Annotated in this window: 98 protein-coding genes, 6 tRNA genes and 10 pseudogenes (1 of these 114 cut by a window edge); 51 read left to right on the top strand and 63 right to left on the bottom strand. The window is 41.2% G+C overall.

Features of this window, described 5'->3' with window-relative positions; genetic code table 11:
- Nucleotides 1-132 precede the first annotated feature (132 nt).
- A complete protein-coding gene (locus tag FTU92_RS02205; protein WP_154320192.1) occupies nt 133-690 on the top strand; it encodes a hypothetical protein in 558 nt (185 codons plus the stop codon).
- 65 nt (nt 691-755) lie between these two features.
- Here FTU92_RS02205 and FTU92_RS02200 read toward each other — a convergent pair whose 3' ends face one another.
- From FTU92_RS02200 to FTU92_RS02180, 5 genes and pseudogenes are all read right to left on the bottom strand, one after another.
- Entirely contained in the window at nt 756-2,015 is a 1,260-nt protein-coding gene (locus FTU92_RS02200) for a type II toxin-antitoxin system HipA family toxin (RefSeq protein WP_131261189.1), read from the bottom strand.
- A 4-nt stretch (nt 2,016-2,019) separates the two neighbouring features.
- The gene (locus tag FTU92_RS02195) at nt 2,020-2,322 is read right to left on the bottom strand and encodes a helix-turn-helix transcriptional regulator (protein ID WP_070153706.1); all 303 of its coding nucleotides are present in this window, start codon (nt 2,320-2,322) and stop codon (nt 2,020-2,022) included.
- A 688-nt stretch (nt 2,323-3,010) separates the two neighbouring features.
- Nucleotides 3,011-3,247: a VF530 family DNA-binding protein gene (locus FTU92_RS02190; protein ID WP_035268632.1), complete on the bottom strand. Its 237-nt coding sequence runs from the start codon at nt 3,245-3,247 to the stop codon at nt 3,011-3,013.
- A gap of 115 nt (nt 3,248-3,362) precedes the next feature.
- A pseudogene (locus tag FTU92_RS02185) lies at nt 3,363-3,554 on the bottom strand (type II toxin-antitoxin system HipA family toxin); the annotation flags it as partial.
- A 61-nt stretch (nt 3,555-3,615) separates the two neighbouring features.
- Nucleotides 3,616-3,918 carry a helix-turn-helix transcriptional regulator gene (locus FTU92_RS02180; RefSeq protein ID WP_104489548.1) on the bottom strand — a complete coding sequence of 101 codons (303 nt, stop codon included), beginning with the start codon at nt 3,916-3,918 and terminating at the stop codon, nt 3,616-3,618.
- Nucleotides 3,919-4,091: 173 nt separating this feature from the next.
- Here FTU92_RS02180 and FTU92_RS14230 point away from each other — a divergent pair.
- Nucleotides 4,092-4,187, top strand: a pseudogene (locus tag FTU92_RS14230) (hypothetical protein); the annotation flags it as partial.
- A 34-nt stretch (nt 4,188-4,221) separates the two neighbouring features.
- Here the strand turns inward: FTU92_RS14230 and FTU92_RS02175 are convergent.
- From FTU92_RS02175 to FTU92_RS14040, 5 genes are all read right to left on the bottom strand, one after another.
- Complete coding sequence (locus tag FTU92_RS02175; protein ID WP_180060858.1) at nt 4,222-4,482, bottom strand: helix-turn-helix domain-containing protein; 261 nt, start codon at nt 4,480-4,482, stop codon at nt 4,222-4,224.
- A gap of 282 nt (nt 4,483-4,764) precedes the next feature.
- Nucleotides 4,765-5,133: an MbcA/ParS/Xre antitoxin family protein gene (locus FTU92_RS02170; RefSeq protein ID WP_104488357.1), complete on the bottom strand. Its 369-nt coding sequence runs from the start codon at nt 5,131-5,133 to the stop codon at nt 4,765-4,767.
- Nucleotides 5,134-5,375: 242 nt separating this feature from the next.
- Nucleotides 5,376-5,534, bottom strand: a complete 159-nt coding sequence (locus tag FTU92_RS14050; protein ID WP_228152979.1) for an IS3 family transposase — start codon at nt 5,532-5,534, stop codon at nt 5,376-5,378.
- 11 nt (nt 5,535-5,545) lie between these two features.
- Nucleotides 5,546-6,352 carry an IS3 family transposase gene (locus tag FTU92_RS14045; protein ID WP_373685398.1) on the bottom strand — a complete coding sequence of 269 codons (807 nt, stop codon included), beginning with the start codon at nt 6,350-6,352 and terminating at the stop codon, nt 5,546-5,548.
- Complete coding sequence (locus FTU92_RS14040) at nt 6,259-6,537, bottom strand: IS3 family transposase (protein ID WP_034675292.1); 279 nt, start codon at nt 6,535-6,537, stop codon at nt 6,259-6,261. Before FTU92_RS14040 ends, FTU92_RS14045 begins: the two co-directional genes overlap by 94 nt.
- A gap of 96 nt (nt 6,538-6,633) precedes the next feature.
- Between FTU92_RS14040 and FTU92_RS02160 the strand changes: the two are divergent.
- Nucleotides 6,634-7,564: pseudogene (locus tag FTU92_RS02160) on the top strand (IS5 family transposase).
- A gap of 191 nt (nt 7,565-7,755) precedes the next feature.
- Here FTU92_RS02160 and FTU92_RS02155 read toward each other — a convergent pair.
- The 5 genes from FTU92_RS02155 to FTU92_RS02135 all read right to left on the bottom strand — a co-directional run bounded on the left by FTU92_RS02155 (nt 7,756) and on the right by FTU92_RS02135 (nt 13,643).
- Nucleotides 7,756-9,468, bottom strand: a complete 1,713-nt coding sequence (locus tag FTU92_RS02155) for an electron transfer flavoprotein-ubiquinone oxidoreductase (RefSeq protein WP_180060857.1) — start codon at nt 9,466-9,468, stop codon at nt 7,756-7,758.
- 95 nt (nt 9,469-9,563) lie between these two features.
- A complete protein-coding gene (locus tag FTU92_RS02150) occupies nt 9,564-10,754 on the bottom strand; it encodes a CaiB/BaiF CoA-transferase family protein (protein WP_180060856.1) in 1,191 nt (396 codons plus the stop codon).
- A 1-nt stretch (nt 10,755) separates the two neighbouring features.
- On the bottom strand, nt 10,756-11,610 hold the full coding sequence (locus tag FTU92_RS02145; RefSeq protein WP_180060855.1) for a hypothetical protein: 855 nt from the start codon (nt 11,608-11,610) through the stop codon (nt 10,756-10,758).
- Between the two features lie 34 nt (nt 11,611-11,644).
- The gene (locus FTU92_RS02140; protein WP_180060854.1) at nt 11,645-12,466 is read right to left on the bottom strand and encodes a CoA ester lyase; all 822 of its coding nucleotides are present in this window, start codon (nt 12,464-12,466) and stop codon (nt 11,645-11,647) included.
- Nucleotides 12,467-12,482: 16 nt separating this feature from the next.
- Nucleotides 12,483-13,643 (bottom strand): acyl-CoA dehydrogenase family protein, encoded by a 1,161-nt coding sequence (locus FTU92_RS02135; RefSeq protein ID WP_180060853.1) that lies wholly within the window; start codon nt 13,641-13,643, stop codon nt 12,483-12,485.
- Between the two features lie 110 nt (nt 13,644-13,753).
- Between FTU92_RS02135 and FTU92_RS02130 the strand changes: the two genes are divergently transcribed.
- Nucleotides 13,754-14,692 carry a LysR family transcriptional regulator gene (locus FTU92_RS02130; RefSeq protein ID WP_180060852.1) on the top strand — a complete coding sequence of 313 codons (939 nt, stop codon included), beginning with the start codon at nt 13,754-13,756 and terminating at the stop codon, nt 14,690-14,692.
- A 71-nt stretch (nt 14,693-14,763) separates the two neighbouring features.
- Here the strand turns inward: FTU92_RS02130 and FTU92_RS02125 are convergent, their stop codons facing one another.
- The 4 genes from FTU92_RS02125 to FTU92_RS02110 form a co-directional block, all read right to left on the bottom strand.
- Entirely contained in the window at nt 14,764-16,080 is a 1,317-nt protein-coding gene (locus tag FTU92_RS02125) for an MFS transporter (protein ID WP_180060851.1), read from the bottom strand.
- Between the two features lie 426 nt (nt 16,081-16,506).
- Nucleotides 16,507-17,700 carry an acetyl-CoA C-acetyltransferase gene (locus tag FTU92_RS02120; RefSeq protein WP_180060850.1) on the bottom strand — a complete coding sequence of 398 codons (1,194 nt, stop codon included), beginning with the start codon at nt 17,698-17,700 and terminating at the stop codon, nt 16,507-16,509.
- 12 nt (nt 17,701-17,712) lie between these two features.
- Nucleotides 17,713-18,960 (bottom strand): acetyl-CoA hydrolase/transferase family protein, encoded by a 1,248-nt coding sequence (locus FTU92_RS14225; protein ID WP_180060849.1) that lies wholly within the window; start codon nt 18,958-18,960, stop codon nt 17,713-17,715.
- A gap of 69 nt (nt 18,961-19,029) precedes the next feature.
- Nucleotides 19,030-20,184 carry an acyl-CoA dehydrogenase family protein gene (locus FTU92_RS02110; protein WP_180060848.1) on the bottom strand — a complete coding sequence of 385 codons (1,155 nt, stop codon included), beginning with the start codon at nt 20,182-20,184 and terminating at the stop codon, nt 19,030-19,032.
- 258 nt (nt 20,185-20,442) lie between these two features.
- On the opposite strand from FTU92_RS02110, the gene FTU92_RS02105 reads away from it, so the two are divergent.
- From FTU92_RS02105 to FTU92_RS02090, 4 genes are all read left to right on the top strand, one after another.
- Nucleotides 20,443-21,210, top strand: coding sequence for an enoyl-CoA hydratase-related protein (locus FTU92_RS02105; protein ID WP_180060847.1), 768 nt, complete (start codon nt 20,443-20,445; stop codon nt 21,208-21,210).
- Between the two features lie 3 nt (nt 21,211-21,213).
- Nucleotides 21,214-22,740, top strand: coding sequence for a 3-hydroxyacyl-CoA dehydrogenase (locus FTU92_RS02100; RefSeq protein WP_180060846.1), 1,527 nt, complete (start codon nt 21,214-21,216; stop codon nt 22,738-22,740).
- A 78-nt stretch (nt 22,741-22,818) separates the two neighbouring features.
- Nucleotides 22,819-24,018, top strand: coding sequence for a CaiB/BaiF CoA-transferase family protein (locus tag FTU92_RS02095; protein WP_180060845.1), 1,200 nt, complete (start codon nt 22,819-22,821; stop codon nt 24,016-24,018).
- Between the two features lie 205 nt (nt 24,019-24,223).
- Entirely contained in the window at nt 24,224-25,474 is a 1,251-nt protein-coding gene (locus tag FTU92_RS02090; RefSeq protein WP_180060844.1) for a DcaP family trimeric outer membrane transporter, read from the top strand.
- Between the two features lie 87 nt (nt 25,475-25,561).
- Here FTU92_RS02090 and FTU92_RS02085 read toward each other — a convergent pair whose 3' ends face one another.
- Nucleotides 25,562-25,996: a PaaI family thioesterase gene (locus tag FTU92_RS02085; protein ID WP_180060843.1), complete on the bottom strand. Its 435-nt coding sequence runs from the start codon at nt 25,994-25,996 to the stop codon at nt 25,562-25,564.
- A gap of 415 nt (nt 25,997-26,411) precedes the next feature.
- Between FTU92_RS02085 and FTU92_RS02080 the strand changes: the two genes are divergently transcribed.
- A complete protein-coding gene (locus FTU92_RS02080) occupies nt 26,412-29,849 on the top strand; it encodes a pyruvate carboxylase (protein ID WP_180060842.1) in 3,438 nt (1,145 codons plus the stop codon).
- Nucleotides 29,850-30,031: 182 nt separating this feature from the next.
- Here FTU92_RS02080 and FTU92_RS02075 read toward each other — a convergent pair whose 3' ends face one another.
- Genes FTU92_RS02075 through FTU92_RS02065 form a run of 3 tightly spaced genes read right to left on the bottom strand, consistent with a single transcriptional unit; the run spans nt 30,032 to nt 35,669 of the window.
- Nucleotides 30,032-32,998 carry a site-specific integrase gene (locus FTU92_RS02075; RefSeq protein WP_180095462.1) on the bottom strand — a complete coding sequence of 989 codons (2,967 nt, stop codon included), beginning with the start codon at nt 32,996-32,998 and terminating at the stop codon, nt 30,032-30,034.
- Nucleotides 32,995-35,175 carry a hypothetical protein gene (locus tag FTU92_RS02070; RefSeq protein ID WP_180095458.1) on the bottom strand — a complete coding sequence of 727 codons (2,181 nt, stop codon included), beginning with the start codon at nt 35,173-35,175 and terminating at the stop codon, nt 32,995-32,997. The genes FTU92_RS02075 and FTU92_RS02070 overlap by 4 nt, the downstream gene beginning before the upstream one ends.
- Nucleotides 35,175-35,669: a hypothetical protein gene (locus FTU92_RS02065; RefSeq protein ID WP_168396133.1), complete on the bottom strand. Its 495-nt coding sequence runs from the start codon at nt 35,667-35,669 to the stop codon at nt 35,175-35,177. Before FTU92_RS02065 ends, FTU92_RS02070 begins: the two co-directional genes overlap by 1 nt.
- Nucleotides 35,670-35,978: 309 nt before the next feature.
- On the opposite strand from FTU92_RS02065, the gene FTU92_RS02060 reads away from it, so the two are divergent.
- Complete coding sequence (locus FTU92_RS02060) at nt 35,979-36,242, top strand: hypothetical protein (protein WP_180060840.1); 264 nt, start codon at nt 35,979-35,981, stop codon at nt 36,240-36,242.
- Between the two features lie 70 nt (nt 36,243-36,312).
- On the opposite strand, the gene FTU92_RS02055 is transcribed toward FTU92_RS02060, so the two are convergent.
- Together FTU92_RS02055 and FTU92_RS02050 are read right to left on the bottom strand one after the other, a co-directional pair.
- Entirely contained in the window at nt 36,313-36,627 is a 315-nt protein-coding gene (locus FTU92_RS02055; RefSeq protein WP_180060839.1) for a hypothetical protein, read from the bottom strand.
- Nucleotides 36,628-36,727: 100 nt separating this feature from the next.
- The gene (locus tag FTU92_RS02050) at nt 36,728-37,057 is read right to left on the bottom strand and encodes a DUF4236 domain-containing protein (RefSeq protein WP_180060838.1); all 330 of its coding nucleotides are present in this window, start codon (nt 37,055-37,057) and stop codon (nt 36,728-36,730) included.
- Between the two features lie 151 nt (nt 37,058-37,208).
- Here FTU92_RS02050 and FTU92_RS02045 point away from each other — a divergent pair, with 151 nt between their 5' ends.
- The 7 genes and pseudogenes from FTU92_RS02045 (at nt 37,209) to FTU92_RS02020 (ending at nt 45,642) form a co-directional block, all read left to right on the top strand.
- The gene (locus tag FTU92_RS02045) at nt 37,209-37,799 is read left to right on the top strand and encodes a bifunctional 2-polyprenyl-6-hydroxyphenol methylase/3-demethylubiquinol 3-O-methyltransferase UbiG (RefSeq protein WP_016658949.1); all 591 of its coding nucleotides are present in this window, start codon (nt 37,209-37,211) and stop codon (nt 37,797-37,799) included.
- A gap of 2 nt (nt 37,800-37,801) precedes the next feature.
- On the top strand, nt 37,802-38,845 hold the full coding sequence (locus tag FTU92_RS02040) for an HNH endonuclease (RefSeq protein WP_180060836.1): 1,044 nt from the start codon (nt 37,802-37,804) through the stop codon (nt 38,843-38,845).
- A gap of 225 nt (nt 38,846-39,070) precedes the next feature.
- Complete coding sequence (locus FTU92_RS02035) at nt 39,071-40,639, top strand: type I restriction-modification system subunit M (RefSeq protein ID WP_180060835.1); 1,569 nt, start codon at nt 39,071-39,073, stop codon at nt 40,637-40,639.
- Nucleotides 40,639-41,067: pseudogene (locus FTU92_RS14220) on the top strand (restriction endonuclease subunit S); the annotation flags it as partial. The gene FTU92_RS02035 and the pseudogene FTU92_RS14220, both read left to right, overlap by 1 nt.
- Nucleotides 41,053-41,757, top strand: a pseudogene (locus FTU92_RS14215) (restriction endonuclease subunit S); the annotation flags it as partial. The pseudogenes FTU92_RS14220 and FTU92_RS14215, both read left to right, overlap by 15 nt.
- Nucleotides 41,758-41,834: 77 nt before the next feature.
- Entirely contained in the window at nt 41,835-42,650 is an 816-nt protein-coding gene (locus tag FTU92_RS02025) for a DUF6694 family lipoprotein (protein WP_143218049.1), read from the top strand.
- 115 nt (nt 42,651-42,765) lie between these two features.
- A complete protein-coding gene (locus FTU92_RS02020) occupies nt 42,766-45,642 on the top strand; it encodes a type I restriction endonuclease subunit R (RefSeq protein WP_180095452.1) in 2,877 nt (958 codons plus the stop codon).
- 41 nt (nt 45,643-45,683) lie between these two features.
- Here FTU92_RS02020 and FTU92_RS02015 read toward each other — a convergent pair.
- The 6 genes and pseudogenes from FTU92_RS02015 to FTU92_RS01990 form a co-directional block, all read right to left on the bottom strand.
- A pseudogene (locus FTU92_RS02015) lies at nt 45,684-45,800 on the bottom strand (IS5/IS1182 family transposase); the annotation flags it as partial.
- A 119-nt stretch (nt 45,801-45,919) separates the two neighbouring features.
- Nucleotides 45,920-46,663: an ATP-binding protein gene (locus FTU92_RS02010; protein ID WP_180060832.1), complete on the bottom strand. Its 744-nt coding sequence runs from the start codon at nt 46,661-46,663 to the stop codon at nt 45,920-45,922.
- Between the two features lie 10 nt (nt 46,664-46,673).
- Nucleotides 46,674-47,264: a DUF1376 domain-containing protein gene (locus FTU92_RS02005; RefSeq protein ID WP_180095449.1), complete on the bottom strand. Its 591-nt coding sequence runs from the start codon at nt 47,262-47,264 to the stop codon at nt 46,674-46,676.
- Nucleotides 47,265-47,329: 65 nt separating this feature from the next.
- Nucleotides 47,330-47,581: a hypothetical protein gene (locus FTU92_RS02000; RefSeq protein WP_151203593.1), complete on the bottom strand. Its 252-nt coding sequence runs from the start codon at nt 47,579-47,581 to the stop codon at nt 47,330-47,332.
- Entirely contained in the window at nt 47,571-48,755 is a 1,185-nt protein-coding gene (locus tag FTU92_RS01995; RefSeq protein WP_180060830.1) for a site-specific integrase, read from the bottom strand. The genes FTU92_RS02000 and FTU92_RS01995 overlap by 11 nt, the downstream gene beginning before the upstream one ends.
- A gap of 19 nt (nt 48,756-48,774) precedes the next feature.
- The gene (locus tag FTU92_RS01990; protein WP_000122748.1) at nt 48,775-48,984 is read right to left on the bottom strand and encodes a hypothetical protein; all 210 of its coding nucleotides are present in this window, start codon (nt 48,982-48,984) and stop codon (nt 48,775-48,777) included.
- 113 nt (nt 48,985-49,097) lie between these two features.
- Here FTU92_RS01990 and FTU92_RS01985 point away from each other — a divergent pair, with 113 nt between their 5' ends.
- Nucleotides 49,098-49,325: a helix-turn-helix transcriptional regulator gene (locus FTU92_RS01985; protein ID WP_070153643.1), complete on the top strand. Its 228-nt coding sequence runs from the start codon at nt 49,098-49,100 to the stop codon at nt 49,323-49,325.
- Nucleotides 49,326-49,651: 326 nt separating this feature from the next.
- Here the strand turns inward: FTU92_RS01985 and FTU92_RS01980 are convergent.
- From FTU92_RS01980 to FTU92_RS01940, 9 genes and pseudogenes are all read right to left on the bottom strand, one after another.
- Nucleotides 49,652-49,727: transfer RNA gene (locus tag FTU92_RS01980), tRNA-Gly, on the bottom strand.
- 312 nt (nt 49,728-50,039) lie between these two features.
- Nucleotides 50,040-51,881: a glutamine--fructose-6-phosphate transaminase (isomerizing) gene (glmS, locus tag FTU92_RS01975; RefSeq protein ID WP_179989014.1), complete on the bottom strand. Its 1,842-nt coding sequence runs from the start codon at nt 51,879-51,881 to the stop codon at nt 50,040-50,042.
- Between the two features lie 12 nt (nt 51,882-51,893).
- Nucleotides 51,894-53,258 carry a bifunctional UDP-N-acetylglucosamine diphosphorylase/glucosamine-1-phosphate N-acetyltransferase GlmU gene (glmU, locus tag FTU92_RS01970; RefSeq protein ID WP_180095446.1) on the bottom strand — a complete coding sequence of 455 codons (1,365 nt, stop codon included), beginning with the start codon at nt 53,256-53,258 and terminating at the stop codon, nt 51,894-51,896.
- An 18-nt stretch (nt 53,259-53,276) separates the two neighbouring features.
- Nucleotides 53,277-53,798, bottom strand: a complete 522-nt coding sequence (locus tag FTU92_RS01965) for a phosphatidylglycerophosphatase A (RefSeq protein WP_131260658.1) — start codon at nt 53,796-53,798, stop codon at nt 53,277-53,279.
- Entirely contained in the window at nt 53,764-54,693 is a 930-nt protein-coding gene (thiL, locus tag FTU92_RS01960; RefSeq protein WP_004974348.1) for a thiamine-phosphate kinase, read from the bottom strand. The genes FTU92_RS01965 and thiL overlap by 35 nt, the downstream gene beginning before the upstream one ends.
- Nucleotides 54,694-54,718: 25 nt before the next feature.
- Entirely contained in the window at nt 54,719-55,168 is a 450-nt protein-coding gene (nusB, locus tag FTU92_RS01955) for a transcription antitermination factor NusB (protein ID WP_004974349.1), read from the bottom strand.
- Between the two features lie 4 nt (nt 55,169-55,172).
- Nucleotides 55,173-55,643 (bottom strand): 6,7-dimethyl-8-ribityllumazine synthase, encoded by a 471-nt coding sequence (ribE, locus tag FTU92_RS01950; RefSeq protein ID WP_004974350.1) that lies wholly within the window; start codon nt 55,641-55,643, stop codon nt 55,173-55,175.
- Nucleotides 55,644-55,654: 11 nt separating this feature from the next.
- Complete coding sequence (gene ribBA / locus FTU92_RS01945; RefSeq protein WP_096902634.1) at nt 55,655-56,776, bottom strand: bifunctional 3,4-dihydroxy-2-butanone-4-phosphate synthase/GTP cyclohydrolase II; 1,122 nt, start codon at nt 56,774-56,776, stop codon at nt 55,655-55,657.
- A 346-nt stretch (nt 56,777-57,122) separates the two neighbouring features.
- Nucleotides 57,123-57,292 (bottom strand): annotated as a pseudogene (locus FTU92_RS01940) (secretion protein HlyD); the annotation flags it as partial.
- Nucleotides 57,293-57,535: 243 nt separating this feature from the next.
- Here FTU92_RS01940 and FTU92_RS01935 point away from each other — a divergent pair.
- Nucleotides 57,536-58,186 carry a response regulator transcription factor gene (locus FTU92_RS01935; RefSeq protein ID WP_004974358.1) on the top strand — a complete coding sequence of 217 codons (651 nt, stop codon included), beginning with the start codon at nt 57,536-57,538 and terminating at the stop codon, nt 58,184-58,186.
- 859 nt (nt 58,187-59,045) lie between these two features.
- Here FTU92_RS01935 and FTU92_RS01930 read toward each other — a convergent pair.
- Nucleotides 59,046-59,136, bottom strand: a tRNA-Ser gene (locus FTU92_RS01930).
- 119 nt (nt 59,137-59,255) lie between these two features.
- On the opposite strand from FTU92_RS01930, the gene FTU92_RS01925 reads away from it, so the two are divergent.
- On the top strand, nt 59,256-61,136 hold the full coding sequence (locus FTU92_RS01925; protein WP_004974367.1) for a potassium transporter Kup: 1,881 nt from the start codon (nt 59,256-59,258) through the stop codon (nt 61,134-61,136).
- A gap of 83 nt (nt 61,137-61,219) precedes the next feature.
- On the opposite strand, the gene FTU92_RS01920 is transcribed toward FTU92_RS01925, so the two are convergent.
- Nucleotides 61,220-61,825, bottom strand: coding sequence for a hypothetical protein (locus tag FTU92_RS01920; RefSeq protein ID WP_004974369.1), 606 nt, complete (start codon nt 61,823-61,825; stop codon nt 61,220-61,222).
- Between the two features lie 344 nt (nt 61,826-62,169).
- Here FTU92_RS01920 and FTU92_RS01915 point away from each other — a divergent pair, with 344 nt between their 5' ends.
- A complete protein-coding gene (locus FTU92_RS01915; protein WP_004974371.1) occupies nt 62,170-63,246 on the top strand; it encodes a DNA/RNA non-specific endonuclease in 1,077 nt (358 codons plus the stop codon).
- 49 nt (nt 63,247-63,295) lie between these two features.
- A complete protein-coding gene (locus FTU92_RS01910) occupies nt 63,296-63,541 on the top strand; it encodes a hypothetical protein (protein WP_004974374.1) in 246 nt (81 codons plus the stop codon).
- Between the two features lie 152 nt (nt 63,542-63,693).
- On the opposite strand, the gene aqpZ is transcribed toward FTU92_RS01910, so the two are convergent.
- Nucleotides 63,694-64,302, bottom strand: a complete 609-nt coding sequence (gene aqpZ, locus FTU92_RS01905; RefSeq protein WP_373686052.1) for an aquaporin Z — start codon at nt 64,300-64,302, stop codon at nt 63,694-63,696.
- 54 nt (nt 64,303-64,356) lie between these two features.
- Between aqpZ and FTU92_RS01900 the strand changes: the two are divergent.
- The 4 genes and pseudogenes from FTU92_RS01900 to FTU92_RS01885 form a co-directional block, all read left to right on the top strand.
- Nucleotides 64,357-64,706, top strand: a pseudogene (locus FTU92_RS01900) (transposase); the annotation flags it as partial.
- A 1-nt stretch (nt 64,707) separates the two neighbouring features.
- Nucleotides 64,708-64,936 (top strand): annotated as a pseudogene (locus FTU92_RS01895) (IS5/IS1182 family transposase); the annotation flags it as partial.
- Nucleotides 64,937-65,170: 234 nt separating this feature from the next.
- Nucleotides 65,171-66,874: a carboxypeptidase regulatory-like domain-containing protein gene (locus FTU92_RS01890; protein WP_131260656.1), complete on the top strand. Its 1,704-nt coding sequence runs from the start codon at nt 65,171-65,173 to the stop codon at nt 66,872-66,874.
- 411 nt (nt 66,875-67,285) lie between these two features.
- Nucleotides 67,286-67,636 (top strand): annotated as a pseudogene (locus FTU92_RS01885) (transposase); the annotation flags it as partial.
- Nucleotides 67,637-67,981: 345 nt separating this feature from the next.
- Here the strand turns inward: FTU92_RS01885 and hisF are convergent.
- The gene (gene hisF / locus FTU92_RS01880) at nt 67,982-68,740 is read right to left on the bottom strand and encodes an imidazole glycerol phosphate synthase subunit HisF (protein ID WP_004974384.1); all 759 of its coding nucleotides are present in this window, start codon (nt 68,738-68,740) and stop codon (nt 67,982-67,984) included.
- A 113-nt stretch (nt 68,741-68,853) separates the two neighbouring features.
- Here hisF and FTU92_RS01875 point away from each other — a divergent pair, with 113 nt between their 5' ends.
- From FTU92_RS01875 to FTU92_RS01865, 3 genes are read left to right on the top strand one after another with little or no spacing between them, the layout of a single operon-like run.
- Nucleotides 68,854-69,804: a homoserine kinase gene (locus tag FTU92_RS01875; RefSeq protein ID WP_131260655.1), complete on the top strand. Its 951-nt coding sequence runs from the start codon at nt 68,854-68,856 to the stop codon at nt 69,802-69,804.
- A 12-nt stretch (nt 69,805-69,816) separates the two neighbouring features.
- On the top strand, nt 69,817-70,446 hold the full coding sequence (locus tag FTU92_RS01870) for a DUF1294 domain-containing protein (protein WP_131260654.1): 630 nt from the start codon (nt 69,817-69,819) through the stop codon (nt 70,444-70,446).
- A gap of 40 nt (nt 70,447-70,486) precedes the next feature.
- Complete coding sequence (locus tag FTU92_RS01865; RefSeq protein WP_004974391.1) at nt 70,487-70,891, top strand: hypothetical protein; 405 nt, start codon at nt 70,487-70,489, stop codon at nt 70,889-70,891.
- Nucleotides 70,892-70,946: 55 nt separating this feature from the next.
- On the opposite strand, the gene FTU92_RS01860 is transcribed toward FTU92_RS01865, so the two are convergent.
- The 6 genes from FTU92_RS01860 to hisB all read right to left on the bottom strand — a co-directional run bounded on the left by FTU92_RS01860 (nt 70,947) and on the right by hisB (nt 75,525).
- Nucleotides 70,947-71,855: a DMT family transporter gene (locus FTU92_RS01860; protein WP_180095443.1), complete on the bottom strand. Its 909-nt coding sequence runs from the start codon at nt 71,853-71,855 to the stop codon at nt 70,947-70,949.
- A 94-nt stretch (nt 71,856-71,949) separates the two neighbouring features.
- Nucleotides 71,950-72,681, bottom strand: a complete 732-nt coding sequence (hisA, locus tag FTU92_RS01855) for a 1-(5-phosphoribosyl)-5-[(5-phosphoribosylamino)methylideneamino]imidazole-4-carboxamide isomerase (RefSeq protein ID WP_180095440.1) — start codon at nt 72,679-72,681, stop codon at nt 71,950-71,952.
- Between the two features lie 67 nt (nt 72,682-72,748).
- Entirely contained in the window at nt 72,749-73,426 is a 678-nt protein-coding gene (locus FTU92_RS01850; RefSeq protein WP_180095437.1) for a 3'-5' exonuclease domain-containing protein 2, read from the bottom strand.
- A gap of 169 nt (nt 73,427-73,595) precedes the next feature.
- On the bottom strand, nt 73,596-74,066 hold the full coding sequence (locus FTU92_RS01845) for a DUF805 domain-containing protein (RefSeq protein ID WP_004974398.1): 471 nt from the start codon (nt 74,064-74,066) through the stop codon (nt 73,596-73,598).
- 248 nt (nt 74,067-74,314) lie between these two features.
- Complete coding sequence (gene hisH / locus FTU92_RS01840) at nt 74,315-74,932, bottom strand: imidazole glycerol phosphate synthase subunit HisH (RefSeq protein WP_180095434.1); 618 nt, start codon at nt 74,930-74,932, stop codon at nt 74,315-74,317.
- Entirely contained in the window at nt 74,932-75,525 is a 594-nt protein-coding gene (gene hisB, locus FTU92_RS01835) for an imidazoleglycerol-phosphate dehydratase HisB (RefSeq protein WP_096902642.1), read from the bottom strand. The genes hisH and hisB overlap by 1 nt, the downstream gene beginning before the upstream one ends.
- 96 nt (nt 75,526-75,621) lie before the next feature.
- On the opposite strand from hisB, the gene FTU92_RS01830 reads away from it, so the two are divergent.
- The 5 genes from FTU92_RS01830 to FTU92_RS01810 all read left to right on the top strand — a co-directional run bounded on the left by FTU92_RS01830 (nt 75,622) and on the right by FTU92_RS01810 (nt 78,204).
- On the top strand, nt 75,622-75,999 hold the full coding sequence (locus FTU92_RS01830; RefSeq protein WP_096902643.1) for a GNAT family N-acetyltransferase: 378 nt from the start codon (nt 75,622-75,624) through the stop codon (nt 75,997-75,999).
- Between the two features lie 525 nt (nt 76,000-76,524).
- A tRNA-Phe gene (locus FTU92_RS01825) sits at nt 76,525-76,600 on the top strand.
- Nucleotides 76,601-76,733: 133 nt separating this feature from the next.
- A tRNA-Phe gene (locus tag FTU92_RS01820) sits at nt 76,734-76,809 on the top strand.
- Nucleotides 76,810-76,975: 166 nt separating this feature from the next.
- Entirely contained in the window at nt 76,976-77,710 is a 735-nt protein-coding gene (locus FTU92_RS01815; RefSeq protein WP_180095431.1) for a class I SAM-dependent methyltransferase, read from the top strand.
- Between the two features lie 98 nt (nt 77,711-77,808).
- Nucleotides 77,809-78,204, top strand: a complete 396-nt coding sequence (locus FTU92_RS01810) for a hypothetical protein (RefSeq protein ID WP_004974410.1) — start codon at nt 77,809-77,811, stop codon at nt 78,202-78,204.
- A 105-nt stretch (nt 78,205-78,309) separates the two neighbouring features.
- On the opposite strand, the gene FTU92_RS01805 is transcribed toward FTU92_RS01810, so the two are convergent.
- From FTU92_RS01805 to ompR, 3 genes are all read right to left on the bottom strand, one after another.
- Entirely contained in the window at nt 78,310-79,833 is a 1,524-nt protein-coding gene (locus tag FTU92_RS01805; protein ID WP_004974412.1) for an acetyl-CoA hydrolase/transferase family protein, read from the bottom strand.
- Nucleotides 79,834-80,141: 308 nt separating this feature from the next.
- Complete coding sequence (locus FTU92_RS01800) at nt 80,142-81,602, bottom strand: ATP-binding protein (RefSeq protein WP_004974413.1); 1,461 nt, start codon at nt 81,600-81,602, stop codon at nt 80,142-80,144.
- Between the two features lie 168 nt (nt 81,603-81,770).
- On the bottom strand, nt 81,771-82,535 hold the full coding sequence (gene ompR / locus FTU92_RS01795) for a two-component system response regulator OmpR (RefSeq protein WP_004974415.1): 765 nt from the start codon (nt 82,533-82,535) through the stop codon (nt 81,771-81,773).
- A gap of 347 nt (nt 82,536-82,882) precedes the next feature.
- Between ompR and FTU92_RS01790 the strand changes: the two genes are divergently transcribed.
- The gene (locus tag FTU92_RS01790) at nt 82,883-85,234 is read left to right on the top strand and encodes a Tex family protein (protein WP_180095428.1); all 2,352 of its coding nucleotides are present in this window, start codon (nt 82,883-82,885) and stop codon (nt 85,232-85,234) included.
- An 89-nt stretch (nt 85,235-85,323) separates the two neighbouring features.
- Here the strand turns inward: FTU92_RS01790 and FTU92_RS01785 are convergent, their stop codons facing one another.
- The 4 genes from FTU92_RS01785 to FTU92_RS01770 all read right to left on the bottom strand — a co-directional run bounded on the left by FTU92_RS01785 (nt 85,324) and on the right by FTU92_RS01770 (nt 88,703).
- The gene (locus FTU92_RS01785; protein ID WP_004974419.1) at nt 85,324-85,635 is read right to left on the bottom strand and encodes a hypothetical protein; all 312 of its coding nucleotides are present in this window, start codon (nt 85,633-85,635) and stop codon (nt 85,324-85,326) included.
- Between the two features lie 99 nt (nt 85,636-85,734).
- On the bottom strand, nt 85,735-86,031 hold the full coding sequence (locus FTU92_RS01780) for a hypothetical protein (RefSeq protein ID WP_004974421.1): 297 nt from the start codon (nt 86,029-86,031) through the stop codon (nt 85,735-85,737).
- A 199-nt stretch (nt 86,032-86,230) separates the two neighbouring features.
- Nucleotides 86,231-87,118 (bottom strand): SDR family NAD(P)-dependent oxidoreductase, encoded by an 888-nt coding sequence (locus FTU92_RS01775; protein ID WP_004974423.1) that lies wholly within the window; start codon nt 87,116-87,118, stop codon nt 86,231-86,233.
- Nucleotides 87,119-87,425: 307 nt separating this feature from the next.
- Entirely contained in the window at nt 87,426-88,703 is a 1,278-nt protein-coding gene (locus FTU92_RS01770) for an O-acetylhomoserine aminocarboxypropyltransferase/cysteine synthase family protein (protein ID WP_004974425.1), read from the bottom strand.
- A gap of 281 nt (nt 88,704-88,984) precedes the next feature.
- On the opposite strand from FTU92_RS01770, the gene ettA reads away from it, so the two are divergent.
- Nucleotides 88,985-90,646 carry an energy-dependent translational throttle protein EttA gene (ettA, locus tag FTU92_RS01765; RefSeq protein ID WP_004974427.1) on the top strand — a complete coding sequence of 554 codons (1,662 nt, stop codon included), beginning with the start codon at nt 88,985-88,987 and terminating at the stop codon, nt 90,644-90,646.
- Nucleotides 90,647-90,774: 128 nt separating this feature from the next.
- Here ettA and FTU92_RS01760 read toward each other — a convergent pair whose 3' ends face one another.
- The 5 genes from FTU92_RS01760 to FTU92_RS01740 form a co-directional block, all read right to left on the bottom strand.
- A complete protein-coding gene (locus FTU92_RS01760) occupies nt 90,775-91,116 on the bottom strand; it encodes a hypothetical protein (protein WP_004974430.1) in 342 nt (113 codons plus the stop codon).
- A gap of 154 nt (nt 91,117-91,270) precedes the next feature.
- Nucleotides 91,271-91,346 (bottom strand) — tRNA-Glu (locus tag FTU92_RS01755).
- Between the two features lie 36 nt (nt 91,347-91,382).
- Nucleotides 91,383-91,458 (bottom strand) — tRNA-Ala (locus FTU92_RS01750).
- A 57-nt stretch (nt 91,459-91,515) separates the two neighbouring features.
- On the bottom strand, nt 91,516-93,024 hold the full coding sequence (gltX, locus tag FTU92_RS01745; protein WP_179989021.1) for a glutamate--tRNA ligase: 1,509 nt from the start codon (nt 93,022-93,024) through the stop codon (nt 91,516-91,518).
- Between the two features lie 141 nt (nt 93,025-93,165).
- Nucleotides 93,166-93,453 carry a hypothetical protein gene (locus FTU92_RS01740; RefSeq protein ID WP_004974433.1) on the bottom strand — a complete coding sequence of 96 codons (288 nt, stop codon included), beginning with the start codon at nt 93,451-93,453 and terminating at the stop codon, nt 93,166-93,168.
- Between the two features lie 504 nt (nt 93,454-93,957).
- On the opposite strand from FTU92_RS01740, the gene FTU92_RS01735 reads away from it, so the two are divergent.
- From FTU92_RS01735 to FTU92_RS01700, 8 genes are all read left to right on the top strand, one after another.
- The gene (locus FTU92_RS01735) at nt 93,958-94,971 is read left to right on the top strand and encodes a sulfate ABC transporter substrate-binding protein (protein WP_096901291.1); all 1,014 of its coding nucleotides are present in this window, start codon (nt 93,958-93,960) and stop codon (nt 94,969-94,971) included.
- A gap of 198 nt (nt 94,972-95,169) precedes the next feature.
- A complete protein-coding gene (gene rsmH, locus FTU92_RS01730; protein WP_004974437.1) occupies nt 95,170-96,081 on the top strand; it encodes a 16S rRNA (cytosine(1402)-N(4))-methyltransferase RsmH in 912 nt (303 codons plus the stop codon).
- An 11-nt stretch (nt 96,082-96,092) separates the two neighbouring features.
- On the top strand, nt 96,093-96,422 hold the full coding sequence (gene ftsL, locus FTU92_RS01725) for a cell division protein FtsL (RefSeq protein WP_104852659.1): 330 nt from the start codon (nt 96,093-96,095) through the stop codon (nt 96,420-96,422).
- 12 nt (nt 96,423-96,434) lie between these two features.
- Entirely contained in the window at nt 96,435-98,258 is a 1,824-nt protein-coding gene (ftsI, locus tag FTU92_RS01720; protein WP_131260649.1) for a penicillin-binding protein PBP3, read from the top strand.
- 10 nt (nt 98,259-98,268) lie between these two features.
- Nucleotides 98,269-99,762, top strand: a complete 1,494-nt coding sequence (locus FTU92_RS01715; RefSeq protein WP_180095425.1) for a UDP-N-acetylmuramoyl-L-alanyl-D-glutamate--2,6-diaminopimelate ligase — start codon at nt 98,269-98,271, stop codon at nt 99,760-99,762.
- A 9-nt stretch (nt 99,763-99,771) separates the two neighbouring features.
- Nucleotides 99,772-101,181, top strand: coding sequence for a UDP-N-acetylmuramoyl-tripeptide--D-alanyl-D-alanine ligase (gene murF / locus FTU92_RS01710; RefSeq protein WP_180095422.1), 1,410 nt, complete (start codon nt 99,772-99,774; stop codon nt 101,179-101,181).
- Nucleotides 101,182-102,300 carry a phospho-N-acetylmuramoyl-pentapeptide-transferase gene (gene mraY / locus FTU92_RS01705; protein WP_019836136.1) on the top strand — a complete coding sequence of 373 codons (1,119 nt, stop codon included), beginning with the start codon at nt 101,182-101,184 and terminating at the stop codon, nt 102,298-102,300.
- Between the two features lie 71 nt (nt 102,301-102,371).
- Complete coding sequence (locus FTU92_RS01700) at nt 102,372-103,175, top strand: putative RNA methyltransferase (protein ID WP_131260646.1); 804 nt, start codon at nt 102,372-102,374, stop codon at nt 103,173-103,175.
- Nucleotides 103,176-103,244: 69 nt separating this feature from the next.
- On the opposite strand, the gene ponA is transcribed toward FTU92_RS01700, so the two are convergent.
- A complete protein-coding gene (gene ponA, locus FTU92_RS01695) occupies nt 103,245-105,797 on the bottom strand; it encodes a penicillin-binding protein PBP1a (protein ID WP_180095419.1) in 2,553 nt (850 codons plus the stop codon).
- A 169-nt stretch (nt 105,798-105,966) separates the two neighbouring features.
- Between ponA and FTU92_RS01690 the strand changes: the two genes are divergently transcribed.
- The 7 genes in view from FTU92_RS01690 to aroB are tightly spaced (at most 60 nt apart) and all read left to right on the top strand, a layout consistent with a single transcriptional unit that may run on beyond the window.
- On the top strand, nt 105,967-107,025 hold the full coding sequence (locus tag FTU92_RS01690) for a pilus assembly protein PilM (RefSeq protein WP_004974460.1): 1,059 nt from the start codon (nt 105,967-105,969) through the stop codon (nt 107,023-107,025).
- Complete coding sequence (locus FTU92_RS01685) at nt 107,025-107,660, top strand: PilN domain-containing protein (protein ID WP_004974461.1); 636 nt, start codon at nt 107,025-107,027, stop codon at nt 107,658-107,660. The genes FTU92_RS01690 and FTU92_RS01685 overlap by 1 nt, the downstream gene beginning before the upstream one ends.
- Nucleotides 107,657-108,364, top strand: coding sequence for a type 4a pilus biogenesis protein PilO (locus FTU92_RS01680; RefSeq protein WP_004974463.1), 708 nt, complete (start codon nt 107,657-107,659; stop codon nt 108,362-108,364). The genes FTU92_RS01685 and FTU92_RS01680 overlap by 4 nt, the downstream gene beginning before the upstream one ends.
- Nucleotides 108,364-108,888: a pilus assembly protein PilP gene (locus FTU92_RS01675; RefSeq protein WP_179997195.1), complete on the top strand. Its 525-nt coding sequence runs from the start codon at nt 108,364-108,366 to the stop codon at nt 108,886-108,888. Before FTU92_RS01680 ends, FTU92_RS01675 begins: the two co-directional genes overlap by 1 nt.
- Before the next feature lie 60 nt (nt 108,889-108,948).
- A complete protein-coding gene (locus tag FTU92_RS01670; RefSeq protein ID WP_180095472.1) occupies nt 108,949-111,090 on the top strand; it encodes a type IV pilus secretin PilQ in 2,142 nt (713 codons plus the stop codon).
- A gap of 37 nt (nt 111,091-111,127) precedes the next feature.
- Nucleotides 111,128-111,658 carry a shikimate kinase AroK gene (aroK, locus tag FTU92_RS01665; protein ID WP_104852648.1) on the top strand — a complete coding sequence of 177 codons (531 nt, stop codon included), beginning with the start codon at nt 111,128-111,130 and terminating at the stop codon, nt 111,656-111,658.
- Nucleotides 111,659-111,688: 30 nt separating this feature from the next.
- A protein-coding gene (gene aroB, locus FTU92_RS01660; RefSeq protein WP_180095416.1) for a 3-dehydroquinate synthase crosses the window boundary here: on the top strand, nt 111,689-111,890 show its 5' portion. 878 nt of this gene lie beyond the right edge of the window; only the first 202 of its 1,080 coding nucleotides appear in the window; its start codon is at nt 111,689-111,691; its stop codon lies beyond the right edge, outside the window.

The following is a 111,890-nucleotide window of genomic DNA, read 5'->3' as shown; positions in this document are numbered from 1 at the left end:
GGATAATCTTTTTCGGATTCAATCAATAATTGAACCGCTCTATCTCTGATTTCAGGGGTGTATTTTACTTTTTTCATCGGGACATTCTCTCAAGAAAAGTGGTCTCCGACAAACCCGGTACGGTTCAGTTATGTGGACACCAAAAAACAATATAAATCGCAAGATTTATCGCAACTTTTGCCTTGGTCTAATAATGAACTGGTGGTTGATGCCAGACTTAGATTCAATGCCAATACCTGCGACTTTACAAAATATGATGATGAACAAATTCAAAAGTTTAATCAGGACTTTTTTGCTTCAGAAGGTGAACAACTCTTTTCTAATATTCAGGTGAATGCAGCTTTGCTAACGGAACAGTTATATAAAGATACATGTCTAAGAGATATGCAAAATCAGGAAGTATATAGCTTTGATGTTGAGGATGATGAATTATCTATTTATCAGCATTTTCCAGATTCCGTAGAACTGAATATTCAGACTGGAAAATATGAGCAAGCTGTTAAAAGTGTCACTTTTAATATTGAACCAGCTCCTGATAATGCTTGGTTGAGTTTATCACCTGCGCAACTCAAGGAGCTAACATTAGAGTATGGGCTTGCAGTGCAAGAGGGATGTAAGTTGTCTTTGTCTGTTTATAATGACCAAAGCCCGCAGTGGATATACCATCTTGGGTTCGGGGTTTATCACTGATCTGTTATTGATTAAATTTTATATGTATTTCCAGATTGCTTTTGATTAAATCGGATGGTTTATATTCAATTCAATAAATGAATATTATGCTCAATCCTATTTTGGATCATTTGGAGAGTTTCAGATCTAATTTGTTCAGGTAATAGATCATGAGCAATCTTCGTAAATCGGCTGGCAACTTCGCAAATTGAGTTAATCATTTCATCAACCTCTTGAATAGAAAGCTCTGCTTCCTGAATGCCCAGTTTGACAATGGCAGACCGAGTAATATCCAGTGCTTCACCCATAATATCCATTTGATGATATCCACCTGGGCCTTCACAGAAAGTAACGTCGTAGGCTGGGGCGAGTTTCCATTGTCCATTTTGAGACATTAAAAACGAAAAGTTTTTGCAATGATCATCTCGATTATTGAACACCACATTGAAAACAGCGCGCTTGAATGCAATCGCTTTTTCGCGAATATCATTGGTACAAAAGTGTGTAGCACGAAGAAAGTTGCTGTAGTCTAAACTCCCAGGTGATTTAAAATCAGCCCCTGTAAAGGCAGCTAAACTTTGCATAGGGATGCGCATGCCATCGCAGCGGTCAAATCTTTTTGAGGCAAATGCAGTTAGGCCATTCGGAAGAGTGAAGTATTGGGTGTCTGGGGTGTCAATATGACAATGACGCAAACATTCTGCATAAACAGTTTCAATTGCACAAACTTCAGGATGCTCTTGCTGAGCGGGAAATTTGATCAGCCAAGCTTCATGTTGATGTGAGTGAACTGTTGAGAATTCATTAGTGACAGGATCACGATAAACAAGTGCTTTTGGCCTTGCACCTTGTGGAGACCCGCCCATAATTAATAAATGCTGTAAAAATTCGGCACCTTCTCCTTTGAGAACTTCCTGAACTTCTTGAGCGAGTCTTAGCAATGGAATATTTTCAGCTAATGTTAACTCGGATGCTGAAGGTTCAAAGGATAATGCCCCCATTGCATGTGTACTAATATACGTGAGGCGTTCTAAAGGCCCAACTCGTGCTGGATTAAGTCCATTTTTTTTAAATAAGCGATCCATCAGGAGCATGCCCCAGCCATCGGGTAAGGCATCGTATATAGGGCCTGGTAATCCCATTTGATGTGCAGGAAAGTTCTTTCTTAATGGGTCACCTTTTAGCGGAAGTAGGTAAGATGAAAGCTCTAAACCTTTACTAATTGCTTCTGCGCTGTATTCAAAAGCAATCAATGGTCGACCTGTGATTGCAGTTGAGGAAACTAGTGTGCCCCAAAGCCAATATTCGCCCCATCCATTGTAGTAAACATCAAGTTTTTTGAGCATGGATTCATTTCCTTTTGATACGTTGGCGAGCCGTATTACTCTCATAGCGGAGCATGTCATCTACACTATTTAAATGTGGTTTGAAAAGTTCCTCTAATTCTTTTAATCGGCCGAGCACCATGGCAACACGTACTAAATTTTCAAATGAAACATTTCGACCAGCTTCTAGATTAGATACAGTATTCACACCAATACCCGCACGCGCAGCAACATCTGCCTGAGTCATTTCCAGATAAAGACGTTCTTTACGAAGCCTCTCACATAATAAAGCAACAACTTCTTCAGGTTTTTTGAATATTAAATCCATAATATTGTGTTTTACATTGTGATATCACCATTAAAACACAAAAAAATGGATTTATGAAATTATGCCAGTTGGTCGATAATGAGATGCTTGATTGGCTGATGAGATTCTATTGGATTAAAGAAATCTAATGATTTTAATGCATTTATTTTTTGCAACTACCTACGAATATGTCGTATTTGGGGCCCGAAACTGTGAAATAAAAGATAATAAAGAAAGTATGATTGGGGATAACATAATATAAAATCAATAAAAAAGCCTCAATCTTTCGATTGAGGCTTTTTGAATTTGGAGCGGGAAACGAGACTCGAACTCGCGACCCCAACCTTGGCAAGGTCACCGATATTTATTCTATTAAATTACATTAATTATAAGTATATGATTTAATTGGTGGTATGTGGTTTGTGGTAGGGTGAATTTTTGATGAATTTAGATCATTTAATGTTATTTTGGTCACTTTATTTTAGACGTTTTAGTTTATAAAAGTCACCTATGTTTTGATCCTGATTTTTCATATTAACAATAACATTATATTGTTTAATATAATGATTATTAATAATTTATAAATCGACTACAACATGTAGTAGCGAAGATGCTCAAAATGCACTTACTACGTAACATCAGTTAAATAAAAGTCTCCCACAAACCCGGTACGGTTCAAATTTTATGATGAGAGGGGTGTTGCCTGGGGCTACAGTTTCTGTTTTGCCTTTTGGCGTAAGACGTACAAATATAAGCTTTCTACTTTTTCACGTGCCCATGGTGTGGTACGCAAGAATCGCAATGATGATTTAACACTTGGGTCTATGCAAAAACATCTAATTTCAATTTTACGACTTAAACCTTCAAAGCCACCGTAGTAATCCAATAATTCATCCAAAATGTCAGCAAGTTTTTTGCCGTGTAAAGGGTCATTGGAGGTGTTCATAATAGATAAATCGTATTTTGGGTGGTCATTATTATAACCTGGGCTAGTTGGAAAACTAGAGAGTTGGAATGTAGGTAATGATGGACTGAATAACCACCAAAATTCTGGAGCACACCCAACCATAGGGTGATGCATCATATATATGACTTGGTAATCCCATTTGCTGTGTAGGAAAGTTTTTTCTTAATGGGTCACCTTTTAACGGAAGTAGGTAAGAGGAAAGCTCTAAACCTTTACGGATCGCTTCAGCACTGTATTCAAAGGCAATTAATGGTTGACCTGTGATTGCTGTTGAGGAGACCAGTATACCCTAAAGCCAATATTCACCCCATCCATTGTAGTAAACATTAAATTTTTCGAGCATGGATTTATTTCCTTTTGATACGTTGGCGAGCCGTATTACTCTCATAGCGAAGAATATCATCTACACTGTTTAAATGAGGTTTGAAGAGTTCCTCTAATTCTTGTAATCGGCCCAGGACCATGGCAACGCGTACTAAATTTTCAAATGAAACATTTCGACCTGCTTCTAGATTGGATACTGTATTCACACCAATACCAGCACGTGCAGCAACATCTGCCTGAGTCATTTCCAGATAAAGTCGTTCTTTACGAAGCCTCTCATATAATAATCCAACAACTTCTTCAGGTTTTCTGAATCTTAAATCCATAATATTGGGTCTTATGTTTGGATATGGCTATTAAGCCACAAAATAATGGAGTTATAAAATGTGTCGGTTGATCGGTGAAAAGGTGCTTTATTGGGTGATTAGATCCTATTAGATTAAAGAAGTCTAATTAGACATTTACAATCTAATAGCGTCTAACAACTTGCTTTAAGCTCAATCAGTTTCACGTGGTGTCGCGAGGAACTGGGATTTGCTATCAGGTCAATTTGGAATATCTGGCACAAGTGGTCTGGAGAAACGAGGTTGATGGGTAGGGCTTTGCCTTATTCGGTACCGATTCACAATTTATTCATCATATTCTGAAAATATTTCTTCAATTTCATCCCACTGCGGCAATTTATGATTTTTTTTATTCACTTCGAATTGTAAACCAACACCATCAAGCACACGTTCAAATATGTCAAATGAACCTGTAAAATGGCCATTTTCCATCTCTGAAATTGTTGTTTTATTGACTTGAATTTTTTCTGCAAGGCTTTTCTGTGTATAGCCTAACCCTTTTCTTGCCAAACGTATTTCTTTACCTATTTCACCTCGTGTAGCCATTTTTTCTCCCGAAATTTGTTAGCTATATAGCAAACTTTTAACTAATTATGGTTAATGTTCGCTATATAGCAAACTTTTATAATGATTCTTGAATAGCTAAATTGAACTTATAAGATTCAATTTAGCCTCGAATTAGGTTAATAGAATCCATATATGTATGACAGTTCTCAATAATGAGGCAGTTGTATACCTCTTGAGAAGAGGAACTTCTTATACCTTGAATTTGAATTATTAGACAAAATTATGACTTTTAATTTTCTGTGTAATGAAGCTTTGTATTTCTTAATATTTACCCTGAAGCCGAAGTCCTTCAACTACGTTTAATACAGTAGCTAATCCCTGAGTAGTCTGAATCTGTTTTATCGGAATGCCTTTGGTTAGCTTATTTGGTGACTTCATAAAATGCTGCATCCATTTAGCCTCTCCACCTGTTAGAGCATCTAGTGATATCGCAATACGAATTAAAATAATTGCGAGTTCTCCCTGACTTGAATCGGGATCTAACTCAAGCGAATTTAAAGTTTCCACTGAATCTAAATTGAGAACGATAGCAAGCTGGCTCTGTGTCAAACCAAGTTGATTCGCAGATGATAAAACAGCTTTAGCTAATACCTTTTTTTGTTTTGCAATTTTTTCTGGTGTTTTATGCATGACTGATCTCTGTTTCAGACGTTGCTGATATCTAGAGTTTATACTATTTGATTATCGTTTCTCAGAGTTAAAATTTTTATTACAAACAGCTTAAGGATGAGAAACTATCATGAGATACATCAGTAACTTGAATACTCCAAGTGCTTTTGCATCTTTACTTTTGAAGCAGAACTTAATTCGCCTTTCATTTCCGTTCAGGCTGAAGTTTTTTGAACCTAATGGGCTGAATAGCCACCAAAATTCTAGACACACATAATCATCTTTTGATGGGCCTTTTCATAATCTAATGGAGAACGCTGACCATTGGAACCATGTCTGCGTTTTGAATTGTAGAACATCTCAATATATTCAAAGATATCCGACCTTGCTTCAGTCCTGGTCGCATAGATTTTCTTTTTAATTCGTTCCCGCTTTAATAGCTGGAAGAAGCTTTCTGCAACAGCATTGTCATGGCATGAGCAGTGTACTGCGCAAGTCGACGACTCATACTACTTTCAAGATTATGATGCTTGAGAAATGTCTGCCATTCATGACTGGTGTATTGGCTGCCTTGGTCAGAATGGATTAGGACTTTGTTCTTTGGGTTTCTTCGCCACAAAGCCATCAATAACGCATCTAAAACCAGATCTGCCGTGATTCTGGATTTCATAGACCAGCCAACAACAAGACGTGAAAACAGGTCAATCACAACTGCGAGATATAGCCACCCTTCATGAGTGCGGATATAAGTGATGTCAGTCACCCACAGCTGGTTGGGCTGAGTTGGATTAAATTGTCGGTCTAAAGTGTTTGCGGCAACGACAGCCGGAACACCAGCATGAGCTCTAGGTTTACGATAACCACGCTGCGATTTAAGACCATTCGCCTTCATGAGCCGATGTACTCGATTAATCCCGCAACTTTCACCAATATCTTTCAAATCACAGTGAATCTTGCGATAGCCGTAGACTCCACCAGATTCCAGCCAGAACTGTTTAATCAGTCCTGAAAGCTGTTGCCGTTTCCTCGCAGTTTTACTGGTGGGTTGCTTTAACCAGGCGTAATAACCACTGTGATGCACATCTAAAGTTGAACATAAACGACGAACAGGCCATATGTGCTGATTGTCCTGAATAAAGGCGTACCTCATTTGGACTGGCTTGCGAAGTACACCGCGGCCTTTTTTAGAATATCTCTTTCTTCTGTAACTCGTTGCAGCTCTTTTTTTAACTTTGCTAATTCTGCACTTGGATCATTAGATTCTGTTATCTTGGGTTGCTGTGGATCATAACGTTTGATCCAGGCATACAGACTATGGGTGGTGGTTCCTAAACGTGCAGCAACTTCGGCCACACTATGACCTTTCTCAGTAACTTGCTTTACTGCTTCAATTTTAAATTCTTCAGGGTATCGTTTACTGCTCATAAGCACCTCGTTAATTAGCCATTTTATCTAACTAAAAGGTGTCTACAAAATCGGTGGCTATTCAGGCAGTCCATTCTTCAGCAATATAATTTCCAAATGAATAAACCTGCACCTGAAATTTATTGGACAACAAATTAGTCCTCTTATAACAGAGCATTAATAAACCGAGGAAACATCTCATTTGGTTTGACTCTCAGACTCAATGGTATACTCAGCCACAAGCGCAGCATGGAAGAAATCATATCTATTCTAATACAGCAATTTAGTGCTGTTTGAGGATCAAAGCTCTGTTTCGTCTTTCTTTACGTATGGTCACAGGCTTTGTTTAAAGTCTGATCAAACTGGATGGATTAGATTGGGCAGCACCAGATTATTCAATCCTCTGCCGTAGACAAAAACAGATTGATATTGCGATCAATTATCAAAAAAGTAGTGATAGACTGCATCTACTGGTCGATTCAACTGGTCTTAAGTTTTTAGGTGAAGGTAAATGTAAATGAAAGAAACATCAGCCTGAATACCTTCGACTATGACGTAAATGCATATTGGTATAGATGCGAAGACCTTACAAATACGGGCTATATAGCTCACAACAAATAATGTCAGTGATTCACAAGTCTTGGGTGATTTGCTGAATCAAATCCCATCTGATGAACGCATTAATTCTGTCTATACCGATGGAGCATATGACACAAAACAATGCCGTCAGGTCATTGTAGATCGGCAAGCGCATGCGGTGATTCCTCCAAGAAAAAATGCACAGCCTTGGAAAGATAACAAAGTTCAATCGCGAGAGCGAAATGAATTACTTCGAACAGTTAAACGTTTCGGCAGGACATTATGGAAAAAATGGTCAGGCTATCATCGCCGAAGTTTGGTCGAAACTAAGATGCATTGCATCAAATTATTAGGGGATAAACTCAGTGCTAAGAACTTTCAAAGCCAAGTCAATGAAGTACATGCCCGTATAGCCATTTTAAATAAATTTACTGAATTAGGTCGACCACATACCCAAGTTGTCACTTAAATTTGGGCGACTTAGGAAAGCTCTATCTACAAAATATTTATGCAACAAAGCCGTATTGAATTGAAAATATTTTAATCCCAGCTCCCGAAGGAACTGGGATTACCTACAAAATTAAAGTGAAGAGTTATTCATAACGTCTTCAGGATTGGGTAAATGAGCCAGAAGCTTCGTTCTGACTCAGCGGAATTACCTTACATATTCGGGTAATTCGGACCACCACCACCTTCCGGTGTTACCCAGGTGATGTTCTGTGATGGATCTTTAATGTCACAGGTCTTGCAGTGTACGCAGTTGGCTGCGTTAATCTGGAAGCGCTTGGAACCATCATCATTGTCCATAATTTCATACACACCCGCAGGGCAGTAACGCTGTGCCGGCTCATCCCATTTAGGCAAGTTCACATCGACCGGAATTGAGGCATTGGTTAGTTTCAGGTGCGCTGGCTGGTTTTCTTCGTGTACGGTATTGGATACAAACACCGAAGACAAACGGTCAAAGGTCAGCTTGCCATCCGGTTTTGGATAGTTCGGCTTAAAGCTTACCGCATCTACGGTTTTCAGTGCGCTGAAGTCAGGCACTAAATCATGCAGAGTAAATGGTACTTTAAAGATGTTCTGGTCGATGAAGTTAAACGCACCACCAAACCATTGACCAAACTTATGCATTGCCGGGCCAAAGTTACGCGCGTTGTAAAGCTCTTCTTTCAGCCAACTGTTGTTGAACTTCTCGGTATAAGAGGTTAATTCTTTTGCAAAGAAATCTTCACCCTCAGTCACACGGGCAACAGCAAGGTCACCACCTTTTTCGACACCAGCAGCAATCGCTTCAAAGACTGCTTCACCACACAGCATGCCGGATTTCATTGCGGTATGAGAACCTTTGATTTTGGCAAAGTTCAGGAAGCCGGCATCATCACCAATTAACGAACCACCCGGGAAGGTAAACTTCGGCAGCGAGTTAAAGCCACCTTTGGTTACGGCTCGCGCACCATAAGAAATACGCTTACCACCTTCCAGATACTGTTTGATGAGTGGATGAGTCTTCCAGCGCTGCATTTCCATAAATGGATACATGTGCGGGTTTTCATAAGACAGATCGACGATCATCCCCAGCGTGACCTGGTTGTTTTCCGCGTGGTAGAGCCACCAGCCGCCTGAAGAACCGGTTTCAGACAATGGCCAGCCGGCACCGTGCATCACCAGACCTGGCTTATGTTTGGCCGGATCAATTTCCCACAGCTCTTTAATGCCGATACCGTAGTGTTGTGGATCGGCATCTTTGTCCAGATTGAATTTCTGAATCAGACGTTTGCCTAAGTGACCACGACAGCCTTCAGCAAACAGGGTGTATTTGGCATGCAGTTCATAACCTGGGGCAAAGTTATGGGTCGGTTCACCATCTTTACCAATGCCCATGTCACCGGTTTGAATGCCTTTTACTGTGCCATCTTCATGGTACAGAATTTCAGATGCCGCAAAGCCCGGGAAAATCGACACTTCCAGTTCTTCGGCTTTCTGGCCTAACCAGCGCACCACGTTGCCGAGTGAAATGACATAGTTGCCATTGTTGTGCATAGTTTTTGGTACCATCCAGTGTGGCGCTTCTTTCGAAGTGGTTTCAGACAGCAGGAAGAACGTTTTATCTTCTGTCACCGGTACATTTAAAGGTGCACCTTCTTCTTTCCAGTTCGGGAACAGCTCATTGATGGCACGTGGTTCCAGCACCGCACCTGACAAGATGTGCGCACCGACTTCGGAGCCTTTTTCTACGACACAAACGGACAGATCATTCAGGTTATTTTCAATTGCAAGTTGACGGATTTTAATCGCCGCAGACAGACCCGCAGGGCCAGCACCTACGATAACTACGTCAAACTCCATTGACTCTCGAACAATATCTTCCATGTTATATAGCTCTTTAACTATTGTTTAAATTTTAGATTTTTAGGTGAAATTTCTTTGTCATGAAAATATTTATATATTCATGATTTAATAAATAATTAAATAATTCCTTTCTTTAACAATGCTTGTATAGCATCAACCTCATAACCCAATTCAGTTAATATTTTTTCAGAATGCTGGCCTAAATCAGGAATTGGATTCATGACAAAATCCTCTTCTTGAGTAAGACCTACAGGCTTAAGTGCTGGGATAGTTCCAATTGGAGATTCAACTTCAGCCCAACGTTGACGCGCTTGAAGTTGAGGATGTTGCCAAACTTCTTGAATTTCATTGACACTTGCATTCGCAATTTTGGCATTGTCCAAACGAGATAAAATTTCAGTTTGATCCCATTGAGAAAAGGTTTGCTCAATGATTTGTCTTAATTGCTGACGATTTCTGGAACGTAAGGCATTATTCTGAAATAATGGATCTTCAGCGAGTTGTGGTATGCATAAAACAATTGCACAAAATGCTTGCCATTCTCGTTCATTTTGTACCCCTAAAACAACTTGTTTCTGGTCACCTGTCTGAAAGGGACCATAAGGATAAATTGTGGCATGGGTTGAACCAGTTCGTGGAGGAGCTGAATGACCAGTTAAGGTGTAATACAATGGATGTCCCATCCATTCAGTCATACATTCCAGCATGGACACATCAATGCGTTTGCCTTTACCTGTTTTTCCACGTTCTATCAGGGCTGCCAAAATATTGCTATAGGCATACATACCAGCTGAAATGTCTACAATTGAGCAGCCAGCTTTTACAGTATCTTGCTCAGTTCCTGTTACAGAAAGAAAACCAGCTTCACTTTGGATCAGTAAATCGTAAGCTTTTTTGTCACGATAGGGACCGGGATATATTTGATCATCACCATATCCTGAAATATCGCAAACAATAATTTTAGGATTGATTTTTAGCAAATCTTCGTAGGAATAACCTAAACGCGATGCTGCACCTGGAGCCAAATTTTGTACCAAAACATCTGCATTCAACAGAAGTTTTTTTAAGATATCCTGTCCTTCTGGCGTCTTTAAATCTAGGCTTAAACTTTCTTTTGAACGATTGGTCCAGACAAAATGAGAGGACATGCCATGAACACGATTATCATAATTTCTGGCAAAGTCCCCAACTTGGGGACGTTCAACTTTAATGACTCTTGCACCAAGATCAGCCAGTTGACGTGTACAGAATGGAGCCGCAATTGCATGCTCCAATGAAATGACGGTAATACCATCCAAAGCTGGCATATTAATCCTCAGTAAAAGTCACTTTTGCTTTCATTGCAATTTGGTTATTTTCTTTTTCAATCCAGAGTTCAGCAGTTTGATCCTGAACATCGCCACAAATTGAAAACTCATTAAAATCGAATACTGGATTGATGGCACGGAAGTCAAAACTTTGAATCGTTTTGGTTGGATATTCTTGTTTAAAGAAATGTATTAATAAAGTGGCTAGGAATGGTCCATGAACGACTAAACCAGGGTAGCCTTCTTCTTGCATGGCATATGGGCGATCATAGTGAATTTTATGACTATTAAAGGTTAAAGCTGAGTAACGGAATAAGCTGGTTGTATTAATTGGAAATTGTTTTTTATAGCTAAATGGCTTTGCTTCTATAGTAGCAGGTGCAGTGGTCGCAGGACGAGACTGCACTTGATTACTTGCATCACGGTAAACAATATCTTGTTCTTCGACAATTGCCAGTTGATCATCAGCAAAAATAGAGTGCTTTACCGTGACAAAATACATATCACCACTTTTACCTTGCTTAAATTCAATTTTTACAATTTCTGATTCACGCTTAATTTCTTGATTGACTGAAATGTTTTTAAGAAACTGTAAACGGCTACCTGCCCACATACGTTTAGGGAACGGAATAGGAGGGAGGAATCCACCTTTCTGTGGGTGTCCATCTTCTGCAAGTTGTTCATTATTAACGATGGGTACAAAATATAGCCAATGATATAAATGTGGTAGTTCAGCTAAGTTTTTATTGTCCTGATTCAGCAATGCCTGCATCATCGCCAATGGGCGTTGATTAAGATAATCTACTTGAATTTCTTTCTTGCCTATCCATGTATCAAAAGTATTAAACTTTTCCATTTTATATCCTTTATCTCTTGTAATAGGCTTAGCCTTAATTCACCAGTTCAGCAGGTTCTAAGATTTTTTTAGCTTTTAAAATGACAGGTAAATCGATCATTTTTCCATTTAAGCTGACAGCTTGTCCTTGAGATTGATCTACGATTTCAAGGACTTGCTTTGCCCATTCAATTTCTTCTTCAGTTGGGCTAAAGACTTTATTCACAATAGCGACTTGGGCAGGATGAATACACAGTTTCCCTGAAAATCCTAAGTTTTTGGCCTGTTGGGTTTCTAGGCAAATCAGCGCTTGGTCTTTAAAGTCAACAGTAACACCATCAACGGGTGCACCAATTCCTGCAAGTTTAGAGGCGAGAACCAGTTCATTTCTAAAGGAAAGCAGTTCGAGATAACCGCCTTGCATGTTCATTTCTAGCTGGAAATCAATAGAGCCAAACATAAGACTACAGACTTGAGGCGCTAGGGCAATTTCACGTACTTTACTAAAACCAAGAGGTGTTTCAATCAATGGAAATATATCAATATTGCGAATATCTAAAATGACTTTGATATCTTCTACTGATTCTGCTTTAGGTAGAACAATCGCACTCACATTTGGATATTGGACTAATTGAATATCTTGGGTAAACCATTCAGTTTGACTCGAGTTAACTCGTACCATCACCTTTTGTTCAGGATGTTCTAATAACCATTGACTGAGTACTTGACGTGCTGAATTCTTCTGTTCTACAGGGACCGCATCTTCTAAATCAATGATCACAGCATCCGCTTGAGTGCTGAGCGCTTTTTCATAGCGCTCAGTACGGTTTGCTGGAACAAAGAGATAAGAACGAGGTGACTTATTCACTTTATTCATAAAGATTATCCTAGACTTAGAAAGAACGCGGCAAACCTAATAAGTGTTCAGCCACAAAGCTGTAAATTAAGTTGGTTGAGATCGGGGCAACTTGGTATAAGCGTGTTTCACGGAATTTACGTTCGATGTCATATTCGTTAGCAAAACCAAAACCGCCATGGAACTGTAGACAGTTGTTTGCTGCTTCCCAGCTTGATTTTGCTGCTAAGTACTTCGCCATATTGGCTTCAGCACCACATTTTTCACCACGGTCGAACATTTCACATGCACGGAAACGCATCAAATTTGCAGCTTCAATTTCAATGAAATTTTCTGCTAATGGGAACTGTACACCTTGGTTTTGACCAATTGGACGACCAAAAACCACACGGTCTTTTACATATTGTGTCGCACGATCCATAAACCAGTAACCATCACCAATACATTCAGCAGCGATTAAAGTACGTTCAGCATTTAAGCCATCGAGGATATATTTAAAGCCTTTACCTTCTTCACCAATCAGGTTTTCTTCTGGAATTTCGAGATTGTCAAAGAAAATTTCATTGGTTTCATGATTCACCATATTGGGAATAGGGCGCACAACCATGCCATTTTTTTCAGCTTCACGTAGATCAACCATAAAGATCGACATACCTTCAGATTTTTTAGTGACTTCGGCAAGCGGCGTGGTACGGGCTAATAAAATCATCCAGTCACTGTGCTGAACACGAGAAATAAAGACTTTTTGACCATTAATCACATAACGGTCGCCTTTTTTAACAGCTGTTGTTTTAATTTTTGTGGTATCTGTTCCAGTCGTTGGCTCAGTTACACCCATTGTCTGTAAACGCCATTCGCCTGTAGCAATTTTAGGTAAATATAATTCTTTTTGCGCTTTAGAACCGTGACGAAGCAAAGTGCCCATATTGTACATTTGTCCATGGCAAGAGCCGGCATTACCACCACTACGGTTAACTTCTTCCATGATAATCGATGCTTCTGTCAGACCAAGACCTGAACCACCGTACTCTTCCGGAATCATTGCAGCCATCCAGCCAGCTTTAGTTAAGGCATCTACGAACTCTTCAGGATAAGCACGTTCCTCATCAATCTTGCGATGATATTCAGCTGGGAATTCTGCGCAAAGTGCACGAACTGCTTCACGAATTTCTTGATAATTATTGATTGTGCTTTTCATAAAAAAGATTTCCTTATCACGTATTGTCTTAATGATTTCGATCATATATTGTTATTTAATGGTTAATAAAATAGAATTATTTGATAGGTTGGATACCAAAAGAATATCGAATGGACATTAAGCAGCTACGATCGTTTATCACGATTTCTGAAACAAAAAATATTACGAAAGCAGCAACTTTACTGAATATTGTTCAGCCTGCAGTCTCCAGACAAATTCATCTTTTAGAAGATGAACTTGGGGTCGAATTATTTGAGCGTAGCCGGCATGGTATGCATTTAACCCATGAAGGAAAAATTCTAGAGGTGTATGCTAGACGTGCCTTGAAAGAAATTGAGACTGCAAAAATTGAGCTGACTTCATCAGATGGTGCTTTAGAAGGGACAGTCAATATCGGTATCTTAGCTAGCCTTAGTGAATTACTGTCAGTTTCTTTAATGCATGTCATAAGAAAGAAATATCCTAAAGTGAATATCAAAATTACTGTAGGTTATTCAGGGCATTTAAAGGACTGGTTGGAGAATGGTGAAATTGATCTAGCTTTAATTTATGGATCAGTTTCCTCAAAGTTCCTGGATTTGCAACCTCTGGTTCGTGAGCAATTATGGCTTATTGGAGCATATAGCTCAGATCTGTCTGAACAGACTCCTATAGAGCTCAAGGATATGGCTGCATATGATCTAATTTTGCCTTATGCACCGCACCGTTTACGTACTTTGATTGAGCAGGGTTTTCATAAAGCTAAATATGATTTAAAGATTAGTGCTGAAGTGAATGACCTGAATGTGCAGAAGCAACTGGTCAAGGAAGGATTCGGATCTACAATCTTGCCATTGGTTTCGATTAAAAATGAACTGAAACAGAATCTGTTTAAAGCGGCGCCTATTAATCATCCTGATTTTATTCGTGAAATTGGTTTAGCTTTACCAAATACCCGTCATATTTCTAAATTAGTTCATACCATTGCTCAAGAGGTGGTACAGTCTTCAAAAGAGGCTATCATTAAGCAAGATTGGCTAGGATGTGAATGGATTGGCAAAGAAAACTAAAAGCTTGGTGAACAGATATAAAAAATGCTCCTTAAGGAGCATTTTTTATGACATCTTTTGTCTATCTGTTTTTAAACTACTTTATTGCTTGCGAGGCTACCTTTTGTTTTTACTGAAGCTGTTTCATCATCAGTCGAAGCAACATTAGCTTGAGGATCATACATTTTCTCTTTAATAAACAAAGTAGGAAGGGCGCAGATTAGATAGGCAACACCCATCACCATAAAGCCAAGCCCAATTGAACCTTCGGTTGCAATAAAGCCAATTGTTGCAGGTGCAATAGTTGAACCAATACGACCCACATTATGGGCAGTACCCATCGCAGTACCACGAACATTGGTTGGAAAACTTTCAGACATGTAGGTTGTATATACACCTAGTGGCATGCCATATAAGAAACCAAAAATAACTAAAAGATAAAGAATGTTCGATGCATTATGGAACATAACAATAATAATTAGGAAGATTGCTGTTGTAATAGCACCGAACATAAATGTGAATTTACGACCTAACTTATCACCCATATAGCCTGCTAGAATCTTACCACCGATCATCGCTGTATAACTACCAATTAAATAGTTAGTCATCGATTTAAAATTCATGCCCAATTCTTGTTCTAGGTATAATGGCATCCAGTTATTTACGCCATAATAACCAAACTGCATAAAGCCTGCGACCACCATCCAAAAGATGAGGGTACGGAAAATGAGTTTATCTTGTACAATGGCTTTAAATACAGAACGGTCACCCTTAACCATTTTGACTTCACTTTGAGTACGATTTAATCGTGCTTTTTTCCATGCTTCAGATTCTTTTACAAAAACAGGCATTAAAATACCAATAATTGCGGCTGAACCACTTACAATAAATAGCATACGCCAGCCATATTCTGGAATAATCGCACCGGCAAGTAAAGACGCTACAATATAGCCAAATGTCCATCCTGTAAAAATTGTTGCAATAACAGTTGTGCGATATTTAGTAGGGACTAGTTCAGACATTAAGCCTGCACATACCATATAAACTGCACCTAGCCCGAGAGCAGAAAGGAAACGGACAATCGCAAATTCATACACATTAGACACAAAACCAAGTAGTGCTGTTAATAGTGAAAACTTGATGATACTTAAAGAAATAATGCGAACGCGACCAAATTTGTCACTTGCCCATCCGCCAAAAATACCGCCGACTGCCATACCTGCAAGCGTTACGCTGCCGAGCATACCCGCTTGGAATGAGGAAAGTCCAAATTCTATTTTAAGACTTGAAAGACTATATGAGAGAAGGAGCATGTCGGCTCCATCTACTAAAAGTACTAAAAAGCAAAATATAAAGGCAGCAATCCATTTCTGCTTGGGTGCTGAATTTACTGTATTTCCAACTTGCATATAATTCATCCTTTAAATGCTTATTGTTTTAAATAACCTATCGTTTCAAGGTAAATTAATATCTATATTATTAAGTCCTAATATAAATATTAATATTGTCCGGGTATGTCTATTAATATCCTTAATTTTCATCAATAAGTACTAAGGATAATTTTCTGATTGACTTTATCTATATTTAATTTTTTAAATATAATCTTCTAAATCATAAATTAACTGAAGATAAAATTTGAAAATAAATACAGATATAAACTAGTCAAAAAACTGTTCAACCATTATTTAATATAATTAGAGTTTTCACTCAATGAAAGGGATTTTCTGATGTTAAATTTTGATCAGTTGAATGCTAAAAATTGATAAGCATATATACAAATAATAAAAAAAATAAAAAACCATCATATTTCATGATGGTTTTTTAAAATCATCAATTTAAACTTTCTCAAATAGTGCTGCCAGACCTTGACCACCACCAATACACATAGTCTCTAAACCATAACGTGCATCACGACGTTGCATCTCATGCACTAGACTGGTCATGATACGCATACCTGTTGCGCCAATCGGATGGCCTAAAGAGATACCTGATCCGTTAACGTTGACATTAGAAAAGTCCTGCACATTGAGGCCTTTCAATACTGCAAGAGCCTGAGCTGCAAAGGCTTCATTGATCTCAATCAAATCTACATCGCTTAGTTTTAGGTCAAGTTTATGCAATAGTTTTTCTACTGCTGGTACTGGACCAATACCCATCCGGCTTGGATCGCAACCAACTGCACTCCAGCCCACAATTTTCGCTAAAGGCGTTAAACCATGTTTTTCTGCATATTCAGCTGATACCACTAAACATCCAGAAGCTGCATCATTTTGCTGACTAGAGTTTCCTGCTGTAGATACACCACCTTCACGGATCGTACGAAGTTTTGCTAAACTTTCGAGCGTTGTATCTGCACGAATTCCTTCATCACGAGTCACCAGGGTGGTGGTTTTCTTGGTTTTGACTTCTACAGGAACAACTTCAGCATCGAAATAGCCTTGGTTCCAGGCATTTTCTGCATTTTGATGGCTTGCTAGGGCAAAAGCATCACATTCTTCACGCGTAATATTATAGTCATTTGCCAAATTATCTGCTGTTTCAGGCATACCTGAAATATAGCCAAAGCGTTCTACAGGTTGTGAACGTTCACGACCACGGTCCAGGCGGTCATAGAAAGTTACATTGCCAGCACGACTACCCCAGCGCATATTGGTTGAGTAATATTCAATATTACTCATACTCTCTACGCCAATGACCATTACTGCTTCCGCCTGGCCAGTCTGTACATTCATGGCAGCATTAACCAATGCCTGTAAACCTGAGCCACAACGACGGTCTAGAGTATAACCGGGAACTTCTATTGGTAAACCTGCAGCAAGAGCAGCGTAACGGCCTAGACATGGTGCTTCACTGGATGAATAAGACTGCGAAGCAATGACTTCATCTAGTGTGCTTGGATCAATTTTGGTCTTTTCTAAAATACTTTGAATAATTTTAACCGACAAGTCCACTGCCGTAAGTGAAGCTAGAGAGCCGCCAAATTTTCCAATTGGCGTACGTAATGGACTAACTATATAAGCTTCTTTCATTTTTAACTCCATTTAAATCAGTGAAAGTTGTTGTGCTTCAGTGGTAAGATTCGCCCTGAAATCCGGATGGGCAATCTCAATCATCTTTTCTACACGTTGAGATAGGCTTAAGCCACGTAAATCGGCAATACCGTATTCGGTCACAAAGATACCTGCATCACTACGTGGGGTTGAAACAGGGCCGTTAAGTTTTGACACGATACGGCTAAAGTTTTTACCTGCTGATGGTAAGGCGATGATAGAACAGCCTTTGGCAGAGTTATTTGCAGCACGGATAAAATCTATAGCACCACCGACAGCACCGACATAGGTATCATTCGCGACTTCAGCATTAATTTGTCCGGTCAGATCCACTTCAATCGCTGAGTTTACAGCTACCAAGTTGTCGATCTGAGCCAATACTGCTGGATTGTGGGTATAAGAAGTTGGACGCAGCTGTACATTCGCATTGTGATGAATAAATTGATGAAGTGCATTACTACCATTGATTAAGCCAGTAATAGTGATTCCAGTATCAATTTTTTTCTGGCTATTATTAATTACACCCTGTTGCATCAGTTTTGCGATGCCATCACTGATAATACCACTATGTACGCCTAGATTTTGGTGCTGCTTGAGTGCATTGAGCACAGCTTCAGGAAGGGTGCCGATACCAATTTGTAGCGTTGATCCATCAGGAATGAGCTGAGCCACTTTAGTGGCAATATTAGTATTGATATCGTTATGTATCTGTTTTGCTTCATCACCGCAGTTACGATCTGTTTCTACAATTACATCAAAATCGTCTGCTGTTAAATAAGTAGCAGAATGTGTCCAAGGTAATTGTTGATTTACTTCGGCAATGACTACACGTGCTGAAGGGATGAGATCGGCAATATAATCCTGACCTAAGCCAAAGCTGTATTGTCCTGATTCATTTGGTTTTGAGACCTGAACCAGCACAATATCCGGACGTAATTTATGGGCAAAAGTAGAATAATGGCTTGGGATAATATCAAGGCATTTGGCTTTGGCAAGCAAACGGTTAGAACCTGCGCCACAATAACTACTGAAATGGATTTGATCTGTGTGTTCGACTTGGCAGGTGCCGTAATTGCTAATACCTAAAAATACATTAAAGGGTTTAAGTTGATGGCGTTGCTGCATTAAATGCTGAGTGAGTGTTAATGGTTCAGCCTGTGCTTGACCCCAAACAACCAAATCATCTCTCTGTATGTAATTTGACCAATTTAATCGGGAAAGATCATGGATTCTTAGCATAAGAATATACCGATGCAAATATAAAAAATGCTGAAAGTGCATAGTGCAGTTTCAGCATATTGGACTTGATTATTGTGTTGCTTCTCGGATCATATTGCGGGCAATAATGACTTGTTGAATTTGTGTTGTGCCTTCATATAAGCGGAATAAACGTACGTCACGGTAGAAGCGTTCCAGTGGATATTCACTGATATAACCTGAACCACCTAGAATTTGTACACCACGATCTGCAACTCGGCCACACATTTCAGTTGCAAACATTTTCGCGCAAGAAGATTCGGTATTCACGTTTTGACCTGCATCACGTTTTTTTGCTGCATCTAAAACCATACATTTTGCAGCATAAATTTCTGCTTTAGAATCAGCAAGCATTGCCTGAATCAGCTGGAAATTAGCAATCGGCTGGCCGAACTGCTTACGTTCCAATGCATACCGTAGAGCATCATCCAGGATACGGGTAGCGGCGCCAACGCTTAGTGCTGCAATATGTAGACGACCTTTATCCAGTACTTTCATAGCAGTTTTAAAACCTACACCTTCCACACCGCCAATTAAGCTTGAAGCTGGAATACGGCAGTTTTCAAAAATGACGTCACAGGTATGCGCACCTTTTTGCCCCATTTTCTTGTCGCGTTTACCCAATGAAATACCAGGTAATTTGCTATCAATGATGAATGCAGAAATACCACCTGCACCTTTGATTTCAGGATTGGTACGTGCCATTACCGTAAATACTCCAGCATGTGGTGCATTGGTAATAAAGCGTTTGGTACCGTTCAAGATATATTCATCACCATCTTTGACGGCTGTGGTTTTAAGTGAGGCAGCATCTGAACCTGAATCTGGTTCAGTCAGACAGAAAGAGCCAATAATTTCACCTGAAGCAAATTTTGGAAGAAATTTTTGTTTTTGTTCTTCAGTCCCATCAATAATTAAGCCCGCTGCACCGATCCCGTTATTGGTTCCGATATACGAGCGAAAAGCAGGGGAAGTGCGGCCTAATTCAAAAGCCACATTGACTTCCTCTTCCATGGTCAGGCCTAGGCCATCATATTGTTCAGGAATAGTCAAACCAAATAGACCAAGCTCTTTCATTTGTTGAACAACATGAGCTGGTATTTCGTCAGTTTCTGCCATTAATTCTTCATTCGGGATAAGCACACCATCCACAAATTGGCGAAGCATATCGAGTAGCTGGTTCAGTGTTTCCTGGTCTCTGATCATCTTTTAACTCCATTTTGACCTTATCCATTCATTGGATAAATTAATTCATTGTCCTTCTGATTACTTGATTTATATCTTAGTAATTCTGATTTACGATCAATATAATGTATCGTAAACTTTAAGTGTTATGCTTTTTTTTGATAATAATAATCAAAATTTAATATCTGCTTTTAATCCATAGAAGGATTTCTTTTTTTGAATTTCAAATGTATGTTCTAAACCTAGAATAAGGTTGTTCGAGATAAGAAAGGGTCAGATATGGATATATTGAAGCTTAGGGTTACTGATGAAGGTGTTGCGATTTTACAATTGAATCGCCCAGAAGCGAAAAATGCATTGAATCTCGCCTTGCGCCAAGAATTAGCAAAAAAATTTGATGAACTTTCAAGTAATAAAACAGTAAAAGTGATTGTAGTTACTGGAGGAGAGAAAATTTTTGCTGCAGGTGCAGATGTGAAAGATTTCTTAACAGCTTCAACTAGCGAAGTATATTTACGCCACACTGAATTCTATTGGCAAAGTATCAGCGATTGTAGAAAACCGATCATTGCAGCCGTAAATGGATATGCACTTGGTGGAGGTTGTGAGCTAGCCATGCATGCTGACATCATTATCGCGAGTGAAGACGCAAAATTTGGTCAACCAGAAGTTCGATTAGGATTAATGCCAGGAGCAGGCGGAACTCAGCGATTACTTCGTGCTGTAGGCAAATATAAGGCTATGTTTCTCGTATTAACTGGGAAAATATTTAGTGCAAAAGAAGCTGAGGAAATGGGATTGGTATCAGACCTCGTCAAAGGAGATGCAACGAGCCATGCGATTGAGGTAGCCAATACTATAGCTAGCTATTCTTCAATTCCTGTTGAACAAATTAAAGAAGTTATTTCATTAGGCCAAGATATGCCTCTAAATGCAGCTCTGGCTCTTGAGCGGAAAGCTATGCAGATATTATGTGATACCAAGGATCAAAAAGAAGGTGTACAAGCCTTCTTGGAAAAACGTACACCAAACTATCAGGGAGAGTAATTCATGACTATTGAAAAAATGGCGTTAGTCGGCACGGGTGTAATGGGTATGGGTATCGCCCAAATTGCTGCACAAGCGGGTTTGGAAGTCCGATTGTTTGATGTTCAGCAAGGTGCGGCTCAAGCCGGTCTGGATAAGCTCAAAAAGACCTTAGAAAAATTGGTCGTTAAAGGTAAAATTACTCAAACAGATTTTGATAATACGATTGCTCGTTTTGTTGTACTTGACAATATTGATCAGATTGCAGGTGTTGATCTAGTCGTTGAGGCTATTATCGAGAATTTGGAAATCAAGCAAAAGCTATTTAAGCAACTTGAACAGATTGTATCAGAACAAACCATTCTGGTATCTAACACCTCATCGCTTGTTGTAACTGAAATTGCTGCTAGTTGTCAGCATAAATCACGTATTGCAGGCTTCCATTTCTTTAACCCAGTGCCACTAATGAAGATCGTTGAAGTGGTGAAAGGTTTATTTACGTCTGATGAGGTCGTGGATGAATTATTGAAGTTGGCAGAACGCATGGGGCATTTTGGTGTTAAAACTAAAGACACGCCAGGATTCCTAGTTAACCATGCAGGTCGTGCCTTCGGTACAGAATCATTAAAGATTTTAGGTGAAGGTGTTGCAACTGTCAGCGAGATGGATCGTATTTTACGTGAAGCTGCTGGCTTTAAAATGGGGCCATTTGAACTCTACGATTTAACTGGTCTAGATGTTTCCCACCGTGTGATGGAATCGATTTTTAATCAGTACTATCAGGAAGATCGTTACCGTCCAAATACTTTAACCCGTCTCATGCTATCTGCGAACACCGTGGGTAAAAAGGTGGGTGAAGGCTTCTATAAGTACGACCAAGATACACGTTTAAATCAAGAACCACCACAACTCGTACCACAGATTTCGGAATTTAAGCCTGTATGGATTTCAGCTGATTATGAAAGTGATGCGGAGATCTTAAAACAGTATGTGCTTTCACAAGGGGTAGTGCTGGATGATGCAGAAACGCCAGCAGCAGATAGTCTGATTATTCTTGCGACATATGGTGAAGATACCACCACTGCCAGCCAGCGTTTAAATGTAGATGCGAAACGTGCAGTCAACATTGATATGCTGACTGACTTTAATAAACGTCGTGTATTAATGCCCTCTATTATTACTGAACAGGTTTATGTGGATCAGGCACATGCATTATTTGCGGCGAATGATCATGGCGTTAGTGTTATTGAAGAAAGTGTCGGTTTTGTATGCCAACGCGTCATCCCTATGATTATTAATCTGGCATGTGATATTGCACAGCAGGGGATCGCGACGGCTTCTGATATTGACAAAGCAGTTCGTTTGGGACTCGGCTATCCATATGGTCCAATTTCTTGGGGCAATATCTTAGGACCAGACAGAATTCTACTGATTCTTGACCGTATTTATGCGATTACTGGAGATCAGCGTTATCGTCCAAGTCCATGGTTACAACGTCGTGCCAAGTTGCAAGTAGACCTGCTTCATTCCGTAAATAGAACGCCAGTTTAAAAACAGAAAACTGAAATATTTTAAAGATCACAATGCCTGGCTGGGAAGACTTGGGCAATAGAGATAAAGGAAAGAAATATGGGTGCATTAGAAGGTATTCGTGTCCTCGATTTGAGTCGTATTTTAGCAGGACCATGGTGTGGTCAAATTTTAGCGGATCTTGGTGCTGAAGTAATTAAAGTAGAACGCCCAAAAGTGGGTGATGATACCCGCATGTGGGGACCACCTTGGATGAAGAATGACCTAGGGGAAGAAACCTCGGAAGGTGCATATTTCCAAGCTGCAAACCGGAATAAATACTCAATTACCATTGATATCTCAACGCCTGAAGGTCAAAAAATCGTTCGTAATTTAGTGAAAGACAGTGATGTTGTAATTGAAAATTATAAGGCCGGTTCACTCAAGTATTATGGTCTGGATTATGACTCTCTAAAAGAAATAAACCCGGGATTGATCTATTGTTCAATTACTGGTTTCGGTCAAGATGGTCCACGTGCTGCTGAACCAGGCTATGACTACATCATTCAGGGCATTGGCGGTTTAATGTCGGTCACTGGTGACAAAGAGCCAATGAAAACCAGTGTAGCATTTGCTGATCTGAATACCGGTCTGTATTCTGCGATTGCCATTCAGGGCGCACTCATCAATCGCTTTAGGACTGGTCAGGGCCAACATATTGATATGGCCTTACTAGACGTCCAAGTTGCTTGTTTAGCTAATATCGGTATGAACTACATTACCTCGGGTGAAATTCCTAAACGTTATGGTAATGCGCATGCAAATGTTGTTCCGTATCAGGTGTTTAAAGCAAATGATCAGGACTTTATTGTCGCTTGTGGTAATGACAAACAGTTTGTTGCGCTGTGTAAAGCGATTGGTTTGCCAACACTTTCTCAAGATGCACGTTTTACCACCAATGCATTACGCCTAAAAAATCGTGATGACATTGTGGAAATTTTATCGCAGCACTTCTTGACCAATACGGCTCAACATTGGGTAGAATTGATTCAGGCGGTGAAAGTTCCTGTCGGCGTAATCAATAACCTTCAGCAAACGTTTGAAGAGCCACAAGTGAAGCATCGTAAAATGCTTGTTGAGCTTGAACATCCGTTGAAAAAGAACCTTAAGGTCATTGCATCACCAATCAAATATTCACGTACTCCAGTTGAATATCGTAAAGCCCCCCCGATGTTGGGCGAAGATACCGATGCAATTTTATCGCGCTATATGGCTGATGATGAAATTGAAAAGTTACGTGCCAATGGCATTGTAGGGTAGGCCTACCTATGGCTAAGGTGATGATTACTATCCCTTAGCCTCTTATTAATTCCCATTAAAACATGAACTAATCAAATCTTATTCAGAGATTTGAGAGGGATGTCTTGTCTTAATTTCAATGAATATCTTTGTTGTTGAATTGAGAATATTAAAAAAGATTCATGCAGATGTCATGAATAATCATAAGTAAAATCGGAGATCGTAAATGGATTTAATACGTCATAAGCTTGCTGTAGCATTATTGGGAGCAATGTGCAGCTCTGCAATATATGCTGCTGACTCAACTGAGCAACAGCAAATTCAGGAACTGCGTCAAGAACTCGATGCTTTAAAAGCATGGGTAGCACAACAAAAAGTAGCAACCGAACATCAGGCACAAGCCAAGCCAGCCGTGACCCTTGTTCCTGCAGCAGTCCCTCAAGTTGAACAATCAAATCCTGCAACGCTAAAAAGTAAGGCAGGTGCGGAGGTGAATCTGTATGGTTTTATCCGTGCAGATGCAGCCTACCAATTTGAAGGTGGTACAGGAATCTTTAACCGAATTAATAATATTGCATTAGATGATGATCCGAATAAGCGTAAAACTGAAAAGCGCTTTGATTCAACAGCAACTGCTACACGTATTGGTTTAGATTTTAAAGCGCCTGTTCCGGATCATGACGTTAACGGTAAGATTGAGATCGACTTTAGGGGCGGAGCAAGTAATGATACAGTCCGTATCCGTCATGCTTATGTGAGCGTTGATAACTGGTTGTTAGGCCAAACCACCTCAACCTTCCTTTCTACCGAAACCTTGCCGGAACTTTTGGATTTTAATGGTGTACTTGGTGGAGGAGTTTTCCGTACCCAAATGGTCCGTTATAGCGATAGCTTGAATGCCAACACTCAGTATATGCTAGGTCTGGAAAAATCAAGTTCGGATAATCAATACCCGACTTTAGCAGCTAAACTAACCCATAAATTTGAAGATGGGAAGGGATTTGTCAATGTACGCGGTATGGCGCAGGAAGTGCGTGCCCGTACGGATGAAAAAGACTATACAGATTTTGGCTGGGGAGTGGGCGTTGGTTTAAAGTATAAGCCAATTGCAAAACTTAATCTGACCGCTAATTATGCCCATGCTGTAGGGGATGACAAATATTTCCTATATAACAGTAGCAACTCTATTCCTAAAGCGAATGATATTGATCTGGTAGAATTTGATGCTGTAAATGCTGGGGCAACTTATCAATTCACACCAAAAATTAGAAGTACGCTTGGTTACGGTGCCTTATTCTATGATGAGAATGTTGTAAATGGTAATGATAACTTACAGCAGGGTTGGTTAAACGTAATGTATAACCCATTTAAACCAGTGACTTTCGGTGTTGAATATATTTATGGTGAGCGTAAAACACTTGACAATAAATCAGGTACTGATAGTCGTTTAGAATTTATGGCTAAATATGATTTTTAAAAGCATTAAATCATATTTCAGTTGATTAAATAAAATAGCCTATCTGATTTTAGATAGGCTATTTAAAATATACAAATAATAAAAATATTATTTTCGAATAATCATAAGCGTTGCTGTACCATGAGCAAATACTTTATCATTTTCATCTACGATTCGACCTTCAGTCATAACTAAGGTACGACCCGCATTAATAATTGTACCAATACCACGATAGGTTTTATTAACCTGCATTGGACGAATCATCTTTATATTTAAATCTGTAGTTGCGAAGGGTATACCTTTTTCCATAATAGTATGGGCAGCCGCACCTGTAACACTATCTAAAACCGTTGCACAGAAACCACCATGCACACCACCTTGAAGGTTTACATGTTGTTGATTTGGTGTAACTTCATAAATAATATAACCCGTTTTTACCTCAACGAGTTTCATGGGAATGGTATTGGCCATTGGAGCATGAGGTAAAGTGCCATCTTTTACTGCAGTTAAAAATTCTAAGCCAGTATATTGATCCATAGACATTTAAATTTCCTTTAGGGCTTTGAATAGTACTCAATCTTGGTTTATTTATAACATAAAAATAGAATCCTAAAATCATTAGCATAGATTTTTTTAGTATCCATTGGTATGTATAGTGAAAATCTATGGAGTCATTCATTAAATTATATTGTATCTATTTTTAAAATAAATGTAGATTTGAAATATAGATGGTTAGGCTCTAAATTAATTGTATCTATGAAAGATGTAATTTATAGATTGTTGATTGCATTTAAATATTTTTAGTAATTGGTAATTATTGTTAATTACTATTTTAATAAATTTGATTCCTTGCTATCTGAAAAATTATGCATTGTGATCTATATCCAATGTTTATCTTCTCATCTTCTTAATTTCTAGCTGATCCTAGAAATAAGAAATTTTATATCTAAAGAATACTATGCGCCAAATACAGAAAATTTTAGTTGCGAACCGTGGTGAAATTGCCATTCGCGTTATGCGTGCTGCATCTGAAATGGGAATTCGTACTGTTGCAATTTATGCGGAAGAAGATAAATTCGCAATGCATCGTTTTAAATCAGATGAAGCTTATCAAGTCGGAGCAGGCAAAAAGCCAATTGCGGCCTATCTGGATATTGATGACATTATTCGTATTGCCAAAGCAAATCAGGTCGATGCAATTCATCCAGGTTATGGATTTCTTTCAGAAAATCCTGAGTTCGCTGAAGCCTGTAAGGCAGCAGGAATCTTGTTTATTGGCCCTTGTGCAGATGTCATGCGCCAACTTGGTAACAAAGTTATGGCGCGGAATGTCGCCATTATTGCAGGTGTACCGGTCATTCCTGCAACGAATGCTTTGCCTGAGTCAATTGAAGAATGCCGTAAGATCGCTGCAGAAATTGGTTATCCATTCATGCTTAAAGCCAGTTGGGGCGGTGGCGGACGTGGCATGCGTGTGATTGAAGATGAAAGCGAACTTGCGAGTGCGATTCAAATTGCACGTCGTGAAGCTAAATCAGCTTTTGGTAACGATGAAATTTATTTAGAAAAACTGATCCGACAGGCACGTCATGTAGAGGTTCAGATTTTAGGTGATACTCATGGCAATATTGTTCACCTGTTTGAACGTGATTGTACGGTTCAGCGCCGTAATCAGAAAGTGGTAGAACGCGCCCCTGCACCTTATTTAAATGAAGAGCAGCGTAAAAAACTCTGTGCAGCAGCTTTAAGATTGGCAAGTGCGGTGGACTATACCCATGCAGGTACTGTTGAGTTCCTGATGGATGCGGAAACCAATGAATTTTATTTTATTGAAGTGAATCCACGTATTCAGGTTGAGCATACAGTCACTGAAGAAATTACAGGTATTGATATTGTCAAAGCTCAAATCCGTATTACCGAAGGGGCTAAAATTGGTGATGGCGACAGCTATGTACCTGAACAAGAGAAAATTCAATTACTTGGTCATGCAGTTCAATGTCGTTTAACTACAGAAGATCCTAAAAATGGCTTTATGCCAGATTATGGCAAGCTTACAGCTTATCGCGCAGGAACTGGTTTTGGTGTACGTGTAGATAGTGGAACAGCTTATACAGGTGCTGTCATTAACCCATATTATGATTCACTTTTGGCGAAAGTCACTGTACGTGGCTCATCTTTGTATGAAGCAAATGCCAGAATGCTCAGAACTTTACAAGAGTTCAGGATTCGTGGTATTGCCAACAACTTGGCATTTCTCGAAAATGTCATCACTCATCCATTATTTAGTTCCGGTCAATGCACGACTAAGTTCATCGATACTACTCCAGAGCTTCTCAACTTCCCATTGAAGCAAGATCGGGCAACTAAAATCCTAGAGTTCTTGGGAGATATTACAGTTAATGGACAGCCAGAGTTGAAAGACCGTCCATTACCTCAGACACCAGTTACTTTAGCCCAATTACCATCTGTTAAATCTGTAGATCCACTGCCAAGCGGTACACGTGACCAGTTTAAATTATTGGGTGCAGAGGGTTTTAGTCAATGGATGCTAGACCAGAAACGTGTCCTGATTACAGATACGACGATGCGTGATGCCCACCAGTCTCTATTTGCGACCCGTATGCGTAGTGCTGATATGTTGGCAATTGCGCCTTATTATGCACAGATGGCAAATCAGCTATTTTCATTAGAATGCTGGGGAGGAGCAACCTTTGATGTTTCAATGCGTTTCTTAAAAGAAGATCCTTGGGAACGTCTGGAAAAATTACGCGAAGCTGTGCCAAATATTTTATTTCAAATGTTATTACGATCTTCTAATGCGGTTGGATATACCAATTATCCAGATAATGTTGTGCGTTATTTTATTCAGCAAGCTGCGCAGTCTGGAATTGACTTATTCCGCGTATTTGATTCACTCAATGCTGTAGATAATATGCGTGTCGCCATTGATGCAGTTCGAGAGTCAGGTATGTTGTGTGAAACGGCCATTTGCTATAGTGGTGACCTGTTTGATAGTAGCCGGCGCTATAACCTGAAATATTATGTTGATATGGCGAAGCAGTTAGAAAAAGCGGGTGCCAATATCTTGGCAATTAAAGATATGGCAGGAATCTGTAAGCCTCAAGCAGCGTATGAATTGATTAAGACTTTAAAAGAAGAAACGGGTTTACCAATTCATTTCCATACACATGATACCAGCGGTATCGCAGCGGCAAGTATCTTGTCAGCAATAGAAGCGGGTGTAGATGCAGTAGATACAGCAATGGATGCAATGAGCGGTCTGACTTCGCAACCAAGCATGGGATCTATAGTTTCAGCTTTACAGTATACAGAGCGTGATACAGGGCTTGATCAGAAAAACTTGCAAGAGCTATCGAGCTACTGGGAGGGGGTACGCCGTATTTATGCACCATTTGAAGCAGACATGCGTGCAGGTACAGCTGATGTGTATCATCATGAAATGCCAGGTGGACAATATACCAATCTACGTGAACAGGCTCGATCATTAGGACTTGAGGAGCGTTGGTCTGAAATTTCAGATGCCTATGCACAAGTAAATCTTTTGTTTGGAGATATTGTCAAAGTTACTCCTACATCAAAAGTAGTGGGCGATATGGCATTATTTATGGTGTCAAATAATCTTACTGTAGATGATGTTTTGAATCCTGATCATGATATTGATTTCCCTGAGTCTGTCATTTCATTATTTAAAGGTGAACTAGGGACCCCAGCACATGGTTTCCCACAAGACTTACAGCGAAAAATATTAAAAGGTAAGCAGCCTTTAAACGATCGTCCTGGTGCTATTTTGCCTGCTGTAAATTTAGACACTGAAAAACATAAGATTGAACAGCTATTGGGCCAAACGATCAGTGATTGTGAGTTTGCTTCTTATCTAATGTATCCAAAAGTATTTACTACATTTATACGTCATAAGCAGAAGTATGGAGTAGTTTCGAGTATTCCTTCTACCGCTTTCTTTTATGGTTTAAAAGAGCATGAGGCTGTCGAAGTTCATCTTGAACAAGGGAAAACACTAGAAATTAAACTGCTGGCACAAGCTCAACCCAAGAATGGTGTAGTAGATATTTTTGTTGAATTAAATGGACAATTACGTCTATTACAAGTTCACCAAAAAGGACAATCAGTTGAGCAAAGTCGTGCACAGGCCGAACCAGGAAATTCACGTCATGTTGGAGCACCAATGCCAGGGATGATCAGTGCGGTTACAGTTAAGACAGGGCAAAAAGTCACAAAGGGTGAAACCTTATTTACTGTAGAAGCGATGAAAATGGAATTAGCTGTAAAAGCTGAAGTAGATTGTATTATTCAGGAGGTTTTACTTGATGTAGGACAGCCAGTAAAAAATATGGATTTAGTGATGACTTTAATTTAATTTATAGGGTATCAATATTTTAGTAAAATATAATTAACAAAAAGCCTAGATCATCCATCTGGGCTTGCTATAATTTGCTTAATTAAATAATGGACTGATCTCTGTTTCAGACGCTGCTGATATCTAGAGTTTATACTATTTTATTATCGTTTCTCAGAGTTAAAATTTTTATTAAAAACTGCTTAAAGATGAGAAACTATTATGAGATACATCAGTAACTTGAATACCCCAAGTGCTTTTACATCTTTACTTTTGAAGCAGAACTTAATTCGCCTTTCATTTTCATTCAGGCTGAAGTTTTCTGCCCGTAATGTTAAATCCTGTAATGTCTTTTTGAGCTCTGTCTTGCTCTGCTGAGAGAGTTCTAAATGAAGATATTTTTTGGGAAATAAGCTATGAATAAAAGAAAGAAGTTTCTTTAGTTGCCGTTTTTCATTCAGTTCAAAAATGAACTGAGCAGAATTGGGCTGAACTTTTTCAAGATAAATTGAATAGATCGCATTGAGCTGTTTTTTATATTGATGATGTACTGTTGTTAATCGTTCCTGAACATGGTGAATGACCTTTTTTTCCTCCTGATTAGTTGGAAACATGGTGACTAATGCATCGGGAGTTTTCCTTAAAAAATCTGTGGTAAATAACTTCGATGATTTTTTTTGATTTACACATGAGGTTTTTAAATGCACGGCTCTGGCACGTAATTTTTGCGCGATTTGCAAAGGAATGGCTTCAGGTAACAGAAGGTCTTGCTCTTTTTCTACTGCAAGAATGTGATGCAATAGTTCAAAAGTCATCTCTGAGTCATGAGCTCCTAGCATCAGTGAATCAGGTGATTTCTGTTGCCCTGGTTGATATTGATGATCATGTTGCTTGTAACGGTCTTTAGTAAGTCGGTCAAATAAAAACTGTTTGATCGCCCGTTGCTGTACAGGATATTTAATAGCATCATCATGTTTCAGAATATTGAAATAGGCTTCTTTAGGGAGTGGACTTTCGATTTGATTCAATTGGTAGCTAATTGCCAGGTGCATTAAATGCAGATAGCTTGAACAGGTCGTTTCAGGGGTTAGGTGCCCGGCAAAATGAGAAAGTGCATACCAGGTTTGCTGAGTATTTCTGTTTCGTAGCAAGGCATAACGTATACGTAATTGCTCATGTGGGCTATAGTCAGTAAATGCATTTGCAAGAGTTGAGTTTTTTAAAACCAGGTAAAGATGATTAAATGCAGAATGGCGCAGACTATGGTAAGTAAAATTGTGTTCTCCAAAAACGGGCTGGATCAATTGTTTCAATAGGGAATTCACTTCATTTTCATGAGTTTCTTCTAAGGACTGTTTTAAAAACAGCGGTTGTGCAACTGATTTTCCTTGTTCTTTTAGCAGACGTTTTCTATTCTGACTGTATGTTTTAAATGCATGTAATTCGTCGGCTTTAAGTAGATGATGCAGGGGAATCTTGCGGTAAGCTGAGTAGCTTTTTTGATTTTTATTGCGATTGTTGCGAATGGTGAGTATCACAGCATCTTCACTAATAAATAGATCACGTACGAAGATATTCAATGTTTCATTGATCCGTAGTCCGACTCTGAATCCTAGAATAAAAATCAGTTTAAATATATTTTTATCCTGAATCGAAATATCTTGAGTATTTTCGAGCTGCTCTAGCATGTGGTGAAAAATATGGGGCGAGATCAATGCGGTCCTGCAGATTTTTACTTGGATTAAATTATCTAGATCGATAGTGGGTGCGTTAAAGAATAAGGTCTGTTTGTGATGAAACTCCTGTAGACGTTTTTGTAAAGTCGCTCTAGTTGTTTCTTTCTTTAATAAAAGCATTTCTCCATATAGATCTTCAAAATCAGCATCTGAAAATGATGAAATATCTTTGTCTTGCGTTGCCTGCAGCCAATGGACTGCAAACTGTGAAAACATGGTCTTCAGAGAACTTTGCTTGAGCGGCTGAAAATCTGCACGTATAAGCTTGCGCTTAAATCGTTGCTGCTGCTGCTGAATAATATGATTGAGAAGGTCCAGTTGAGGTTCCGTTAATTTTGAGCGTAGAATGCTCCACAGCAGCAAACGTTCCAAGGCTGAAGATTGTTCTCTGGCATATAATTCTATGAGTTGATCGCTATAGTTTTTTGCACGAATAGCTTGACGTATTTCTACTAAAGCATCAGCTATATCCATTGAAATATTGGTTATAGAGGGAGCCTGACGGTTTTCACAAGTATTCTCAATCTTATTGTTATTAGGATGAGCTTGTTCAACCTGAACAAAATAAGCTGCTAATTGTTTTTCAAGAGGGCTAGAACTATAAATTTCATTTTTTAAGATACAAATGGACATTTGATCCAGTCCACTGTTTTTTAGGAACTGTGTGTAGTAAAAACCATATTTTAACAGGTCTTTATAACGTACCTTTTCCTCAGGAAAGCATTCGATGATGCAAGTGTTGATCACTTGTTCTGCGTCATCAATATCTGAAAATAAATCAAATTTCTGATGTTTTAGTCTATAGATCCAGCATTTCACAATATCGTTTAACACAAACGTTTTTGTATAGCTCACTGAAAAATCCGAGCCCTTTATACGCTGATTGCCGAAATACCGATTCGGGATCTCTAATGAAACAATATGATTCAAGTTTAAAAAACTTTGAAATTTATGTGTTTTTAAAATAATTTTGAAGAAATTTTGCAGTTCAGTATCATTATAAATGCCGTTAAATAATATTGTACTGATCAAACAGAAGCCGAGGGATTGAGTCGGACTGAAGTCATTATACTTTGTCCAGTGAGCAATCATATTGCTGGCAAATTGTGTAATTCTTTTACCTTGTTTCAGGGTTTCAATATTTTGCTCGGGATGAGTTCTTTCGTGCTTAATGGGAGCGGCGGGCACCGGATAGTTTTGATTCGATGAACGATTAAAGCGCTTAATATATTTAGCAAATTCTATACGTGCTATCTGGTAGCTACGGATATTTGTCTTACAGTGCTCTAAAAGTTGAGCATCAACTTGTCTAAAAATTTCTGGATAGTTTTCAGGCGTTAGTTCTGTACATTTTTCGCTAAATAATTTCAGAAGAAAGGCTTTGTTTTTTCTATGCTTTTCAATTCTTTTTAGAGAGTGTGGATGTCTGCTCATTTAATCATGATCCCGTTGAATGTCGACATACTTTTAAGCTCTAATATTTCAATTAGCTTATCTTGTGCTGTTCTGATTTGGTCGTAATCAGTCGCCTGAAAAGCTGAATAGCGGTCAAATAGTCCTTGCATTGCTTCGTCATGACCAAAGATGCCCTTAACTATATCTTCATTGCAGTATTGGGCAAAAAAATAACGAGCAAAGTGGCGGGTCCAATTGCGCTGAAGAGCTATTTCTGTACAGTATTTTTGAATATCAGAAAGTTCTAAATTTCGGATATATCCTTGTGGATCGTAAAATAATAGAAAGGGGCGTTCACCCTCGAAGACCTCATGGATTGCTTGTACTTGTTCATTGGGCAGATAGGCCTTTGTGAGGTGGAGAAAGTATTTTAAATATTTTAGGTAATGCTGTATTTCATCACGAAGATAATCGTTAAATGGTAGATATCGTCCAATGGTGCCCGAATAACGCTGCTCTTTATCTGCAACAGCCATCAATTGATTGTCGAGGTCAAGATAATCTAGATTGGGTGGGAAAGACTCACTTGGTCGTGCTGACGTTATCAGCATGCAAATATGCCACAGCCAGATTGAATAATGATTTAACGTCTGAAATGGATTCGGATGTTCCCGCACTCGTTGGTCAAGCTGGTGAAAAAATGATTTAACAAATGGTAGATTAGGTGTCTGCTGACTACCAAAAGAATGCGGGTTACTGAATTCTTCAAGATATTCAGTTTCCAGCTGAGGAACAGTCAAAGTTAGAATTTGAGTATAAATATTAATAATATCCACGATTTGTGTTGAAAAGTAATGGCATGGAATATAGTGCTGAACACTTTCTCCATTAAGCAATTTGCTTTCCAGTTCATACTCAAGTTCATTCAATGCAATATCACTGAGTAAGCGCGGAAGATTTTGTGTTGTTAACTGGAAGGTCAGCCCTTTATTAATTTTTTGTAAATACTCCTGTATCTTGGAATCAATCTCAACACCATCCATTTTTTTCAACTGACTTAGATTTTCCAGATAATATTGAGGCAGAGGAATCGTAAAAGAATTCACGGTATTCAACCGATGTTTTCTTAAAACAAAATCCTTGAATTTAGAGACTTCAAAGCTTTGCTTAAAGAAACATTTTTGGGGTTGCAGTGATACTTCTTTGTTTTTTGTACTGACTCGTAAATTTTTTTGAAATACCGGCAGATCTTTATAATGAGTAAGACTGAGGACTGAAAATAAAAGCAGGGTATGAATTGGAGAGTTTTCTGCCTGTTCTAATAAAATTTGCATAATGTACTGTGCGGTAGGCAAATCGAAGACCCGAGGATTCGGCTTGCTCATTAGCTCATTCTTGTTTTGATGCAGAATTTGATTTTTGAGATTATTGATCTGAGCTGTAATAGAACATTGCTCTAGTGAGTTAAATTCAAAATTATGATCTTCAACTCTTTCTATAGTTTTATCCTCAGGTGGCTGTTTTGCTATACCGCGTTCAAAACAAGTCTGATGTGTTTTTTCATCATCAAGAGACATTCTTGATGTCTTCTTAACATCAGTTTGAGGTGGTTCCTGGGCGCTTGAATTGCTTTGACGATGTCTTTTTTGACGCTCTGATTGAGTATATGCATATTGATAGATGACACGAATATCTGCCAGTTGGCCGATTTGCTCTTTACTCAAAATTTCTAGGGATCGGTTCAGCAGTTCTTTATTTTTCTTCTCTTTTTTATCTATAAAATCAATTAGATATTCTAATTCTAGAGGCAGAGAAGGTAGAAAATTATAGAGCCAATAGTATTGCTCGTTTGTGCTTGCTAAACGAAAACGCCTACATAGATTAGCTACAGTTGCTGTATGTTCTTTACTATTCAGTAACTCGATACATTGAGTATTGAAAATAGCCCATTTCAGTGCATTTGATTGATATGCTGATGGAGTGTTGATCAGTGCCAAGAGATAATGCGCCAATGGATATTTACTAATCGATAGATCAGTAGGATGCTGAGTCATAATTTTAATTAGTTTAACGACTTCAGTTGGTTGGATGAAATCATTCAGCTTAAAGAAGTCCTGATCATTTTTCAGTTTTGCTTCCGCCAGTGCTTGATAGAAGTCTCGAAATGGCTCAAGCTTTAATTCTTGAGTATCTTCTAAATAACTATATCCGTTCATTATGCAATTCCCTCCAGAATCTTTTCTAATGACAGTGGGCCGGCATAATTTGAAACAGAACTTACTGGACTTTTGGATTTAGACAGTCCTGATAATTCTCGTAGATGATCGATAGTTAAAACTTCATGACCGAAAACGTCCTGAAGATGTACAGCTAAGTATTGTTCATTTAGCCAATTTGAAATGACGTCTAAGCCATGAATTGATTGATGTAATCCGGAACACAGTAAGGCCCTTACTTCGCTTAAAGCCTGGATGGTGAATTCGTAGGAATTATTTTTCTCATAAGCTCTGAACTTGAATTCATTTTTATTTTTGCTGTAAAAATAGGCATAGATCCAGCTGAAATGACTACTAAAAAAATAGAGGTCCGGTTTATTAGTTGTAAGGAGCGGGATGTTGATATTCTGTTTAAAAGTAAAATCCAAATGATAGCTTTGCTGTTTTTCATTAAGTTGAAAAAATAAAGCGATCCAAACTTGGTAGGCGTGCATACAGTTTGGATAGCATATTAATTGCAGATTTTTTGCAGGTACGCGGTAATTGGGTATGCTTTTCTTTTTTACAGACATACAGTGATACTTTCCCATATTTGTGCCAAATGGCTGAAAATAAAACAATAATATTCATATAATTTTCATTAGTAGGGCAATGGCTTGAAGTTCCATATATTGTGCTATTGAATTGTAAAATCCCCTATATAGTATTTTTGATCTTTTTTTAATGGTAATTAAAACCAAACAGAAATCAATTTTTGATAAGTATGTAGACAAATTTAACTTGATTGATATCGGGAGCCATATATGGAAATTAAACAACTGAAACAGGTAGAAGTCGTTACAGATGTTGTATGTGATGTATGCAACCAATCAACGAAACTGGAGTTTGGCACTTTATCGGCGCATTGGGGCTATGGTTCCAAGCATGACGGGGAAAGATATGAATTGCAGTTATGTGAAAAATGTTTCTTTTATGCCCTGACGACATTAAAAAAAGAGCGAGCAGATGAGTTTATGTTTGATAAAAATTTTGACCCTTCAACCCTGGATGGGTTTGGGTTGAAGTGAACCTATCATCGCGATAGGTTCTAAGAATCCAAAAATATACTGATCCAAATTCAAGCCGGTAGTTTCATTTTTAATGGCGAATAAGGGATTCAGGAAAAATATTGTTCTTTGCTTCAAGGTCACTGAGTTCGGAAAAGGCCTGAATACCGCCTGCTGCTTTAATTCCATTTAAAGCGACAGATAGAGCTTCCTGATCTGACGGGAATGTTTCATCCCATACCGTAGAAGTACCACTTTGACTCACTACTTCCAGTGTCCAATCACTGTCAGGCAGTCGATAAATGAGAATTTCGACCTGCTGATTATGTTCCTGTAAAACTTGAGATAAGGGAGAGTCGATTAAATCATTTTCATCATAATCGTGAGTATGGTGATTGTCTGACATCAGAGGCAACCTTTATTGTACTTAACATCCGTCCATAGTAATGAATGAATTAGATTTTGCCTAGCAGGAGGAATATTATCGGTAAAAAGAGCGGTGAATTCTAAAAAAGAATTGCCCCGACAATAAAACAAAATAATCCAAAAATCACCCAAATCCAGACATTCGATTTGGGTTGCTCAGTATGGGATGTATAGAACGATTGCTGTTCCTGAGTAGGATTTTTTGGGTTGCCAACTCTGTTCTTATAGGGCTGGTGTTTTGAATAGGATAGGCCTGTGTCAGGAATACCAATGCTGGTTCGGGCGCCTTTTTTGCCAATATTTAACGAAGCACCGGGTTTGCCAATGCTTGCACTGCTTATACCTTTGTGTGTCAGATTAATTTTTAATCCAGGTAGCAGTTTAATACTCTTGCGAAATCTGAAGCCCATATTTTTTCCATTTACAAGAACCAGTTTGGTTTCTATCTCAGTTGTCCGGATACAGTGAAATAAGAGTTTGATTCATTCATAGGACTGATCATTTGACTTATCTAGTGAAAAATCAGTATGTTCTTTAACATAAGATATTGGCTTTTAGACAATGAATCAAACATCAAATTATTACAATCAACATGCTCAAGCATTTTTTGAAAATACCTATCAGGTTGAGATGGAAAGTCTTTACGCACCATTTCTAAGATATTTGCCGGAACAGGCATTGATCCTAGATTTGGGCTGTGGCTCGGGGCGGGACACTTTGGCATTTAAGAAAAAAGGCTATCAAGTTGAGGCAATTGATTATTCTGCCGAGCTGGTTAAAAAGGCCAGGGAGCTGACCAATATTGAAGTACGTCAGCAAAGTTTTTATGACCTAGCTGAGAATAATAAATACGATGGTATTTGGGCTTGTGCATCTCTTTTACATTGTGAAAGAGATCGCCTAACTGAAGTGCTGGGGCTTATATTCAAAGCATTAAAGCTAAATGGTGTGTGTTACATGTCTTTTAAGTATGGCAATACAGACCGTGAGATAGAGGGGCGTAGCTTTACTGACTTGAATGAACAGCAAGCTCATGACTTACTTAAGCAGATCGATCAGGCTTTACTGTTACAACAATGGATTACTGTAGATAAACGTCCAGAGCGTACAGAAGAGTGGATGAATATTCTGATTAGAAAAGTGCAGGCTTAGATATGTTATTCAGTATAGCCGAAATACCAACCCCTCAAGAACAGTTGAAATTCTTAAAGCATATTCAGCAGATTTTGCAGTCAGGGACTTTTACTTCGACATATAAGTTTGCTTTGCTGATAAGTATCACGCGTCTGGCGATTGAACAGGGGCAAGATACTGGTGCTGCCTTGCATTTAGAATATCAGGATATTGCTGAAAAGTTTATTGACCTGTACTGGAAACAGTCACTGCCGTTTCAGTTTAACCAGTACGAGCCTTTTACTATTCATCAAAGCACTGGTAAGCAGGCAAAGATCATCAGTGAAATTCAGAATGCACAGCAACAATTCAAGACCTTGGCCGCGTTGAGAAAGGATGTACTTTACTGGAACAGGCTGAAGCGAACTGTTGCGACAACGGTCAAGCAAATGCCGGTGGTGTATTTGCAGAATTTGAATGGTCAAACCATAGAGTTTCTCTATAGTCTTGAAGATTCCAAGCAGTCCCTCAAGCTGTTGCCCAAGGTGATGTATTGCTTAAGACAATTTAGTGAAATCATTGAAGAGTTGTGCCAGAAGCGCTGGATTGATTTTGTCCGGCTGAATAAGCAGAACCTGGTTGTATTAGATGGGTTACCTGACCTAGATGAATTCATGTTTGCACCGAGTCGTAACCAACTAGGACAGGTCGCAGACTTTCTGATTGATCTACAGCAATGCCAATGTTTCTATTGCGGTAAAAGCCTAAAGAACTCTAAATATGCAGTGGATCATTTTATTCCATGGTCATTATATCCTGCCGATACCGGACATAATTTTGTCCTGGCGGATGAAAAGTGCAACTCACAAAAAAGTAATTATTTGGCGTCAGAACAATTTCTGCAACAGTGGCAGGAGCGGAACTATCTACATGATCAATCTATTGTTCGGGAAATTTCTCAATTAGGTTTTTTAACCGATCTGCAACGTTCGCATCGGGTTGCCGACTGGGCGTATAAGCAGGCAATAGAGAATGAATATTTAGTCTGGCTAGGTGGAAAAGATAAACATATATTAGGTGTTTAGTCCCATATCTGGAGTACTTTAATGTCTTTATTTTTCTGTAGTGAAGATTACTGGAGTAGGCTGCTATATAGTTTAGATTATATCTCTATCTAGCGCCTGAATTGACAGATTACATCGCTTGACCACGACAATTCATGTCCTTTTCCACCTTTTTACTGCTGCATGATTTAGAATTTTAGGTAAAATCATTTGATTAATGATTCACTTAATTGGACTTCTATAACAATGACCCAGGTGCAACTACAACAGCTACAAAAACAACTCTGGAATATTGCCAATACTTTGCGCGGTACCATGGGGGCAGATGAATTCCGTGATTACATTCTGGGCTTTATTTTCTTTAAATATTTATCAGAAAAATCGGTGAACTTTGCCAATGAATTGCTCGATGGCGAAGACCTTAGCTTTTTAGAATTAGATGAAAATAATGCTGAGCATGTACCGTATATCGAAGAAATTAAAAAGAATGCCATTGCCGAAGTCGGTTATGCGCTCACCCCAAAACAGCTATTCCATACCTTAGCCGAGCGTGGTCGTCAGGGCGAATTCATTTTGGATGATTTAACTGCGACCTTAAAATCAATTGAACAAAGTACTTTAGGCACCGACTCTGCCGATGACTTTGCCAACCTGTTTGAAGATCTGGATCTGAACTCCACCAAGCTCGGCAACAATGCCAGTGACCGTAATGCACTGGTGGCGAAAGTCCTGAGTCATTTAGATGATATTGATTTTGATATTTCCAATACCGAAGCCGATGTACTGGGGGATGCTTACGAATACCTGATTGGTGAGTTTGCATCAGGCGCGGGCAAAAAAGCGGGGGAATTCTATACCCCTCAAACGGTATCGACTTTACTAGCGAAGATTGTCACCCAAGGCAAAGAGCGTTTACGTTCAGTCTATGACCCGACTTGTGGTTCAGGTTCATTATTGCTTCGGGTAAAACGTGAAGTGAAAGATGTCGATATGATTTACGGTCAGGAAATGAACCGTACCACCTACAACTTGGCACGTATGAACATGATTCTGCATGATGTGCATTTTGCCAAGTTCGACATTAAGCAGGAAAATACTTTAACCCGTCCGCAGCATTTAGATAAAAAGTTTGATGCGGTGGTGGCGAATCCGCCATTTTCTGCAAAATGGTCTGCCGATCCGTTATTTTTACAAGATGAACGCTTTGCTGCTTATGGCAAATTGGCGCCAAGTTCTAAAGCCGATATGGCTTTTGTACAGCACATGCTGTATCAACTGGATGATAACGGCACCATGGCGGTGGTGTTACCGCATGGCGTATTGTTCCGTGGTTCGAGTGAGGGCGTGATTCGTCAGTATTTGATTGAGCAGATGAACGTGGTGGATGCCATTATTGGTTTACCCGCCAATATTTTTTATGGCACTTCAATTCCGACCTGTATTTTGGTGTTGAAGAAAAACCGTGAGCATAAAGACAATATTTTGTTTATTGATGCCAGCAATGAGTTTGAAAAGCAGAAGAATCAAAACAAGTTATTGCCTGAGCATTTGGATAAGATTGTTGCGGCATTTGAAAAGCGTGAAAATATTGAAAAATATGCCCATGTGGCGACTTTGCAAGAAGTCAAAGACAACGATTACAACCTGAACATTCCGCGTTATGTGGATACTTTTGAAGCGGAAGCCGAGATTAATTTAGATGCGATTGCAAGACAGCTTCAAGCTTTGGAACACGACAGCCAAAAAACCGATGCCATCATTGCGGATTTTTGCAAAGAGCTAGGTATTGTTTCACCGTTTGCGGGGGTGAAGTAATGGCTGTGCCTAAGTTACGATTTAAAGAGTTTGATGCAGACTATACAAATACAACTTTTGAGAAACTGAAAGGGTTTTCTATTCAGTCAGGAAAATCGGAAGAGAAAGGCGATACTGGAGAATTCCCTTTTTATGGTTCAACAGGTGTGATTGGTTATAAAGATATTTTTGACTATGAAGGAAAATCAATTTTAATTGCACGTGTTGGTGCGAATGCAGGATCTTTATATCAAATAGATGGAAAATATTCTGTATCAGATAACACTCTGAGACTCACTGTATCAGATGATACGAGTTTAGATTATTTACGAGAACTACTGATAAAATTTAATCTGAATAGACTTGTATTTGGGACAGGACAACCCCTTGTAACTGGAGGAATGATAAAAAAAGTTAATATTTTTATCCCCGAATTTACAGAACAAACCAAAATTGCTTCTTTTCTTTCCGCAGTTGATGAAAAGATTAGCCAACTGAATCAAAAACATGAGCTACTCAGTCAGTATAAACAAGGCATGATGCAAAAGCTGTTTAGTCAGCAAATTCGTTTTAAAGCGGATGATGGCAGGGAATTTGGGGAGTGGGAGGAGGTTGCTTTAAGCGAAATTGCTGTGATAATTATGGGTAGTTCTCCAAAGTCTGAAAATTACAATGAAATCTTAAATGGACTGCCATTGCTGCAAGGTAATGCTGATATTAAAAATAGAAAATCATTACCTCGCCTATATACTTCTGAAATAACAAGAAAATGTAATGTTGGAGATATTTTATTAAGTGTACGTGCACCAGTTGGTTTTGTTGCTACATCAGAACATTACGCTTGTATTGGTCGTGGACTATGTTCAATAAAAGCTAATCCGAATTATTTGCAGGGTTTTATTTATCAGTGGCTATTAAGTAAAGAAAACTCATGGGGTAGCCTTTCTCAAGGTAGTACATTTGAGTCAGTGAATAGCGATCAAATTAAGAATTTACGTATTCAAATTCCTTGTCTAGAAGAACAAACCAAAATCGCCAATTTCTTATCGAGCATTGACCAAAAAATTGAGGTTGTAGTGCAGCAAATTGAACAAGCCAAAATGTGGAAAAAAGGCTTGTTGCAGCAGATGTTTGTGTAAATTTTTTGATAGTCAAATCCATAAGTGGGTTTGGCTTTTTGCTTATTAAAAGCATCATGTATTATAAGAGGGTTAACATGAAAAAATTGATCATTGCTTCAGTGTTTGCTGCAGTATTACTTAGTGGATGTAGTAAGGGGCCATTGGATACTACTTTTGATTTGACTAACTTGCAAACATTAACGGATTCATCAAGTAAAATACATGATGAACTGCCAGAACAAGAGTCAGAAATTGTTCAATGGGCTATTAACACGCTGAATATAGGTACAGTAGAGTCTATTGAAAAATTTAAAGAGCAATATGGTGCTGATATTACTTATCGAAAAATTGTGAAACTTGCTGTAGATAATCGCAAGCAAGCAGTTTTTGATGAATATGAACGGTTGAAGTCTATCGAGAAAGATTGGACTGATATCTATAATGACTTATCTAAAATTAAAGCGAGTAATATAAGTTTAGGTACAAGCAGTGAGTTTTTTACTCGTGGCAAGCCTTTAGTTTCTTTTGATGTGCATAATGGAAGCAAACAGGATTTATCCTCAATCCAGTGGGAAATCGATCTTTATTTAGATGATGAGCAAGAACCTTATTCAACTTATACAGGTATAGATAGCTATACCTATGGTAGTAAGAAAAATGGTTTAAGAGCAGGTGAAACTGTACATCGTTCAATTGCAATCGATACCTTTGGTTTTAATGACAATGCAAAAAAATGGACTGATTTAAAAGCACAAAATGCTAAGAAAAAATCTATAGCCGTTACTGTTATTCCAACTTCTGCTAAAGATTTTTCAGAAGAAAATCTAATCACAGGAAACGTTCCAAAAGCATTAAAAGCGTATGAGGCTGAGAAGAATTTAATCATAAATGCTGAGAAAATGATTAAATAATTTAGTTTATTAAAAGCAAGAGCAATTAAACATCATATCTAGGTATGGTGTTTAGCATGTTAATAATTGAATAAATCAAGCAACAGCATATCGATAAAATGGTTTTGAGGGTGAAATGACAGTACAAAGCGAATATCAAATTGAAAATGAACTGATTAGCCAGCTCAAGCAATTGGGATATGCTGCGGTGACCATCAAGGACGAAAGCCAACTACTGTCTAACCTAAAAACCCAAGTCGAACGCGCCAATGGACTAGCGCCTCTGTCAGAAACGGAATGGAAACAGGTCATCAGTTTTTTGAACACGGGCACAGTGTTTGAACGCGCCAAGAATCTGCGTGATCTGTTCCCAGTCAAATTTGATGATGGTACCAGTAAACACCTTTTTTTCCTGTCTGATGATCCTAGCAAGAATATTTATCAAGTCACCAATCAAATCACCATCGACCACCGCGACTATAATGGCAGAACCAGCCGTTTTGATGTGACCTTACTGGTCAATGGTTTGCCTTTGGTACAGATCGAGCTAAAAAAACGCGGCATGGAAATTGCCGAAGCCTTTAATCAAACCCAACGCTATATTCGTGAAGCCTATTGGGCTGGGCAAGGGCTATTTGGCTTTATTCAGCTTTTTGTGATTAGTAATGGCGCAAATACTCGTTATTACTCCAACGGCACCACAGGCATCGAGTTTGCCTTTCCCTGGGCGGATGTCCATAACAAGCACATCAATGAAATTGTCGACTTTGCCGAAGCATTTTTAAATCAGCAGCATCTAACCCAAATGCTGACCCAGTACATGGTACTGCTGGAAACCACCAAAAGCATGATGGTGCTGCGTCCCTATCAGATTTATGCAGTACAGAAAATTGTGGAGCATGTGCAAAACTCAAATCAAAACGGCTATATCTGGCATACCACAGGTTCAGGCAAAACCCTGACTTCATTTAAAGCCAGTCAGATCATCATGCAAATGCCCGATGTTGAAAAGGTCTTGTTTGTGGTCGATCGTAACGACCTCGACACACAAACCTCACGCGAATTTAATGCTTTTAAAGCCGACAGCGTCGACAGCACCGATAACACATCGACCTTGGTAAAACAGCTGGATCAACGTCATGACAAACTGATTGTGACCACCATTCAAAAGCTCAATCGGGCCATCAGCACCGACCGTTATTTAGAATCGATTGATTATCTTAAAAATAAAAAAGTGGTCTTTATTTTTGATGAATGTCATCGCAGTCAATTTGGTGAGACCCATCAGAACATCAAAAAATTCTTCAGCAATGCACAAATGTTTGGTTTTACCGGTACGCCTATTTTTGAAAAGAACAGCCAAAGCAAAGCAGGTTTAAAACTCACCACAGATTACCTGTTTAATGAGTGTTTGCATAAATACGTGATTGTCGATGCCATCCGTGATCGTAACGTCTTGCAGTTTCAGATTGATTATCGGGGCAAATACACCGCCAAAGGCATGGCGACGAATGAAAGTTATGAGGAAGATGTAGAAGGCATCGATACCAAAGAACTGTATGACAACCCGCAACGCCTAGAAATGATTGCCCGCTACATTGTCAATATCCACGATACCAAAACCCGTAATCGTGAGTTCACCGCGATGTTCTGTGTCAGTTCGGTCGAAACATTGACCCAATATTACGACCTTTTTGAAAAGGTGCAGGCTGAAAAGCAAATTGAAGATGAAGCACAAGGTCGGATATTTAAACCGTTGACTATTGCCACCATCTTTTCCTATGCGGCAAATGAGGCTGTACCGACTGATGACTTAACTGGCTTGATTCATGAAGAAGCCGCAGATATTCCAACTCAAGTCAATTCATCCAGTCGGGATAAGCTGGATCGCTACATTGCGAATTACAACCGACAGTTTAAAACTAACTACAACTCAGGTGATCAATTTTATGCGTACTACCGCGATATCGCACAGCGCGTAAAAAACAGACAGATTGATATTCTAATCGTGGTCAATATGTTCCTCACGGGCTTTGACTCTAAGCCGCTAAATACCTTGTATGTCGATAAAAACCTAAAATATCATGGCTTGATTCAAGCATTCTCACGCACCAACCGTGTCTATAACGATAAAAAACCATTTGGCAATATCATCTGTTTCCGCAACCTAAAACGTGCAACAGATGAAGCACTGGCACTATTTTCCAATAAAGAAACGACCAAGATTGTACTTGTTCCCAGCTATGCGGAAATCGAACAGGATTACCAAGCAGCGGTGAGCAAATTGTTTGCCTTAACGCCCAATTACCAATCAGTCGATGATCTTGTCACTGAAGAACAGCAACTCGAATTTATTAAAGCTTTCCGTGAAGTGATGCGCTATAACGCGCAATTACAAACTTTTATTGAATACGATCAAGACCAAACACAACTTGATAAGCAGCACTTTGCAAACTTCGCCTCTAAGTATGCTGACCTATGTCGTGCCGTTAGAAAGACCACCAAGAGAGACAAAGTATCGGTACTGGATGATGTCGATTTTCAACTAGATTTACTGCATAGTGATCGCATTAATGTTGGTTATATCATCAATCTACTACAGCTTGTTGTTGATACAGACTCAGAGGACAAACGTCAGAAGTACCAAGCGCAAATTTATGACTTAATCAGTAGCGATATTAGCTTGCACGATAAGCAAGACCTTATTCAAAAATTCATTGAAGAAAACATGCCTAAGATGATCAATGGACAGAGCGTTCAAACGGCTTTTGCTGCATTTTGGGATGCTGAAAAAGAACAGGCCTATCAGCATCTTTGTAAAGAAGAAAACCTGAAACCAGAAGCGATGAAGCAGGTTCTGGAGCATTATGAGTTCACCAAACGCCTACCACGTAAAGAAGAGTTGAAGGACTTACCAAACTATAAGGTTAAGCTGTTTGAGCGGGATAATGTTTTGACCAGTTTAATGGTGAAGACAAGGCAATTGATTGAGAAGTTTTATGTGGGATTTTAATTGAGGTAAGGCTTTGTTGCACAAACCTAGCTTAGAAGGGGCGCATACCATTGCGTAGCAGGATCAAACCAAATGGCAATATTTCCGCGACTCATGAGTGCTCGGTTATATGCGGGCCAATTGGTTGTGCGGTAGATTTTGTGTGTAGGCTTCTTCATTTGAAAATTATATCGCTGAAAAACCCTTTACAGATAGGTTTGTGCAACAAAGCCACTTAATTTAAAAAAGAGATAAGTTAAAAAGAGCCGTCTAACAAGGCTCTTTTTTGCAAGCAGTATTAAGTAATCCTTTGATCTGCCCAGTAGCATGGAACAATGATCAGGCTATTTTCATGCAACCTTGACCATAATCGGACACCTAAATCCCGCTGCATATTTTGGACTGTGAAATTGGAAATCAGCAGGGTAGATTTCATATTGTCATAACGACTATATAAGACCTTATGCACCATCTCCAGGCGTTTTTCATGCCGGTCATGCAGGCCATATTCATCAATCACTAATAAATCAAAGCTGGAGAAATGGTCGATGACTTCCTTTTCAGAGCGTGAAGCATCTGACCAAGTGTCCATCATTTTTTGAGCAATTTCTGCACTGGTATAGTAGCGTGCAGATTTTGTACTGTTATGCAGAATGTTGCGAATAATTGATGCACTCAGATGGGTTTTACCTGTACCTGGTGTACCAATCATCAACATGTTCGGGTTGTGGTCAGAAATAATCTGCTGTGCAAAGGCCTGACATAGTTTGATGGTATTGTCTTGTGCAGGGCATGCAACTACATAATTCTTGAAGCCACGATCCAGGTAGCGTTTATTGAGCCCTGAGTTTTTGATTTTCTGTTGTAGCAATCGCTGTTGCAACTCATCTGCATAGGCTGCATGTGAGTGATGGACGGTTTCTTTGGCACACAATTTACAGAGCCTGTGACCGGAGATTTCCATCAGGGGGATATGATGGGTAGGGCAAAGTGTTTCCGTTGTTTCTGCGCGAAACTGGAGCGTTTTAAGCATGGTATTCATGATTATTCTCCTAAATCCATTTGGAATTTTCTAAAAAATCCTCATTTTTTTCTTCAAAATTTGAAGATGAAGATGAAGATGAAGATGAAGATGAAGATGAAGATGAAGATGAAGATGAAGATGAAGATGAAGATGAAGATGAAGATGAAGGGCATGGTTCAAGCATGGCTTGAGTAATACTCGAGCTCTTCTCAGGAGCTGCTTGAGCATTTACTTTTCGTTGCTTGGCTGATGCTTGAGCATTACTTGCGGATTTCCCCCAACGTGCTTGAGCTGCATTTTTAGCTTTATCAGATTTCATTTGCTGATTTTGCAATGCCTGGCTTTTTAAACTGGTTAAAAAATTTGAATGAATCTGCTCAGATTCGACTTCAAATAATTCCAGGGCCATTAGCGTATTCAACAAAGTTTTAGCCTTGGTATGTTGCGATAATTTTGTGATGCTACATACAGTAGCTAGGTCATGAGGAATGGCACCATTTTTCCAGAAATCCATCATTAATAGCAGTGCCGCACCAATTTGTTCTGCTGTCATTCGTGCAAATTTTGCCTGTAGGTCGCCAATATAGAGTGGCATCCAAATTGAAATATCTTTATGCATGTGTTCACCTTTTTATAGGTATAGAGGGGCTAAGGTCATCGATTGGATGACCTTCTATGTTGGTTTTATTGGTGGGCGAGACTCATTAACCGGAGACGGGCCTGTTGGGCCAAGTCATCGTAATGGGCTTGCCCTTCATCCAGCATTCGTTGTAACCAGAGTCTTAATACTTGGTGATCATCGAAGCACTTATTGATTTCCAGCAAAAAGGCCAGATTGTGCAGTTTGGGAATGTGGAGCTCATGGATTAATTCACGAGCGACCATATCTGCTTCTGGGCTAACGACTACGCCGCCAAAGAAAGCTTTACTGTTCATGGACAAGCTCCTCTGTATTCAGTCTCTCCAGCATGGCTTCAAAAGCACTACCATCGCGGCGCGTAACATTAGGGATGTAACGGCTATAGACCCGGAATAGCATTTCAGTCGTTGAATGTCCCAGCTGGCGTGCAATCCATTCTGGGTTCTCGCCTGCCGACAGCCAGAGCGTAGCTGCAGTATGACGTGTTTGATAAGCACGACGAGGTTTTAGCCCTAAATAGCGTAGCAGGGGATGCCAGACACGCTTGTTTACCAGACGATAATCGAGAGGTCCACCATCACGATTGCAGAATACAAACTCTGATTTACCATTATTTAACCTTTTCTGTTGCAGAAAGGCCTGATAAACCCGATCACTCATTTGGATGGTACGGTCAGAACCATAAGTTTTGGTTCCACCAAGCTCGCCATTTACTAACGCTTCTCTGATATGGATTTCACGACGCTGTAAGTCGATATTTTTCCATTGCAGACCATCGATTTCACTGGTACGCATACCCGTAAAAAAGCGAATGGTGTAATAGGGGCGGAAGTCTTCACGCACTGTGGTAAGAATTTTATGCACCTCTTCCAGAGAAAAAGGTGTGACTTCAATCTTGCTTTCCTTCAGATTGTTAATATTTTTATAAGGCGACTCAAACTCGTATCGTTCAGCCGCATCATTGAGTATCATACGTAAAGGCGTCATGATTTGATTGATCCTCGATGCTTTCAGACTTGTTTGATCTTTTCCGTGTGTCACTTTGGCGAGAGAGGCACGGAAGTTCAGCAAGTCTGACTTCTTGATTTTCGAGAGAACCTGATTACCAAAAGCAGGAATCAAATAGTTTTTGATCACAATTGAAACCTTTTGCTGATATGAGGTTCTCCATTCAACTTGTTTCTGCTTAAACCACAATTCAGTAAACTCTTTAAAAAGAGGAACTTTGGTCTGTACAGCAATTTGCTGACTTCTTTTTTCCTTAAACTCCTCAACACGTTTACTTTTTGGAAAATACTTTTCGTATTCAAAAGTTCCCAAAGTAATTTCAGCTTGAAGCTGCTCGAGACGTTTTTTTAAAATTCGGCGATTATAGGCATTGTCTTCAAGATTGGTTGTCTCTCTGCAACGGATGCCCATGTAGCGAAAATCGGCAATGAGTTTGCCACTTCTTTCCCGGATGGTAGCCATCGGTTAAACCTCCTGAACCTTATTGAAGAGCATCCATACTTAAACCAGTGAATTTAAGCATTTCAGTTTCAATACGTTCCCAAACAAAAAGAATTTTGCGACCACCAAAAGGACGGATGTAATGAACACCTTCAATAAAGACACTGTCCTTCAGTTGGTTGCGAATGGTACGAGCGTCGTACTGGATTTTTTCAGCCAGTTGCTGGGCTGTGAGATAGGTATATGACATAATAGAGCCTCATATTTTTTTACTAGGTAACTAGGAAAAATTATTCCTAAGATGTAAATTATCACATATTTATGTCTTTGCAAGTACTTTTTATTATATAACTAGGAAATTTTATGATTATTTCAAACTTGGCTGTTTTATTGGCAGAAAGGAAGCTGAAGGTTGCTGATCTGGTAAGAAGTACTGGAATTAATAAATCTACTTTGCATAAACTTTATAATGATGAATCTGTACGGATTGATTTTGAGACAATTGATAAGATTTGTATTGCATTAGATGTTGAAGTGGGTGATTTATTGGTTTTCAAGAAAATTGATAATAATCAAAATGATAATAATTAGTTTTGGTCACAAATGGTCACATAAAAAGTGAAATGGTCACAGATATTTGATCATTTGGAAAAAATACTTTGTTTGGAAGAGAACAGGGGGATTTTTTTACCTTTATAAAAGCTCTGAAAGTGGTGATCGATTGAGGACATTTAAGGTCAATTAAGACCATTTCTATTGTCGTGGGCACGCCATGGTCACATCTTGGTCACAAAAGAAAAAAGCTATGGTAAGAATTTCAGTGTTGAACCGGATATATGAAAAAAGATGATATTAAAAAATATAATAAAATCAACAACAAAAAAGCCCCAGTCATTCGACTGAGGCTTTTAAAATTCTGGAGCGGGAAACGAGACTCGAACTCGCGACCCCAACCTTGGCAAGGTTGTGCTCTACCAACTGAGCTATTCCCGCATGCGGTGTATAATACATGATGCAAAAATAGGGTCAATCATTTTTTGCATGTCATTGTACTGACTGAATAAATAAACAACATTTTTGGAAAATAGTGCGGTTAAATGACTTAGGTTGTTTGTTTTATAAAAGTTTTCATTGTCTGCAAAAATATTAATATCACTTACAATGCGCTGCAGCTATGCGAAAAATAAAAGCATCAGACATAAAAAATCCGCAGTACTGAACTTCTAAAAATGAAGCCGACTGCGGATTTTTTAGGTGATTTAAAATAATTTTATTAAATTTAAATCATTGAATAATGTTAAAAAATTATTCAACTGTTACACTTTTCGCCAAGTTTCTAGGTTGATCGACATCAGTACCGCGCAAAACCGCCACATGATAAGACAACAACTGCACAGGAATGCTATACACAATTGGCGCAAGCAACGCGCTGACTTGCGGTACATAAACCACATGCTGACGCTCTTTATCTGCAGGAATGCCGCTGTGTTCATCTGCAAATACAAACAGCTCACCACCACGTGCCTGTACTTCTTCCATATTGGATTTCAGTTTATCCAGCATGTCATCTTGCGGTGCTAAAATCACCACAGGCATGTCATTGTCTACCAATGCCAATGGGCCGTGCTTTAATTCACCCGCAGCATAACCTTCTGCGTGAATATATGAAATTTCTTTCAGTTTCAAAGCACCTTCCAAGGCAATTGGGAATTGTGTGCCACGACCCAAAAACAAGCAGTGATTTTTCTCTACAAACAATTCAGACAAACGTAAAATTGCCGTATCATTTTGCAAAGTATCTAAAATCACTTTTGGTGTGTGCCATAAGCCTGCAATAATTTCAGCTGTTTCTGTCGCTGCAATTGCATTTTTCACCTGACCAATTTTGAGCACCAATAGCATTAATGCTGCCAATTGTGTCGTAAAGGCTTTGGTCGATGCCACACCAATTTCAGGGCCTGCGAGTGTCAACAAACTATGATTGGTTTCACGCACCATAGATGAAGTTGCCACGTTACAAATGGTCATGGTGCTAATATTTAAGCCTTTTGCAGCAGCACGTTTTTGCGTATCACGTAAAGCAGCTAAAGTATCTGCAGTTTCACCAGATTGTGAAATGCACACATACAATGTGTTATTCACAATGACTGGGGTGCGATAACGGTATTCGCTGGCAATTTCCACATGACATGGCAAGTTAATTAGCTGTTCAAACCAGTATTTTGCAATCATCCCTGCATGGTAGCTGGTACCGCAGGCAATAATCTGTACCTGTTGAATCTTGGCAAAATCAAGCTCGGCATCTTTCAGGAAATCTTCACGTAAAGCGTTGCCATTCAATGCTTGTGAAATGGTTTGTTGAATTGCTTCAGGCTGCTCATAAATTTCTTTGAGCATGTAGTGTTTATATTCACCCTTCGATGCATTGCTTACAGTTGCATCCAACTCTTTTACAGGGCGTTCAACCGTTTGACCGTTTACAAAAACTTCAATGCTGTCGCGAGTTAAGCGTGCGATATCACCTTCTTCCAAATACATAAAACGGTTGGTGATCGGCAATAACGCCAATTGGTCTGAACTGATAAAGTTTTCGCCAATACCGACACCAATCACCAAAGGAGAACCTTCACGTACCGTGATCAATTCATCTGGATAATCGGTATGGATAATTCCCAGAGCATAAGCACCTTTCAGTTGAGGCACGACTTGCTGTACCGCAACCAATAAATTCGGTGCAGTTTTAAGAGCATGGTTGACCAAGTGCGCAACCACTTCAGTATCCGTTTGAGAGCTGAACATATAGCCTAAAGCTTCTAGCTCATCTTTCAGTTCTTGATAATTTTCGATAATACCGTTGTGTACGACAGCAACATTGCCAGAAATATGCGGATGTGCATTGTTTTCTGTCGGTTTGCCATGTGTTGCCCAACGTGTATGGGCAATACCGAGTGAACCTGTGACTTGAGAATCTAGTACTGCTTGCTCAAGATTTGCTACTTTACCGACACGACGCTCACGCAAGACCTGACCTTGACTAATCAATGCCAAACCTGCGGAATCATAACCGCGATATTCTAAACGCTTTAAACCTTCAATGAGGATATTGGTAATACTACGTTCTGCAACGCCACCGACAATACCGCACATAGGAACTTCCTCTTATTTTTTCAATTTCTGTGGACGTTGATAATTTTCTTTAGTGAACTGTTTAGAACGTTCCACAGCTAAACACTGTTCTGCAACATCACGGGTAATGGTCGAGCCTGCGCCTACCGTTGCACCATTGGCAATGGTGACAGGTGCAACCAATGAACTATTTGAACCAATAAAGACTTGGTCACCAATAATGGTTTTAAATTTATTGGCACCATCATAATTGCAAGTAATCGTACCTGCACCAATATTGCTGCCTGCACCCACTTCGGCATCACCTAAGTAGGTAAAGTGGTTGGCTTTGGAGCCTAAACCAATTTGACTGTTTTTCACTTCAACAAAGTTGCCAATATGCACTTCATTGGCCAATACCGCACCCGGACGTAAACGTGAGAATGGACCAATTTGCGCAGCTTCACCTACAACCGCTTGGTCAAATACGCTATACGGCTGAACTTTAGTGCCCGCAGCAATTTTGGTGTTTTTGAGGATACAACCTGCACCAATTTCTACGCCATCACCCAGTTCGCAATCGCCTTCAATAATTACGTTAATATCAATGCGAACGTCTTTACCTGCAGTGAGATTACCACGTAAATCAAAACGGGTTGGGTCAATTAAATGCACACCTTGTTGCATGAGTTGCTTGGCTTGGAAGTTCTGGAACTCGCGTTCTAATGCAGCCAATTGCACACGGTCATTCACGCCTTCTACTTCAAAAGCCAGTTGAGGTTCTACCGATGCAACTTCTAAACCATCGGCAATTGCCATCGCCACAATATCGGTCAGGTAATATTCACCCTGCGCATTGTTATTGCTCAGTTTTGGCAGCCATTCATGTAATTTGGCATTGCTGACGCAGTAAATACCCGTGTTGATTTCTTGAATTTGACGCTGTGCTTCAGATGCATCTTTATGTTCAACAATCGCTTGAATTTTACCGTTTTCACGCACAATACGACCATAACCCGTAGCATCGGCAAGGGTGAGTGTCACCAATCCAATTTGGGTTTCACGTGAAACATCGAGCAGCTTTTGTAAAGTTTGCTCTGTAATGCAAGGTACATCTCCAGATAAAATTAGGGATACGCCTTCATGTGGTAAAACAGGCAAAGTCACTTTGACTGCGTGACCTGTGCCCAACTGTTCAGCTTGTTCGACCCACTGTACCTGTTCATGCGCAAACGCATTTTGCACCAAAGCACCGCCATGACCGTAAATGGTAATTATATGATCTGCTTGTAATTTTTTTGCGGTATTAATCACGTGACCCAAGAGTGGGCGTCCTGCAAGAGGTTGTAATACTTTTGGTAAATTTGAACGCATGCGCGTGCCTTTACCTGCTGCAAGAATAATCACGGTGGTAGACATGTTGAATCCTAGTGATGGCTAAACCAAAGTAAAAGATAAATAAATATAAATACATAATGCGGCCCAAAGACCCGCAATAATATCGTCCAGCATGATGCCAAAACCACCTTCGACCTGACGATCAATGACACGTATTGGCCAAGGTTTCCACACATCAAATAGTCGGAATAGGGCAAAACCCACAATTACCCAGACCCAGCTGATTTGATTGATAAAAATCAGGGGTAAAAAGGTAATCGATTGTCCTGCAAATTCATCCCAAACAATACGACCATCATCATGTACGCCCATAACCTGTGCAGTACGTCCACAGATATATATGCCAACGAGGGACATGATGGCAATGGCAAAAAGGCTTGGAATGAAACCAAGCGCGAACCAAATGGGAATGAACAGTAGGGCAAAGGCCGAACCAAAGGTACCGGGAGCTTTGGGTAGTAGACCTGAACCGAAGCCAACACCACAGCATACAATCAGTCGGTCAGTCCAAGACATGGCTTTGAAATTAATCGCGGGTTTTTGCAAAGTGTTGGTATCCATGAAAATGAAGTGAACGATCTACGCCATTCTGTTCAAAGCTTAAGCGGTTTTGATTGTTAATTTTGCCAATAATATGAATAGGGGTATTCAGCGGTTTTTGCAAAAGCTGCTGATAATTTTGTGGGCTTATTGTAAAGCATAACTCATAGTCATCGCCACCTGCCAAGGCATATTGCCACTGCTTTTGTTGTGGTAATTCGGTTAATGCAGCATCTATAGGCAGTTGGCTGAGTTCAATACAAGCACCGACCTGAGAGGCTTTGAGAATATGCCCTAAATCTTGTGCCAAGCCATCTGAAACATCAATCATGCTTGAAGCCAGACCTTTGAGTTGTTGTCCAAGTTGACAACGTGGTGTTGGGTAGTCGAGACGTTGTTTTAAAGGATGATCGAGATGATCTAAACCAAAAGCGGCATCACCGACTTGTCCGCTGACGCAAATATAATCACCGACTTGCGCGCCTGAACGTGGAATGGCATGTCCTTGTTCAATCCAGCCTAAGGCGGTAACGGAAATGGTGAGATGCGGGCTTTGTGTGGTATCTCCACCAATTAAACTTACCCCAAATTGATCGCAACAATCATGTAAACCCTGACTAAACCCTTTGAGCCAGTCGTGATCAATTTGGGGTAGGCTCAATGCCAATAATATACTGTGTGGGGTGGCACCCATGGCGGCAATGTCAGATAAATTGACCGCAACCGATTTCCAACCAATCGCATGTGGGTTGGTATCGAGGGGGAAATGTCGTCCAGCGACTAAAGTGTCGGCACAAATGACCAATTGTTGTTGCGGCGGAGGGGTGAGCAGAGCTGAGTCATCACCGACACCTAAATCGACTGCATCGGGACGCGGTCTGTTGAAATAGGTCTCAATAATGGAAAACTCAGCCATACAACAATCGACTCAATACTTTGAATTAGTTGCTTTGTTGCTTTTCTGCTGCACGTAAGCTGTTGGCAAGACGGTCTAATACACCATTGATGTATTTGTGGCTGTCTGCACCACCAAAGTGTTTTGCCAATTCAATCGCTTCATCCAATACCACACGGTATGGAATTTCCAGATGTTGTTCTAACTCATAAGCACCTAAACGTAAGGTGGCGAGTTCAACACCATCGAGGGCTTGAATGTCACGATCAAGAACAGGCACCAGTAATGCATCCAATGCTTCATGATTGGCAACCACTTGAGTCAACAATTCATGATAATAGCCGAGATCCACTTTGTGCATGGCATTTTCCACACGGGTACGTGCTTCAATTTCATGTACTGGATTGTGGCTCATCTGCCATTCATAAATACCTTGCACAGCAAAACGACGTGCTTTACGTTTTGCTGCATAAGTTGCTTGAAGTGTTTGCGACATAGCGTTAAATAGCCTTTAACAAGTTAACCATTTCAATTGCAGTTAAGGCAGCTTCACTTCCTTTATTACCTGCTTTTGTTCCAGAGCGTTCAATTGCTTGTTCAATACTATCCGTAGTCAATACACCGTTAATCACAGGTAAGCCAGTATCTAAACCAACCACACCTAAGCCTTTGGCACATTCACCTGCAACAAAGTCAAAGTGTGGAGTGCTACCGCGAATCACTGCGCCGAGTGCAATAATGGCATCATAACCATTCGATGCAGCTAATTTTTTAGCCACAACAGGAAGTTCCCAAGCGCCTGGTGCATGAACAACGGTGATATTATCCTCTGATACGCCATGACGTTTCAATGTGTCAATTGCGCCATCAAGCAAATGCTCAACCACAAAACTATTAAAACGACCGACTAAAATCGCATAACGGCCTTCGCTAGCGAGATGTAATAAACCTTCAATACGGCGAATTGCCATAGCAACCTCGATTATTTCTCTGATGTTGGATCTGCGGTGATATATTCCACCACTTCTAAGTTAAAGCCTGATAAAGCATTGAAACGTAATGGTGAGCTGAGTAGCTTCATTTTTTCAACGCCTAAATCACGTAAAATTTGTGCACCCACGCCAATGGTTTGGTATTGCTGTGACAATGCAGCATTGGCTTTGCCTTGTTTCGGGGATTTAAGGCTGTCTAGAGCAGGGCCCAAGTCTTGCAATTGAGCTTGACCAATCCAGACCAAAACACCACGTTCACTGTTGGCAATTTCTTTTAAAGCACGGTCTAAATTCCAAGTTGCCGAACCATCTGCTTTTTTCAGCTTCAGCAAATCACGGGTTGGATTAAAACCATGCACACGTACTGTGGTAACGCCTTCTTTCGGCTCGCCTTTGACCAATGCCAAGTGAATGTCTGGGTTCCCCAGTTCACGGTAGCGATATAAGTCAAAAGTACCATATTCGGTGTCGATGCTTTGCTGATCCAAACGCTCTACAGTTTGTTCATTGGTCATGCGATAGTGGATTAAATCGGCAATAGTACCAATTTTTAACCCGTGCTTTTCAGCAAAAATTTCTAAATCTGGACGACGCGCCATCGTGCCGTCTTCATTGATGATTTCACAAATTACCGATGCAGGCTCTAAACCTGCCAAACGGGCAAGATCACAACCTGCTTCGGTATGTCCTGCACGGTGCAATACACCACCTGGCTGTGCCATGAGTGGGAAAATATGCCCAGGCTGAACAATATCGGCAGGCTTGGCATGTGCAGCGACAGCGGTTTGAATGGTATGCGCACGTTCTGCGGCAGAAATACCCGTGGTAATGCCTTCAGCAGCTTCAATCGACAAAGTAAAGTTCGTACCGTGTTGTGCACCATTGGCATCAACCATTAACGGTAGGTTTAATTGCTGGCAACGGTCACGACTTAAGGTTAAGCAAACAAGACCACGCGCGTGTGTGATCATGAAGTTGATATCTTCAGGGCGAACGTGGGTTGCGGCAATGACTAAATCACCTTCATTTTCACGATCTTCATCATCCATGAGGATGACCATTTTTCCTGCACGGATATCTGCTACAAGCTCTTCGACAGTATTGAGCGGCATCAACCTTCACCTTCTTATTTGTCTGAAACGACATTGAATGAGAGAGATGCATAGTCTAACGGTTTTTTACCTGTTTTGCCTATGCTTATCATTTTCATTGCGTGACTTATGGTTATACACAGTGTCATCAGGCTTGGAAAGAGGTGAAAAGGAGGATTTGCTGCGTTGCTGTAGATTGTTTAGGCAATTAAGATGAAATGCAAAATCTGTGAAAAATAAAACTGTAGAGGGCATAGGATATTATCGCCCTCATTCTCGCCTTCACTTGAGCCCAGTTGGGTTTTGGGAGAAGGCAAGAATCAGAGATGAGATAATTCATTAAATTCAGGTATAAGAGAATTTCTGTTTAGCGCTCACGTAAGGCTTCTTTGGCTTTGTTGAATGGTTTGATCAGATAATCCAACACCGTTTTTTCACCCGTTTTAATATCGACTGTTGCGACCATGCCCGGGGTATATCAAACGCTTGTCCTGCTTTGTTGCTGAGTTTGTCTGAATCGGTACGGATATAAACCCTTATCTTGGGATATTTTCTATTTCATATTACATCTTGTTTTGAGCGTTTTGGTTGTAAAATAAAACTGATTAAAAAATCCACAAAATGATCAACCTTTTTGACTGAGCGCTGAAAACATAAAAAATAAACGCTTTTCTGTGATTAATTGCACAATAAATGCAAAAAAGTCATGTCTTGCATATCCTTAATTGTCTTTGTGTGGTTAGAATATAACAACTGTGCCCAAGATCTCTCACGTCTGTTATGAATATATTAATCGTTGATGATCATCCGCTGTTTCGCCATGCCTTAATTCAGGCGGTTCGTTATAGCTTACCGCAAGCTCAAATTCATGAAACTGCTGCAGTTAATGAATTGTACGAACGTTTGGAAAATGGACCTGAGCCTGATCTTGTTTTATTGGACTTGAATTTACCAGGGGCATCGGGCTTTTCTGCATTGGTGCATGTGCGTGCGCAATATCCATCTATCCCAATTATTGTGGTGTCCGCTCACGAAGAAGCATCGATTATTCAACGTTCAATTGCGCATGGGGCGATGGGTTATATCCCAAAATCGGCACATCCGAGCCATATTGGTGAAGCAATTCGTCAAGTTTTAGAAGGTGAGATTTGGTTGCCGCCAAACTTGGCTGCGAATGTTAACTTTGACCCTCGCGCTGCAGATGAAACAGCTTTGGCTGAACGTATTCAGTCTTTAACACCACAGCAATTCCGTGTATTGATGATGGTGGCAGAAGGTTTGTTGAATAAGCAAATTGCCTATGAATTAGATGTTTCTGAAGCGACGATTAAAGCGCATGTGACCGCAATTTTCCGTAAATTGGGTGTGCAAAATCGTACTCAGGCGGTATTGGCAATCAATGCGTTAAATATTGAAGAAAAGAAAATGTAAGATGTGACTGATCTGTAAAAGATGAGTTTAAAACCGCTGTGTTGATCTGGAAGATTGAGCAGCGGTTTTTTTATTGGGTGGGTGGTTGGCTGATTATGACCTTTTTAAAAAGCTAATTCGCTTTAGGATGTGACATTTAGCGTTCAGGTTGTTGATGTGCTTAAAACCTAAAAGGAATATTGTCTTATTCCTTTAGCTGTATGGCATAAACATATTCAGGCTTTCATGTCGATAAAACTGACAAAAAATCGACATGAGAGAGTTGTCATGTCGATGACATAAACATATTCAGGTTGTCATGTCGATAAAATGGGTAAAAATCAACATGAGCTGAATAGCTATCAGTCTAATGCAGGCGATATGCTTCTTTCAGATTCTTAGGCTTTGATTGTATCTGTACCCATAAATCCAATAGTGTGAAGTTGTCCGCAGCGGGAAAACCCGCCACTAATAAGAAATACATAGAAGGACGAATATATTTTAATAGTAATAGATGAATGGTGATTTGAATAAATCATACCTAAGTGAGTAGGGGGCTTTCCCCTATATGGGTTCAACTTTTAGAATTCACGATAACCAAGCCCGCCAGCCGTGATATGTGCTAGATTTCGATCATAGGTAATTATTTGGCTTTCTTTTCCGATGGTTTTATTTTTCTGACTTGAGCATCTGTAAGCATTGCAATGATTCCACAGAATTGGGGGTATAATTTGGGGGGTAATTTATTATACCCCTAGTTATACCCCCAACAAGATCAAGCTTGCAATAGATAAAGTAGATTGCATTAGACATAAAAAAAGCTTAAACCCTTTAGATTTAAGCTTTTTAAGATCACATGAGACTTCATGAGAATAATGTTTGGCGGTGAAAGAGGGATTCGAACCCTCGATACGCTATTAACGTATACACACTTTCCAGGCGTGCTCCTTCAGCCACTCGGACACTTCACCATAGGCGGTGGATAATAACCAAAAAATAGTACAAAGCCAAGTTGAAAAATTTGATTTAGAGAAAAACTTTCAGCGTAGTGCTATGATTCTCAAAAATACCGTCTAAATCGAAGACACCTATGCAAAGTACTGCAAAAAAAGCAGCCTTACCCGTCATTACCTTGGCTGCACTCGGAGTTGTATTTGGGGATATCGGAACCAGTCCTCTGTATGCCTTCAGACAAACTTTTTTAACGGCGCATCTTGCAATTACCCAAGCCAGTGTATTGGGAATTTTATCCCTAATTTTCTGGTGCATGATGCTCACCATCAGCTTCAAATACGTCACCATTATTATGCGTGCCGATAACAATGGCGAAGGCGGGATCATGTCATTATTGGCATTGAACCTGCGCACCACCCGTATTGCCGAAGACAAAAAAATCTTCCTGATCGCACTTGGCTTTATTGGTGCATCCCTGTTCTTTGGCGATGGCATTATCACCCCCGCCATTTCAGTATTGTCTGCCATTGAAGGACTAAGTATTGCCACGCCTATCTTTAATCAATGGCTCGTACCGCTCTCCATTGGTATTTTGGCAGGACTGTTCATTGTGCAGCGTCATGGTACAGGCACTATGGGCAAATTTTTTGGCCCACTGACTTTGCTGTGGTTTTTAGCCATTGGCGGTGCAGGGCTGCTCAGTATCATCCAAACCCCATTTGTATTGGCCATGGTCAGTCCACACTGGGCGTTTAACTTTGTAGTAGAGCAACCCTTTGTTGCATTTCTCACCATGGGTGCGGTGATTTTAACCATGACGGGTGGCGAAGCACTCTATGCCGATATGGGGCATTTTGGGCGGATGCCTATTCGCCTCGCGTGGTTTTTGATTGTCTTACCTTGCTTGTTATTGAATTACGCAGGACAAGGGGCATTATTGCTGCGTAACCCTGCAGCGATTGAAAATCCGTTCTATATGTTGGTGCCTGAATGGGGCTTATACCCGATGATTGGTTTAGCCACAGCTGCAGCGGTGATCGCTTCTCAAGCGGTGATCACAGGGGTATTTTCAATGGTCAATCAGGCCATTCAATTGCGTTATTTACCACGCCTGACTGTACGTCACACGTCCGATGTTGAACGTGGTCAAATCTATTTGCCATTCATTAACTGGGCCTTATTTATTTCGGTGCTTATCTTAATTTTATTATTTGAAAATAGTGCCAGACTTGCCAGTGCTTATGGCGTGGCAGTGACCATGACCATGCTGTGTGGCACGATTTTAATTTCAGTGCTGGCCTATGGTTTTTGGCGTTGGCCGATGTGGAAAGTTGCCCTTTTTGCAGTGCCATTTTTAACCCTAGATTTAATTTTTGTGGCTTCGACCTCGCTCAAAATTGTGTCAGGGGGATGGGTGCCAATTTTAATTGGCGCCATCATGTATACCATTTTAATGACGTGGAAAGATGGTCGTGCATTGGTTTTCAATCGTTTGGAAAAAGATGCCTTGCCGATAGACCTATTCATTCACAGTATTAGTATGGGCAATGAAACCAAATTTGTCCCTGGCGATGCGATTTTCTTGACAGGTACGCCTAACATTGTGCCACATGCCATGTTGCATAATATTAAGCACAACAAGGTCTTACATGAACGCAATATCATGGTAACGGTCATCACGCGTGATATTCCATTTGTGGCGCAGCAAGATCGGATTCAAGTCGAAAAACTGGATGATCGTTTTTATCGGATTGCCATGTATTACGGTTTTAAAGATCAGCCAAATATTCCAAATGCCTTGAAACAAGCCTATGAACAGCTTGAGTTTGAATTCGATATGATGCAAATGAGCTTCTTTATTTCGCGTGATCGAATTGTGCATACGGTGGGCGATGGCATGTCACCGTGGCGTGAAAAACTGTTTATTTCAATGCAGCGCAATACCAGTCCTGTGAGTGATTTCTATCAAATTCCAACCAACCGTGTGGTGGAATTGGGTAGTCAAATCGAAATTTAAAAACTGCTCAATAGATTTTAAAAAACCAGCATTATAAAGTGCTGGTTTTTTATTTTTAGCTCAAGATTGGTCTTAAACAGATCTTATTGTTCCGTATCACTTGGTTGTAGATGGCTTAAATCTATATCGTTTACATCTGCGCCCTGTGCCGCAGGTGCTGTGGTTTCAAGCCGTTCAGTCGTGGGCAGATTGACTGCTGCTTGTTCAGATGCAGCAGGGTTTTGTGGTGCAGCATTTAGCGCTTCTGCGGTGACATCCACATCATCGCCAGCATTTACAGGTAAATCGGCTGAAGATGACAATAATGGCGCAGAGGTGGCTTGTATGTGTTGTTCGCTCACTTGCTCTGCCTGCGCTGCGTGTTGCAGTTCGGATTCAGTCCCGACAGGCATCGTCATCGGTACATTGTCTTGAGCCAGATTGGCTTGTTCGGCTGAAATTTGGTTTGCAGGCTGTTGCGCTATATTTTCTGCTGGACTTGTTAAGTTTGTATCTGTACTCGGTACAATGCGTATCTGACCATTGGCGATTAATTCTTGTAGTGAGCCTGCTTGCCCATTAATCGTGGTGCTTATTTTGACTTTAGATAAACTTTCTAAAGTATCACCTGCTTGAATGGGTGGTTCGGCAAAGGCAGAAATGCTGATACTGCTACCAACCAAAGCACAAGCAAAAAGATGAAAACGCATGTATTTCTCCATCAAAAATCGCAAAAATAAAGTTAAAACCAATTTAAATCGTCAATGACATCCAGCTAGAGCAGCGCAATGCGCTTGGGTGTCGCTGAGCGATGTCTTTAAGGTGTATTTAGCTTGGCAGATTCGCTAAAACGGATGCAATCAAATCTACCAAACTTGATCTAGACTGATGTCAAAAGTGCTTAAAACTCAGGCTGTGTATGGCTTTTGTGGTGTTATGGCGCGGGTTTTGTTTAATTGTTAGACGAACAAGAGGTGCTTCATATACAAGCTGTGAGTGGATTGTTAAGCTCGGGCAAACTCTGCGGATTTAGAGCGAAGTCACAGTAACGGTTATGGCAAGAAAACGGCGCAATTCCAACAACATTTGGACTCAAATTTTCAATCAAAACAGCTTGAAAGTGCTACTCGGTGTAGTGGCAACAGGGAGTTTTGTGATTGCTTTTGGTCAAGAAAAAATTAGCCAGTGGACTTCACTGGTGCCGAGTTCAGGAAATAGTGCTTGCCTAACCCAGTTCTATCGAGAAACGCCGCCCTATTTACTGAAAAATAGCCTGCAAAAAGACAGCTATCCGCTGTGTTTTAATGACTTTAATGTGATGTATTCAGGGGTATCCAAAACCCCGTTATGGGTGGCAGAAGCCTTAACACCAGCGCGTTTGAGTCAGCGGATTCCACGTGAAGATAACTTTCACGAAGAACCGCGCGTCAAAGCCGAGCATCGTGCGACTTTGCTGGATTATCGTGGTTCGGGTTATGACCGTGGACACATGGCACCGAATGCCGACATGACCAACTTGGCAGCCCAGTTTGACAGTTTTTCTTTGGCAAATATGGTGCCGCAAGCCCCTAAAAATAATCAGCAGGTCTGGCGTGAACTTGAAGAAGCCACCCGAGCGGTGGTGACTAAGCAAAAGCAAGATGTGTATGTGATTACGGGGCCAAGTTTTAATGCCAAGCGTCTAAAAACCATTGGGCAGGGCGTTATTGTGCCGACTGCGGTGTATAAAGCTGTGTATATGCCCAAAACAGGCGCGATAGGGGCTTATTACGCGCCCAATAACGACTCGTTACAGGTGCAAGTGGTGAGTGTCTGCTATTTAGAAGAACAGTTGGGCATTAATTTATTCCCACAATTAAGTGAAGAACAAAAGCGCAATACCTATAAATTGCCTTTGACTGCAAATGCTGTAAAAGCCAATACACCGATTGCCTACTCACATTGGGATGCAGAAAGCCAGTGCGCAGAAGATGTATCTGCTGAGCAATTACAAGCCTTGCAAACCGAATTTAAACGCTCAGGCAGTAGTCCTGCATCGGGTGCTAGCATTGATGCAGATACCCAAGATGCAATTGTGAAGCAATTGATTGAAGCTTTATTGCAATATATTTTACAGTTGTTGAAATCTTAAACTGGGTTAAGATGATGGATATTGCATCCTTCATGCTAAGGTGAATTCAATGTTTAAACCGTTTCAAAATGGGACTGAATCACATGCGATTCATGACTTAACCTTAGAAAATGATTTAGATTGCATCAATGTGTATGGCAATTTGCAAATCAGCAAAGATCAGGCGGGTTTACAGGCAGCCAAAGCACTACAGGCTTTTTTGAATGAAGTTGTTGCAACTTTGGAGCAGACTCCGAATCTGCCTGAAAAGTTAGATCGTCCCGAAGCGGGTGAAATTGAAAATCCATTTTTATAATGGATGCCATCTCAAGATATTAAATCTACTTTAATCTGCTCATCTAAGCCATTAAAAAGCCCGCTCAAACGCTTGAACGGGCTTTGTTGTTTTGTGTGTTTTTAGATAAATCCCAGACATCTTGAAAAGCTGTGGATTTAAAGTTTTGAAGATCAGTCTTCAGCTTTTGCCATAGCGCGATACAGCACCGCACCAATCACCGCACCTACAATCGGTGCAACCCAGAAAGCCCAAAGCTGGCTGAGTGCTGCAGTTTCAGCAAAGAACGCCACACCTGTACTACGTGCAGGGTTCACGGAAGTATTGGTTACAGGAATACTGATCAGATGGATTAAGGTCAGTGCCAAACCAATTGCAATTGGAGCAAAACCTGCAGGTGCACGTTTGGCGGTTGCACCCATAATCACCATCAAAAAGCCAGCAGTGAGTACCACTTCAATCAATAATACTGAACTGAGGGCATATTTTTCTGGAGATAAATCACCATAACCGTTGGTCGCGAAACCGCCTGTGCCTGCAAAACCTGCCTGACCCTGTACAATCAGATACAACACCAGTGCGGCCAGAGTCGCACCAATAATTTGTGAAATAATATACGGTGCGAGTTCTTTGGCTTCAAAACGTCCACCTGCCCACAAACCAATACTGACTGCAGGGTTAAATTGACCACCTGAAATGTGCCCAAGTGCATAGGCCGCGGTTAATACGGTCAGACCGAACGCGAGGGATACTGTACCGTACCGGATTTGTCGGAGAGTCAATATTCTGAGATGAGAAGCATTGCTTCGCAAGACGTAGCGAAGCGTAGTGTCCCGATGACAAAATTAAAATATACCCCTGAAATCAGAGAAAGAGCGGTTCAATTATTGATTGAATCCGAAAAAGATTATCCATCGTATTGGGCTGCAATCACAGCAATCGCTCCTAAGATTGGCTGTACTCCTGAAACACTACGTGTTTGGTATCAAAAATATTTAGATAAACAAAATCCAGTTAAAGTACAGCAGCTTTCAGACCAAGAACGTATCAAACAACTGGAACGCGAAAATAAAGAACTGCAACGTGCGAATGAAATTCTACGTAAAGCAGCTGCTTTTTTCGCCCAGGCGGAGCTCGACCGCCCACACAAATAATGGTGGATTTTATCCATAACAATAAGGCGTTAAGCGCATGCGGTGATTCCACCTAGAAAATGAGAAAGCATACAAAGATACAAAGAGCAGCTCGCTAGAGCGAGATAAATGACTTCGAACAGTTAATCTCAGGTAGGACACTATGGAAAAATGATCAGGCTATCATCGGCGCAGTTGGGTTGAAACTAAGATGCATGCACTTGTAGCAGTCCTCAACAGATGTAAGCAATTAGGTAGAGCACTTACCCAAGTTACGCCTTAAATTTGGTTCATTTCGGGGTACTTTGTCTTTCAAATCTTTGTGGAACAAAGCCCATTTGGCTATACATTAACTAAAAAAATAGAGAAAAAAACTATAAAAAATATAAAATGTGAAATTTGCGCATTTGGTGGAAATTGGGTATTATTTTGCTGGAATATTGACCAGTATGTTTGGGCTGGCAAAGTTCTAAGTAGAGATAAAATTTTAAAATACAAAATCCAGAGGGCAGAATAGATGAAAAATAGAGCATTTGTAAAAATAATGATGGTCACGGGTGTCTTAGGTTTAACAGCATGTGGCGGTAGTGACAGTGATGAAACAGGAAACGTACCAGTACCATCAGAGCCAGTTGCCGAGGCTATGGTTCAAAAAAGTGTAGAAGAGCTGACGCTGTTGGATGTGAATAACCTTACCTTAAATGCTGCGTCGATTCAGATTTTAAGTGACGAAGAGTGGAAGAAATTACAAGCAAGTAGTTTGAAAACAGCAACAAATGCAAGTACAGCAGATGATTCTGAACAGCTATTTCCACCGATCAATAGTTTACCGACAGCGACTCATTTTAAAGGTCAAAGTTACCTTGCTAATGCTCAAGGCATCGTTAAACTGCCTAAATTGGCTGCAGGCACATATTATGTTTTGGTCACTAAAAATGGACAGTCTGCAGTTTCGGCATTCTTGATCCATCCTAAAAATACCAATAAGAGCATTGTGTTGAATGTTGTCCTCAACTGCTTAGACCAAGACTGTCAGACCTTAAGTGATGCACCTGTCAATGATGCAGTAGTCGGTACGTTGTCTGGTCAGGTCATTTATAAAGGAAAGCCTTTAGCGAATGCGCAAGTCGCATTATCTGGCGGTGCTGCGACCAATGGTGCATTTGTTAGTGCAATTACCGATGCTAATGGTTATTTCACGCTTTCATTTAACGTCTCCAATACTCTGCTTGAAGCATTGAAAAATGCCACGCTCACTATTAGCAGTGCAGGAACTAATACCATGACAAAAAAAGTTACGGTCATTGCTTCTTCTGCATCGGGCTATCAATTTGAAGTGCTGCCTGAAACGACATCTGCAGATGCGGTATGGCGTGAAACTTTTGAAGCGGACTCTACTACTCGCAATGCATGGACAAGCTCACAGCCAAGTGTGGCGAATGTCGATTGGCAGCTGCTAAACAAAGGTCACAATATTCGTAATAATCAAGTGAATCAGCGTGTGCGCTTAGCGCCAAATGACCAAAGTCAAGGCAAGGTACCTGAGCCACTGCAAGGTAATACGGCATATTGGTATGGTGACAAAGTAAATGGCAACTTTATTGGTGCTTTAAGTGATTCATCTACGGCTCCAGAGTTTGATGGCGGCACCTCGCAGCATGACAATAGGGGAGAATTGATTTCACCTGTGATTAATCTAAGCCAGTATCAGGCGCCTTTGAGTTTAAGCTTTAAAACATGGTGGGAAATTGAGTCAGTCAATCCAAATAATCAGGGGTTTGATTTGATGAATATTTTAGTTTCTACCGACGGCGGTAACAGTTTTAAGACTTTGGCTCGATTAAACCCGCTGGCAGATCCATCTTCTGCATATGATCGCGCGCCGATTCCATACAGTAATTTAGGCTTTAACCTCGCACCGGCTGCTGTTCAGCAAGAAGCAATTTCATTAGATGAATATGCAGGCAAGGCCAATGTTCAGCTGAAATTCCAATTTAGAACGGTCGATGGACTTTATAATGGTTTCCGCGGCTGGATGATTGATGATGTGGTGATTCAGAAAAAAGCCGGAACTTTCCCATTATTTGATGGTGTGAGTTTTGATGAAAATTCAGATAGTTTCTCTCAGGACTATAGTGGCGTCGCTGCAAAACAAGCGGGCGTTTTGTTGAAAAGCACGAAGAGTTATGCACGGTGGGCTGACGAGCCACAGCGTAAATAAAGATTTACATGGCGGTGCAGTATGAATGAATAGAATAGGTTTAGACACATTGCATTCGCGATCAATCAACCATCAAGCGTGGTGAATACTAAAAACAGCTCTCTATTGAGGGCTGTTTATATTTAAAGGGGCAATTTATTCAGCCACTTCAGCATAGCGGTAACTAAAGCGTAAGCGTTCGCTGAACACAATCTTACGAATTCATCCTATAAGCCTTAATTCAATCCCCTTTAAAAAACAGGCGACTCAATTTTATGACTACAAATAACCAGACATTGATCGCATTTCTTGCCAAGAAACTAAGAACATACAGTGAATCATAGTGAGTTTGTCGAAGACGAGATTGTAAATAAAATTGCGTAATTGATTGAATTTTATATGTTCATAGTCACAACGAAGTCAGGCATCATGTTGGAAGAACAAAAATTAAATGACCTTATAGCAGAATTTGCTAAATCCATAAAAACAGAAGATGATCTAAATCCATTCAGCCGATTGTTGACTAAACTGACTATTTTAGCGGCTCTCAATGCCGGACTTACCCTACACCTCGGACATGAAAGAAAGCTCGTAAGCGCGGTTCTAATGCTCGCAATGGTCATTCAAGTAAGACCTTACGGATGATGGTGAGATTCAGATCACGACACCAGGAGATCGTGATGACACACTTCAGTCACAGCTGTTTAAAAAGAAAGAGAAGCACGACTTCGCAAGGCTATCACGCGAATGGATAGCCAGATTCTATCCCTTTATATCAAAGGCTCCCAGAGGGAAACTGGAATTTACAGCCTTGTACCCTGTCATTTTCTTCACCATTTTCAACTGCAATAAGCTTATGAGTATGATGACTGTGATTCAATCCTTTACTGAATTTCATGCTGGCTTTTTGAGTCCTGAACTTTGACTCATCCAGATAAGGAAAACGTCAGCTCAATATTGACGGGTATCTATGGAACACAAGGGGTTCTTAAAGCGAAATATGGGACAGTAGTGGCATTCGGACTCCTTTTTTTCTGCCTGTATTTTGGGCTAAATAAAAAAGTGTAACCCGAAGATTACACTTTTAAAGCTCAAAAACTAAAGTCCAAAACAGTTTTGTTTTAGAAATTACAAACGCATTTCAATGCCTTGCGCTGCCAAATATTGTTTGGCTTCTGGAATAGTGTGCTGACCAAAGTGGAAAATTGAGGCAGCTAGTACCGCATCTGCACCGCCTTTTAAAATACCATCTGCCAAGTGCTGTAAATTACCTACACCGCCAGACGCAATGGTGGGTACAGTTACACGGTCATTGATGGCACGCATGAGCGCCAAGTCATAGCCTGCCTTGGTACCATCGGCATCCATTGAAGTGACCAATAGCTCACCTGCGCCGTAGTCTGCCATTTTCACTGCCCATTCAATGGCATCAATACCTGTTGGTTTACGACCACCGTGGGTGAAAATTTCCCATTTGTTATCACCCGTTTTTTTCGCATCAATGGCAACTACAATACATTGCGCGCCAAAACGCTGTGAGGCTTCTTGCACAAATTCAGGGTTAAAGACGGCTGCAGAGTTAATGCTGACTTTATCTGCACCTGCGTTCAATAATAGGCGAATGTCTTCAACCTTGCGCACGCCACCACCAACGGTGAGGGGCACGAACACGGTTTCTGCCATACGTTCTACGGTACGATAAGTCGTATCACGACCATGATGGGTAGCGGTAATGTCTAAAAAGGTGATTTCATCGGCACCTTGTTCATTATAACGACGCGCCACTTCGACAGGGTCGCCCGCATCACGAATATCAAGGAATTGCACGCCCTTGACCACGCGACCATTATCTACGTCTAGGCAAGGAATAATACGTTTCGCTAGCATAAATTTTTCCAATTATTACAGCCGATTATGAAACTCACCCACACAAGCGCTACACCTTGGCAGATGGAGCGGGTATTCTATCAAACTTAGCTCAGGTTTTTCGCAGGTTTTCTATGTCGGTTTATACTCCTTTGACTTTAAAGGAAGTTCAGGTCTTTGCAGCGCCTTATGGATTGGAGGTGGTCGAGCTGATTCCCATTCAAGGGGGGATTCAAAATACCAATTATTTTTTGCGTTGCGACAATCAAAACGAGTACGTGCTGACCATTTTTGAAGAATTAGATCAGCAAGCGGCAGGCGAATTAATTCCTGTATTGCAGCATTTGGGGCAAGCGGGTTTGCCTGTGGCAGTGCCTTTATCCTATTCGGGACAAGCCATTCACCAATTAAAAGAAAAACCTGCACAAATTGCACCGCGTTTAATTGGGCAGCATCCGACACTGGCAACAGTGGCGCAAGTGGAAGCGATTGCGATTGCACAAGCCAAAATGCATGTGGCCTTACAAAATTTTCCTTTGCAGCGCGATCATGTACGTGATCATGCTTATTGGGCAGGGGCCGCACGCCAATTAAAACCAAGCATGCATGTGGCCGATCAAGCCTTACTGTCCAAACTTTTGGGCTTGTATGAAGCTTTAACCGCAGTCTATCCGCAGCGTCCCAAAGGTTTTATTCACTCGGATTTATTCCGTGACAATACCTTGTTTGCAGATGATCAGTTGCAAGGCATTTTAGATTTTTATGAATTAAATCAAGATGAATTGCTGTTTGATATTGCGATTACGCTGAATGATTTTTGTACCGATTTTCCTGAGCTGAGCTTAAATGAAAGCAAGGCGATTGCATTTTTAAATGCCTACGAAACGGTGCGTCCTTTAACCCAAGACGAAAAAGCCTGTTTGGAACTGTATTTGGCAATGGCGGCAGGACGTTTTTGGTTAATGCGTTTGCAGGTGGCTGCTAAAAATGCGGCAGAAGGGCGGACAGGCGCAGATATTTTGCAGAAAAATCCAGATGAAATGCGGAATATGCTGATTGAACGCTTAAAGTTTGTGACAGCTTGAGGGATATAGAACATGCGTGATCAAGGGCGTTTAGTCGAATGGTTTGATGAGCAGGGTTATGGGTTTATTCAGCCGAATGACCACCAAAAAGATCGCGTGTTTTTACACATTAAGGACTTCGCCCGACAAGGTCCACGTCCAATTGTGGGCTGTGCCTTAGAATACACAGTGACTGTGGATGAGCGTGGACGTTACCGAGCGCAGCAAGCGGTGTATTTAAAAGCTTCGCAGACCAAAGCAGCAAAGGCATCTGCTGTGAGTGCGAAAACGTCCAACAGCACGCAAAAAATGCAGCCGATGCAAATATTGTGTGTGGCTTATATTGTTGCTTTGGCTTTGCTGACGCTGTTGGGATTGCTCAGCGGTATGTTGTTATTATTCATCAGTTTGATGAATGCGCTGAGTTATTGGCTGTATGCACAAGATAAAGAAGCTGCACAGCAGGGTGGACGTCGTATTCCTGAAAATAACTTGCATATTGTGGCTTTTTTAGGGGGTTGGCCTGCAGCATGGTTAGCACAACAAAAATTACGCCATAAAACACAAAAACAACCCTTTGGTAAGATTTATTTTTGTACGATAGGCTTAAATATCTTTCTGATTTTATGGATGATTTCTCCGTTGAATCAGCTTAACATCTAATTGGGAATATTGTTCCAGTAACAGGCTTGTCAGGTGCATTATGTCAGACGCAGAGCATTCATATTCAGTAGATCAAGACCCACATCGTTCATTGACCATGATTTTATATGTGCTGTATATCGTGGCGATTTTTTCTGCGGGGATATTGGCCGTGATTGCCTTAATCATCAACTATTTAAAACGTAGTGATGTACAAGGTTCAATTTTTGCCAGTCATTTTACTTGGCAAATTCGCAGCTTCTGGTGGTATCTGTTTTGGAATATTGTGGCCTTTGTGCCGTTCTTTTTGGTGTTCTTTAGTCCAGATGCGCAAAGCTTTGCCAGTATGACTTTGGCTGCGACACTTTTCTGTATCGCAGTGGTTGCTATTTCGTGGTTATGGATTGTTTACCGTGCTATACGCGGTTTAATTCGCGTGAATGATAATTTACCGATGTATCATTAAATTCACGTTCGTTCGTCTTTTTAAGATGTTTTGAGCGATCTTGCCTAGATGCTGTTCATTCAACTTTTTGGGATGATGTGTTTCGTTTTAAAAATTTTGGTCGCCATTCGCTGACCAGCACGCCTAAAACCACCAGTAGTCCACCGAACAACGCCAGAACGGCCAAGCGCTCGCCTGCCAAACGTCCAATCAATGCGGCCCAAACAGGCTCACCTGCATAAATAATAGCAGCTTGCACAGGGTCTACTTGTCGTTGCGCCCAGTTCATCACCAATTGAATCACGGCACTGGCAATGCCTAAGCCGAGCAAAACAGCAAGGAGTGACCACTGAAATTCGGGCAATTGAGTTTCTCCAACCCATGGTGCAATCGCAAAACACAATAACGATGCACAACCCAGTTGGATGAGGGTAACGCGCTTTAAATTGACCCGATTGGCAAAATAGCTAATTAAAATAATTTCAAAGGCAATCGCAATTGAACCGATTAAAGTAATGGCTTGTCCAAAACTTAACTGAATTGCGCCTAAGCCATTGCCTGTTAAAAAGACCAAGCCTACAAATGCCAAAATAGCACCCAACCAAGTCATGACATGCGGACGTTGATCAAAGCATAACCACAGCAATAGCGGTACAAGCGGGACATACAGCGCCGTTAAAAAGGCCGATTCGCTACTGCTGATACTTTGTAAGCCAATGGTTTGAGTGACATAACCTAGCGCAATGACTGCGCCTATGGCAAAGCCTGCATAGAGTTCATCGATGCTAAAACCACGTAAGCTTCGCCATGAAATCAGCCCCACGGCCAACGTGGCTGCGGCAAAACGTAAGCCTACAAACAGTACTGGACTGCTGAAGTTCAAACCGTATTGCACGGTAATGAAGGTTGCACCCCAAATTAAGGTAATCAAAATGAGCGCCAGTTGCGGGGCTTTGCTGCGAAGCATTGGTGAAAGCTGAGACATAGAACCAGTGGGAGATGAAGAAAACTCAAAATGAGTAAAATAAAATCAAAATAAAAAAGAGGTCCGCAGACCTCTTTAAAAATACGCGGCAGAATTACAAAGATTGCTCATCTAAAAGCAACTGTGCCTCACGCAGGCTTAACGTGCCTTCGTAAATTGCACGACCTGTAATCGCACCTAAAATGCCAGGCTGACCTTTTAGGTTGCGTACGTCATCTAAATTGGTCACACCGCCAGAAGCAATCACGGGTAAGCCTGAATATTGCGCCAAGTTTACGGTTTGTTCTATGTTCACACCTTGCATCATGCCATCACGGGCAATATCGGTATAAACAATGCTAGATACACCTGCATCGGCAAAACGCTTAGCTAAATCTGTTGCCTTCACGTCTGTGACGTTGGCCCAACCATCAGTAGCCACCATGCCATTCATGGCGTCAATGCCGACAATGATGTGTCCTGCAAATTTCTTGCAGGCTTCTTCTACAAAAGTAGGCTCTTGTACGGCTTTGGTACCAATAATCACGAACGATACGCCTGCATCCAAATAGTGTTCGATGGTTTCGAGTGAACGAATACCGCCACCAATTTGAATTGGAAGATCCGGTTGTGATTTTGCAATCGCTTCAACCACAGGTTTATGAATTGGCGTACCTGCGAAAGCGCCGTTTAAATCGACTAAATGCAAGCGACGCGCGCCTTCATTTACCCAGTGTTGTGCTGTTGCCACTGGATCGTCAGAAAATACAGTATCATCTTCCATACGACCTTGTTTTAAACGAACACACTTGCCATCTTTCAGGTCAATTGCAGGGATGATCAGCATGCTTTCGCTCCTTGCCAAAAACTTATTGAATTCAATCTGTGCATCTTAACAAAGTATTGTTAAATATCTAAGCATCTGTTGTAGGTTTTGTTTTAGAAGGACGAATCCGCAATTTGAGTGAACTGTTTGGGATATGCTCGGGCAATAGACCCAAACGCCCCAATTCTTCAAATATCAACACAGGTGCGTAGGCATCGGCGGCAGCATAGGCAATTTGTGCTTCACTGAGCTGTTTGCATGCCCAGTTTGAGGTGCTGATACTTCGGCTTTTAGGGAAATGAACGTGAAATAATAATGCCATGGCATTTTTAAGCCCAAGCGGACTTTTAAAACCAAAACTGCCAAAACATTTGGATAGTTCAATCACGCTATTCAGTTGTATACCTTTTTTACGAAATAAATGGGCATCATTTTTCAGCCCAAAACCTACTTTAATTTGATCGCGATTGGCAAAAACTGGCTGCAAAAATTGCCAAATGTCATCATTGAGCTGAAATAGATAGGCTTTTTCTAAGGTTGCGAGCTGAATTAAATGCGGGCCTGTAGAAACTTCGCCTACATTAAACGTGGGTTTAGATTCAGAATCGAAACCCAAGACAGCTGCGGTTTTCAGTTCAGCTTCAATTGCTAGACATTGCTCTAGATTTTGAATCAGTACAATATTTTGACGCGCAATATTTTCAAACAGTGGCAATTGCCGAATTTCATCAGGGCTAGGCAGGGTACGCAGACGAGTGAGAACCATAACATTCAAAGCGGTAAAGAAGCGGTTTTAGCCTAAAGCGTTTTGCGGAATTTGGCAAAGTTTAAAAGATTGAAAATGCTGTGCAGGACAAAGATTGCAGCGAATATCCTGAAAAAATAGCCCAATAGATGGGCTATTTCGAAATATCAACCAAGTGGAATATTTTTGCTTAGACGTTGCTGAATATACCTGACAAGAAGCTGCCAATAATCGCCAAAATCATCAGCACAATAAAAATCCAAGCCAGTACTTTTTCCCAACCTGCAGTTTCACGTACCGCACCATAGCTATTTTGACGATCATCGCCAGGTGCAAATACCAAATATAAACCCATAATAATATTCACCAAAGGCACCAAAATCAGCAAAGATAACCAGCCAGTATGATTGCGGTCATGCAAGCGGCGGATGGTGAAAATAAAGCTAAAATAGAACGCAACGATATAAATGATCACGAGCAAGATCATGCCGATGCCCATAGAGCCAGAGCCGAGCTCTAGCAATAAATTGGGTGCAACAACGGCAATAATTGCAATCAGTACTGCAAGCCCCAAGCTGAGCAAACAGTTCCACGCTAAAAATGATAATCGACCAAAACGCCCCGCTGCACTGAGTGCAGAATCTTCTACATATTGACTCATTGTTGTAATTCCTAGATTTTTTGAATTTTCTGTCGCATACCTTATATTTGCTCAAAAATCTTGTGAGATATCTCTCTCACATCGCAAACATAGACCAATTATCGACAGACCCTCAGTTTATTTTGAATAAAAGGTATAAAAAGCGCTTTAATTTTAAACACAAATCAATGTGCAATAAAAGTGAAAAACATTCACGCAAAAATAAAGCCGAGATTAACTCGGCTTTAGTGGTTGAAGCATCTTGAATATTAGATGTTCCATTCCACAAAGTTTTTTAGTAACTGCAAACCAACAGTGTGACTTTTTTCTGGGTGGAACTGCGTTGCAAACAAGTTGTCTTGATGCAGGGCAGTACAGAACGTTAAATCATAATCACAGGTCGCGGCCACGATTTTTTCATCTTGCGGTTCAACATAAAAACTATGCACGAAGTAAAAACGCGCATCTTGTTCAATGTTGTTCCACATAGGGTGGCTCGGGTCACGTTGATGTACCTGATTCCAACCCATGTGTGGCACTTTTAAACCTGCTACTTCAGGAAAGCGTTTGACTGTACCTGCAAAAATGCCCAGTGCATCTGCTCCGCCATTTTCTTCGGAATGTTGCATCAGCGCCTGCATGCCTACACAAATTGCAAGTACAGGTTTATTAAAGACCGCGTTGCGTACCACGTCATCAATGCCAGCTTCATGCATGCCTTGCATACAATCACGCATAGCACCCACACCTGGAAACACAATTTTATCGGCTTGTGCAATCAGTTTTGGGTCATTGGTCACATCTACCGTTGCACCCACATGCTCTAAAGCTTTCGCTGCAGAGTGTAAATTTCCCATGCCATAGTCAAGAAGGGCAATTCGGGTCATTAGAGTGTTCCTTTGGTTGATGCCACTGTATTTTCAGCACGCGGATCGACTTCACATGCCATGCGTAAAGCACGTGCAAATGCTTTAAATACGCTTTCAATTTGGTGGTGGCTGTTTTTACCTTTGAGGTTGTCGATGTGCAGTGTCATTAATGCATGGTTGACAAAGCCTTGGAAGAATTCTGAGAATAAATCCACATCAAAAGTACCAATACGTGCGCGGGTAAATGGAATATCCATAAATAAACCCGGACGACCCGATAAATCGACAATCACACGGCTTAAAGATTCATCAAGTGGTGCGTAAAAGTGACCGTAGCGTCGTAAACCTTTTTTATCGCCCAAAGCTTGAGCAAAAGCTTGTCCAAGCGTGATACCACAGTCTTCTACAGTGTGGTGATCATCAATTTCCAAGTCGCCATCACAATGAATATCAATATCAAACAAACCGTGTCGCTTGATTTGATCAATCATATGGTCTAAAAATGGAACTCCAGTGTTGAGTGTGCCTTGACCCGTACCGTCCAGATTCACACGAACTCGAATTTTAGTTTCGTTGGTATTTCTCACCACTTCACTGATACGTTGGGTCATAGACACGTTCCTCAAAAAACGTCAAAAATGATTGATGTAAAATGTTTTCGCTGTGACGAAGTCTCAGCATATTAGATTGCTCAGGAGGGTTAATCAATGCCTATTACCGTACATGCCTATACTTCACTGGAAAATACCGAAGTGCGCAGCCAGCTTGAGCGACTGTATGATACCAGCCCTGAATTTGGCGATGGGCAAGATGCGGTAAGCCAACTTGAGCAGAACTTGGCTCAGTATACCCTACTTTACACGGCAGAATTTAATACTAAAGTGATTGGTGCGATTTGGTGCACAGGGCAAGATGATCATCGTACGCTTGAATATATTGTGGTGCATCCTGCAAACCGTGGTCGAGGTGTGGCAGATCGTTTGGTGAGTGAGGTGTGCCGTATGGAAGAAGCCAAAGGTGTGCAGCACTTTCAGCCGGGTTGTGGTGCGATTCATCGTTGTTTGGCGCATTTGGGTAAGTTGTGAGTTTTTAAAAAGCTGACGTTGTGTCTGTCTTTTCAGTTTATCCGTATAGGTCAAAATTAAATTAGTATCGAAAATCCCTTCTCTTGCGCCATATATGGCTCAGGGATGAGGAATATCTTCCGTAAGAGGATGATGGGGGATTGAAGTATGGTTTTAATCGGATTTGTGAAAGAAGTTTATCTAAATCCTATATTGTTTTTTGTGCTTGCACAGCCACAATTTTTAGCTAAGGTTTAAATAGCTTTGCGTAGGCATCTTCCTACTTTGGCAAGACCCAAAGTAGGCAAAAGTCTTTTGTTACCCATACACGACATCCTTGTTGTGATGGGTAACGTGGGGCATCCGTGCCCCACATTCGCGTATCGGAAGTTTGTCAAAATTTAATTGGAAAAGAACTCATTTTTAAATTTTTGGGTGATATTTCAGCAGAAATAGAATGAGGTTGCTGTAAAAGTAAACATTTGCACTGAAAAGCGAAAAAGACTATTGACGATTTACAGCTGAAACTGTTTAATACGCGTCATTGGCGTGATAGCTCAGTCGGTAGAGCAACGGATTGAAAATCCGTGTGTCCCCAGTTCGATCCTGGGTCTCGCCACCATATTCAAAACGGTTAAACGTTTTCAATCCCTGATCCATCAGGGATTTTTTTTGCATAAAATTTATGCGATCAAATAAAAAAGTGATGATTTTTATTGACTATTCAGCCGAGATACGGCTTAATACACGGCATTGGCGTGATAGCTCAGTCGGTAGAGCAACGGATTGAAAATCCGTGTGTCCCCAGTTCGATCCTGGGTCTCGCCACCATATTCAAAAAGCCTCAAACAATGTTTGGGGCTTTTTTATGCGCAAAATTTTTTATGTCTAAAATAAAATCTTGTATTCAAACCCGCTTTGCATCTTCATCTAAAGTCCACAATACGTATTAAACAAGCTGAATTAAAATCAAGCGATCATGGTCAGGGAATGCAGCATGAAAGATTTGTTTTCGCAGGGCAGCGATTTATATCGTCAGGCACGTCCGCAGTATTCAACCGCGATTGTCGATACGATTTTACAACATGTGCCAGAGCGCGGTTTGACATGGGACTGCGGTGCAGGTTCAGGGCAGTTTACCCAGTTATTAACGCCACATTTTCAGCAGATTTTAGCCACGGATTTAAGTCAGGCACAGCTGGATCAAGCACCACAGTGGGAAAATGTGCGTTATCGCGCTTGTTTGGCGCAAGACAGCGGATTGGCAGATGCGAGTGTGGATTTAATTACCGTTGCACAAGCGATTCACTGGTTCAAGTTTGATGCCTTTTATGCCGAAGTGCATCGGGTGCTAAAACCGAGTGGAATATTTGCTGCGGTGGGCTACGGTCTGATTCAAGCTGTAGATCGTGAGGTGAATACCGCAATTCAACGCTTGTATTTTCAGACCTTAAAAGGTTGTTGGGATGCTGAACGTCGTTATATTGATGACTTATATCGCACGATTCCTTTCCCATTTCAAGAAATCGTGACACCCGAACTTTGCCTGAAATATCGTTGGTCGGCAGCACAATTGCTGAATTATTTAAACACTTGGTCGGGACTGCAGCATTATTTAAAGCAACATACTGATACGCCCTTGCTTGAATTACAGCAATTGTTGCAGCAGCAACCTGCTCAGGGCTTGAAAATTCAGTTTCCAGTTTTGCTGCGTTTAGGTCGCTTGGTATAAAAAGTCAATGTATTGAGTGATTTTTGAACTTAAAATATAAGTTGGTGAAAAAAGGATGTTTCTCCACAGGTGTAATTTACCTATGTGCGAGGTGTCCAATGTTAAAATTTTCTCTCCCTATTTTATTCAGTCTTGCGCTGAGTCTCCCTGCGACTGCTTTTGCCAATCTTGATCAGCCTTTACAGGTCTTGGATGATTGTGCATTAAGTGCAGAATATGGGCAATCCAACAGCTTAAATTTGCTGCATGATCAATACCGTTTTACCGCGCAAGATGTGGTGAATCAAGTTCGAGCTGAACAAAACCTAGACTTAGCAAGCAAATTTGCAACTTTGGGTTCTCGTTTTTATATCAACCCGCAAGGTCAAACTGTGCTGCAAATTCAACGTGATGTGGTGTCTTTGGGTGTGATTGAAACCACACTCAGTGTGGATGGTTTACGCCAGTTAGGGCAGCATTTTATAGATGAATTTAAAGCTTTGGCATTTGAGTAAAATGGAGTGCGTTGTCGCAAATGACCTTGTGACAATCTAAGACATAAAAACTTAAGACATAAAAAAACGCCCTGAAAAATCAGGGCGTTTTTTATTGCACGCGAATTATGCTGGTTGCGCAGATTCTTGTTGTGCAGGAGTCAACATGTGACCGTGTTCTTCGAAGTTTGCATGCCAAGATAATGCTTCACGAAGTAGGTGAGGAGTGTGACCACCTTTTGCACATGCACGCTCAAAGTAATCATTCAATGCATTGCGGTACATTGGGTGTACACAGTTGTCGATAATCGCACGAGCGCGTTCACGTGGTGCAAGACCGCGTAAATCTGCTAAACCTTGCTCAGTAACCAAAATGTCAACGTCGTGTTCGTTGTGGTCTACATGCGCAGCCATTGGAACGATAGATGAAATGTCACCGCCTTTCGCAATCGATTTAGTCACGAAAATCGCCAAGTGTGCGTTACGCGCGAAGTCACCTGAACCACCAATACCGTTCATCATTTTGGTACCGCATACGTGGGTTGAGTTCACGTTACCGTAAATATCAAACTCAAGTGCAGTGTTAATACCAATGATGCCTAAACGACGTACTAACTCAGGGAAGTTAGAAATTTCTTGTGGACGTAAAATGAATTTGTCTTTGTAGTGTGCAAGATTACCAAATACGCGATCGCCACATTTTTCAGACAAGGTCATTGAACAGCCAGAAGCGAACTTCATTTTGCCTGCATCAATCAATTCAAACGTACAGTCTTGGAGTACTTCTGAGTACATCACCAAGTCTTCAAAGTTAGAGTGTTTGAAGCCTGTTAATACTGCGTTTGCAATTGAACCGATACCTGCTTGTAAAGGTGCCAAGTTTTTCGGTAAACGACCTTGAGCTACTTCGTTTTCAAAGAATGCGATCAAGTGATCTGCAATTGCTTGAGTTTCGTCATCTGGATCGGTCACGTTAGATGGAGAGTCAAGCAAGGTATCGTTAAATACAATACCCACAACTTTTGCAGGGTCTAACTGAATACCTTTGGTTCCAATACGTTGTTCAACGTGAGTTAATGGCACTGGGCCACGTGTTGGACGTGCTTCAGGAATATAAATGTCGTGTAGGCCTTCAAATTCTGTGCTTACAGTGGTGTTGATTTCGATAATGACTTTATCTGCATATTCAACAAAGCTTGCAGAGTTACCTACAGAAGTTGTTGGAATAATTAAGCTGTCTTCAGTAATTGCAACTGCTTCAACAATCGCGATGTCTGGGCGTTTTAGCGTGTTGTTACGCATTTGCTCAACAGTTTCAGACAAGTGTTGGTCAATGAACATGACTTGACCTTGGTTAATTGCTTTACGCAAGGTGTTGTCTACTTGGAACGGCATACGACGAGCCAAAACACCTGCTTCAGTCAATTGCTTGTCTAAATCATTACCAAGACTTGCGCCAGTAATTAAGTCAATTTTTAAAGGGTTGGTTTTAGCGCGTGCCACCAATGCAAGTGGAACAGCTTTTGCTTCACCCGCACGAGTAAAGCCACTCATACCTACGGTCATACCATCTTGAACGAATTCAGCAGCTTGTTCTGCGCTGATTACTTTGTCGTGGAGGGAGGCTAAACGGATGCGATCTAAAGACATGGCGAACTCTCGTAAAATACTAGACTGATACCGATTGTACCGATCAAAAAAGGTATTTTGCATAGGTGTTAGGCTAAGGTCTAATTTTTTGCCTAAATGGTGGTATAAAAATATAAAATAATACATAAATAATTGAATTTAATCGTTTATTTATATATCAAAAGGTAAATATTACAATTTGTTTGATATATTTTTATACAATTTTGATATGCACCATCTGAATTTTTTACTTTGATCGTCCATCCGATTTGCTGTTGGTCTGAAATTGGTATATAGCAAGCCAGATAGAGATTAAAAGCGTCAGCCGTTTAGAAGTGTTCACTCAAACTTTGTTTGATTTTTTCCAGCGTGCCAACATTATTTTTTTCTTCAACGATTTCAGGTTGTAACGGCAGGGTAATGATGGCTTCAAGACCACCGTGTTCACGGTTTTGAATGGTGAGCTCGCCCTGATGAATATCGACAATACGTTTTACAATTGCCAAACCTAAGCCACTGCCTTGTACAGTACGTGCTTCATTGCCGCGTACAAAAGGCTGCATTAAATCGGCAATTTGGTCTTCTGGAATGCCTGTACCGTTGTCTGCCACGCTAATCCGAATGTGTTCATCCAGCACTTCTGCAGACAACTCAATTGGCTCTGCACCATAGCGTTTCGAGTTATTAATCAGGTTGCCAATCAGACGTTTCAGCGACAAACTGCGCGCCTGAATTAAAGGTAATTCTTGTGCGTTAAAGCGAATATCCAACGGTTTAAATTGAATAATCAATTCCTGCAGCAAAACATTTAAATCGGTTTCTTGTAATTCTTCATCGGAACCATCACGCATATAAGAAATGAATTGATTTAAAATCGCATCCATATCTTCTACATCGTAAATTAAGCCTTCTTTTAAAAAATCATCATCGGGCATCATTTCGGCACTTAAACGAATCCGTGTCAGTGGCGTGCGCAGGTCGTGTGAAATACCTGCCAACATGATACGACGGTCACGTTCAGTCTGTTCCAAGGTATAAATCATGTGATTAAAGGCTTGGTTGACCTCACGAATTTCCTGCGGACCGTGATTGGTTTCTAAATAAGGTGCTTTGCCTGTTTTACTGTAGCTATTGGCGGCATTTTGCAGACGACGCAAAGGACGATTCAGCTGACGTACTAGAGTTAAAATAATTGCTGCAGCTAACAGTGGAATACCCAAAAGCCAGCCAAAGACCAATTCAGGGCTGTAGTTGGCATAGGTTTTAAGGGGTTCACGTACCCAGTTGCCATTCATTTCTGGGGTTTGAATCCAAATACGCGGGCTTGGTTTGAACTGGAAATAGACCGTGACATCCTGCATTTTTAATTCAGTTGCCAGTTTCTTTTCTATTTGTTGGGTAAAAAACTCTGCAATGACTTTTTCCCGTACATTAGGAAACTCACGTGGATCGGTTACATATTCAATGCCGACCCGATTTTTAAGCCACGCATCGACATCGACTTCGGCTTCATTGTGAAAAATGCGCAAATCTGGATTGTTTAAAATTTCCAGTTCAACCGCTAAATAGCGGGCGTGTTGTTGAATTTCAGGTAAATACAAGGTGCGCCAAAAGAACCACAACGACATAAACAGGCTAAACAACACCACAAAAACCACCAGTACCGTGGTGCGCATGGCTGCAGAGCGTGGTTTGATTTTGTCCAGAAAACGCTCCCAGCGGGTACGTTTCTTTTCAGAATACGCCACATAGTCGGTAAATTCTTGTGGGTCGATGGGTTCGAGTTTCACATCTTGTCCTGTGGCAGAGGTTGTAAAGCGAATTTAGTGAGTGAAATTTTATGATGAATATACTTGTTATTGGAATGTCTGTTCTTTAAATCTAGCACAATGATCGGTGTGCATAAATGTTGATCATTGCATGAAGATGTGAGGCTGAAGCCTCACATCATTTTCAACTTATTCCGCACCATCTGGAACAAATACATAACCGACACCCCAAACCGTTTGAATATAACGTGCACGGGCAGGGTTTTCTTCAATTAAACGACGTAAACGTGAAACCTGAACATCAATCGAACGCTCCATCGCACCCCATTCACGACCACGCGCCAAATTCATTAACTTGTCACGGGTTAAAGGCTCACGAGGATGTTGTACCAACGCTTTGAGTACTGCAAATTCACCTGTAGTTAGGGTCACGACCTGACCTTCACGTGTCAAAGTACGGGTCGATAAATCTAGTGACCATGGGCCAAAACCAACCACTTCCATTTGCTGACTTGGTGCACCTGGTACCTCGCGCACTTGACGACGCAATACAGCACGAATACGCGCTAACAGCTCATTTGGATTAAACGGTTTTGGTAAATAATCATCTGCACCTGCTTCAAGTCCTGCAATACGGTCAGAGTCACTACCGCGAGCCGTGAGCATAATAATTGGCGTATCGATGTTAGATTGACGTAAACGACGGCAAATACTTAAACCATCTTCTACAGGTAGCATAAAATCCAACACGATTAAAGAGAACAGTTCACGCTGTAACAAACGATCCATTTGCGTTGCATCGTGGGCAGTTTTAACCACAAAGCCCTTATCTTCCAAGAAACGTTGTAACAGGGTACGTAAACGCACATCATCATCGACAACGAGAATGCGTTCAACGCGGTCAGTTTCGCTGTGTACGGTATCTGTTTTTTCAGCAGGTACAACTAAACTCATGATGTGCTCCTTTATTCTTTATTGTCGTCGTAAACAAAAAGTTGAGTTGGCTTTGAGTATACGATTCATTGGTATCTTTTGCATATGCTCTAAAGCAACAAATATTGCAGATAAAATCAAGACATAGATACCAAATATATACAGCATTCCCCTGTTAAAAACTGACATATTTGCCTGTTTAAGTCTAACATCAGCCTGAATTTTATTTAGATTTATAAAATTTTGCCGAATTGGCAAAAATCGCCAAATCACCACCATTTATAAAATTCATAAAACAATTGTGGATTTTATAGTCTTGGTCTTTATAATCATGGCTTTTAGTACTTATCCTTGTAGGATCACACACGATGACTGACTTAGCTCAGCAGTTAGCAAAAGAACTTGCCGTACGACCAAATCAAGTAGAAGCTGCCATCAAACTTATTGATGAAGGTGCTAGCGTTCCATTTATTGCACGTTACCGTAAAGAAGTGACTCAAGGTTTAGATGACACGCAGCTACGTCAGCTCGATACACGTTTATCGTATTTACGTGATTTATATGAGCGTCGCGAAAAAGTAATAGAATCACTCAAAGAACAAGATAAATTATCTGATGATTTATTGGCACGGGTAAACGCTGCTGAAACCAAAAATGCTTTAGAAGAAATTTACGCGCCTTACCGTCCAAAACGCACCAGTAAATCGTTTAAAGCTAAAGAAGCAGGTTTAGGCCCAATTGCAGCGCAAATTTTTGCAGAACAGGTTGAGCCAAGCGAAGCTTTAGCAGGCTTTAGTCATGTAGACTATCCTGATGCAGACAGTCAGCTAGATGCGGTACAACACATTCTGATTGATGAATGGGCACAAAATATTGCCTTAACCACAGAATTAAAAGAAATTTTTGCCAAAACAGCGGTATTAAAAAGCTTGGTTGCTTCTGAAGAGAAAAAAGAAGTGGGCAAAAAATTCCGTGATTACTTCGATTTTTCAGAAAACCTCAACAAAGTGCCTTCACATCGTTTATTGGCGATGTTGCGTGGTCGCCAAGAAAATGTCTTGGGCTTAAAAGTTGATGGTGAAGACAGTGCACCTTTGGCACGTATTGAAACTGAATACAATTTAGATCAGATTCAGCCGCAAGCACGTCAGGACTTTTTAAAGCAAACTGCAAAATTGTTCTGGTTGGGCAAAGTGCGTCCACAAATTGAACATTCATTATTAACTGAAAAACGTTTGGCTGCTGAAGCCGAAGCGATGGATGTCTTTGCAGAAAACTTGCGTCATTTATTGCTTTCTGCACCTGCAGGCGCACGTTGTACGCTGGGTGTAGACCCTGGTATCCGCACAGGTGTCAAATTGGCTGTGGTGAACCAATCTGGTGATGTAGTTGCACATAGCACGGTGTATCCATTTGCACCAAAAGAAGACAAAGCAGGCGCGATTGAAGAGATTGCACGTTTATGCCGTGAGCACCATGTTGATTTAATTGCGATTGGTAACGGGACTGCAAGCCGTGAAACTGAAGCGGTGGTGGCAGAAATGATGGCTGCACACAGCGACTTAAAATTGACGCGTGTATCTGTATCTGAAGCGGGTGCATCTGTGTATTCAGCTTCAGAGTTGGCATCGCAAGAATTGCCAGAGCTAGATGTGTCGATTCGTGGTGCAGTGTCTATTGCCCGTCGTTTACAAGACCCATTGGCAGAATTGGTAAAAATTGATCCAAAATCAATTGGTGTGGGGCAGTATCAACATGATGTGAATCAGGCAGGTTTGGCAAAAACCTTAGAAGCTGTGGTCGAAGACTGTGTGAACTCGGTGGGTGTAGATGTCAATACAGCATCTTCAGCAATATTGGGTTATATCGCAGGTCTGAATAAATCAATTGCACAGCAAATTGTAGATTACCGTAAAGAACATGGCCGTTTTGATAACCGCCAAGCCTTGAAAAACGTACCACGTTTAGGCGAGCGTACTTTTGAACAAGCCGCAGGTTTCTTGCGTATTCAAGCGGGTTCTGAGCCTTTAGATGCCTCAGCTGTTCACCCTGAATCTTATGGTTTGGTACAAAAAATTGCGGCTGCTAAAGCGACTACAGTCAAAGATATTATTGGCAATACTGAAATTATCCGTTCAGTGAATGCTGAAGAGTTTGTGGATGAGCAAGTCGGCTTACCTACCATTCAGGATGTTTTATCTGAATTGGAAAAACCAGGTCGTGACCCACGTCCTGAATTCCGTACGGCTAAGTTCCGTGAAGATATTACTGAGGTGGCACAGCTGACTGAAGGCATGCAGCTTGAAGGTGTGGTGACCAATGTAACTAACTTTGGTGCATTTGTAGATGTTGGCGTGCATCAGGATGGTTTGGTACATATTTCTGAATTGGCCAATGAGTTTGTGGCTGATCCGCATAAAGTGGTGAAACCAGGTCAAATTGTTCAAGTGCGTGTGTTACAGGTTGATGTAGAGCGTAACCGTGTGAATTTATCGATGCGTCCTGAAGGTTCGGCTGCACCTGCAAAAGCAGCGCGTGCACCACGTCGTGATCAAGAACAGCGTACAGAGCGTAAGCCACAAGCGAAACGTCCACAGCAGTCACGTCCTCAGACTGAGCGTCCACAAGCGAAAAAACCACAAGCCGCTAAACCACAAGAAAATAAAATTGGTGGTTTAGGTGCATTGTTGTTACAAGCAGGGATTAAAGGTTCGAAGTAATTTTGAATTGCTCTAACAAAAAGCTCCCGAAATTCGGGAGCTTTTTGTTTTGCAGGAACATTTTTATATACAGATTTTTTTGATGGATTTTAAATCAACGGTACAATCCAACTCACCAAAATCAGCATAATTCCCAAATGTCCAAGTTTACGAGTCACTGCGACTAGTTTTGACGGTGGTGCTTCAAGTTGGCGAGCATATTCCTGAAGATTTAAACCCTGTGAGGCTTTGCTGCTAAATAAAAATACGCCCAAATCAATACAAATTAAAATCGTGCCGACATCGGCAACAACCTCTAAAAGTTCATATTCTTGCTGATAAAGCGCCATTGCAACCTGATAACTCAGAAACAAGGCAAAGGCAAAACAGCCATATTGTAAAATGAGGGCCAGTGCTCGCATAATCCATTCAAAATACTTAAAACAGCTGTGTTATAGCATAAAAATGCGGTGCAATTGAATGTTTTGTTATGGTTGAGATTGTGGATCTTAAATAAGCAATTAACGGATTAAGCCTTGCAGAACAAAACTTGTGGCAATACTGCCTGCTGCCAATTTAGACATGAAATAACTGTAATTAGAAGAGGCAGAAACTTCGGACATCGCACCAGATGAATGCGACATGGACACGGCAAGTTGGCTGCGATAGCCCAATTCGACTAACAAGACCACCAGGCCTGTCAGTGTCATCACTTGAAATGTGTCTACATGATTGCGCGTAAGCTCAGTATATAAGTGATAAAAACTTAAGCCCGCAGCAGAAAAACAAAATAGCTTAAACAGATACAGAGTTTTCATGTGTTGTACCTTTCATTATTGTAATGTCATTTTGAATGCTATTTCTTAAACCAATATTAAAATCACATGAAAAGTTGCGGCTGCACAATTTAAAAATTGTTGAAGTGATGTTGTATTGTTGTGCGCTGTTCAACCTAAGCTGTAAAAACAAATAGGCGACCCGTAGGTCGCCTAAAGCAAAACTTGAATTGTGTATAAATTACCAGTGTTCACCTGGGAACAAGCGCGCATACGCTTTTTGTACCCAGTTCAGTTTTTGCTGCTCGCCCACAGAAGCGGTAGAGCTTGGGAATAAGTTATAACCAATCGACATGAGTTTGTTGTTAATGTCTGGTGCAATCGCATAAGTGATTGAAGCCAAACGACCCAAATGTGTCGCAATTTTCTTCGGACGTTTCACAATCGCATAAGCAATTAAATCTGCCGCTTGCTCAGGTGAAAGGGTGGGCACGTACTTATAAATTTTGGTTGGTGCGATCATTGGGGTACGAACCAATGGCATATACACCGAAGTAATCGCAATTTTGTGTGTATGCGCTTCTGCAGATAGACAGCGACTAAACGCATCCAATGCGGCTTTAGATGCCACATAAGCCGAGAAACGCGTTGCGTTGGCTAATACACCAATCGAGCTGATGTTGATGATGTGACCATCTTTACGGTGCATCATCTGCGGCAAAATATTGAGTACCAAACGCACAGCACCAAAATAGTTGAGCTGCATGGTACGTTCAAAGTCGTGGAAACGATCAACCGACTCATGTACTGCACGACGGATTGAGCGGCCTGCGTTGTTAATTAAAATATCAATATGATCGACAGAGGCAAGAATTTGTTGCGATACAGCATCAATAGAGTCCATATCGTTTAGATCACAAGGGAAAACTGAAGCCTTGCCACCACGTGCTTCAATTTCAGCTTTGACTTGTTCGAGCGTTTCCTGAGTACGTGCCACCAAAAGCACATGCGCACCTGCATCGGCTAGCTTATGTGCCACGGTTAAACCAATACCACTCGATGCACCTGTAATAAGGGCAACTTTACCATTTACACGCTGTTGAAAAAGTTTCTCTAATTTTGGCTTCACGCTAATATTCCTGATTTAGATTCCTGAGTTGTCATTTTTATTGAGATTGACGATTCAAATTTCAGACTGAATTTGAACTGTTTTACTTGGCTTTATGATAGCCGATTGCACAAAAAAAGCTATGGAATAAGTGGTTGAATTTAAAAATGAATTTAGAGTAATTGCTCTATTTTTGTGAGCTGTATATCTTTATTTTTACCATGAAATAAAGCTAATGCAAAGACATACAAAGAAAAATTAAAATAAAAAAGCATCCTGTTGAAATTAATCAGCAGGATGCCAGTACAAAGTTTGAACTGATGAGTTTTTATACGGCTGCTAAAGCTTGCTCTAAATCGGCAATTAAGTCATCGGCATGTTCAATCCCGATGGATAAACGCACCATATCTTCACTCACACCAGCCGCTTTGAGTTCATCTGCACTCAACTGACGGTGAGTGGTGGTTGCAGGGTGGCAAGCCAGACTCTTGGCATCGCCAATATTGACCAAGCGTGTGAATAATTGCAGTGCATCAATAAAGCGGGTTCCGCCTTCACGGCCATCTTGCACACCAAAAGACAGAATTGCAGAAGGTTTGCCTTTCACATATTTTTGTGCCAACGCATGTTGCGGGTGATCTTTCAAACCTGCGTAATTGACCCATTTCACTTTTGGATGTGCCTGTAAATATTCCGCTACTTTTTGCGCGTTTTCAGTATGGCGTTCCATACGCAGGCTTAAGGTTTCTAAACCTTGTAAAATTAGGAATACGTTATGCGGGCTAATCGCTGCACCTGTATTGCGTAGTGGTACTACACGTGCACGTGCAATAAATGCTGCAGCGCCTAAGGCTTCTACATAGTTCACACCATGGTAACTTGGGTCAGGTGTATTTAAGGCTTTAAAACGCTCAGGATATTTGCCCCAAGGGAATTTACCGCTATCGACAATAATGCCGCCAATAGACGTACCGTGACCACCAATATATTTGGTCAGTGAGTGAATGATGATGTCTGCGCCAAAATCAAATGATTTTTGCAAGACAGGCGTGGCTACAGTGTTATCCACCACCACTGGAATGCCGTATTCGTGCGCAATTTTCGCAATCGCTTCAAGGTCAATAATATTGCCCAATGGGTTACCAATGGATTCTACAAAGACCAGTTTGGTTTTGTCATCAATCAGGTCGCGTAAGCTTTCAGGCTGTTGATAATCGAAGAAACGTACTTCAATGCCTTGTTTAGGCAAGGTGTGGGCAAATAAGTTGTAAGTACCGCCGTATAAAGTTGATACTGAAGCAATGTTATCGCCTGCTTCGGTAATGGTCTGAATTGCGTAGGTAATTGCAGCCATACCCGATGCTAAAGCCAATGCGCCAATCCCGCCTTCAAGTGCTGCAACACGTTGCTCCAATACTGCAGTGGTTGGGTTCATAATACGGGTGTAAATATTGCCTTGTACTTTTAAATCAAATAAATCGGCACCATGTTGCGTATTATCAAAGGCATAAGAAGTGGTTTGGTAAATAGGCACAGCCACGGCTTTGGTGGTTGGTTCTGGGCTATAGCCTGCATGAATGGCCAAAGTTTCGTCTTTATAGGTCATGTTTACTTCATCTTCGTGAGTTAAATTGGTTTGAGTCTAGCACTTTTAAATATGAAAGAAAGTGTAAAAATGCTGCAATATTTAGCTGTAAATTTGATATAGCAGGCAAAAAGTCCTGTGCTTATCCGCTGATCGCTAGAGTTGTAACAAAGCATGCAAGATGTTTGTGGTGTCTTATTTTTTCTCCGTATTCAGGTATAATACCCGATTATTTTTTCGCTCATTAGAGCAGGGGCTGCTCATCTGAGCCCCAGATTTGGTTTTCTATTGAGGAGTCCTACGTGGCCCAATATATTTATACGATGAACCGAGTGTCGAAAATGGTTCCGCCTAAGCGCGAAATCTTGAAAGACATCTCCTTATCATTTTTCCCAGGTGCGAAAATTGGTGTGCTTGGTTTAAACGGTGCAGGTAAATCGACTTTGCTCCGTATTATGGCGGGCGTAGATAAAGATTTCTCTGGTGAAGCTCGTGCACAGCCAGGCATCAAAATTGGTTATCTTGAGCAAGAACCACCACTAGACCCGAGCAAAGATGTACGCGGCAACGTGGAAGATGGTGTGCGTGAAGCTTTAGATGCTTTAGAGCGTTTAGACCAAGTTTTTGCAGAATATGCAGATCCAGATGCAGATTTCGACAAACTTGCAAAAGAGCAAGAGAAGTTAGAAGCGATTATCCAAACTTGGGATGCACACAACCTGAACAATCAGCTTGAACAAGCAGCGGCAGCATTAAATTTGCCAGCTTGGGATGCTGATGTTAACAAATTATCGGGTGGTGAGCGTCGTCGTGTGGCTTTATGCCGTTTGTTATTGTCTAAACCAGACATGCTGCTTCTAGACGAGCCGACGAACCACTTGGATGCAGAATCTGTATCTTGGTTAGAGCGTTTCTTAAAAGACTTCCCGGGTACGATTGTGGCAATTACCCACGACCGTTACTTCTTGGATAACGTTGCAGAATGGATTTTAGAACTTGACCGTGGACATGGTATTCCATATCAAGGTAACTACTCTTCATGGTTAGAGCAGAAAAATAACCGTTTAGAGCAAGAACAGAAGCAAGAAGAATCTTTTGCTAAAGCCTTGAAAAAAGAATTGGAATGGGTACGTTCCAATGCGAAAGGCCAGCAAAAGAAAAACAAAGCGCGTATGGAGCGTTTTGAAGAGCTTAACTCGCGTGAATTCCAACAGCGTAACGAAACTTCTGAAATTTATATTCCACCTGGCCCACGTTTAGGGAACAAAGTGGTGGAAGTGGAAAACATCAGCAAGTCATTTGGTGATCGCTTACTTTACGAAAACCTTTCCTTTACTGTGCCGCCTGCAGCGATTGTGGGGATTGTCGGTCCAAACGGTGCGGGTAAAACGACTTTATTCCGTATGATGACTGGCGAGCAGCAACCTGATACGGGCAGCGTGACTTTAGGTGACTCGGTAAAAGTGGCTTATGTCGGTCAGATTCGTGACACTCTAGATGATGACAAAACTGTTTGGGAAGAAGTTTCTGGCGGTTTAGACATTTTGAAAGTGGGCGATTATGAAATTGCATCGCGTGCTTATATTGGTCGCTTTAACTTTAAAGGTCAGGATCAGCAAAAACGCGTTGGTGAATTGTCGGGTGGTGAGCGTAACCGTTTACAACTGGCAAAAATTCTACAGCAGGGCGCAAACGTGATCTTGCTGGATGAGCCATCAAACGACTTGGATATTGAAACTTTACGTGCACTGGAAGATGCAATTTTAGTCTTCCCAGGTACAGTGATGGTGGTATCGCACGACCGTTGGTTCCTAGACCGTATTGCAACGCACATCTTGTCATTCGAAGATGAGCAACCAGAATTCTTTACAGGTAACTATACTGAGTTTGAAGAATATCGCCGTAAGAAATATGGTGATGATCTGGCAACCAAACGTAGCAAATACCGTAAAATTGGCGCTTAAGTCTAAAAACTTGAGTTCTCATTAAAAAAACCAGCCGAGAAGGCTGGTTTTTTTATATTTGCTCGATGATGTGGTCTTGTGATCAACCTAGCAACATTTTTCTTAATCTAGATGTAGACCAGTGAGGTTTAAACTTCCCACTCATGTGCACATTCACGGCACTTCCATTTTTTTTGTGACTGCATAAAGGCTTGCATAGAAATTTTGAAATCAGGCAAATCACGATAAAACAAGAAACCTGCAATTACACACAGCACAAATACCGCCACAGTAATGCTTTGTAAGGTTGTGCCTGCACCATCACCAAAAATCCACATGGCGATACTGATCAAGACAAGAAGTAATAAGACAAATACCGCTGGAATAAGCATCACCAAGCTTTTTGGCACCACAGGACGCGGTGTTGTTTGACCTGCCTGCGCAACAGGCATGATTTTTGGGCTTTGACATTTAGGGCATCGGTATTGCATTACAACTCCAAAATTCTAATCTGATCGTTATTCTAACCAAATGTACGGCAAATCAAAAACAGTCTGTCAGAAAACAGGGCAATAAAAAAGCCCAAGTCATTGCTTGAGCTTTATTATAAGATGAAGATAAGTGAATTTATATTCATCTTGAATATGGCGTCCCTACGGGGATTCGAACCCCGGTTACCGCCGTGAAAGGGCGATGTCCTAGGCCTCTAGACGATAGGGACTTGATGAGGCAACACAGGTAAAGCCTTATTTAAACTTGGTGGAGTCAAGCGGGATCGAACCGCTGACCTCTACAATGCCATTGTAGCGCTCTACCAACTGAGCTATGACCCCAGTCTGTGTGAGCGCAATATTAGGGCTATTGCGCGCACACGTCAACAAAAAAATGAATTAAGCTGGATCAATTGCATCATTTTTCGGCAATTTGATGCTTTCATTCAGTTTTTCCCAGACTTTAACTTCTTTTTTGCTTGGTCCGCCAACCACTTCTAAGGCATGACGCAAACGCGCAAAGGTCAGGTCAGGACCAATGGTGACCATGGTTTGCATCACAGGTGTAGATGCGGTTGAACCTGCAATTGCAATAAAGAACGCAGGCATGAAATCACGCAATTTGATTTCCATTTGGTTGGCTAAATCCATTAGGGTTTGGCTCACCGTGTCGTTGTTCCAAGTAAATAGACTTTCTAAACGCCAAATTGCAAATTGCAAGCTTTGACGCACTTGTTCTTCAGACAGTTTTTTACTTTCAAACTGTTCCTTGCTTAAGCTTGGGAAATGGTTGAAGTAATGTGCTGACCAATTGACCGCTTCTGAGAGTAAATGAATACGTGGTTGAATTGCGGCAGCAATTTCTTCCAATTTGGCACGATCTGCTTTCCAAGCCAATAAGGTGTCTAATAGTTCAGCAGGTGAAAGTGCTTTAATCCATTGACCATTTAGCCAATTGAGTTTTTCCACATCAAAGATAGGGCCGCCTAGTGAAACACGTTGAATATCAAAGTGTTCAATCATTTCGGCTAAGGTGAATTTTTCACTTTCATCTGGCATTGACCAACCCATGCGACCTAAATAGTTCAGCAAAGCTTCAGGTAATACGCCAATGTCTTTGTAGTAGTTGATTGAAGTTGGGTTTTTACGTTTAGATAATTTTGATTTGTCTGGGTTACGCAACAATGGCATGTGGCATAACACAGGCATATCCCAACCAAAATATTGATAAAGCAATTGGTGTTTCGGTGCCGATGGAATCCATTCTTCACCACGAATCACGTGAGTGATTTGCATCAAATGGTCATCGACCACGTTGGCCAAATGGTAAGTTGGCAAGCCATCTGTTTTCAGCAAAATTTGCATATCGACTTGCGCCCATGGAATTTCCACTTCACCGCGCAGCATGTCATTAAATTTACATACGCCTTCGGTTGGCACTTTCATACGAATAACATGCGCTTCGCCTGCCGCTAAACGACGCTGCACTTCATCTGCAGACAAGTTTAAACCACGACCATCGTAGCGCGGGCTTTCACCACGTGCTTGTTGTTCTGCACGCATTTGATCTAGTTCTTCGCTAGTAGCGAAGCAATAGAAAGCATGCCCTTGTTCAACCAATTGCAAGGCGTATTGCTTATAAATATCCATACGTTCAGATTGGCGATACGGTGCATGTGGGCCGCCGATATCTGGACCTTCTGCCCAATTTAAGCCTAACCAACGCAATGAATCCAAAATCATTTTTTCAGATTCAGGGGTTGAGCGCAGTTGGTCAGTATCTTCAATACGAAGAATAAATTCACCACCGTGTTGTTTGGCAAAACATAAGTTAAACAAGGCGATATACGCTGTTCCCACGTGCGGGAAACCAGTAGGAGAAGGCGCGATACGAGTACGAACAGTCATAAGCAAAAATTAATTCAAAATGTAAATTGCAACCATTATAACGAAAAAGCCCAAGTACTTAATGTTAAATTCAACATTCTGTACTTGGGCGTTTCAACTGCATTTGAAAAGGGGATTAAAGGCAGTGAGTTTGATGCAGACTTATGAGTTACCTTGCGGGAATAAGGCTTGTACGAAACGGCTAAAACGCTGATTTTGCAAGGCAAAGAAATTTTGAGTTGGGGCAAGATTAATTGAAGTCAGCACTTTTAAATCATTATTCGATTCAAACTTTTGCTTGTCTGCCTGTTTTTGCTGGGTAATGGCTTTTTCAATTAAAGAGCCTTTTGCCTCAGTTAAATTGGTTTTGCTTTCAGCAGATTTGATCACTGCACTGTGACCGACTGTACTTAAGCTGAGTAATACTGCGAACATGAGTTTAGATTTCATTTTGATTCCCCCTTTCCTTTATGAGTGAACTCACAATTTATAAATTGTTTTAATCACTTTAATATTTAATCACAAAAATCATAACAAAAGTAGATTTGCGTCACACTCTTAATAAGATCTTTATCATTATTTACTCACTATATACCGATTTTTCAGATGATCTTTGATTTAGAACATGTTGTAACAAACAACTGTGGAGATATCGTGAAGATTGTTACAAAAGTCACAATAAAATAGTTTTGAAGCGGGTTTGATTGCTGTGATGTCGCTTATTTTACCGTTGAGTCTAAAAACGGATCAAAGTTTTATTCACTTTTCATATATCTAATCCATAAAAAGGTATAAATTTGGAATAAACGCCGCATCTTGAATTAAATTGATTAAAAACAATTAATTAAAGCTAAATTATTTGAATTTAATCATTTTTTGCATGTTTTTTACAAATTGCGCAGCGCCTGAGCATTGCATATATTGAGCGACAGATTAAAGGTGATGTGTGCTGTAATGAAAACTCAATTGAAAGCTTTATTGGCTGCTGCGCTATTGGCAACAGGTTTTGCTGCAACGACTGCTCAGGCTGCAGATCGTCAGTTTTTAAATGTATCGTATGATGCGACCCGCGAATTTTATGATGAATTTAACAAGTCGTTTGGTCAGTACTGGAAAAAACGTACAGGTTTAGACGTCAACTTTAAACAATCACATGGTGGTTCAGGCAAGCAAGCGCGTTCTGTGGTCGATGGTTTAAAGGGCGATGTCGTAACTTTGGCATTGGCGAATGACATTGAAGAAATTGTAAAGTCAGGTCAAATCCAAGCAGGTTGGCAAAAAGAATTTCCTCATAACTCTGCGCCTTATACCTCGACCATCGTCTTTATGGTGCGTAAAGGCAATCCGAAAAACATTAAAGACTGGAATGACTTAACCAAACCAGGCGTACAAATTATTACCCCTAACCCGAAAACAGGTGGTTTGCCACGTTGGGTGTATTTATCGGCTTGGGGTTATGCAGAAAAGCAGCCGGGCGGCTCTAAGGCCAAAGCGCAAGAATTTGTGGGCAAGATGTACCACAATGTAAAAGTGATGGATTCGGCAGCACGTGCGTCGATGACTACATTTGCTGAACGTGGCATTGGTGATGTGTTGTTGACTTGGGAAAATGAAGCCCTTGTAACTTTAAAAACCTTAGGCAAAGACAAGTTTGATATTGTTTATCCATCTATTTCTATTTTGACTGAACCTTCGGTGGCAATCGTAGACCGCACAGTAGAAAAAAATGGCAATAAATGGTTAGCGACAGGCTATATCAACTATTTATATTCACCTTTAGGTCAGGAAATGGCGGCTAAGCATTTCTACCGTCCACGTAATGAAAAAGTCCTTGCAAAATATGCAGCACAATTCCCGAAATTAAAAACCTTCACGATTGATGAAGTGTTCGGTGGCTGGGAAAATGCACAAAAAACACATTTTGTGAATGGTGCGATTTTCGACCAAATTTATAATACTAAGCGTTAAACAGATATCCATTTTCGGCTAATCTTTTATTGGATTGGCACACAAAAAAATCTCTACGGAGATTTTTTTTGTGCTTTAAAAAAGTCAAAAACGGTTTTCCCTATGGAAAGTAATATTTATCTACAAAAAGACGTTTGGAGCTTTGCCAAAACAAGGTAATAATGTGCAGTTACATTTTAGCTGTATTGATTGAACCTTATGTCGCATATTTCTGTATTACTTCATGAAACTGTTGATGCCGTGTTGGCAGATCGCAATACAGGAATTTATGTCGATGCCACCTTTGGACGAGGTGGACACACGCGTTTGTTGTTATCCAAATTGGATGCGCAGGCACGAGTCTATGCCTTTGATAAAGATCCACAAGCTTTGGCCGTGGCAGCAGAATTGGCGCAGCAAGATTCGCGCTTTCAGATTATTCATGCCAGTTTTGCCGATATGCAGCAAGCGTTGAATGATTTGGGCGTCACTCAGGTCGATGGTGTGATGGCCGATTTAGGCGTGTCGTCACCACAGCTAGATCAGGCAGAACGCGGTTTTAGCTTTATGAAAGATGGCCCGCTTGATATGCGTATGGACAACTCACAAGGCCCGACTGCGGCAGAATGGCTGGTGGATATTGAAGAAGAAGCCTTAGCCAATGTGATTTTTCAATATGGTGAAGAGCGTTATAGCCGCCGTATTGCCAAAGCCATTAAACAGGCGGGTTATATTGAAACTACCGCACAATTGGCTGAAATTGTAAAAGTTGCCCATCCGAAGTGGGAAAAAAACAAACACGCTGCAACACGTACTTTTCAGGCAATTCGTATTGCGATTAATAAAGAATTAGAAGATATTGAAAACTTCTTGCCGCAAGCCGTTGAGGTGTTAAAACCCGAAGGTCGTTTGGCGGTAATTAGCTTCCATTCTTTGGAAGATCGTTTAATTAAACAGTTTATTCAAAAAGAATCGAGCCTGCCTGAAGATTCGGGTTGGGGCTTGCCACAACAGCAACAAGATACACGTCGATTGAAAAAAATATCACGTGTGCGTGCCAGTGATGAAGAAGTCAAAGCCAATCCACGCTCACGCAGCGCATGGCTACGTGTTGCAGAACGATTAGCTTGAAAAGGCCAATAATGAAAACTGAAACCGTTGAAAAAAATCAATCTCAAGTGCGACTGAAAAAAATGGTCGCCTATTTTATTTTATTGGCGCTGGTATTTATCAGCGCGATTATGGTGGTGTTTCAAGTGTTTGAATATCGCCATGATTATCGTGAGCTGAGTTCTTATATGCGCGAGCGAGATGACTTAAATGCCGAATGGGGGCGTTTGTTAATTGAACAGCAGACCTTTGGTGCAACTGCACAAATTGGCACCCGTGCGGTGACGCAACTGCGTATGTATTCACCGCCCGCACCGCAAACTGTGGTGATTTCTTTGCCTACAACCTCAGAACAACAATAAGGCGAGTTGCACATGGTCGATACGCGTAAAAAGCAAACCCGAAAGAAACAGCAATCGGTAACTGGAAAAAATGCCATTCATGTAGAAATGTGGCGTTTTTACTTAATGTGGGCTGTGGTACTGCTGGTGTTCGTGGCACTGGTGGGACGTGCTTTTTATGTGCAAATTGTGAACCATGACTTTTTACAAAACAAAGCCAATGCCAATATTTTAAGAACAGAAAAGCTCAAAGCTATGCGCGGGGTGATTTATGATCGCCACGGTGTGCCTTTGGCAATTAGTACCCCTGTAATGAAAGTGGTGATTGATCCACGTGATTATTTTGACAATAAAAAACTGTTTGAAGAAATTACAGCCGAGTTGGAAAAAAATCCGACCAGTCGTAAATTGCAGCGTCAATTGCCAGATAAAAACTTGAATTTAGATGAACTTGCCGATGCAGTTGGGATGGATCGCCAAGAACTGAAAAATAAAATGAACGAGCGTCCGCGTTCACGTTATTTGGTTTTACAAAAAGAAGTGCCGCCGCAACAGGCAGAGCTGATTCTAAAACGTAATTTCCAAGGGGTATATACCGAGAAAAACTATAAGCGTTATTACCCGCAGCCACAGCCGAATGCACAAATTATTGGTTTGACCAATAGTGAAGGCACAGGCATTGAAGGCTTGGAAATGCAGCTAAATACCCGCTTGGCAGGCGTGGATGGTGAACAGCAAATCGTGCGCGATAAAAAGGGTAACCGTGTCAAAGACCCAGAAGTGGTGAGAGAGGTTGAACCGGGCGAAAATATTACCCTGAGTATCGACTCACGTTTGCAATACATTATGTATCGTGAATTGACTGCAGCAGGGGTGGCAAATAATGCCCGTTCAGCCACAGCAATTGCGGTAGATGTGAAAACGGGTGAAATTTTGGCGATGACCAGTTGGCCGTCGTATAACCCGAATGACAAAAAAAGTTTGTCCAATAAAGATGCCATGCGTAACCGTGGTGCGGTGGATTCTTTTGAACCGGGTTCGACCATGAAGCCTATGACGGTGGCAATGGCACTGGAAAGTGGCAAATATTCACCGAATACCGTGGTCAATTTAAGTGGTGGTTCAATGCGGGTGGGTAATCACACCATTCGTGATACCCACAATTATGGCTCACTGACTTTGGCGGGAATTATCCAAAAATCGTCAAACGTGGGTGTGGCGAAAATTGCTTTATCTTTACCGTATGCAACCTTACCGACTTTTTATAAGCGTTTAGGGTTTGGTGCGCGTTCTGCAGTGAAATTTCCGGGTGAAAGTGCAGGTTTAATTTTGCCGCCAAGCAAGTGGAATGTGTCGGAAGTGGCGACCATGTCTTATGGTTATGGTTTGAACGCCACTGTGCTGCAATTGGCAGATGCCTATGCCATGCTTGCCAATAAAGGCGTAAAAATGCCGCTGAGTTTATACAAATTAGAAGAACAGCCTAAAGGCGAACAAATTGTTGATGCTAAAATTGCCGATCAAGTTCTACTGATGATGGAAGCCGTAACGTTACCCGGTGGTACGGCACGTCAAGCCAATATTCCAGGCTATCGGGTTGCAGGTAAAACGGGAACAGCGCATAAACTTCGTGCAGACCGCAAAGGCTATTCACAGACTGAATATCGTGCCTTGTTTGCTGGGGTTGCGCCAGTCAGTGATCCGCGTTTAGCCATGGTTGTCGTGGTGGAAAATCCAACAGGACAGTATTATGGTGGTTTGGTGGCAGCGCCTGTATTTGCTCGTGTGATGCAAGAATCTTTACGTTTAATGAACGTACCTTTAGATAAACCTTTAGAAACTCCCAACATCCAATAACAGGTGACGCATGTCTATCAGCTTTCAAAATATTTATCGCAGTTCCCGCGTTGCAGATTGGATGATACAAGACTTTCAGGGCTTTCAACTCGACAGCCGCCATGTGACAGCAGGGCAAATTTTTATTGCCCTGACCAGTTTGTCGCAGCCTGAAAAAACCGCACAATTTGCACAAGCAGCTTTAGATCAAGGTGCTTTGGCGGTGATTTCGGAAACTGAACTGGCAGTTGCCAATAATTTGGTGGTGCCAGATGTGCGTCAGCGCATGGGACAGTGGCAAAAACAATATTTACAAGCACGACAGCCTGTACCTTTAGCGCGTATGCTTGCAGTCACGGGCACCAATGGTAAAACCACGATTTCCCGCTTAATTGCTGAGTTGTTAATGTTACAAGCCCAACGCTGTGCGGTAATGGGCACCACAGGCAACGGAATTTTGCCTAATTTGGAAGCTTCAACACATACCACTTTAGATGCCTTGCAACTGCAAAATGCTTTATACAGCTATGCACAACAGGGGGCAAAATTTGCCGCAATTGAAGCCAGTTCACATGGTTTGGAGCAAGGGCGCTTAAATGGCTGCGATATTGAAATTGCGGTATATAGCAACCTGAGCCGTGATCATTTGGATTATCACGGTACTTTAGAGGCGTATGCTGCAGCCAAAGCCATGCTGTTTCAGTTTGCCAGTTTAAAAGTTGCAATTGTCAATTTAGATGATGAATATGCTGGGATCATGTTGCAAGCGGCGCAGCAGAATCCTGCACAACCGAAAATTTTGACTTATTCAACTCAGCAAGCGGCTGATTATCAAGTACAGCAAATTGAATATAGCCTAAATGGTGTGGGTTTCCATCTACAGACTGGAACTGCAGAATATGTGGTGCAAAGTCCGTTGCTCGGGCATTTTAATGTTGAAAACTTGGTGGCGAGTTTAATTGCGGCTGAGCAGGTAGGTTTTGAGTTGACTGACTTGATTGCAACTGTACCACAACTGAAAGGTGCGCCAGGCCGTATGCAAGTGCTACGTGATGTAGAACGTCTATTTGTAGTGGATTATGCACATACTCCAGATGCCTTGATTCAAGTACTGCAAACCCTAAAACGCCATGTTAGCGCACAGCTTTGGGCAGTGTTTGGTTGTGGTGGTGACCGTGACCGTGGCAAGCGTCCACTCATGACCCAAGCAGCACTGGATTATGCCAATGTTGTGCTCTTGACCTCAGATAACCCACGCACAGAAGATCCTTTACAAATTTTTGCCGATATGCAGGCAGGTGTAGATTTATCAGTAGCACAAACGCATGAAATTCATGATCGCCGTGAAGCGATTAAATATGCCGTTCAACATGCTCAATCAGGTGATATTGTGTTGATTGCAGGCAAAGGTCATGAAAATTATCAAGAAATAGATGGGGTAAGACACTGGTTTGATGATGTGATTGAAGTGCAAGCCGCGATAGATGCACAACATTGCTCACCTTCTGCTTACCCTGCGCAATAAGGAATTTGTATGCACACTTCCACCACCAGTACTGCAATTTTAGAACCTTGGACTGCTGATCAACTGCAACAGGCAACACAAGGTTATTGGCTGAACGGACAAACACCGCAGGGCGAGATTAAACGTATTTTGACCGATTCACGACATGCTGAAGCAGGCGATGCCTTTTTGGCATTAAAAGGTGAGCGTTTTGATGCGCATGACTTTGTGGCTCAAGTAGCGGCTCAGGGCTGTTCTATGGCAATTGTCAGCCAGCCTGTAGACGCAGATATTTGCCAATTGGTCGTGCCTGATACCCGTTTAGCTTTAGGACACTTGGGCGCATTTCGTCGTCAGCAACATCCTCAGTTAAAAGTGATTGCGTTAACAGGCAGTAGCGGTAAAACCACCACTAAAGAAATGCTCGGTAGTATTTTGTCACGTTTGGCACCGACTTTAATTACCCGTGGCAACCTGAATAATGACTTGGGTGTGCCGATGATGTTATTGGAGTTGAATGCTAGCCATCAATATGCAGTGATGGAATTGGGCGCCAGTCATCAAGGTGAAATCGATTACACCTCAAACTTGGTGCAGCCGCAGGTGGCAGGCATTATCAATATTGGTACTGCGCATTTGGGTGAGTTTGGTGGGCGTGATGGTATTTGTCGGGCCAAGTCTGAAATTTATGCACATATTGCCTCGCAAGGTACAGCGATTGTCCCTGCTGCCGATGATTTTGCCGAACAGATTCAGCAAGCGGTTCAGTCAGAACAGCGTCTAAGTTTTGGTGAAGGCGGTGATGTGTTTGCGACAGACATTCAGTTGCAGCCACAATCGGCAAGTTTTTGTTTAAATACCACGCATGGTGTGCGTCAGATTCATTTGCCATTTGCAGGTGAACACAATGTACAAAATGCTATGGCTGCTGCTGCTTTTGCACTGGCAATTGGTGTGAGTTTAGATGATATTGTCGCAGGCTTGGAACAGGCACAGGGGGCAAAAGGCCGTTTGAACTTTATTCAGCAAGGCACACATTTATTGATTGATGACACCTATAATGCCAATCCAACCTCTATGCGTGCTGCAGGTGAAGTCCTTGCACAGCAAACAGGTGTGCGAGTTATGGTAATTGGTGATATTGGTGAGCTGGGCAATAGCGCAGCACAACAGCACTATATGTTGGGGCGTGATTTGGTGTCTATTCGTGGCATCAACTTTGTGGTGGCAGTCGGTGAATTTGCACCTGCGACCCAAGAAGGTGCGCGCAGTACCCAATATGGAAAAAAATTACAGGCTTTTGTCACTCAAGAACAAGCCTTGCCGTTTTTAATTGATCTGGTAAAAACACATCAACCTCAGTCCATGAGTTTCCTATTTAAAGGTTCTCGTTATACCCATATGGAAACGTTGATGGCTGCATTGATGGAGAAAATTTAAATGCTGTTATGGTTATTTGAACAGCTGGCGGGCTATAACAGCTCGTTTCAGGTGGTTCGTTATTTAACATTACGTTCATTACTGAGTGTATTGACTGCGCTTGGCATCGGTTTGGTGCTAGGCCCTGTGATGATTCGTAAATTACAAGCATTAAAATACGGTCAGGCAGTCAGCTCTTATGCTCCTGAAGGGCATGCCAAAAAAATGGGTACGCCAACCATGGGTGGGGTATTAATCCTGCTTTCCATTGGTATTTCGACCCTATTGTGGGCAGATTTATCTAACCCTTACGTCTGGATTGTACTGGCAGTTATGGTCATTTTTGGCGCTGTAGGCTGGGCAGATGACTGGATTAAAATTCGCTACAAAGACAATGCGGGTTTGCCAGCGCGTAAAAAATTCTTCTGGACTTCGGTAGCATCATTGGGTGCGGGTATTGCATTGTATGTGATTGCAACCCAACAGCCAAATCCTGCACAAACTGCAGATATGCTGGATGTGTTGATTCCATTTTTTAAAGATTTCAGCATTCCATTGTCGTTGATTCCACTCGGTATTGGCTTCATTATCTTTACCTATTTGGTGATTAATGGTGCCTCAAATGCGGTGAACCTAACTGATGGTTTAGATGGCTTGGCAATTATGCCAATCGTGTTGGTTGCGGCAGGTTTGGGCGTCTTTGCCTACTTGGCGGGGGATGTTCGTTTTGCTGATTATTTGCATATCCCTTATGTGAAATATGCGTCTGAGTTGGTGGTAATCTGTGCCGCGATGATTGGAGCAGGCTTAGCCTTCCTGTGGTATAACGCGCATCCTGCACAAGTCTTTATGGGCGATGTCGGCGCATTGTCTTTGGGGGCAATGCTGGGTACGATTGCCGTGATGGTACGTCAGGAAATCGTGTTTGCGATTATGGGTGGGGTGTTTGTAGTTGAAGCAATTTCGGTATTTCTGCAAATTGGTTCACTACGTATGCGCAATAAACGGGTATTCTTAATGGCGCCGTTGCATCACCACTATGAAAAGAAAGGCTGGCGTGAAACTCAAGTGGTGATTCGTTTCTGGATTATCACAATTATGCTGGTGGTTTTAGGTTTAATGACTTTAAAATTACGTTAAGCCTATCCAACCGAAAATTTTAAAAGTCGGCACTCGCCGACTTTTTTATGTCGTCCACTCTGGAGAAAATGATGAATTTGCTGATGTGTCCTGTATGTCGTCAGGTATTGCAACTGCATGATCGAACATGGCGTTGTGCCAGCAATCACAGTTATGATGTTGCGAAACAAGGCTACGTCAATTTACATGTGGTGCAACATAAGCACAGTAAAAATCCAGGGGATACACCTACTTCTGTGCAGGCACGCCGTGCATTTTTAAGTGCAGGGCATTATGCGCCCTTGCAACAGGCGGTGGTGCAAAAAATTCGTGCCTTACGCATCGAAAATTTGTTGGATATTGGTTGTGGTGAAGGTTATTACACTGCTGCCATGCAAGGCGAAGTGTTGCAGTGTGTCGGGGTGGATATTGCCAAGAATGCCGTACAAGTAGCGGCAAAATTGAATTCCGCAGTGACTTGGGTGGTGGGGACAGGAGCAACCTTGCCTGTTTTGGAGCATTGTATTGATTTATGTGCCAGTCTGTTTAGCCCAATCCCGCAACATGAAATTTTACGGGTTTTAAAACCACTAGGTTATTTGTTGGTGGTGACGCCTGCGCCTGAGCATTTATTGGCGATGCGTCAAGCGTTGTTCGAAGAGGTAAAGCCACATGAACCCGAAAAATTTATCACCCAATTACAAACTACTTTTGATTTGATTGATGCCAGCGTGGTGGAAACACCATTACAGCTCAATCAAAGCGATTTAATTCATTTAATTGCTATGACACCTTATGCCTATAAAGCCAAAGCAGAGCGCCGTCAGGCATTGGAACAGCGAACCCAGTTTGACGTGACAGCACAGCATCAAATTTATCTGTTTCAGAAAAAATAAGTTTGAATAGCCCATAAAAAAGCCCTCATCTTTGCATAAGAGGGCTTTTTTCTGACTGCTTGTCTGTGGTTATAAGACTTCGTCAATTAAGTTTTCTAAAGCATCGGGAGCAGGTTTAGGTGCTGCATTTAGTTTGGCAGGGCTGTTGTTTGGCGCGTGCATGGCAGGCGGTGCAGCGTTTTCAGGAATTAATACCTCATCGCCTGGTAAATCGTCAAAATCTCGCTCAGGCGCACGTGCTGGCGCAACAGGTGCAGGTCGATACAGTGGACGTGCCAATGGCGGTGAAGCACGATAATCCTGCTTCTGTTCTGCATTCATTTGATTGAGTTCACGTTGTGGCGCTTTGGCTTTGCTGTCTAAACTGACCCATGCTTCAGGTGTGCCTTTAAGTGCATTGCCCATAAAGTCTGTCCAAATTGGCAGCGCTGCAACCCCCCCATATTCACGACGTCCTAAAGTTGTTGGTTGGTCAAAGCCCACCCAAGCCACAGTCACCAGTTTGCCGTTGAAACCTGCGAACCAAGCGTCTTTGGCATCGTTGGTGGTTCCTGTTTTACCGCCAATATCACCACGACCAATTCTGAGCGCAGCACGTCCAGTACCATGTTGAATTACGTCACGTAAAATATTGGACATATCATACGCCGAGCTAGATTTTAAAATACGTTGTGCCTGTTTGTACTGACTACGCTCTGCCAATAATTGTGGATCCTGTTCAGCTTGTGCCAGTTTTTTATTGGTCACTTCAATCACTTCATCATCTGGTGTGGTGGCTTCGGCGCTTTCAGTCGTTTGTTCTTTGGAATTAATACAAGCAATACACGCATATTCAGGATTGGCTTGATAAATCACCTTGCCATAAGCATCTTCAATACGGTTAATGAAGTGCGGTTGAATACGGTAACCACCGTTGGCAAAAGTGGCATAGCCCGTTGCCATTTGAATAGGCAAAACTTGTGGTGTACCCAATGCAATGGTGTAGTTACGCGGAATCTGATCTTCCTGCAAACCAAAATCCATGAATAGTTGGCGGGTACGCTCAATACCGACTTCTTGTAATAAGCGTACCGAAACCGTGTTACGAGATAAATAGAGAGCACGACGTAACGGAATCATGCCTAAATGGCGACCATCGGAGTTACGTGGTGACCATTTACCAATGGTGATTGGACTGTCATTGACCATGGTGTGTGGCGTCATACCACGCTCTAAAGCCAGAGCATACACAAAAGGTTTGATGGTGGAACCCGGTTGACGCCAACCTTGTAAAGTACGGTTGAACTTAGATTGATAGAAGTTGTATCCACCGACCAACGCTTCAATGGCGCCATTATTCGGGTTAATTGCGACCAATTGACCTTGCACTTTCGGTACTTGTACCAATGACCAAGCGGTTTTATTTTCATTTGGACGTAAACGGACAATATCTTTGACTTTTACAATCTGTGCCGCACGACTTGGCGCATTGCCTACACTGTTGGCATTGCGATAGGGGCGCGCCCAAGACATACCTGACCATGGTACAGTAACTGTTGTGCCATCTTGCATTAACGCTTCAAAAGAATTATTCAGCACTTTGCTGACTTGCGCAGGGTAGGTGTTGGCATAAGCACGAAACTCATTCAGCGGTTTGTCGTGTGCCTCTGCACCACGCCAGCCGTGGCGACGGTCATAGGCTTCTAAGCCTTCTTGTACCGCCTGTTCTGCATACATCTGACGTTTGCTGTCTACCGTGGTGTAAACTTTATAGCCCGAATCAACCGCTTGTTCGCCAAATTTACTAACCAGTTCAGCACGCACCATTTCACCAATATACGGATGTTTATTGCTGATGCTGCGGTCTGGCATATCTAAATTAATGGGTTCAGCAATGGCTTTTTGGTATTCATTTTGGTTGATATAGCCCAGTTGCAGCATACGCCCCAAAATCCAGTTACGACGTTCTAAAGCACGCTCAGGATTCACCACTGGATTGTAGCGTGAAGGTGCTTTAGGTAAGCCTGCAATCATCGCCATTTGTGCAATCGACAGTTCTTCTAGGCTTTTGTTGTAATAAATTTTGGCAGCTGCCGCGATGCCATAGGCATTTTTACCCAAAAAGATTTTATTGACGTATAAAGTCAAAATTTCTTCTTTGCTTAGGTTCTGTTCAATTTTACGTGCTAAAAAGATTTCGGTGAGTTTACGCTTTAAGGTACGTTCAGGACTGAGATAATAGTTTTTTGCTACTTGCATGGTAATGGTTGAGCCACCAGTTTGCACATTGGAGCCTGTTACCGCCTCGCTCAACGCGCGCCCTAAGCCTTTGAAGCTAATCCCACTGTGTTCAAAAAAGGCAGAATCTTCTGCAGCTAAGAATGCAAAAATGAATTTTTCAGGAATATGTTCATAATCGACAGGCACAGAAAGCTTGCCGCCATACTCGGCAATTAGCTCATTATCGGCACTATAAACCTGCAATGGTTTTAATAATGGCGCTTTTTTTAAGGTGGTCATTTCTGGCAAAGATGGGGCAATATAGAGATACATGCCATAGAAACCCATCGGTATTGCGACCAAAATTATAATTATGATCAAAAAAAATGGATGAACACGACCCGAACAAGATAGCTTTTTCATAACAAGTGCGTTTTAATAAGCGCTAATAGCAAACTAATTGCTGGTCAGTATAGCGAGTAGATTTACGGATTGTTAGATGAATTATTGTATCCGTAAAAAATTATAGACCAGCGCGGATTAGTAGGTTAAATTTTTTTGGGGATAAAAAAATAATAGGAATGGTACTATTGTGCGTAGGTTATATCGTAAGCCAAGTAAGGGGTTAATAGGTGTAGATATTAGTTCTACTTCTGTTAAGTTATTAGAACTCTCTGTTAAGAATGGTAGATACTGGGTCGAGAGCTATGCGCTGGTCCCACTTCCAGAAGGCAGTGTGGTTGAAAAAAACATTCTCAATCCAGAAGCAGTCGGGGATGCGCTTGAACGTGCATTGAACTTAGCAAACACGCAATCTACATCTGCAGCATTAGCAATTCCAACCTCAATGGTGATTACCAAAATCATTGAAATGGATGCAGATATGACTAGCGATGAGCGTGAAGTTCAAATTCGTATGGACGCCGAGCAATATATTCCATTCCCATTAGATGAAGTCAGCCTAGACTTTGAAGTCCAACCAGACCGTTTAGCCAATCCAAACCGAGTCAATGTGTTACTGGTTGCAACACGTTTAGAAAACGTAGAAGCACGAGTAGAAGCATTGGAGTTGGGCGGCTTGACAGCCAAAATTGCCGATGTCGAAAGTTTTGCCATCGAAAATGCCTTTAAAGTGTTCTCCGATACCCTGCCAATGGGTGTGAACACCATTGGTATTTTGGATATTGGTCATACCATGACCACCTTGTCGGTACTGCAAAATAACAAAATTATTTATACCCGCGAGCAAACCTTTGGCGGTAAGCAGCTGACACAAGAAATTCAAAACCGTTATGGTTTGTCGTATGAAGAAGCAGGGCGTGCGAAAAAAAGCCGTACTTTGCCAGATGACTACGATGTAGAAGTGCTCGAACCGTTCTTAGAAGCGGTGGTGCAACAAGCGGCACGTTCATTGCAGTTCTTTTTCTCATCTTCACAATTTAACGAAATTGATCACATTTTATTGGCAGGGGGGAATGCCAATATTCCAGGTCTTGCGAAGTTGTTGCAGCAAAAACTGGGCTACCGTGTGACCATTGCCAATCCATTCTTACAAATGGGCTTCTCTCCACAAATCGACATTAAAAGAATTGAAAGTGATGCGCCGTCATTGATGGTGGCATGTGGTTTAGCAATGAGGAGTTTTGATTAATGGCAAAGATTAACTTACTCCCTTGGCGCGATGAGCTAAGAGAAAAACGTAAAAAAGAATTTATTGTATTTTGTATTGCAGCGGCTGCTGTTGGGGTGTTATTGGTGGCTTTGGCGTGGTTCTTCTACAACGCGAAGTTACAAGATCAAGAACAAGCCAATCAATTGGTGATCAGTACCAACCAAAACCTAGATGTACAATTAAAATCTTTAGAAGGCTTGCAAGAACAGCGTAATGCTATTGTTGAGCGCATGAAGCTTATTCAGGGTCTACAAAGTCAGCGTCCAATTGCCGTGCGTTTGGTGGATGAATTGGTGCGTGTGACACCAAGCAATATGTACTTAACCAAAGTGAGCCGTACAGGCAATAAATTCACTTTTGAGGGCAAGGCTGAAAGTCCAAATACGGTGGCTGAATTCTTGCGTAATTTGGAAGCATCGCCGTGGTATCGCAATGCATTTATGAATTCATTCTTAGCTAAAGAAGAAAATAAAGATAAAGCACCAAGCTCTGTGGTTCCTCGTGTAGAGGAAAGTTACGGTACTTTTGTAGTGACTTCAGATTTAGAAGAAATTGCAATTCCAGTAACACCAACAGAATCTAATTCAACATCAGCAGCGGGGGCAGCACAATGAGTCTCGATGAATTTGATGAAGTAAATCAGGATGCTGCTGTTGCTCCGAAAAAGAAAATGACAGTTGAAAAGTTTTTTCAACAGTTCAATACCCTAGATCCTAACAATTATGGTGCTTGGCCACTTTCGGTCAAAATTACCTGCTGGATTTTTATTATTTTCCTGATTCTAGCTTTAGGTTACTTTGTCGTAATCAAGCCAAAGTTAGATGCCATTGCAGCAGCACATACACAAGAACAAAACTTGTTAAATGAGTTCCGTGAAAAAGATTCTAAATTGCGTAATTTGCAGCAATACCAAGCGCAATTACAAGAAATGGAAGCGAACTTTAACCAACAACTTGAACAATTGCCAAAAGAAACTGAAATTCCAGGTTTAGTTGAAGATATTAACGTCACAGGCGTGAATTCAGGTTTGAAGTTTAAAAACATTCGTTTAGAGAACGAAATTAAACAAGAGTTCTTTATTGAACAGCCAATTTCAATTGAAGCGACAGGCGATTATCATGCCTTTGGTTCATTCGTAAGCGGTACAGCAGCATTGCCACGTATTGTGACCATGCACGACTTTGAAATTGTGGCGACTGAAAATAAAGACAAGAAAACCGATATTCCGCAAGTGACCTATAAAGCACAAGCAAAAACTTATCGTTATGTCGGCAGTGCAGATGCACAAACCGCGGGTAATGCTGGAGGAGCGAAATAATGAAAATTGAAAAGCTTTCGTTGGCTCTGATGGCAACTTTGTTGATGGTGGGATGTGATTCACGGATTGATGCGGTGAATGCACAAATGGCTGAAATTCGTAATCAGCCACCACTACCCATTGAACCCGCACCTGTGTTTGAGCCTGCGCCAACCTTTAACTATGCAGCACACCAGCTCAAAAGCCCATTTATGCCAAGTTCATTGGCGGCAGAGCTTAAAATTATGGCAGGGAAGCGTGTTTATCCGAACCTTGCTCGCCAGTTACAACCACTGGAAAATTACGCACTTGAGTCACTGACCATGAAAGGCAGTATGCGTCAAAATGGTCAAATTTTGGCATTGATTCAAACACCTGATGGTGAAATTGAGCGTATCCAGCGTGGTAGCTATATGGGGGTAAATCATGGTCGTGTGGTGAATATTACACCTACACAAATTGATTTAATCGAAATTATTCCAGATGGTCGTGAAGGTTATGTAGAACGTCCAAGAAGTTTAGTTTTAATTGGGCCTGCGCCATAAATTAAAGGAATAAAAATGAATAACAGTGTGAAAGATTTTATTTTTGGGGATGGTAATACAATGAACAATTTGTTCCGTCAGTTTTCAATGGGCGCAGTCGCAATGGCAGTGATGCAAGTTGCCAATGCCCAAGTCAGCATTACCAACATCGTACCCATGCAAATTCCGGGACAGGGCACCGAAATTCGTGTCATGTTTAATGGTTTGCCACCTCAACCTGCAGCATATCAGCTGGAACAACCTTCCCGCTTGATTTTAGATTTTGATAAAGCGCAACAAACGCTGAAGCAAAACAGCGTTGCAGTCGCGACCAAAGAAGCCAGCTCTGTAGAGGTAAGCTCAGATGCACAGCGTTCACGTTTAACTGTGAACTTGGCCGATGCGGGTGCATTTACCACGCGTGTTGAAGGCAACACCTTTATTTTAAAAATCAACTCAACAACGGCAACCCCTGTGGCTGCCGTGACTGCCCAACGTAGTGCGCAAGGTGTATCCAATATTGGTTTCCAGCGTGGCGGTGAAGGCGAAGGTCAGGTGGTGATTGATCTACTCGGTAGCAATACGCCTGTAGATGTGCAGCAGCAAGGCAGCAAAATTGTGGTGCGTACTTTAGGCAATAAAGTACCAGCACATTTGGCACGCCGTTTAAATGTAAATGATTTTGCAACACCTGTGTCGACCATTGATGCACACAATGATGGCAGCAATGGCGTGATTACCATTCAGGCTGCGGGCAGCTATGAATATATGGCATATCAGGCAGAAGACAAGCTAACCATCAGCTTAAAACGCCCTGTCGATAAAAACCCGTTTAAACCGCGTGCAGCGCAAAGCTATACAGGCAAAAAGATTTCACTGGATTTCCAAGACATCGAAGTGCGTCGTGTATTGCAGTTATTGGCTGATTTCACAGGCATTAACATGGTGGCAGCAGACACTGTGCAAGGCAACATTACCTTACGTTTAAAAGATGTACCTTGGGATCAGGCTTTAGATATTATCCTGAAAACCAAAAACTTAGATAAGCGTCGTAATGGCAACGTGATTTGGATTGCACCTGTTTCTGAATTGATTAAAGCCGAAGAAGAAGAAGCCAAAGCGATTGCGCAAAGCGTGAAACTGGCACCACTTCAAACTGAATATATTCAATTGAATTATGCCAAAGCGGCAGACATTGAAAAGTTGATTACTGAAGGCAAAAATGCTTCAAATTCACGTACTGGTTCAAATACCAATACAGGTACTGATCCATTAGGCGATAGCGTTGGTAGCTTGTTGAGTCCACGCGGTACAGTGTCGGTAGATCCACGTACCAATACCTTAATCATCAACGATACATCGGCAAAAATTGATCAGATTCGTCAAATGATTGATTTGCTAGATGTATCTGTGAAGCAGGTGATGATTGAAGCACGTATTGTTCGTGCAACCACAGATTTCACCAAGGAAATGGGGGTGAAGTGGGGCATCTTGTCACAAGGGATTACCAATAATAACCACTTGTTGGTGGGTGGTAGCGATACGACTTTGTGGAACTTGCGTGAACCAGAAAAAGATAGTGATACGGGTGGTTGGAAGTACGAAATTGAACGTCCACAAAACCTGAATGTCGATTTGGGTGTGACCAGTGCTGGTGCTAGCCGTATTGCATTTGGTTTAATCAGCTTGTCTGACTTTATGCTCGATTTGGAGTTGTCTGCATTACAAGCAGATGGTTACGGTGAAGTGATTTCGACACCAAAAGTTCTGACTGCAGATAAGCAAAATGCCAAAGTGGCATCGGGTACGCAAATTCCGTATCAATCTTCTGAAGGTGGTGGTGTCAATGCAGTATCTACCACAGAATTCATTGATGCGACTTTAAGTTTGGATGTGACCCCAAGTATTACGCCTGACGGTAAAGTCCAAATGCAACTAAATATCACCAGTGACTCACCAGGTTTACCAACACCAACAGGTCAGCTCACCATTAACAAAAACGCCGTGAATACCAATGTTCTGGTAGATAATGGTGAAACTGTGGTCTTGGGTGGTATTTTTGAACAACAAACGGCTAACTCACAAACCAAGGTTCCATTCTTGGGCGATATTCCTTATATCGGACGTTTATTCCGTAAAGATATCAAGTCGGACAACAAACGTGAGTTGCTGATTTTTGTTACACCACGAATTGTTAATGACAGTGTTTCAAGAAATCATTAATATATTTTCAATTTAAACAAAATTTATAGGTGACTCCTTGCTAAGCAAAGAGTTTGATACCCTACCAAATATCTATTTGGTAGGGCCGATGGGGGCAGGCAAGACCACTGTAGGACGCCATTTGGCGGAATTGTTAGGGCGTGAATTTCTAGATAGTGATCATGAAATTGAACGCAAAACTGGCGCTACGATCCCTTGGATCTTTGAAAAAGAAGGTGAACAAGGGTTTCGTAGTCGTGAAACAGCGGTTATTGATGAGTTAACCACACGGCATAAACTTGTACTTGCTACAGGTGGCGGCGCGGTGACTCAAGCCCCGAATCGAGACTTCTTAAAACAACGTGGTATTGTTGTTTATCTATATACCCCTGTCGAAATTCAACTTCAGCGAACCTATCGCGACAAAAACCGTCCTTTACTTCAAGTCGAAAACCCCGAACAAAGATTACGTGATTTGCTTGCAGTGCGTGATCCGTTGTATCGTGAGGTGGCGCATTATATTATTGAAACCAATCAGGGTGCTGCGCGTGATTTGGCGCAAAAAATCTTAAATACGATTGTTTCATAGCAAATATCTTAGGTAGAAAGCGACTTTTTCATGCAGACTTTACACGTTGAACTTGGCGATCGCCGTTACCCAATTTTTATTGGCAGTGATCTTCAGCCCCAAGAATTACTTGCACCTTATATTAAAGGTCAGCAAGTCATGATTGTGACCAATACCACGGTTGCACCTTTGTATTTAAATCACTATGTGACGGCTGTTGAAGCACTGGGCAAGAAAGTGGCAACCTGTATTT

The sequence above is a fragment of the Acinetobacter sp. YH12205 genome (assembly GCF_013418125.1).
Lineage (GTDB): Bacteria > Pseudomonadota > Gammaproteobacteria > Pseudomonadales > Moraxellaceae > Acinetobacter > Acinetobacter towneri.
This window is presented reverse-complemented; position numbering and strand designations above follow the sequence as displayed.

Excerpts from the sequence above, each read along its gene's own strand:
- ompR (WP_004974415.1), bottom strand. The coding sequence starts at position 82,535 with ATGAGTTTAGTTGTACCTGCTGAAAAAACAGATACCGTACACAGCGAA.
- FTU92_RS02200 (WP_131261189.1), bottom strand. The coding sequence starts at position 2,015 with ATGCTCAAAAAACTTGATGTTTACTACAATGGATGGGGCGAATATTGG.
- FTU92_RS01915 (WP_004974371.1), top strand. The coding sequence starts at position 62,170 with ATGGCAAGAAAACGGCGCAATTCCAACAACATTTGGACTCAAATTTTC.
- FTU92_RS02060 (WP_180060840.1), top strand. The coding sequence starts at position 35,979 with ATGGAAATTAAACAACTGAAACAGGTAGAAGTCGTTACAGATGTTGTA.
- FTU92_RS02010 (WP_180060832.1), bottom strand. The coding sequence starts at position 46,663 with ATGAATACCATGCTTAAAACGCTCCAGTTTCGCGCAGAAACAACGGAA.
- hisH (WP_180095434.1), bottom strand. The coding sequence starts at position 74,932 with ATGACCCGAATTGCCCTTCTTGACTATGGCATGGGAAATTTACACTCT.
- FTU92_RS01845 (WP_004974398.1), bottom strand. The coding sequence starts at position 74,066 with ATGAGTCAATATGTAGAAGATTCTGCACTCAGTGCAGCGGGGCGTTTT.
- ponA (WP_180095419.1), bottom strand. The coding sequence starts at position 105,797 with ATGAAAAAGCTATCTTGTTCGGGTCGTGTTCATCCATTTTTTTTGATC.
- FTU92_RS02065 (WP_168396133.1), bottom strand. The coding sequence starts at position 35,669 with ATGCACGCCTACCAAGTTTGGATCGCTTTATTTTTTCAACTTAATGAA.
- FTU92_RS01685 (WP_004974461.1), top strand. The coding sequence starts at position 107,025 with ATGGCAAAGATTAACTTACTCCCTTGGCGCGATGAGCTAAGAGAAAAA.
- FTU92_RS02195 (WP_070153706.1), bottom strand. The coding sequence starts at position 2,322 with ATGGATTTAATATTCAAAAAACCTGAAGAAGTTGTTGCTTTATTATGT.
- FTU92_RS01670 (WP_180095472.1), top strand. The coding sequence starts at position 108,949 with ATGAACAATTTGTTCCGTCAGTTTTCAATGGGCGCAGTCGCAATGGCA.
- FTU92_RS02070 (WP_180095458.1), bottom strand. The coding sequence starts at position 35,175 with ATGAACGGATATAGTTATTTAGAAGATACTCAAGAATTAAAGCTTGAG.
- FTU92_RS02130 (WP_180060852.1), top strand. The coding sequence starts at position 13,754 with ATGGACATTAAGCAGCTACGATCGTTTATCACGATTTCTGAAACAAAA.
- FTU92_RS02040 (WP_180060836.1), top strand. The coding sequence starts at position 37,802 with ATGTTATTCAGTATAGCCGAAATACCAACCCCTCAAGAACAGTTGAAA.
- FTU92_RS02005 (WP_180095449.1), bottom strand. The coding sequence starts at position 47,264 with ATGCATAAAGATATTTCAATTTGGATGCCACTCTATATTGGCGACCTA.
- FTU92_RS01810 (WP_004974410.1), top strand. The coding sequence starts at position 77,809 with ATGTTAAAATTTTCTCTCCCTATTTTATTCAGTCTTGCGCTGAGTCTC.
- FTU92_RS02045 (WP_016658949.1), top strand. The coding sequence starts at position 37,209 with ATGAATCAAACATCAAATTATTACAATCAACATGCTCAAGCATTTTTT.
- FTU92_RS01995 (WP_180060830.1), bottom strand. The coding sequence starts at position 48,755 with ATGGCTACCATCCGGGAAAGAAGTGGCAAACTCATTGCCGATTTTCGC.
- FTU92_RS01985 (WP_070153643.1), top strand. The coding sequence starts at position 49,098 with ATGATTATTTCAAACTTGGCTGTTTTATTGGCAGAAAGGAAGCTGAAG.
- FTU92_RS01870 (WP_131260654.1), top strand. The coding sequence starts at position 69,817 with ATGCGTGATCAAGGGCGTTTAGTCGAATGGTTTGATGAGCAGGGTTAT.
- FTU92_RS02100 (WP_180060846.1), top strand. The coding sequence starts at position 21,214 with ATGACTATTGAAAAAATGGCGTTAGTCGGCACGGGTGTAATGGGTATG.
- ribE (WP_004974350.1), bottom strand. The coding sequence starts at position 55,643 with ATGGCAATTCGCCGTATTGAAGGTTTATTACATCTCGCTAGCGAAGGC.
- FTU92_RS02090 (WP_180060844.1), top strand. The coding sequence starts at position 24,224 with ATGGATTTAATACGTCATAAGCTTGCTGTAGCATTATTGGGAGCAATG.
- FTU92_RS14225 (WP_180060849.1), bottom strand. The coding sequence starts at position 18,960 with ATGCTAAGAATCCATGATCTTTCCCGATTAAATTGGTCAAATTACATA.
- FTU92_RS02180 (WP_104489548.1), bottom strand. The coding sequence starts at position 3,918 with ATGGATTTAAGATTCAGAAAACCTGAAGAAGTTGTTGGATTATTATAT.
- FTU92_RS01875 (WP_131260655.1), top strand. The coding sequence starts at position 68,854 with ATGTCGGTTTATACTCCTTTGACTTTAAAGGAAGTTCAGGTCTTTGCA.
- FTU92_RS02120 (WP_180060850.1), bottom strand. The coding sequence starts at position 17,700 with ATGAAAGAAGCTTATATAGTTAGTCCATTACGTACGCCAATTGGAAAA.
- FTU92_RS02145 (WP_180060855.1), bottom strand. The coding sequence starts at position 11,610 with ATGGAAAAGTTTAATACTTTTGATACATGGATAGGCAAGAAAGAAATT.
- FTU92_RS01925 (WP_004974367.1), top strand. The coding sequence starts at position 59,256 with ATGCAAAGTACTGCAAAAAAAGCAGCCTTACCCGTCATTACCTTGGCT.
- FTU92_RS02135 (WP_180060853.1), bottom strand. The coding sequence starts at position 13,643 with ATGAAAAGCACAATCAATAATTATCAAGAAATTCGTGAAGCAGTTCGT.
- FTU92_RS01770 (WP_004974425.1), bottom strand. The coding sequence starts at position 88,703 with ATGACCTATAAAGACGAAACTTTGGCCATTCATGCAGGCTATAGCCCA.
- FTU92_RS02155 (WP_180060857.1), bottom strand. The coding sequence starts at position 9,468 with ATGGAAGATATTGTTCGAGAGTCAATGGAGTTTGACGTAGTTATCGTA.
- nusB (WP_004974349.1), bottom strand. The coding sequence starts at position 55,168 with ATGTCGCAAACACTTCAAGCAACTTATGCAGCAAAACGTAAAGCACGT.
- FTU92_RS01760 (WP_004974430.1), bottom strand. The coding sequence starts at position 91,116 with ATGCAATACCGATGCCCTAAATGTCAAAGCCCAAAAATCATGCCTGTT.
- FTU92_RS02140 (WP_180060854.1), bottom strand. The coding sequence starts at position 12,466 with ATGAATAAAGTGAATAAGTCACCTCGTTCTTATCTCTTTGTTCCAGCA.
- FTU92_RS02000 (WP_151203593.1), bottom strand. The coding sequence starts at position 47,581 with ATGAACAGTAAAGCTTTCTTTGGCGGCGTAGTCGTTAGCCCAGAAGCA.
- FTU92_RS01715 (WP_180095425.1), top strand. The coding sequence starts at position 98,269 with ATGTCTATCAGCTTTCAAAATATTTATCGCAGTTCCCGCGTTGCAGAT.
- FTU92_RS01920 (WP_004974369.1), bottom strand. The coding sequence starts at position 61,825 with ATGCGTTTTCATCTTTTTGCTTGTGCTTTGGTTGGTAGCAGTATCAGC.
- glmU (WP_180095446.1), bottom strand. The coding sequence starts at position 53,258 with ATGTCTACCACCGTGATTATTCTTGCAGCAGGTAAAGGCACGCGCATG.
- FTU92_RS01890 (WP_131260656.1), top strand. The coding sequence starts at position 65,171 with ATGAAAAATAGAGCATTTGTAAAAATAATGATGGTCACGGGTGTCTTA.
- ftsI (WP_131260649.1), top strand. The coding sequence starts at position 96,435 with ATGGTCGATACGCGTAAAAAGCAAACCCGAAAGAAACAGCAATCGGTA.
- ftsL (WP_104852659.1), top strand. The coding sequence starts at position 96,093 with ATGAAAACTGAAACCGTTGAAAAAAATCAATCTCAAGTGCGACTGAAA.
- FTU92_RS02190 (WP_035268632.1), bottom strand. The coding sequence starts at position 3,247 with ATGAACACCTCCAATGACCCTTTACACGGCAAAAAACTTGCTGACATT.
- rsmH (WP_004974437.1), top strand. The coding sequence starts at position 95,170 with ATGTCGCATATTTCTGTATTACTTCATGAAACTGTTGATGCCGTGTTG.
- FTU92_RS01675 (WP_179997195.1), top strand. The coding sequence starts at position 108,364 with ATGAAAATTGAAAAGCTTTCGTTGGCTCTGATGGCAACTTTGTTGATG.
- FTU92_RS02125 (WP_180060851.1), bottom strand. The coding sequence starts at position 16,080 with ATGCAAGTTGGAAATACAGTAAATTCAGCACCCAAGCAGAAATGGATT.
- FTU92_RS01680 (WP_004974463.1), top strand. The coding sequence starts at position 107,657 with ATGAGTCTCGATGAATTTGATGAAGTAAATCAGGATGCTGCTGTTGCT.
- FTU92_RS02085 (WP_180060843.1), bottom strand. The coding sequence starts at position 25,996 with ATGTCTATGGATCAATATACTGGCTTAGAATTTTTAACTGCAGTAAAA.
- FTU92_RS01735 (WP_096901291.1), top strand. The coding sequence starts at position 93,958 with ATGAAAACTCAATTGAAAGCTTTATTGGCTGCTGCGCTATTGGCAACA.
- hisB (WP_096902642.1), bottom strand. The coding sequence starts at position 75,525 with ATGACCCAACGTATCAGTGAAGTGGTGAGAAATACCAACGAAACTAAA.
- FTU92_RS01790 (WP_180095428.1), top strand. The coding sequence starts at position 82,883 with ATGACTGACTTAGCTCAGCAGTTAGCAAAAGAACTTGCCGTACGACCA.
- FTU92_RS01740 (WP_004974433.1), bottom strand. The coding sequence starts at position 93,453 with ATGAAATCTAAACTCATGTTCGCAGTATTACTCAGCTTAAGTACAGTC.
- FTU92_RS01780 (WP_004974421.1), bottom strand. The coding sequence starts at position 86,031 with ATGAAAACTCTGTATCTGTTTAAGCTATTTTGTTTTTCTGCTGCGGGC.
- FTU92_RS01910 (WP_004974374.1), top strand. The coding sequence starts at position 63,296 with ATGTTTAAACCGTTTCAAAATGGGACTGAATCACATGCGATTCATGAC.
- mraY (WP_019836136.1), top strand. The coding sequence starts at position 101,182 with ATGCTGTTATGGTTATTTGAACAGCTGGCGGGCTATAACAGCTCGTTT.
- FTU92_RS02080 (WP_180060842.1), top strand. The coding sequence starts at position 26,412 with ATGCGCCAAATACAGAAAATTTTAGTTGCGAACCGTGGTGAAATTGCC.
- FTU92_RS01935 (WP_004974358.1), top strand. The coding sequence starts at position 57,536 with ATGAATATATTAATCGTTGATGATCATCCGCTGTTTCGCCATGCCTTA.
- FTU92_RS02150 (WP_180060856.1), bottom strand. The coding sequence starts at position 10,754 with ATGCCAGCTTTGGATGGTATTACCGTCATTTCATTGGAGCATGCAATT.
- FTU92_RS02110 (WP_180060848.1), bottom strand. The coding sequence starts at position 20,184 with ATGATCAGAGACCAGGAAACACTGAACCAGCTACTCGATATGCTTCGC.
- FTU92_RS02175 (WP_180060858.1), bottom strand. The coding sequence starts at position 4,482 with ATGGCTACACGAGGTGAAATAGGTAAAGAAATACGTTTGGCAAGAAAA.
- glmS (WP_179989014.1), bottom strand. The coding sequence starts at position 51,881 with ATGTGCGGTATTGTCGGTGGCGTTGCAGAACGTAGTATTACCAATATC.
- FTU92_RS02075 (WP_180095462.1), bottom strand. The coding sequence starts at position 32,998 with ATGAGCAGACATCCACACTCTCTAAAAAGAATTGAAAAGCATAGAAAA.
- FTU92_RS01990 (WP_000122748.1), bottom strand. The coding sequence starts at position 48,984 with ATGTCATATACCTATCTCACAGCCCAGCAACTGGCTGAAAAAATCCAG.
- FTU92_RS01815 (WP_180095431.1), top strand. The coding sequence starts at position 76,976 with ATGAAAGATTTGTTTTCGCAGGGCAGCGATTTATATCGTCAGGCACGT.
- thiL (WP_004974348.1), bottom strand. The coding sequence starts at position 54,693 with ATGGCTGAGTTTTCCATTATTGAGACCTATTTCAACAGACCGCGTCCC.
- FTU92_RS01805 (WP_004974412.1), bottom strand. The coding sequence starts at position 79,833 with ATGTCTTTAGATCGCATCCGTTTAGCCTCCCTCCACGACAAAGTAATC.
- FTU92_RS01860 (WP_180095443.1), bottom strand. The coding sequence starts at position 71,855 with ATGTCTCAGCTTTCACCAATGCTTCGCAGCAAAGCCCCGCAACTGGCG.
- gltX (WP_179989021.1), bottom strand. The coding sequence starts at position 93,024 with ATGACTGTTCGTACTCGTATCGCGCCTTCTCCTACTGGTTTCCCGCAC.
- FTU92_RS01830 (WP_096902643.1), top strand. The coding sequence starts at position 75,622 with ATGCCTATTACCGTACATGCCTATACTTCACTGGAAAATACCGAAGTG.
- FTU92_RS02050 (WP_180060838.1), bottom strand. The coding sequence starts at position 37,057 with ATGGGCTTCAGATTTCGCAAGAGTATTAAACTGCTACCTGGATTAAAA.
- FTU92_RS01865 (WP_004974391.1), top strand. The coding sequence starts at position 70,487 with ATGTCAGACGCAGAGCATTCATATTCAGTAGATCAAGACCCACATCGT.
- ribBA (WP_096902634.1), bottom strand. The coding sequence starts at position 56,776 with ATGCCGCTCAATACTGTCGAAGAGCTTGTAGCAGATATCCGTGCAGGA.
- FTU92_RS02025 (WP_143218049.1), top strand. The coding sequence starts at position 41,835 with ATGAAAAAATTGATCATTGCTTCAGTGTTTGCTGCAGTATTACTTAGT.
- hisA (WP_180095440.1), bottom strand. The coding sequence starts at position 72,681 with ATGCTGATCATCCCTGCAATTGACCTGAAAGATGGCAAGTGTGTTCGT.
- hisF (WP_004974384.1), bottom strand. The coding sequence starts at position 68,740 with ATGCTAGCGAAACGTATTATTCCTTGCCTAGACGTAGATAATGGTCGC.
- FTU92_RS02035 (WP_180060835.1), top strand. The coding sequence starts at position 39,071 with ATGACCCAGGTGCAACTACAACAGCTACAAAAACAACTCTGGAATATT.
- FTU92_RS14040 (WP_034675292.1), bottom strand. The coding sequence starts at position 6,537 with ATGAGCAGTAAACGATACCCTGAAGAATTTAAAATTGAAGCAGTAAAG.
- FTU92_RS01850 (WP_180095437.1), bottom strand. The coding sequence starts at position 73,426 with ATGGTTCTCACTCGTCTGCGTACCCTGCCTAGCCCTGATGAAATTCGG.
- murF (WP_180095422.1), top strand. The coding sequence starts at position 99,772 with ATGCACACTTCCACCACCAGTACTGCAATTTTAGAACCTTGGACTGCT.
- FTU92_RS01965 (WP_131260658.1), bottom strand. The coding sequence starts at position 53,798 with ATGGATACCAACACTTTGCAAAAACCCGCGATTAATTTCAAAGCCATG.
- FTU92_RS01785 (WP_004974419.1), bottom strand. The coding sequence starts at position 85,635 with ATGCGAGCACTGGCCCTCATTTTACAATATGGCTGTTTTGCCTTTGCC.
- FTU92_RS01700 (WP_131260646.1), top strand. The coding sequence starts at position 102,372 with ATGAATTTGCTGATGTGTCCTGTATGTCGTCAGGTATTGCAACTGCAT.
- FTU92_RS02055 (WP_180060839.1), bottom strand. The coding sequence starts at position 36,627 with ATGTCAGACAATCACCATACTCACGATTATGATGAAAATGATTTAATC.
- FTU92_RS02170 (WP_104488357.1), bottom strand. The coding sequence starts at position 5,133 with ATGCATAAAACACCAGAAAAAATTGCAAAACAAAAAAAGGTATTAGCT.
- FTU92_RS02095 (WP_180060845.1), top strand. The coding sequence starts at position 22,819 with ATGGGTGCATTAGAAGGTATTCGTGTCCTCGATTTGAGTCGTATTTTA.
- FTU92_RS02105 (WP_180060847.1), top strand. The coding sequence starts at position 20,443 with ATGGATATATTGAAGCTTAGGGTTACTGATGAAGGTGTTGCGATTTTA.
- FTU92_RS02020 (WP_180095452.1), top strand. The coding sequence starts at position 42,766 with ATGACAGTACAAAGCGAATATCAAATTGAAAATGAACTGATTAGCCAG.